We start from the raw sequence: 114,111 nt of genomic DNA, 5'->3' as shown, positions 1-114,111 counted from the left end.
ATGCCGAGCGTCTCCTGCGCGTACGTGAAGACGTCGTTCCACAGCTCGGCCTCTTTGTGGGACTCCATCTTGGGCAGATAGAAATACGGTCCGCTGCCGCGCTCGAGCAGCTCCTTGGCGTTGTGGAAGAAGTAGAGGCCGAAGTCGACGAGCGCGCCCACGGCCGGCGTGCCGTCGACCGGCAAGTGGCGTTCGTCGAGGTGCCAGCCGCGCGGGCGCATCACGATCGTCGGGTAAGGACCGCCCTTGAGCTCGTACGTCTTCTGGGGTGTGGTCAGCGTGATGGTGCGCCGGATGGCGTCGTGCAAGTTCTGCTGGCCGTCGACGACGTTCGACCAGTGCGGGGTGTTGGCGTCCTCCAAGTCGGCCAGCCACACCTTGGCCCCCGAGTTGAGCGCGTTGATGGTCATCTTGCGCTCGGTCGGGCCGGTGATCTCGACGCGCCGGTCCCGCAGATCGGCCGGGGCGGGCGGGGCGCTCCACTCGGCGGCGCGGATGTGGGCCGTCTCGGGCAGGAAACCGAGCGACCCACCGGCGGCGATCGCGGCCCGGCGCTCGGACCGGGCCCGCAGCAGCTCATCGCGCCGGGGGCGGAAGCGCCGGTTCAGCTCGGCCACGAACCCCACGGCCTCGTCGGACAGGATCTCGGTCATCGTCGACGGCTCCCCTCGATGCGACTGCTCCCTATGCCTTCGACCGTAGTGGAGCGGGGAGCTGTCGGCAGGAAAGCGCCCACCTCCGCGGTCCCTGCGAAGGTGGGCGCTTGTCACTGGGGTGCGGGCGCGGCTGGGGACGGTGCGCGCGCGCCCGCACCGATCAGTGGTTACCGAAGGTGTCGCACTTGGCCTTCTGCACCAGGCAGTCCTTGACCCGGTGGCCGAGGGGCGCATCCTCCCAGGCGGCGAAGACGTCGCCGTGCATCGAACTGGCCATGCCCGAGCTGAGCTTGAAGCCGGCCGGCGAGCCCGAGGTCGGATAGCCGATCACGAAGGCGATCGACGGGATGGCGACCGGGAACTTGCCGCTGCACTGGCCGGACGAGTCGGCCGGGCCGGTGTGCGACTTGTGGTCGGGGCTGTCCAGGTGGATGCCGTCCCAGCAGTCCGGGAAGGTCAGGTGGAAGGTGAGCTCGGCGGTCTTGGCGCAGACCGGCCAGTTGCCGTCGGTGCTGCGGCCGATCTCGCCACCGGCGCCGGCGCACCAGAACTGCCCGTTGGCGCCCTTCGGCGTGGCGACCTGACGCTTGGCGTCGCCGACGACCATCCGGAAGCCCTGCGGCAGCGGCACGGTCTTGGTCGGGTCGGGCAGGCGCGAGCCGTAGTACACCGTAACGCCGTGCGGTTCGACCTTCTGGCCGTTCTCGTAGAGGCTGGGGATCCAGTACGCCGAGTGGTCTTCGTCCGGCTTGCAGCTCGAGCCGGTGTTCTTCAGCAGGGTGTCGGTCGTCGTGAAGGCGTCCGTCGCGTTGTTGCCGAGGAACGAGTGCATGTGCGAGCCGCCCGGCAGGCCCGGCAGCACGATCGGGTCGTCGGCTCGCGCGTGGCTCACCTTGCAGGAGGCGTTGAACTCGGCCACCCGTACGGGGTTGCCGGTGATCGCCTTGGGCTTCATCGCGTTGAACTCGGCGAGCTGGGCCTTCCACTTGGCCTGGTCCATCACGACCCAGCCGGCGGTGGTGGCCGGCGGAGTGGTCGCCGGCGGGGTGGTCGCCGGCGGGGCCGTGGTGGGCGCGGTCGCCGGGGGCGTCGCCGGCGTCGTGGCCGTCCCGCCCAGCGTGAACCAGTTGACGTTCACGAAGTCGGACTTCTGCGCGCTCTTCATGACGGCGACGAGGTTCTGCCGGCCGGTCGGCGCCTTCACCGTGGCGGACTTGGTGACCCATGTCTGCCAGCCGCCGGTCCTGGTCACCGGGATCGCGGTCAGCAACGTGCCGGTGGGCGAGCCGAGCCGCAGTTCGATCGAGCCGCCGGCGGAGTTGTCGGAGGCGATCCGGGCCGTGACGGTGCTGCCGACGGTCACGTTGTCGTAGCGCAGCCAGTCGCCGTTGGCGAGCCAGCCGACGTTCTTGCCGCCGTCCTGGTCACCCGTGTTCTCGGTCTGCGCGCCGGACTGGGCCGAGAAGGCCTCCGCCTGCAGCCGGCCGGGCACGACGGTCTCGGCGGCGTTGGCGGTGGCGATGTAGACGCCGCTGCCCCCGACCGCCAGCGCAACGGCCGCGCCGAGGACAACGCGCGTCACGCGGCGACGATTGCGGGGGTTGGGCGGGGCGACGTGTTGGGGGTCAGTCCGCATTGTCTAGCTCTCTCGTCTCTGCCGTTCCGGAGCCGTTTCGAGAGCGAGTATGCAGAGGTCAGAGCGTTACTTCAACGTGTGGAGAAAGATTTGAGAAACGCCATTCAGAGCGTCGCAGGTAGCCGCGATTCCGATTCTCGATAACATTTTTCCGAGCTTCCCGCCTTAAGTCTTCCTTAAATGCGCCGGGGATCAGCATGGTCACTCGCTGTCAAGAAGGCGGCGGTGGGCGCGAACGGCCTCGCGGGCCAGCGTATCCGCATCCGCGTGAACCAGTTCGGCCCGCTCGACGACGGGCCGCCCGCCCACCAGCGCCAGCTCGACCGGCGCGGCCGGCCCGAGCACCAGCGCGGCCAGCTTGTCGTCGATGCCCGCGTGCCCGAGCCCGTCGAGCCGCCACACGACGAGGTCGGCCAGCTTGCCCGGCTCGAGCGAACCCAGCTCGTCCTGCCGGCCCAGGCAGCGGGCGCCGCCCATCGTGCCCAGCCGCAGAGCCGCGCGCGCGTCGAGCGCCGCCGGCCCGCCCCGGATCCGCGCCGTGTAGAGCGCCTGCCGCAGTTCCTCGCCCAGGTGAGCCGCCTCCTGCGAGGCCGAGCCGTCGACACCGAGGCCGACCGGCACCCGATGGTCGAGCAGCTCCCGCACCCGGGCCGCGCCCGCGCCGAGCCGCGCGTTAGAGCTCGGGCAGTGCGCCACGCCGGTGCCGGTGGCGCCCAGCTTCGCGATCGCCGAGTCGTCGAGGTGCACGCCGTGGGCAAGCCACACGTCGTCGCCGAGCCAGCCGAGCCGCTCCGCGTATTCGACCGGGGTGCAGCCGAACCGCTCGCGGCAGAAGTCCTCCTCGTCGTCGGTCTCGGCCAAGTGGGTGTGCAGCCGCACATTTTTGCGCCGGGCCAGCTCGGCGGCCTCGCTCATGAGCCGCTCGGTGACCGAGAACGGCGAGCACGGCGCGACCGCGATCTGCAGCATCGCGCCCGGGGACGGGTCGTGCCAGCGGTCGATCGCCTGCTCGGTGGCGGCGAGCGCGGCGTCGGTGCTCTCGACGATGTTGTCGGGCGGCAGGCCGCCGTCCTGGCGTCCGAGATCCATCGAGCCGCGCGTGGGGTGGAAGCGCAGGCCGATCCGCCGGGCCGCCTCGATCTCGGCCTCGAGCACGTCGCCGCCGTCGCGCGGGAAGACGTAGTGGTGATCCATCGACGTCGTGCACCCGGACAGGGCCAGCCAGCCCAGCCCGGCACCGGCCGCCGCCCCGACGACCTCGGCGTCGAGCCGGCCCCAGATCGGATAGAGCGTGGTCAGCCAGCCGAACAACGTCTCGTCGACGGCCAGCCCGCGCGTCGCCCACTGGTAAAGGTGGTGATGCGTGTTGATCAGCCCGGGCGTGACCAGGCAGCCCGAGCCGTCGACCCGCCGGGTGTCGCCGTCCGCGGCGGGTGCGGGACCCGCGCCGACCGCGGCGATGCGGCCGTCGTCGCCGACCACCACGTGGCCGTCGGCGTGATACGTGTCGGCGGTGTCGACCGTGGCGACGGCGACGTTCTCGATGACGATCACGGATACCACTCCGTGATCGCCGGGGGCACGTCGTCGCGGGTGACGGTGCCCTCGATCAACCCGTAGGGCCGGTCACCGGCGATGAATACCTCGTTGTCGTTGGCCAGGTCGAACGGTGACAGGTCGACCAGATAGTGATGCTTGTTGGGCAGCGCCAGCCGGATCTCGGCGATCTCGGCCTGGTCGTTGAGCACCTGACTGCCCATCGCGAAGAGCGTCTGCTGCAGCGAAAGGCTGTGCGTGCCGACGAAGGCCTTGGTCAGGGCCTCGGCGACACCCGTGAACGACTTGCCCCAGTCGGTGGTGTCGTGCAGGTGCCGCCAGCGGGCGTCGACCGCCGTGGCCAGAATGCGGTCGGTGGTCTCGGGCAGGGTCGTGTATTTGTCGCGCGGGAAGCCGTGAAACTCCGAATTCGCCGAATTGAGCAGCACCATGCCGGACAGACCGCTGACGACCTGGGTCTGCTCGACGGTGACGGTGACCTCCGCCGTACGCGTGTGGTCGCCGCGTCGCTGGAAGGAGTGCGGGCCCAGCCTCTCCCACGCGAACGACTCGATGCCGACCCGGGCCGCGCGGATCTGCGTCTGGGTCTCGACGAAATGCCGGCCCAGGCGCAGCGCGAACTCCTCCGGCTCGCCTACGCCGTGCTCCTTGGCCAACGCGTACACCGTGTTCTTCATGGTGTCGGTGGGCAGCACGCCCGAGTTGTCGCCGGTCAGGTGGGTCGCGGCCAGGTCGCCGGAGAGCGCGATGCTGACGTTGAAATCGGCCAGCGTGTGCGTCTCGCCGTCGCGGGTGACGCGAACCAGCCGCGTCTCGGCCTTGCCGTAGCGGTTTTCTCCGAGCACGATCGCCACGCGCGTTCAGCTCCCTCGATAGGTCGTGTATCCGTAACGGCTGAGCAGCAGCGGCACGTGATAATGCCGCTCGGGGTCGCGGACGTGGAAAGCGACCGTGATCTCCGGGAAGAAGCAGTCGGCCCCCAGGTAGGGCTCGACGTAGAAGGACAGGCGATAGCCGCCCGCCTGCCACTCGTGCAACGGGACCCGATAGCGCAACCGGCCGTCGTCGTCCGTGCGCCCCTCGGCGATCGTCCCCCACCCGTCGGAGTCGCGTCGCTCCAACCGCACATAAACGTCGCGGGCCGGCTCGCCACTGATCGTGTCGAGGATGTGCGTCGAGATCCTCGCGTGGAACTCGGGCGGCGTGCCGTTGTCAGAGGGCATCGAGCACCCGCTCGAGTCGCAGCAGCGCGATCGCGTGCAGCTCGTCGACGACCACCGCGCGCTCGGCCGCCTCGTCGTGGGTCAACCGCTCGCGGGCCGCGGCCAGGATCTCCTCCTGTGTGCGCCCGCTGGCGAAGATCAGGAACACGTGACCGAATTTCTCCTCGTACGCCCGGTTGGCCTCGATCAACGCGGCCCGGGTGCGCTCGTCGGCGCTGGCCGAGGCCGCCGACTGCTCGCGACGGGACCAGGCGGACTCCTTGGAGTCACCGCCCGCCCGCTCGCCTATGCGCGGGTGCGCGGCCAGGCCGGCCAGCACCTCAGGCCAGCTGAGGGCACGCGTGGCGGCACTGGCGACGGCGAGCACGTCCTCCCGCCGCTCATACGGACGCTGGGCCATGATCTTGGCACCCCACGCGGGCGCGGCGAGGCAGGCGCGGAGATCAGCCTCGAGGCGGGCGTCGGGCAGCGAGTTGAACACCTCGACCGCGTCCATCGGCACCCCTTCCTGTGTCGATCAGTCAATCAGGCCTTAACGGCCCAGTGCACTCATTCCCTGACGTTGCTTCGTGCCGCACACCTTGCCATGCCGGGCCGACAGTTCGCCGGGGCCTGTGGATAACTCCGGGGCTGTGGACAACGCCGGGTTTTGTCGGACCCATGGGACAGGATGGTCGCGTGCTCATCGCCGACGACGCCCTGCCCGACCTTCCGATCCGCCCGGTGCTGCCGCGGGTCCGCGCGGCGCTGTCCGGCGCCGGCTCGGCGGTGCTGGTGGCCCCACCCGGCACGGGCAAGACGACACTCGTCCCGCTCGCGCTCGAGGGCCGGGTCGTGGTGGCCGAGCCGCGCCGGCTGGCCGCCCGGGCCGCGGCCCGCCGCATGGCCACGCTGCTGGGCGAGAAACCGGGCGGCCGGGTCGGTTACACGGTTCGCGGCGACCGCCAGGTCTCCCGGTCCACCCGCGTCGAAGTGGTGACAACCGGCGTTCTCGTCCGGCGGTTGCAGCGCGACCCCGAGCTGGCCGGCACGTCGGTCGTGATCCTCGACGAGTGTCACGAGCGCCACCTCGACACCGATCTGGCCCTGGCCTTCCTGGTCGAGGTGCGGGCCACCCTCCGGCCCGACCTGGGCCTGCTGGCCACCTCGGCCACGGCCGACGCGGGCCGGCTGGCCGACGTGCTGGGCGCGGCCCCGGTCGTCACGGCGTCGGCCCGGGTCTACCCGGTCGAGGAGATCTGGACGCCCCCGCCCGGCCCGATCACGCCGCCCCTGGGCCTGCGCGTCGATCCGCGCCTGCTCGACCACGTGGCCGCCACCACCCGCCGGGCCCTGGCCGAGGGCGAAGGCGACGTGCTGGTGTTCCTGCCCGGCGCGCGCGAGATCGACGCGGTGGCGGGCCGGCTGGCCGGCCTCCGGGCCGACGTGATCCCGCTGCACGGCCGCCAGCCCGGCGCGGTGCAGGATGCGGCCCTCCGCCCCGGCCCGGGCCGCCGGGTGGTGCTGGCGACCGCGGTCGCCGAGAGCAGCCTGACGGTCCCCGGCGTGCGCGCGGTCGTCGACGCCGGCCTCAGCCGGGTCCCCCGCATGGATCACGCCCGCGGGCTGGGCGCCCTGGCCACGGTGCCGGTGTCTCGGGCGGCCGCCGTGCAGCGCGCGGGCCGGGCCGGTCGCGAGGCGCCCGGCCGGGTCTACCGCTGCTGGACGCAGGCCCAGCACGACCGGCTCCCGCCCCAGCCCGAGCCCGAGATCGCCGCGGCCGACCTGACGGGCTTCGCGCTCGACCTGGCCCTGTGGGGCCACCCCGACGGCAGTGGGCTGTCGCTGCCCGACCAGCCCCCACCCGGCGCCCTGCAGTCGGCCGTGGCCACGCTGCGCGACCTGGGCGCGGTCGACGAAACGGGCCGCGTGACCGCCCGGGGCCGGGCCCTGGCCGACGCCGGACTGCATCCCCGCCTGGCCCGGGCCCTGCTCGACGGCGCGCCCACGGTCGGCGCCCGGCGGGCCGCCGAGATCGTCGCCCTGCTCGACGACGACCGTTCCGCCGCCGACGACCTGACCACTGCCTGGCGCCGCGCCCGCAGCAGCCGCGACCCGGCCTGGCGCACCGAGGTCGGCCGCCTCACCGCCGCCCTGCAGCGCAACCCCACCGACGAATCACTCCCCGACGTGACCGACGCCGCTGCTGCGCCCGACCTCCCTGAATTTCCGGTCGCACCGCAGTCCGCCGCAGCCTCCGTCCCGCCCGGCATCGCGGACGACGCAAGCCGGAGCAACGGGGGAACGCCCGCCTTTCCGGCCGACCCGCAGCGCTCCCCGGCCTGCACCACGCCGCCCACGAACGGGACGAGCAGCACCGGCTCAGACGACGCGCCCGGGAGCAACGCAGGCGCGCGGAGGGGGGACGAGGGCGGGGCGAACGCAGACACCCCAGGTACGGGCGCGGGCCACGCGGACGGAAGCGGCGCGGGCGTGAGTGGAGACGGTGAGGGCCGCGCAGAGGCGGGCAACGCCGGCACGGATGGAAGCGGCGCGGGTCCGGGCGGCACGAGCACGGGCGCTGGTGACAGAGGCGGCGCGGACGCAGACAACGTGGGCGGAGGTAGCGCGGGCGGCGCAGGTGGGGGCCGCGCGGGTGAGGGCGGCGTGGGTCGTGCGGGTGCGGGCAACGCAGGCGCGGGCGCTGCGGGCGCGGGCGCTGCGGGCGCTGGCAACAGAGGTGCGGGCGCTGCTGGGTCTGCCGGTGCGGGCGGCGGAGTCACGGGCGGACGGGCAGATGAGCGGCACCGAGGGCTGACGGACGACCTGGCGGCGGGGCTCGTTGTGGGGCTGGCTTTTCCGGAGCGGGTGGCCCGCGTACGGGAAGCGGGTGGCCGCTCGTATCTGATGGCCGGTGGCACCGCCGCCGAGCTCGGGGCCGGTAGCGGGCTGGCCGGGGTGCAGTGGCTGGCCATCGCGTCGGCCGACCGGGCCGCGGGGGCGCGGACGGCGCGGATCAGAGCCGCGGTGCCGCTTGACGAGGCGACCGCCGTCGAGGCCGCGAAGACGTTGCTGGCCGATGCGACCGAGATCGGCTGGGTGGACGGCGACGTGGTGGCCCGCACGGTTCGACGGCTCGGCGCGATCACGCTGGTCGAGCGGCGGCTGGCCGACCCGGATCCGGGGCTTGTGCGGGCCGCGCTGCTCGACGGGTTGCGGCGCGACGGGCTGGGTTTGCTGACCTGGTCGCGAGGTGCGACCGAGCTGCGCGAAAGGCTGGCTTTTGCGCACGCCGCGCTGGGTGATCCGTGGCCCGATGTGTCCGACGAGGCCTTGCTGGCCCGGGCCGGCGAGTGGCTCGAGTTCGGCGCCGCCCGCCGCCGCGCCGATCTGGGGCGGGTCGACGTCGCCGCGAGTTTGCGCCGGCTGCTGCCGTGGTCGGTTGCGGGCCGGCTGGACGAGGTGGCCCCGGAACGCCTGCCGGTCCCGAGCGGGTCGCGGGTGCGGGTCGACTACGCCGACGCCACATCCCCGGTCCTGGCCGTGAAGGTGCAGGAGGCGTTCGGCTGGCGTGACGCTCCCCGCCTGGCCGAGGGCCGCGTGCCGGTTCTGCTGCATCTGCTCTCCCCGGCCGGCCGGCCGGTGGCGGTGACGCGCGACCTGGCTTCCTTCTGGCGGCAGGGCTATCCGCAGGTCCGGGCGGAGCTGCGGGGCCGCTACCCGCGGCACCCCTGGCCGGAGGATCCGACGACTGCCGAACCTACGCGTCGCACGAATCCGAGGTCCCGATGAGCTATGTGGTCGAGGTCGAGCATCGGTTCCGGGCGGTGCAGGGCCTGCCGTCCCCGGTGCGCGCCGCGCGGGGCCAGTCGTTGCTCGCGCCGGGCGAAGGTGTCGAGGTGGCCGTACGGGCGGGGGTGGCTTTTGACGACGAGCAGCTGACCGCGCGGGGCTGGTTTTTCGACACCGACGCGGCGGCCGCCGAACTGGAACGCTGCTGCGCCGGGTTGGGCGCCCGTCCGTGGACCGAGCTTTTCGACTTCCGTCCGACGTTCGAGCTGGTTGCCCGTCATGTGCACGGCCGCCTGGCCGCATCGCTGCCCCAGCTGGCCTATGTCGAGATCCGGGATGTGACCTTCGGCGTGACCACCCGATACGCGCCGAAGGCGGGCGGGCAGCCAAGCTAGTGCCCAAAACGGGCGGCCAACCGGGCCAGCGCCCAAACGGGCGGGCAACCAAGCCAGCGCCCAAACGGGCGGCCAACCAAGCCAGCGCCCAAACGGGCGGCCAACCAAGCCAGCGCCCAAACGGGCGGCCAACCGAGCCAGCGCCAAGAAGCCGAGCCGGTGCCGGAGGCCACGTCCTAGGAGGCCAGGTGGGCGGCCGAAGAGGGCGGAACGGCGGGGATCGCCTGCCAGCGGTGCAACGGGCCCGGCTGGCCGAACAGGTAACCCTGCCCCAGCGGGCACCCGATCGCGGCCAGCGCGTGCGCCCGGGCCGGCGTCTCGATGCCCTCGGCCACCACCACGATGCTCAGGTCGGTGCAGATGGCCAGCACCGACCGGCACAGGGCCTCGGCCCGGCCCGGAGCGATGTCGAGGTCGGTGAGGGTGGCGTCCAGCTTCACGATGTCGACCGGCAGCGAGTGCAGCTGGGCCAGGGCGTTGTAGCCGCTGCCGAAGTCGTCGAGGGCGATCCGCACCCCGTGCGAGCGCAGCCGTTCGACCATCGCGGCGGCCACGGTGATGTCCTGGATGCGGCGGGTCTCGGTGATCTCCAGGACCAGGCGGGACGGTGGCAGGCCGCTGCGGGCCAGGGCGCCCGCCACGGATTCCTCCAGGCCCGTCTGACCCAGCCGGGCCGCCGACACGTTGACGTGGATGTCGATCGGCCGGCCGCAGACGTGGGCCAGCGTGGCCGCGTCGACGCAGGCCTGGTCGAGCACGAAGTCGTCGATGGCGGCGACCAGGCCGGTCCGTTCGGCCACCGACACGAACACGTCGGGGTGCACCGGGCCCGCCACCGGTGACGTCCAGCGGGCCAGCGCCTCGACCGCCACCGTCGCGCCGTCGCTGAATCGCACGATGGGCTGGTAGAAGACCTCGAAACCGGCCGCGGCGGGGTGCCCGGAGGCCAGCGCCTCGGCCAGCAGGTGGGGCAGGTCGGCGTTCGGACCGCCGTCGGGGGTGCCGGCGTAGCGGGCCATCGAGCCTTTGCCCCGGCGTTTGCTCGAGTACATCGCGGAGTCGGCCCGGCGCAGCAGCGCGTCGGCCGTCATGGGCTCACCGGGCTCGGTCACGACCAGGCCGAGGCTCGCGCCGACTCCCATGGTGTGGCCGTCGATCGTGAACGGCTCGCGCAGCGCTTTCAGGATGCGATGCCCGGCCGGTTCGGCGTCGGCGGCGTGGTGGTCGAGCAGCACCGCGAACTCGTCGCCGCCGAGCCGGGCCACCAGGTCGTCGGACGAGACGCAGCGTTGCAGGCGTTCCGCGATGGCGCGCAGCACCCGGTCGCCCATGCCGTGGCCGAAGCTGTCGTTGATGAGTTTGAAGTCGTCGAGGTCGGCGAAGAGCACCGCCACCGGCCGGGTGCCGAGCGCCGCGGTCAGCCGCTCGGTGAACAGGGCCCGGTTGGCCAGTCCGGTCAGCGGGTCGTGGTATGCCTGGTGGTGCAGCCGTTTCTGCCCTTCCGACACGCGGTCCAGCAGCACGGTGTTGTCGACGATGGTGAACATCTGCCGGGCCACGACCAGGCCCAGGCCGAGCCAGCCGAGGTAGGCCTCGAACGGCGTGAGCGGTTTGCCGGCCCCGCCGTTGATCGCGATCATGACGCCGGTCGCGGTCACCGGCACGTACGGAAGCACCAGATGCAGCCACTCCCGTTCACCGTTGTCGACCGGCGGCGCGGCCACGGGTGCGGGTGAGCTGAGGGCCGCCACGGCCAGCAACGCGGGCCCGAGCAGGTGCCCGGCCATCTGCCACGGCGGCAACGGACCGTCAGCCAGGTGCAGGAAGCGGAGCGTGTCGGTGACGCCGAACGCCACGATGGCCGCGCCGGCCAGGGTGAGCGGCTTGCGGACGGTGGGCGAGCCGGGCCGGGTCAGCAGCAGGAGCCCGACCATGGTGGCCAGCATGAGGTCGGCGACCGGGTAGACCGCGGCCGCCACGATCAGCGAGGTGGGCTGGCCGTCCCAGCGGTACCAGTCGCGCGGGACTGTCGAGTAGGCCAGGGCGAGCAGCGAGCCCGCGATCAGCACGCTGTCGATCATCAGGGCGAACTGGTCGCGGCGGGGCGAGGCGGGCACGGACCGCGGGCGGGTGTACGGCGCCACCAGCAGCGCGCCCAGCAGCGCCATGGGCAGCAGGAAGAACCCGATGTCGGACACCATCGTGAGTGTCCGATCGGGCACGACGACGTCCTGGACGACCCACCAGAGCCGGTTCAGCGCCCAGCCGGTGAGCCCGGCCCCGACGATGATCCGCCAACGGCGCTGCAGCCCGGTACGGCTTCGGGCCGCCGCGAAGCAGATCAACGCCGCGGCCGCCCCGATGACCAGTTGCGCGGCGTCCGCGGAGATCCGCCAACCCGGCGGCCCGGCGAACTCACCGAGCGCTGTCACCCCCAGGACGATCGCCAGCGTGACAAGGAGTCGCGCGAGCATCATCACCACCCATGACGAACGGCCGCTGTAACCTACCGCAGCGACCGGCGTAACGAAGAGTGCTCACTCCCCCGATGTCAGATCGGCGACAATCACCGTCACGTTGTCGGGCCCGCCGCCGCGCAGCGCCAGGTCGATCAGCCGTTCGCAGCACGCTTTCGGGTCGTCGGCGGCGAGCATCTCCTGCTCGATGGTCTCGTTGGTGACCACGGCGGTGAGGCCGTCGCTGCAGAGCATCCAGCGGTCACCCGGTTCCGGTTCGACGATCACGTACGCCGGGCTGACCGGCTCGCCCTGCAGCACGCGCGTGACGACCGAGCGGCGCGGGTGCCCGGCGGCCTCGTCGGGGCGGATCAGTCCCTGGTCGACGAGCATCTGGACGTAGGTGTCGTCCTTGGTCAGCTGGTTGAGCCGGCCCTCGCGCAGCAGGTAGGCGCGGGAGTCACCGACGTGCGCCATGGCGGCCCGGGTGCCCGAGAAGATGACCGCGGTGAGCGTGGTGCCCATGCCCTGCAGCGAATTGTCGTTCTCGACCTGCTCGGCGATCCGGCCGTTGGCCACCTCGAGCGCCTTGTGCAACGCGTCCATCTGCTGGTCGTTCTCGATGGACGTGTCGAGCGGCGTCATCGCCTCGATGGCGAGGCGGCTGGCGAGGTCACCGGCGGCCATCCCGCCCATGCCGTCGGCGACGACGAGGAGACGGTCACCGGCGTAGTAACAGTCCTCGTTGTTGCTCCGGACATGTCCTTGATCGGTGCCGGCGGCCCACCGCAGATGCAAGGTCATGGCGTGCAGCTTCCCAGATCATCGCAACCCTGTCTGCACGGGCTCGGCGGCGCGTCGAAGGAAAACTCCGTCACCTGGGCTTCAGGGGACGGCCGAGGCACCGGGGATCGACCTCTGTCACACGGCGTGTCGGTGCGATCCACGAAAGCACCGAGTCCGACAGGGGCCAGCCACGGACCTCGACAGCGCTCTCCGGCGGGCGTACGGGCTCGGGGCAGAGGGTCTTGGAACGTACTTGGTCGTTGGGGAGAAACGTTACCTGGCCGCCGCCCTGCAACACAGTCGTCGACGTGTCATCCACGCTGATCAACTGCCCCCGTACGACCTCGGTTCCGCCCCCTGGCGGCCCGACCTCGACGGCACTGTCCGGCAGTACCGGTGCGCGCAGGAAGACGACGCCGATCACCAGCGGCGCCACCAGGGCCGCCCCGACCGCCGGCCAGTGCGTGACGAGCCGGGCCGACCAGGGCGGCACGGGCCCGGTGAGCAGCGGCCCGAGCAGTGGCGGCACGCCCAGCAGCAGCGCCGTCGACGTCTCACCGGTGCGCCACGCCTCGATCAGGCCGGGCCACACGAAGATCAGCACGATCGCGCCGACCAGGATCGGTACGCCCAGCGTGATCCACAACATCAGCCGGCGCTCGCCGCGGAAGCGTTGCGCCGCGGTCAGCCCGAGGATCGCGACCAGCAGCATGGCCAGCGTCGGCAGCAGCCGCAGCTGCCAGGTGAACCCGGCCAGCATCGCGGCCAGCAGCACCACCCAGTCGGGCATCCGCAGCGCGGTGACCGACAGCAGCGAGCGGCCGGCGTCGTCGGGGGCGCTGACCAGCAGGATGCCGCCGAGCAGCCGCAACACGAGGATCACGGCGGGCACGGTCCAGATCAGCGTGATGAAGAGCGCGCTGATCATGCCGAGCGGCGAGATGTACTGCACCAGCAGCAGCATCGTGGGCAGGTCCTGGCGGCTCAGGTACCACAGCCGCAGCACGAGCAGCACCAGCGGGAACGCCGGCAGCACGGTGAGCAGCCAGTTGAGCTGGGCCCGGCGCCGGCGGGGGACGATCGCGCCGCCCTTGGTGAAGACGTCGCTCATCGGAACACGTCCTCCCACGGCAGCTCGCGGATCGCGGGCCGGGCGGGCCGGGGCTGCGTCGCGATGGCGATCGGGACTTTGCCGTTGGCCTTCGTCTCGGACTGCAGATTCCTCTGGTACGCCTCCTCCCAGCGCCCGTCGGCCGGGTCGTAGTAGGAGCGGTAGAGGGTCAGGTCGACGAGTTTTTTGAGCGCCTCGTTGTTACCGACATTGACCCCGTACGCCTCGGTGGCGTCGACGCCGAGGTCCCAGTGCGCGAACTCGTCGGGAGATCGGGCCTTGAAGCCGGCCAGGATCGCCGCGTCGGTCGAGACCGCGGTCACCTTGCCGCCGCGCAGGTCGGCTATGCACTCGCGCATGCGGTTGCGGCTGACGACGTCGATGTCGAGTTCCGGCCGTTCGAGGGCCGACGCGCTCGTCGCGGTGGAGAGCGAACAGACGCTCTCACCTTTCAGATCGCGCAGGGTGGCGACCGGGCGGTGATCCTTCAACGTGAGCACCGACTGCTCGGTGAAGAGATACGGCTCCGAGAAGGTCACGTCCTGACGCGCCTCCCGTTCCGCGGTGATGCTGAAACTGGCCACCACGAGCTTGACCGGCACGCGGTTGCCCTTGAGATCGACACCCTGCATGCGGGCGCGGTCCTCGCTCTCCATCCCGTAGAAGCGCACGTCGTCGCGGCGGAAGCCCAGATCCTCGGCGATCATGTAGGCGATCTCGATGTCGAAGCCGCTCCAGACCCCGTTCTCGTCGCGGATGGCTGTGCCGGGCTGATCGTCCTTGACCCCGATCGGCAGCACGGTCCAGGTGTCCACCCCGGACTGCGCGCGCAGGTCGGCCACCGAGGGCGGCCCGCTGCCGAAGACCCGGACCAGCGCCAGCCCGAGCGCCAGCACCAGGGCCAGCCCGAGCGCGGCGAGCCGGAACATGGCCAGATGAAACCGGGGCGGCGGGTCGACCAGCGGCTCCGGCGCGGGCGGGGGCAGCCGGCGGTCGGCGGCCTCCCGCTCGGCGACGTCCTGTACCGCGATGTCCTCAGCGGTGCCCTCCGGCCCGGCCGGCGTACGGCGGCGCAGCGGCCAGGCGAACCTGCTCGACGTGCCGTTGCGCCCAGGCCCCATCTCGGTCATCGCCCCACCCCCAGTCATGGCGGGCCAATAGTGCCGCATGAATGTCACAACCGGGATTCCCGGCAGGGCTGATTCACCCCGCCCCCGCGGGGTACGCGAAACGGCATGAGGCCCTCCGTCATCGCCGGCGCCGCGCTCGTGACCGCGCTCGGCGTCCGGATCGTCCGCTCCCGCCATCGCCGCTTCCTGCACCCGGACGGCCGCTCGTTCGCCGGCGAACTGGAGGTCTGGGGCCTGGACACGGGGGCCGAGCTGATCGACCGCCCGGCCCGGCACGACGTCACCGTACGGATCTCGAAGGGCGTCGGCACGAAGCCCGGCCGGCCTGACGTGCTCGGCCTCGTCGTCCGGGTACACGGCCCCGAACGCGACTTCGACCTGCTGCTGTCAACCTGCGGACAGGGCCGGCTCACCAGGCATCTGCCGGCGCCGCGCCGCTCGTTCGACACCCTGTACGGCTCGATCCTGGCCTACCGCACCGGCACGGGCGACAAGATCTACCTGGCCGCCCGCGCCGACGGCGCACTGGGCGCGGACCTGAACGGGATCACCGCCGGCCGGATCACCCTGCTCGCCGGCAACCACCCCTTCGGCCGCGTCACCTTCACCGGCGGCCCGCTGCCCACCCGTACGGACGCCGCCTTGGCCTTCGACCCGATCCGCAACACGGCCGCCGACCTGCACCCGACCGGCACGATCCACGGCACGCGGGCGCTCGCCTACCGGGTCAGCCAGCTGTGGCGCGGCGTCCGCCCGGCCACGCCCGCTCCGGACGCGGTCGGACGGACCGCCCTGCACCACTAGCGGTATGCGACGACGACCGCGCTCTCGGCCGGCAGCTCCACACGATCGCGCTGCAGCATGACGCCCTCGGCCGTGGCCAGCAGCACCTTCGACGGCACGTCGCGCAGCGAGACCGTCTGCGGCGCCGGGGCCAGGTTGACGGCCACCGCGGTCTGCCCGCGCCGCATCACCAGGTGCTGGTCGCCGTGCCAGACCTCGACCTTGTCGAGCCACGGGTCGGTCAGCTCGGGCCGGGCCCGCCGCAGCGCGATCAGCCGCTTGTAGAGGTCGAGGATCTCGGCGTGCCCCGGCTTGGCCACCTCGTCCCAGTCGAGCTTGGAGCGCCGGAACGTCTCCGGGTCCTGCGGGTCGGGCACTTCGGCCTCGGCCCATCCGTGGGCGGCGAATTCGCGGCGCCGGCCGTTCTGCACGGCGGCCGCCAGTTCGGGTTCGGGGTGGCTGGTGAAGAACTGCCAGGGGCTGCTGGCCGCCCATTCCTCGCCCATGAACAGCATCGGCGTGAAGGGCGAGGTCAGCAGCAGCGTGGCGCCGACTTTGAGCAGGCCCGGGGAGAGCGTGGCGGAGATGCGGTCGCCGATGGCCCGGTTGCCGATCTGGTCGTGGTCCTGCAGGAAGGCCACGAAACGGTGACCCGGTGTACGGGCCCGGTCGACCGGCCGCCCGTGCCGGCGCCCACGGAAGCTCGAATACGTGCCCGCGTGGAAGAACGCGCCGGTCAGCACCGTCTGCAGCGATTCCAGTGAGCCGAAGTCGCCGTAGTAGCCCTGTCGCTCGCCGGTGAGCAGCGCGTGCAGCACGTGGTGGACGTCGTCGTCCCATTGCGCGTTGAGCCCGTAGCCGCCGGCCTCACGCGGGGTGATCAGTTTCGGGTCGTTCAGATCGGATTCAGCGATGAGCGAGAGCGGCCTTCGCAAGAAACTGGAGAGCGACTCGACCTCGACGGCCATCTGTTCGAGCAGGTGGATCGCCGAGTGGTCGGCCAGCGCGTGCACGGCGTCCAGGCGCAGCCCGTCGACGTGGTAGTCGCGCAGCCACATCAGCACGTTGTCGACGATGTAGCGGCGCACCTCGTCGGCGCCGGGCCCGTCCAGGTTGACCGAGTCGCCCCACGGGTTCGAGCCGGCCGGGCTCAGGTAGGGGGCGAACATCGGGGCGTACGCGCCGGACGGGCCGAAGTGGTTGTAGACCACGTCGAGCACCACGCCCAGGCCACGGTTGTGGGCGGCGTCCACGAAGCGCTTGAGCCCGTCGGGACCTCCGTACGCCTCGTGCGGCGCGAACCAGGCGACCCCGTCGTAGCCCCAGTTGTACTCGCCGTTGAACGAGTTCACCGGCAGCAGTTCGACCAGGTCGACGCCCAGCTCGACGAGGTGGTCGAGGCGTTCGATCGCGGAGTCGAAGGTCCCTTCGGGCGTGAACGTGCCGATGTGCAGCTCGTAGAGCACCGAGCCGGGCAGCTGGCGGCCGGTCCACGCCTGGTCGCTCCACGCGAAGGCCGTGTGGTCGTAGACCCGGCTCGGGCCGTGGACGCCTTCGGGCAGCCACTGGGCCCGGGGGTCGGGCCGTTTCTCGCCTTCCAGCACGTACGCGTAGTCGGTGCCGGGTGCGGCCGACGGCACGTCCCGCCGCCACCACCCGTCCGCTCCGCGTTCCATCTCCAGCTCCTCGCCACCGAGAGACAGCCGTACGGTCTTCTCGGGTGCCCACACCTCAAATAACGTCATTTCTCTTTCACCAGGAGCGCGACGGGATAGGTACGCAGGAGCTCGGCCACCGAGAGGCGGTTCCCGCCGTAGCTGGTATTCGTGAACACTTCCGTCCAGCTGTGGCCGTCGAGTGAAACCTCGGTGTCGCCCCAGCCGCCGTGGCGTGACAATCCGACCGGCAGCCGCGTGGCGATGGTCACGGCGCCGCCCCGGTCGAAGCCCAGCAGGTGCTCGCCGCAGCGTCCCTCGGCGTAGAGCGGGCGGTAGCCGGCGAACAGTTCGGGCCGCTGCCGGCGCAGGCGCAGGGCGCGGCTGGTGACGAGCAGTTTGGCCGCGCCGGTCTCGTCGACCGGGGGCAGCCAGCCGTCGTCGATGCGGGTCAGCAACTCGCGGCGGGCGGCGAAGTCGACGGGGCGGCGGTTGTCCGGGTCGACCAGCGAGAAGTCCCAGAGCTCGCTGCCCTGATAGACGTCGGGCACCCCGGGCATGGTCAGCTGCACGGCCTTCTGGCCCAGCGAGTTGATCCAGCCGGGCGGTGTGATCGACGCGGCGAAGTCGGCCACTTCGCGGTGCAGGGCCGGGTCGTCGTAGATGCGGTCGACCATCTCGCGCAGTGCGGTCTCGAAAGCCTCGTCGGGTTGCGTCCAGCTGGTCGAGGCGGCCGCCTCCTTCGCGGCTTTGAGCGCGTACGCCTGCAGCCGTTCCCGCGACAGCGGCCAGGCCCCCACCGCCGCCTGCCAGACCAGGTGCGCGAGGGCCGGGTCGGGCAGCGGGGCGATCCGCACCCAGCGGCGCACCACCTCCGTCCAGTCCCCGGGCACCTCGGAGAGAACCGCGAGCCGAGCCCGTACGTCCTCACTCCGCTTGGTGTCGTGGGTCGACAGCGACGTCATCGCGTCCGGCCAGTGGCGCCGGCGCTCCTCGGTGGCCTCGTGGAAGTCGTCCGGGGCGACACCGAAGTCGGTGGGGTCGTTGCCCACCTCGTTGCGCGCGGTGAACCTGGTCCAGCGGTAGAACGCGGTGTCCTCCACGCCCTTGGCCATCACCGCGCCGGTGTACTGCTGGAACCGGGCGGCCAGTTCGTCGTCCGGGTTGCGCAGCCGCCCGAGGAGCTGGTCGAGCACCGGGATCAGCTGCGGGCGGCGGCGACCGGCCTCGGCCCGCGCCTTGGCCAGCTGACGGGACCCGTACGGCAGGTAGGAACGGTAGACCGGGAAGCACGCGGCCAGCTCGGCCAGGGCGCGCGGGGCGGCCTCGACCTCGGGCACGAGCCGGGCCATCCGGGCCAGTTCGGCCCCGAGCAGCTTGGTCGCCGCCGTGTACTTGGTCTCGTGCACCAGGTCCTGCCACGACGTCACGCTGCCGTCCAGGTGGTGCTGCAGGGTGTCGAAGAAGGCCTCGGTGCCGGGGTCGACGAAGACGCCGCCGACCTCGGCCAGCGCGTCGTAGCCGGTGGTGCCGGCGACCGGCCAGCCGGGCATCTCCTCCCCCGGTTCGAGGATCTTCTCGACCACGATCCAGGCCTCGGGCGCGGCCGCGCGCAACCGCTCGAAGTACGCACCGGGGTCGCGCAGCCCGTCCGGGTGGTCGACCCGCAGGCCCTGCGCGATGCCCTCGTGGACCCAGCGCAGGATCTCGGCGTGGGTGGCGTCGAACACCTTCGGGTCCTCGACGCGCAGCCCGGCCAGATCGACGATCGAGAAGAAGCGCCGGTAGTTGAGCTCGCTGTCGCCGCGGGTCCAGTTGACCAGCTCGTAGTGCTGCCGGTCGTGCACCTCGCGGGGCGTGCCGTCGCCGGTGCCGTCGGCGATCGGGTAGCGCTTGTCGAAGTAGCGCAGCTCGCCGTCTTCGAGGCGCAGATCGTCCAGCGCGTCGGGCGAGTCGGCCAGGGTCGGGAGCAGGATCCGGCCGCGCGACCAGTCGATGTCGTAGAAGTCGGCGAACTCCGACTCGCGCCCTCGGCGCAGAACGTCCCACCACGTCGGGTTGACGTGCGGAACGCCCACGCCGGCATGGTTGGGCACGATGTCGACCACGAGCCCGAGGCCGGCGTTCTTCAACGCGTTGGACAAATCAGACAGGGCGGCGGCGCCGCCCAGCGCGGGGCTGACCGCCGAGTGATCGACGACGTCGTACCCGTGCTCGGACCCGGGAGTCGCGGTCAGCAGCGGTGCCGTGTAGAGGTGGCTCACCCCGAGCTCGGCCAGGTAATCGGCGAGCTCGGCGGTGGCCTTCAATCCGAAGTCGGGGCGGACCTGGACTCGGTAGGTTCCGGAAGGGGGCATTCAGACCGTCCTGTCGAGCACGATGAGCGACCTGTCGGGCACCCAGATCTTGTTGCCGGCCTCGACGACCGACGGGCGATCCGGGGACGGCTCCGCCGTCTCGATAACCCTTTCCCACTTCTCACCGTATTCAGCCGGTGGAGTGGCGAACTCGATCGGGGCATCGTGGGCGTTGAAGAACAGCAGGAACGAGCTGTCCACGTGCCGCTGGCCGTACTGGCCGCGCTCGCGGATGCCCTCGCCGTTGACGAACAGCGCGACCGCCCGGCCGAAGTCGTTGCCCCAGTCGTCGCCGGCCATCGGCCGCCCGTCGGGGGTGAACCACTCCAGGTCGGGCAGCGGGTCGCCACCGCCGCGGGCGGTCACGGGCAGGCCGGTGAAGAACCGCCGTCGCTGGAACACCTGATGGCGGTGCCGGAACGCGGTGAGCTTGCGGGTGAACTCGAGCAGCTGCTCGTCGGCGTCGCCCCAGTCGATCCAGGCCAGCTCGTTGTCCTGGCAGTACGCGTTGTTGTTGCCCTGCTGGGTGCGGCCGAGCTCGTCGCCGTGCGAAATCATCGGCACGCCCTGCGACAGCATCAGCGTGGCCAGGAAGTTGCGCCGCTGCTTGGCCCGCAGCGCCAGCACCTTCTCGTCGTCGGTGGGGCCCTCGATGCCGCAGTTCCACGACCGGTTGTGGCTCTCGCCGTCCCGGTTCTCCTCGCCGTTGGCCTCGTTGTGCTTGTCGTTGTAGGCGACCAGGTCGTTGAGCGTGAACCCGTCGTGCGCGGTCACGAAGTTGATCGAGTGGAACGGTTTACGGCCGTCGTCCTGATACAGGTCGGCCGAGCCGGTGATCCGCGACGCGAACTCGGCCAGCGTGGCCGGTTCGCCGCGCCAGAAGTCCCGTACGGTGTCGCGGTACTTGCCGTTCCACTCGGTCCAGTTGGGCGGGAAGTTGCCTACCTGATAGCCGCCGGGGCCGACGTCCCACGGCTCGGCGATCAGCTTGACCTGGCCCACCACCGGGTCCTGCTGCACGACCTCGAAGAACGTGGAGAGCCGGTCGACGTCGTAGAACTCGCGGGCCAGGGTCGAGGCGAGGTCGAAGCGGAAGCCGTCGACGTGCATCTCGGTCACCCAGTAGCGCAGCGAGTCCATGATCAGCTGAAGGCTCTGCGGGCTGCGCACGTTGAGGCTGTTACCGGTGCCCGTGTAGTCCATGTAGAACTGCGGCTGGTCGTCGACGAGCCGGTAGTACGTCCGGTTGTCGATGCCCTTGAGGCTCATCGTGGGGCCCAGGTGGTTGCCCTCGGCGGTGTGGTTGTAGACGACGTCGAGGATCACCTCCATGCCCGCCTTGTGCAGCGCCTTGACCATGCCCCGGAACTCCTGGGTCTGCTGGCCGAGCGTGCCCGTCGACGAGTAGCCGTGGTAGGGCGCGAAGAAGCCGAGCGTGTTGTAGCCCCAGTAGTTACGCAGGCCCAGGTCGTCCAGCCGGTTGTCGTGCACGAACTGGTGCACCGGCATCAGCTCGACCGCGGTCACGCCCAGGCTCTTGAGGTGCTCGATGATGGCCGGGTGGCCGATCGCCGAGTAGCTGCCCCGCATGTCCTTGGGCACCTCGGGGTGGCGCTCGGTCAGGCCCTTGACATGGGTCTCGTAAATCACCGAGTGGTGGTACGGGATGTCCGGCCGGCGGTCGTTGCCCCAGTCGAAGTACGGGTTCACGACCACGCCCTTGGCCATGTACGGCGCCGAGTCGAGGTCGGACATCTGATCCGGATTTTCCATGTCGTACGCGTACATGGCCGGATGCCAGTCGATGTCGGCGTCGACGGCCCGCGCGTACGGGTCGAGCAGTAGCTTGTGCGGGTTGTAGCGCAGACCGCGGGACGGGTCGTAGGGCCCGTACATGCGATACCCGTAGCGCTGGCCCGGCTCGACCCCGGGGAGATACGCGTGCCAGACGAACGCGTCCTGCTCGTGCAACTGGACCTTGCGCTCGTTGCCGGAGGGGTCGAACAGGCACAGCTCGACCGCCTCGGCCCCCTCGGAGAAGATCGCGAAGTTCGTGCCCGTGCCGTCGTACGTGGCACCCAACGGGTACCGGTGACCAGGCCAAACCTGCATGTCGTGCTCCCACCCCTCGACCGACCGTACTGCGATGCGCTCAGCTGCCGGCACCACGGCCCGAGCGTCATGCCCCTCTTGCGCCGGAGTAACCCTGAGCAAACGTGTCGTCGGTCATTCTTGCCGATGGGATGGACCACGTCCTCGCCACCGGTGGATACCCGCCGGGAGGACTACGACACGTGAAGGTTTGAATTCGTTCTCAGTGAGCATTCCTTGCCCCGTGTCACATATCTTCGGACCGGAGGCAAGCGGTTCCCCGAATCGCGAATGGCTCGTCACCGACGGTCTTGGAGGCTTCGCCGCGGGGACCGTCCCGGGGCTGCGCACCCGCCGCTCCCACTCCCTGCTGACCTTTGCCGGCGCGAGCGCGCTGGCCGCGCTGGACCTGACGGTGACACTCCCCTCGGGCGCGAAGGTGCCGCTCTACACGCACGAGTGGGCGTCCGGCGTCAGCGACCCGTCCGGCCACCGCTACCTGGAGACGTTCGCTCTGGTCGACGGCGTGCCGCGGTGGCGCTGGCGGATCGGCGACGTGGTGATCGAGCGTGAGATCGCGATGCGTCACGGCCACCCGTCGGTCGCCGTGACGCATCGGGTGGTGACCGCGCCCGGCCCGGTCGGGCTGGCCGTGGCGGCCCTGTGCACCTGGCGCGACGTGCACGGCGAGCGGCGCGCGGGCGACGGTCCGCTGCGGGTCGAACCGGCCGCGGGCGGCGTGGTCGTCGAGGACGCGTACCGGATCTGCGGGCCGGGCTGGCAGGCCGGCGGCGAATGGCACCTCGGGGCGTACACGCGGCACGACGGGACGGCCGAGGATCTCTGGCACGCGGGAACGTACTTCGATCGGGTGAGCCCGGGCGACGTGATGGAGATCTCGGCCTGGGGCGGCGACCCGGCCGACCCGCCACCCGCCGCGTCGTCGGTGATCCGCGCGGCCCGTGACCGCGCCCGGGAGCTGATCGTCACGGCCAAGGCCGACGGTCCGGCCGAGACGCTCGTGCTCGCGGCCGACGCCTTCATCGTCCGGGCCGCTGACCGTCCCGACGTCGTGACCGGGTACCCGGGGGCCGGGCCCCGGCTCATCGACACCGCGATCGCGTACGAGGGCCTGTTCCTCGACACGGGGCGGGCCGACGAGGGGCGCGAGCTGCTGCGGGCGAGTGCCCCGGCCGATCTGGAGTCCGCGCTGTGGCTCGTGCACGCCGTGGACCGGCACGTCCGCCGGACCGGCGACAGCGACCTGGCCGCCGAGCTCGCCGAGCCACTGGCCGCCCGCCTCGACGAATACGGGGGCGACGACCTGGTCGCGATCGCGGGCACCGGCAAGCCGGTCGGCGTCAACGCGCTCTGGGTCAACGCCCTGGCCGCCCTGGCCGACCTGCGGGCCGAGACCGGCGGCGACGGCACCGCGCTGCGGGCCCGGCACGCCCGGGCCCGGGAGGCGTTCCGGCAGCGGTTCCCGGCCCCCGAGGGCTGGCTCCACGACGTGATCGACGGGCCGGCCACGCCCTATCCGCTCGGCGCGGGCAGTCACCAGAACGACCCCTCGCTGCGCCCGCACCAGCTGCTCGCCTGGTCGCTGCCGCACGCCCCGATGCGCGGGACGGGCGGGCAGGCGACGCTGCGGCGGATCGGCGGGGCGCTGCTCACCCCGCTCGGCCTGCGCACCCTGGCCCCGGCCGAGTACGGCTACCAGGGCGGCGCGCCCGAGCACGGCAGCGTCCACCCCTGGCTGATCGGGCCGTACGCCGACGCCTGCGCCACGCTCGACGTGCCGTCCGAGGGCCTGTTCGACGGTCTGCGGGCGCACCTCGGCGAGTGGGGCGCCGGGTCGGTGAGCGAACGCGCCGACGGCGACCCGCCGCACCGGGCGACCGGTCTTCCCTTCTCGGCGCGATCCGTCGCCGAGCTCCTCCGCGTGATCTCGAGGTACGAGCCGTGAGCCGCATCCTGATGCTGTCCTGGGAATACCCGCCGCTGCTGGTGGGCGGGCTCGGCCGGCACGTGCACGCCCTGGCCACGACGCTGGCCGCGGCCGGGCACGAGGTCACCGTGGTCACCCGGCACGCACCGGGCGCGCTGCGCGAGGAATACGCCGAGGGTGTGCGCATCCTCCGGGCGCCCGACGACCCCGTACGGTTCGAGGTGCGCGACGGCGACATGCTGTCGTGGGCGATGGGCTTCAACCACACCCTGACCCGTACGGCCCTGCGCGCCGCCCGCACCGGCGACTACGACGTGGTGCACGCGCACGACTGGCTGGTCGCCCAGGCCGCGGTGACCGTGCGCGACCACCTCGACGTCCCGCTCGTGGCCACCGTCCACGCCACCGAGTCGGGCCGGCACCAGGGCTGGCTGCCGCACCCGCACAACCGCTCGATCGACGACATCGAACGGTGGCTGGCGCACGAGGCCACCCGCACGATCGTCTGCTCCGACTACATGCGGGCCGAGGTCCAACGCCTGTTCGACATGCCGGCCGGGCGCATCGACGTGGTCCGCAACGGCGTCGACATGCTGGCCTGGTCGCCCCGGCCCCGCGCGGTGGCCGCGGCCCGCCGCCGCTACGCCGGTCCGGACGGTCCGCTGGTCAGCTTCGCCGGGCGGCTCGTCTACGAGAAGGGCGTGCAGCACCTGCTGGCCGCCGTGCCCGCGCTGCGCGAGCGGCACCCGGGCCTGCGCGTGGTGATCGCCGGGGACGGCCCGTACCGCGCCGAACTGGAGGCAGTGGCCACCGAGGGCGTCACGTTCGCGGGCTTCCTGACCGGTCACCACCTGACCGGCCTGATGGGCGCCTCGGACTGTTACGTGGTGCCCAGCATCTACGAGCCCTTCGGCATGGTGGCGCTGGAGGCGGCGGCCGCGGGCACCCCGGTCGCGGTGGCCGGCACCGGCGGCCTGGCCGAGATCGTCGACGACGGCGTCACCGGCGTGAAGTTCACCCCGGGCGACCCGGCCGCGCTGGCCACGGCGGTCGGCGCGGTGCTGGCCGACCGCGAGCACGCCCGGGCCCTGGCCCGGCGGGCCCGGCGCCGGGTGCACGACGACTTCGCCTGGCCGCAGATCGCGGCGGCCACGGTCGCCACCTACGACCGGGCTCGTGACTTCGACGCCCGCCGGGTGGCCCGCGAGGCGGAGAACGTGCTCGCCCGGATGCCGGTCTAGGCGAGCCGGGCCGCGTAGATCGCGAGATTGGTGTAGGCGGCCGACAGCGCCGGCACGGGCACGTCGTGCCGGTCCGCCTCGGCCACGAAGTCGCCCAGGATCGCGTCCACCTCGACCGGCTCGCCGCGCATCATGTCGCGATACATCGACGAGGTCATCTGCTCGTCGGTGGCCAGCCCGTCCCGGAGCACCTTGACCGCTCCCGGCCGCGGCGGGTGGCCGGCCGCCGTCGCGATCGCCATCGCCTCGGCCGCGATCCGCGCCCCGAACGCCGTGCCGCCGGGCGCCCGGTTGATGTCGCCCACCGGCGCCCGCATGAGCGTGGTGGCCGCGCCCAGGCTGGCCAGGAAGACCCACTTCTCCCACATGTCCTGCACGACCGTCGGCGTCGCGAACGCGTCGAAGCCCGCCCCGGCGAGAGCGTCGGCCACCCGCGGGTCGCCGGTGCCGCCGCCGAGCGGGCCGAACGCGATCCGCTGCAGATCGGTCATCCGGACGATCCGGCCGTCCGGGGTCACATCGGCGTGGATCATGCAGACGCCGCCCCAGGCCCGCTCCGGGCCGAACGCCGCGACCATCCGGTCCACGTGACGCATGCCGTTCAGCAGCGGGATCACGACCGTACGGGGGCCGACCGCGGGCGCCACGTCGGCCAGCGCCTGGTCCAGGTGATAGCTCTTCACGGCCAGCAGCACGAGGTCGTAACGGCCGTCGAGCGTGTCCGCGGTGACCGTACGGGGTGTGAGAGTGATCTCGTCGAGCCGCAGCCCGCGCTCGGCCAGCTCGGCGGCGCGCCCCGGACGTACGAGAAAGGTGACGTCCCGCCCGGCCGCCGCGAGCAATCCACCGAAATGTCCGCCGGTGGCCCCCGCGCCTACGATCAGTGTCCGCACGAGCACCGAGCCTAACGCTCGTGCCTGGCCATGTTCCGACAACAGCCCCTAGGATCTGCGGCTATGGGCAAAGGCGTTCACATCCAGGAACTTCCCGGCCTCGGCACCCGCTACGACGTGGATCTCCGCTCGAGTGACGGCGAGCGGGTGTCGATCGTGGTGTCGCGCGACGGCAAACGCCACCTCTACGTGTTCACCTCGCGCAGCGACGAGCCGGCCGCCGTGGTCGAGCTGACCGAGGAGCAGGCCCGCAAGATCGGCGCCGTGCTCGCCGGCACCTTCTTCACGGACTGAGCGGAAAAGGACCACGTGCACGCGAACCTCATCGGGCTCGGCGCCCTGATCCTGGTGGCCGGCCTGCTGGCCCGTCTCGGCCGGCGCATGGGCCTGCCCACCGTTCCCTTCTTCATGCTGGCGGGCATCCTGCTCGGCCCCAGCACCGGCGGCCCGGTCGCCTTCGACCACCCCGAAGACCTCGACATGCTGGCCCTGTTCGGGCTGGTCATCCTGCTGTTCCACCTGGGCCTGGAGTTCCCGGTGGAGCAGGTGCTGGGCAGCGGCAAACGGCTGTTCTGGGCGGCCGGGGCCTACATCGGCATCAACATCGGCGCCGGCCTGGCCCTCGGCTTCTCGATGGGCTGGGGCACCAAGGAGGCGTTCGTGATCGCCGGCGCGGTCGGCATCTCGTCGTCGGCCATCGCCACCAAGCTGCTCATCGAGATGCGCCGGCTGGCCAACGCCGAGACCCCGGTCATCCTCGGCATCATCGTCATCGAAGACCTGTTCCTGGCGTTCTACCTGGCCCTGCTGAGCCCGATCCTGGAGGGCGCGAGCTCGGCGGGCGAGCTGGTGCTCAACATCGGCATCAGCTTCGGCTACCTGGTCGCGCTGTTCGCGGTGGCCCGCTGGGGCGGCCGCTGGGTCGGCAAGGTGCTCGACACCCGCGAGGACGAGATCGTCGCGATCATCATGATCGGCCTGGTCGTGCTGGTGGCCGGCCTGTCCGCCGAGATCGGTGTCTCCGACGCGATCGGCGCGCTGATGATCGGCCTGGTGGTGGCGCGCACCTCGATCCGGGAACGGGCGGAACGCATCGCGGTGCCGCTGCGCGACGTGTTCGCCGCGATCTTCTTCATCGCGTTCGGCCTGAGCATCGATGTCGGTGCCATCGGCTCGGTGATCTGGCCGGTGCTGATCGCCATCAGCATCACCGTCGTCACCAACGTCACGGCCGGCCTGATCACGGCCCGGCTCTTCGGCCTCAACCAGCGCGGCGCGGCCAACGTCGGCCTGACCGTCCTCGGGCGCGGCGAGTTCTCGCTGATTCTGGCCACGCTGGCGCTGGGCGCCGGGCTCGACGAGCGGGTCGGCCCGTTCATCGCGCTCTACGTGCTGATCCTCGCGGTGGTGGCGCCGATCCTGGCCGCGAACTCGAAATACCTGGCCCGGATCATCCCGGACCGTCTGCTGCACGACCGCTGGCGGTACGTCCGGGAGGAGACCATCAGCACCGCCTGCACGCACCTCGACCGGATCCAGATCACCGAGACCGACATCGACGAGTGCGCCGAATGCGTCGAGATGGGCGACACCTGGGTCCAGCTGCGCATGTGCCTGATCTGCGGGGCGGTCGCTTGTTGCGACGACTCCACGAACAAGCACGCCACGGCGCACTACGAGGTGAGCCGGCACCCGCTGATCCGCTCGCTGGAGGACGGCGACGGCTGGCAGTACTGCTACGAAGACCAGTCCCTCGTGCGCGAGCCCGCGGGCTCCAGCAAATCTTGAACGTAGGGATCACCGGAGTCGCGTACGCCCTGCCGGCCCGGACGGAGCTGACCGACGACCTGCAGCAACGGGTCGCGGGCGGCCTGCCCGTGCCGGCCGGGCTGTTCCGGCGCACCACCGGCATCGTCCGGCGTCAGGTCGCGGCGGACGGCGAATACGCCTCCGACCTGGCCGCCGACGCCGCCACCAAGGTGCTGGCGGAAACCGGCACCGACCCGCTCGACATCGACCTGCTGCTGTTCGCCAGCGCCACTCGCGACATGACCGAGCCCGCCACCGCGCACGTGGTGCAGGCGGCGCTGGGCAGCCGGGCCCACGCGCTGGACGTCACCAACGCCTGCAACAGCTTCCTCAACGGCATCGACCTGGCCCGCTCGATGATCCTGGCCGGCCGGGCCCGCAAGGCCCTGGTGGTCACGGGCGAGACGCCGACCCGCGCGATGCGGCCCCGCCTGGACGGGCTGGCCCAGGCCCGTACGGCGTTCGCCGGTTATACGTTCGGCGACGCGGGCGCGGCCGTGCTGGTCGAACCCGTGGCCACCGGCGGCATCCTCGACGTCGACACCGAGACGCACTCCGAGCACTGGGCGGTCGGCGGCATCTTCGGCGGCGGCTCCCGGCATCCACGCAGCGTCGAGCACACGTACTTCACCGGCGACGGCACCCGGCTGCGCTCGGTGTTCGAGCGGATCGGGGCCGGCCTGATCGAGCGGGTCGCCGACCGTACGGGCTGGGGCTGGTCCGACTACGCCAAGGTGCTGGTGCATCAGGTCACGCTGCCCTATCTGGAACGGTTCGTGGCGGTCACCGGCGTCCCGCGCGACAAGCTCGAGATCACGGTGGACGAGCTCGGCAACATGGCCTCGGCCTCGATCGGCGTGCAGCTGGGACGCGTACGGGCGGAGCTCGGCCCCGGCGACCGGGTGCTGATGGTCGGCCTGGGCGGCGGCGTGAGCCTGATGACGATGGTCTGGGAAGTCTCGTGAGCACGCCGTTGTGGGTGATCGTGCCCGCCTGGAACGAGGCCGCCCGCATCGGCGCCACCCTGGACGCGCTGGCCGCGCAGACCGACACCGACTTCACGCTGCTGGTGGTGGACAACGGCTCGACCGACGGGACCGCTGCGATCGCCCGGCAGTTCCGCGGCCCCTTCCCCTCGTACGTGGTGGTCGAGCCCGAGAAGGGTGTGGGGTGCGCGGTCGACACGGGCTTCCGGCACGCCATCGCCGCCGGCGCGGTCCTCCTGGCCCGTACGGACGCGGATTGCCTGCCCGCACCGGGCTGGGTCGCCGGCGCCCGCGCGGCACTGCTCTCCGGCGGCGGCCTCGCGTGCGGCCGGATCACCGCCCGGCGCGACGAGCACGGCCCCCTCGGCCGAGCGTTCTTCCGTACGCTCGTGGTCCTCGCGGCCACCTTCGGCCGGCTGCGACCGGCGCACCGGGGCCCCGAGTTCAAGGCGCCGTACCGCATGCACGCGGGGAACAACATGGCGATCACCGCCGAGCTGTACGAGGCGTGCGGCGGCATGCCCCGGCGGCCCTCCCCCACCGACCGCACGTTCCTCAACCGGGTCCGTCGCACCACCGCGAACATCGTGCACAGCCGGCACATGGTGGTGGCCAACTCGACGCGCCGGATCACCGCGTACGGGATCAGGGGCACCGCGAGGTGGTATCTCGACCGGGGCAGCGGGACGCGCACGGCGGACCCCCGCTGATGCTGAGCGACTTCATCGGCGGCCTGCGCGAGGACGACGACCGGCCGGCCCTGCCCGGGGTGCGACGCGGCGAACTGGCCCGGCTGGTCCGGGGATATGCGGTCGCGCTGCAAGCCGACGGGCTCGAAGCCGGCGACACCGTGGCGCTGGCCGTGCGCCCCGGCGCCCGCTCCCTGGCCACGCTGCTGGCCGCGTACCACCTGGGTCTGCGCATCGCGGTGGTCGACCCGACGGCCGGCCCCGACGTCGTGCGGGCCCGGCTCGCCCTGGCCCAGCCGCGCCTGGTGCTGGCCGACGCGGCGGCGCAGGCGGTGGCGTCGTGGGCGGCCCCCCTGGCCCGTCGCGCACACCTCGCCCTGCCGTCGTTGACGTCGCTGGCCCCGGTGAGGACCGTCGGACGCCGGCTTCCCGGTTCGGCGCCGGCCCTGCGGCGGGTGGCGGGTGCGTTCCCCCGCCCGTACGAGGGGGAAGGCGACGCCGTAGTCGTGTTCACGTCGGGCACCACCAGCCGGCCCCGCGCCGTAGTGCACACGCGCGCCTCGATCTCGGCCGGCATGACCGCGGTGCGCGACCTGGTGCGACCCGTCCCGGGGCGGCCGGTGCTGGGCGGCACGTTCTTCGTCCTGCTGCCGTCGCTGGCCAGTGGCGCGCCCGTGGCCCCGCCGACCGGACGCAACCTGCGCCGCCTCCGGCCGCAAGCGGTGTACCTGACCCCGCCGCAGGTGCGGGCCGCGCTGGCCGCGGGCAGCCGCTTCGACGACGCGCGCGTCTACAGCGGCTCGGCGCCCGTGTCGGCGGCGCTGCTGTCCGCCCTACGCCGGGCCGGGGCGGCGGAGGCGTGGGGGGTTTACGCGCTGACCGAAGTGTTCCCGGCGGCTGCGGTCGAAGCGGCGGAGAAAGGTGCTTTCTCCGGCTCCGGTGATCTGGTGGGTGAGCTGCTGCCCGGCGTGTCGGCCCGGGTGTCCGACGGGCAACTGCTGCTGGGCGGGCCGACGGCGGCCGACCGTTATCTGGGGTCGGAACCGTTCGGCTGGGTCGCGACCGGAGACATCGGGCGGGTCGACGGGCGCACCGTGGTGCTCGGCGGGCGGGCCAAAGACATGATCCTGCGCGACGCCGAGAACATCTATCCCGGGCTGTACGAGCCGTCGCTGCACGTGGCCGGGGTCGAGCTGGCGCTGCTGGTGGGGGTGCCGGCCGGGGACGGGGACGAGCGGGTCGTCGCCCTCGTGCAGCCGGCCGCCGGGGTTCCGGACGCCGAGGTGCGGGCGGCCTTGCGGGGGCCGCTCGAACGGATGGGGTCGGCGCGGCCGGACGACGTGGTGTTCGGGCGGGTGCCGTTGGCGGGGCGTTCGCGGAAACCGGACCGGACGGCGGCATCGGCCCTGGCTGCGGCGTTGTCCACAAGGGCGGAGCGCGCTTTCCCCCGACGGCGTAGGCTCACCCGACCTGGGTGGGCGGGGGAGGCGGCGGCACGGGGGAAAACCGATCGGGGCGAGCCGTGACCGGGTTAGCGCGCCGCCGCGATCGGCGGGTCTACCTGGCGAGCCACCCGGTGTTGTTCGCATTGCTGGCCGCGACGAGAGGCCGGCCCGTACGGCGGCTCGGGAGCACGGTGCTGGTGCACGGCGCGGAGGCCTACCGGACAGTGCTGACCAGGGTGCCGCTCGATCGCACCGCGGCCGGGACGACCGGGGGCGCGGCCGGGGAACTGGCGGGGCCGGGGGCGCTCTTCGACCAGCACGGCGACGAGCACCGGGGCACTCGCCGGGGCACAGCGGCGATGCTGGACGTGGCCACGTTGCGTCCGATCTGGCGGAAACTGCTCGATGACCGGCTGACCGTGCTCGCGGCCGGCGGCGAGCTCGATCTGGTGCCCTTGGCGGCGGAGCTCGCGGGGGCCACGGCGGCGGAGGTGCTGGGGCTCGACGTGGACCCGGTCGAGCTGGCCGCGGCGGCCCGGGTCGCGGCGGCCGCAGCGGCCCGGGCGCACCTGCCGGGGCCGGGACGGCGACGGGCCGAAGCGGCGGCGGCCACCACGGCGGCCCGGCTGGTCGACATGGTGACGCCGGGCGGGCAGCCCGGCGAGGCCGGGCTGCGGTCGATGATCGCCGTCGCGGCCATCAACACGACGGTGGCGGCGATGCCGCGCGCAGTGGCCTGGGTCTGCGACGACGACCTGTGGAAGCACGCCGGCGACCCCGTCCTCACCGACGAGCTGCTGCGGGTCACCGCCCCCACGCCCCTGCTCCCCCGGGTCGCGGCCGCTGACGCCGACGTCGAGGGCTGCCCGGTCCGAGCGGGCGATCGGCTGCTGCTGATCGCCCGGCACGCGGCCGAGGCGCACCGGCGGCGTCCGGACGTGACCGATGCCGCCCCGGCCCGTACGGCGCAGCTGGTTTTCGGCGTCGGGCCGCACGCCTGCCCGGGCGCCGGTCTGGCCCGGGCTCAGCTCGCCGACCTGCTGGCCGCACTCGCGCCGTTCCAGCCCGTGGTCGTACGGGCCCGCGCCGACCGCAAAGCCGCCCTGCCGGGATGGCGGTCCTTGACGGTGCGAGCCGCGGCATGAGGGTGGCCGTCACGGGGGCCAGTGGGTTCTGCGGCGGCGCGGTGGCCCGGCTCGCGGCGGCTGCCGGCGGGGACGTGGTGTGCCTGGGCCGCCGCCCCGGACCGGTCGGCCGGCACGTCTTCTGGGACGCCACGACGACCGCGCCCGATCTGGCCGGGGCCGACGTGGTGATCCACCTAGCCGCGGCGGTGGGTGACAGCGGGGACGACGACACCTTCGCGGCCGTCAACGTCGACGGCGGCCGGCGGCTGCTCGACGCGGCGGGTGGCCGGCGGGTCGTGTGGGTGAGCAGTGCCAGCGTCTACCGGCCCGGCCCCTACGACGGGCCCGTTCGCGAGGACCATCCGACAGACAACCAGCGGACCGCGTACGGCAGGACGAAAGCCACTGGGGAAAAACTGGCCCGGGACTACGGGGCCGTCGTGCTGCGGCCGCGCGCGGTCTACGGGGACGGCGACCCGCACCTGCTGCCGCGGCTGCGCCGGACCGTACGGGGAAACCGGTCCTGGCTGCCGGGGCCCGATGTGCCGCTCAGCCTGACCGCCGTCGAGAACCTGGCCTCCGCCTGTCTGGCCGCCGTGCGGTGGCCGCCGGGGGCGTACAACATTGCCGATGCGCGGCCTTACTCGCGGGACGCGGCGATCACGGCGGTGCTGGGCGTGCCGGTGCGACACGTGCCGATCACGCTGGCCCGGGTGGCCGCCGTGGCGTCGCGGACTCTCACCCCGTACGCGATCGATCAGGTCACCGACGGGATGGTGCTCGACATCGCCAAGGCCCGGTCGCGGGGCTGGACCCCGGACGTGGAGCTCAGGACGTCTTGACCACGCGGGAACGGGCGATGGTCTTGCCGTACGTCGCGTCGCTGTCGGAGCGGGTCGTGACCGCGTCGACCGAGAACACGTAGCGGGTGTCGCGGTCCAGCCCGACGATCGTGGCCGTCATGTAGCCGCAGGTGGCGCCGGGCGTGACGACGGTCCAGCCGATGTCGCGCTGATTGCCGATCAGGGCGTCCTGGCTGATCGCCGTGATCCGGTATTCGACGATGTCCGTGGTGGCCGGGTTGTACCAGGTCACCGTGCCGCTGGTGGTGCCCGCGGTGGCGTCGGCGCCGTTGATGATCTGGTTCTTCACCGGCGGGCACGAGTAGCTGCCGGTCGGCGTGGGCGCCGGCGTGCTCGTCGGCAGCGGCAGGAAGCCGGTGGGGAACGGAGTGGCCGTGCCCGTGGCCCGGCTCGGCGCGGGCGACGGCGTGGCGCTGCCGTTCGCGACGACGACCCACGACTTGCCCGCTGCTGCGTCCTCGGCCTGCTTCGACGACGAGTCCTGGCCGCAGCCGCTCAGCACGAGCGCGAGCGGCACGACCACGAGAAGCCCCAGCCAACGACGACCCACAAGCAGCCCCTTCCGTCCGGCGATGTCAAGAACTCCGTTCGTCCGCGCCGGCGGAATGCTTAGGCCCGGCTGACCGGGGCCGGTGGTCTCGGTTACTGCCGGCCTGGGCTCAATGACCTCTCGGGCGGCGCGGGCGCTTGTTTGAACTGCTCGCGGGAGCGGCGGGCCAGATCCTTGGTGGCGGCCGAATTGACCCAGGTGCCCAGCACTATCGAGGCGCCCGGGATGACCTTGGCGAACATGCGCTTGGCGGCGCGGATGCCCGCCATCTGGGCCAGTTTGACGCCCAGCCGCAGCATCACGCCGCTCAGCGGACGGTTGCCCGCCCCGGCGAACAGCTGCTCGGCCCGTTCGCGGCCGGCCGCCACGCCCAGCGCCAGGCGGGCCGTCTGGGCCACCTTGTGCACGCGCTGCAGCACCAGCAGGTCGGTCGCGCGCTCGGGGGCAGACGGGTCGTGGCCGTAGACGGCCGCGATGTGCAGCACCATGCGCGCCTGGTTCCAGGCCAGCACACCCACGTCGAGCACAGCGCCGGGCAGGCCGGTGGCGCCGGAGACCGCGCCCGAGATGCGGGCGAGGTTGGTGAATCGCTTGATCGCGATGTCGGCCAGCTGGTCGGGTGTGCGGTCCGGATTGTCGGCCCGCGCACGCTCGGCCCAGGCGGCGGCCTCGGGCCCGAGCCGGCGGACCGCCTCGAGCGCGAGGTGTTCCGGCGCATATTGCGGATCGGCCTTCATCCGCTGCCAGAGGGAGCCGGGAGGCGCGTCGGCGCCGTTGTCGGTGATCACGTCGGACGAGTTTGCTGAGTCGGTCACCAGATCGCTCCGAGGGGGGAAGGGAACGTTCCTGTTCCATTGTGCCGTGCACATGCACGTGCACGCGACCCTTCATGGCTCGTAGTGCTCAACCTGAGATCTGTTGTACCGATTACCCGGAGTGTGACGGAAGAACGCACCGCGGCTCGCCTGAGCCTGACGCCGATGCTGGCGACCGGCGTCTTCATGCTGGTCACCGCCATCGTGCTCTATGCCGTCAACGCGACGCATCAGGTGTTCAGCCCGGCTTGGGGCTGGCTTCCGGGCCTCGTGATCTGTTGTGTGACGGCCGTCTCATGCTGGCAGACGGCTCGCCTGGCCCGGCGGGACCGCCCGGCCCAGCGGCTGTGGCGGTCGATCGCACTCTGCGCCGTTTTCGTGGCCGCCGGCAACGTCGGCGACGCCCGGCTGTCGGTGGTCGCCCCCGAGCGGGTTCCGCTGCAACAACACGACCTGGTGAGTTCGATCTGCTACGCCGCGGCCATCGTCGTGATCGTCTGGGCGCTCCTGCGGCTGCCTCTGGGCCGTCAAGGCGCCAGCGTGCGGTTTGTCCTCGACGCGCTCACCATCACCGTCACCGTCACCGTCTTCGCCTGGTATTTCACCGACCGGGCGGGCAACGCGGGCGACGCCCAGGGAACAACCGTCCCGATGCTCCTGCTGGCCGTGCTCGGACTGATCGTGGCCCTGGCCATGGTCAAGGTCGCGACGACCGGCATGGGCGGGCTGGAGCCCGGCACGCTGCGCTGGTTCGCTGCCGCGGCGGCGGTGGGCACGATCGGCGGCGGGTTGTTCCCGCTCGTGTTCGAGGCCGGGCCCGGGCTCAGCGGCTCGCAGATCTTCGTCCCGGCCACCATGCTGTGCGTCACGCTCGCCGCCGACCGGCACCGGCGGGCCGCGGGCATGCCGGCCCGAGCCCCCAAGCGGCGGCTGTTCAGCCTGGTCCCGTACGCCGCGGTGGCCGCCACCGACGCCCTGCTGCTGCGCGTCAGCAGCGACTCCAGCCGCACCGTCGCGGTCGTCGCGGCGGCCGCCACCGGGCTCACCGCCCTGGTCGTCGCTCGCCAGATCGGCGCCCTGCGTGACAACGGCCGCCTCCTGCAGCGCGTCGACCAGCAGCTCAACCAGCTCAACGACTATCAGGACGAGCTGAAGCACCGGGCCACCCACGACGGCCTGACCGGCCTGGCCAACCGGGTTCTGTTCGAGCAGTCGGCCGACGAGATGCTGGCCGCGGGCGAACCGCTCTGCCTGGCCATGGTCGACCTGGACGACTTCAAGACCATCAACGACCGGCTCGGGCACGCGGTCGGCGACGCCTTCCTGGAGACGATCGCCCAGCGCCTGCGGGCCACGTTGCGCGCCTCGGACCTGCCGGCCCGGCTCGGCGGCGACGAGTTCGGCATCCTGCTGCCCGGCCTGACCGGCGACGAGGCGCTCGCCCTGCTGGCCCGGCTCGACGAGGCGATGGCGGTGCCGTTCAAGGTCTCCGGTCACCAGCTGCTGGCCCGGGCCAGCACCGGTCTGGCCGAGGCATGGCCCGGCGCCACCGCGGCCGAGCTGCTGCGCCGCGCCGACATCGCGATGTACTACGCCAAAGACAACGGCAAGGCCCAGTTCGCGGTGTACGACGAGGCGCTCGAGCGCACCCACGAGGCCGACCAGAAACTCGGGGCCGAGCTGAGCCACGCCTTCGCCGCAAGGCAGCTCACCCTGGCCTACCAGCCGATCGTGCGGCTGCCCGACGGCAAGTGGACCGGCCTGGAGACGCTGATCCGCTGGCCGCACCCCGAGCGCGGCTTCGTCGGGCCCGACCTGTTCATCCCGATCGCCGAGCGCACCGGCCTGATCGTGCCGCTGGGCACCTGGATCCTGCACACCGCGCTGGGTCAGCTGGCCGCCTGGGACGCCGAGTTCGGGCCCGGGGTCGCGCCGCGCGAGCTGGGTGTCAACGTGTCGGCCCGGCAGCTGCGCGAACCCGGCTTCGCGGACGAGGTGCGCGAGGCGCTCTCGTTCTCGGGGGTCAGCCCGGACCGGCTCGTGGTGGAGGTGACCGAGACCGCGGTGTTCGACGGCGGTGTGGCGCTGGACACGCTGCTGGAGATCGTCAAGCTCGGCGTGAAGGTGGCGCTGGACGACTTCGGCACCGGCCACTCGTCGCTGGGCCTGCTGCGGACGGTGCCGGCCAACACGCTCAAGGTCGACAAGTCCTTCGTGGCCGGCATCGGCGGCGCCTCGGAGGAGGCGGTGATCGCCACCGCCATGATTCAGATCACCGACGGCCTGCACCTCAAGGCCGTGGCCGAGGGCGTGGAGACCGCCGCGCAGGCCGACACCCTTTACCAACTGGGCTACCGTTTCGCACAGGGGTATCACTTCTCCCGCCCGCTGCCGCCGGCCGAGGTGCGCTCGCGCCTCCGCGACGGCGAGTTGGCAAGATCGACGAGTGCCCGGAATTAATCCCCGGGCCGGGTTGTTCGCAGGTTTTACCCCTTAACGGAACACAGGAGGCCTCGACGTGCTCGACCCCAACGAGCTCTACGAGCTGGCCGACGACCTGCCGGAGCTGGACGAGCCGGTGCTGGTCCAGGCGCTCACCGGTTTCGTCGACGCGGGCTCGGCGATCCAGCTCGCGCGCGAGAACCTGCTGGAGCGGCTGGACAGCCAGCTCGTCGCCACGTTCGACCTCGACCAGCTGCTCGACTACCGTTCCCGCCGCCCTCCGATGATCTTCGACGAGGACCACTGGGTCAGCTACGAGCAGCCCAGCCTGGCCCTGCACCTCGTGCGCGACCAGCTCGGCACCGAGTTCCTGCTGCTCGCCGGGCCCGAGCCCGACCTGCAGTGGGAGCGTTTCATCGCCGCCGTGACCGGCCTGGTCGAGCGGTTCGGCGTCCGGCTGACCGTGGGCCTCAACGCCATCCCGATGGCCGTGCCGCACACCCGCCCGGTCAGTGTCACCGCCCACGCCACCGACAAGGCACTGCTGGGCGACCGCGAGCCGTGGCTGCAGAAGGTGCAGGTGCCGGCCAGCGTCGGCAACCTGCTCGAGTTCCGCCTGGGTGAGAACGACCACGACGCCATGGGCTTCGCCGCGCACGTGCCGCACTATCTGGCCCAGACCACCTACCCGGCCGCGGCCGAGCTGCTGCTCGACTCGGTGTCGGCCACCACGGGCCTGGCCCTGCCGACCGGGGAGCTGCGCGAGGCGGCCAAGGTCGTCCGGGAGGACGTGGACAAGCAGGTCGCCGACGACGAGCAGGCCGCCCGTCTGGTGTCGTCGCTCGAGGCGCAGTACGACGCGTTCCTGCGCGGCCGCGAGGGCAACCTGCTGGCCGACAACGACCGGCCGCTGCCCACCGCGGACGAGCTGGGCGCCGAGCTGGAACGGTTCCTGGCCGAGCAGCAGCGCCGCGAGAACGAGAGCTAAGGCCTCGTCACGAAGTCCAGCGCCCGCGGGATGTGCCTGTCCCAGAACGACCACTCGTGCCCGCCCGGCTCGAACTCGCTGTCCAGCGGGATGCCGGCGCGGGCACAGGCGTGTACGAAGCGTTCGTTCTGCTCGAACAGGTGGTCGCCCGTGCCGCAGCGCAGCATCAGCCGGGGCAGGGTGGCCTTGTCGGCGTGCTCGATCAGGTGCAGCAGGTCGTCGTCGGTGCCGGTCACATCACGACCGGCGAAGACCCGCTGCATCACCTCGCGGATATGCGGCCGGTCGTCCTTCTGCTGCAGCCACGACAGGTCGAGCGCGCCCGACAGGCTGACCGCGGCGGCGAACCGTTCGGGCTGCCGCAACGCCCACTTGAAGGCGCCGTAGCCGCCCATGGACAACCCGGCCACGTACGTCTGCTCACGCTTGTCGCTCAGCCGGAAGAACCGGTGCACCAGCCCCGGCAGCTCGTCGGAGAGGAAAGTCCAGAACTTCATCCCGTACGCCTCGTCGGCGTAGAAGCTGCGATGCACCTGAGGCATGACGACGGCCAGGTTGTGGTCGTAGGCGTACCGTTCGATCGACGTGTAGCGGGTCCACGCCGTGTGGTCGTCGGTGAGACCGTGCAGCAGATAGAGCACGGGCGGCGGGGTGGCGCCCTGCTGCGGCAGCACCACCGTCATGGAGGTGCTCAGATCGAGCGATGCGCTGGAGAAGTCCACGTGGATCAAGGCCATCAACCCAGTCTCGTCGTCCGCTCCGCGTCCCGCCAGGCGATCCACCCCGCCCGCAGCCGGGGCGAGGTCACGGGCCGGTTCCGCCGGCGCTCCCGCAACTGCTGCTTGAGCCACTCCGGCGCCGCGGCGTGTTCGATCGCGGCCGTCTTGGTCAGGAGTTCCCCGTACGCGAGAGCGTGACGCGCACGGGCCATCGAGGTCAGCCCGAGGTCAGCCATCATCGGGTTCCACCAGAGGTACGGCCGTCGCGCCGCCCACCTCCAGTAGCCGGCGAGCTCGGCCCGGGCGGCCGCGCGCACGTCGACCGGCGGCACGACCTCGCCCGGCGGGCGGCCGAAGACCGCGTACCCGTGACCGGCCAGTTCCGCGCGCGTGATCCCGGAGAGGATCCGCTCCACCAGCTGCCCGTGCGTCCACGTCGGGTGCCGCACCCCGACGTCGTCGATCAGGGCCGCATCGACATAGACGCATCCCAGCTGGTACCCCGGCCCCACCCGCCGATGGACCTCCTCGATCAACCCTCGATCCACGGGCCCGTCGGTGATCGCGACCAGGTCGAGGTCGCTCACGTACGGGATGTAGTCGCCCGTCGCCAGCGAACCAGCCACGAACAGATCCGTGACCCGGCCCAGCCCGCGCAGCGCGTCGGCGAACTCGTGCACGGCCGGCACGTCCACGTAGTGGCGCAGCTCGACCGGGCCGCCGTCCGGAGCGGACCAGCCGGCGACCGTCGTACGGGTGTGACGCCAACCGGTGGACTCGTAGAACGTGATCGCCGGGGACCGGCCGGCGGCCACCACGGTGAGTGTCAGCACGCGGTGGTGGCGGGCGGCCCAGGCGCGGGCCTCGGCCAGCAGCGCGCCCGCGATGCCGTGGCGGCGGGCCTCGGGGACGACGAACAGCCGCGTCACCTCGTCGTCGAGGACGGCCACGTGCCCGACGATCAGGGCGTCCTGCTCGGCCACCCACGCCGCCGTGTGCGGGGTGAGCCAGGCCTGCGGATCGCCGGGCCAGTTCAGGGGGTAGGCATCGGCTGTGTGGACCTGACGCAACGCGTCGGCGCAGGCGGGCAGATCGTCGTCGCGCCGCGGGCGGACGGTCGCCGTCACGACAGGCGCTCGATGAACGGCGCCTTGCCGGCCCGGTAGCGCGGACGGTCGTCCGGATCGGCCTCGGCCAGCGACAGCTTGAGCCGCGCGTACTCGGCGGCGTCCTCCGGGTGTGCGCGCAGGTGATCGCGGAAGGCCAGCAGCCGCGGCCACGCGGACGCCGCGGTCTCGTAGACGTGCAGGTGGTGGGTGCGGCGCGCGATGCTCGGGAAGCAGAACGACCACTTGCGGGCCGCGACGTCACCCGGTTCGGGGGCGTGCACCCACCCGATGGCGGCCATCGCCTCGATCACACCCGTTTCCCCGTACGAGGGGACGCGCGCGGCCATGTCGATGATGGGCTTGGCCGGCAGGCCCGGCACGGACGTGCTGCCGATGTGCTCCACCGGGCCCGCCAGCCACGGGGCCAGCGCCTCCTCGACCCGCGAGCGCTGCTGCTCGAAGGCGTCGGGCCAGCTCACGTCGTACGGGGAAATTTTGATCGGGTCTTGTCTCTGCTCCACGTGGGCCCTCCAGAACTGGCGCGCGGCGAAGCCCTCGCGGCGCAGCCAGTGCTCGGTGTAGACGATGCGGGTGGCCTCGACGACGATCAGGGTGTCGCGGGGTGGCTCGGTGAGCGGGCGGCCCCGCTCGACGTGCTCGTTCTCCCAGCGGAACGCCGCCCAGTAGCGCTCGCGCCCGGGGTCGCCGGGCGGCAGGACACGGGCCTCGCCGAAAACCTGCGCCCCGCGGCTGGCGGCCAGCCCGGTCAACGGGGCGAAGACGCCGATCGAGACACGCGGGTCGGCTTCGAGGTTGCGCACCTTGGGCGAACGGGGCGCGGCGGTGAACATGACCGCGAAGCCGAGCGAGGAGTAGCGCACCGGCGTGGCCAGCGCGCCGCCGGGGCCGGTGGTCGCCAGCACGCACATGTTCTGCGACGACAGCAGGTTGAGGATGCGCTCCTCGAGGCGCTCCCGGGGCAGCCGTCCGGCGGGCATCGGCTCGGCGAGCCAGGGGTTCGTCAGGGGCATGTGATCTCCGCTCGTCAGCCTCGCAGGGTACGCGGCCGCGCACTTGGGAATGTCGTACCCGTCGATTAGAATGTATGTACGAAAAGGGCCTGTGAGCTGCTGATCTTCGGCGTGTCAAACGCGCCTCGGATCGTGTTGTGGCCAGTTAGGAGATCGACGTGACCGCGTCCGTCCTGAGTGTTCCCTCGACCAACCCCGTGCCCGTCATCCCGCCCTACGCGACCATGCTCGGCTTCACCCGGTACGTGACCCGCACCGGCCCGGCCAAGGCCACATTCGTCGGCGGCCTGCGTCGCGCCCGCGAGCGCCGGTCCGGCTTCAACCCGCACGGCCAGCTCGTCAAGGCGCTCAAGGCCGACATCGCGTTCCGCACCGGCGGCAGCTACCTGTCCGGCGTGGTCGACCTGGTCAAAGACAGGTGGAAGCCGCTCTACGAGTCGGTCAGCGCCGGCGCCAAGACGTACTTGGCATCACTGGGCGACCCCGCCCAGGTCGGCCTGGCCCAGACCCGCGACGCCCTGGCCTCGGTGGGCCCGCTGGTCGTGAAGATCAACCCCCACTTCGGCCTGAAGTACGAGGACGGCCGCCGCGAGGCGGTCCGTCTGCACTTCGACGAGGCCCCGCCCTCGCCCGAGCTGACAACGGCCATGCTGCACCTGATGGCCCGCCACATGGACCAGATCCTGCCCAACGCCGACCCCGTCCTGGTCGACCTGCGCCGGGGTCAGGTCCACCGCCTCGACCCGGCGACCAAGCCCACCGACATCGAGACGTGGCTGGCCGGGGAGGCGGCCGCCTTCACCGCCATGTGGAGCACGCCGGCCGCCTGACGTTCGCACCGGCGACGCCCCGACGGCGGGCGGGGCGTCGCCCGGGATCGACAGCCGGCCGAGCAGGACGCCTGCGGAACGCCGGGCCGGACCGCCGAGCCCCACCGGAAGCCGACCCGACAGAACCCGGCGCTGCGGCGACACATCGGAGGAACCCGCTTCGCGGTTCCGCCGCGACGGGAGCACGCCTGACCTGACCCCGTGCCGGACCACGACAGCCGTCTGACCGCACTGGAGGAGCGGGAAGGGCTCGCGGCTTGAAGGGAAACCGCGGCCGACGACCGGCAGCGCCACGCGGACCAGCGGGACATCGAAGCGGAACAACGCGCGTCGACCGGGGACATGCGCGACGAAAGAGCCGACGAACGGGACCGGACCGCCGACCGGCGCGAGGCGAAGCTGGATCAGCGGAAGATCGACGGCGAGCTCACTCACTGGAACGCGCCCCCGAAGACCTGAGCCGCGGGCTGCCCGCGGCGGGTGCAACTCGTCGTGCTGTGCTCGAGGCACCGGGGCGGTGTTACAGGTCTTTGGCCATGTTGCGGCTGGTTTCGACGTAGCCCAGTTCTTCGTAGAGGCTGCGAGCCCCGGTGTTGTGGGCGAAGACGCGTAAGCCGATGCGAGTTATGGCGTTGGCGTGGCACCAGCGTTCGGCCGCCTGCATGATGGCACGGCCGTAGCCCTGACGACGCAGGCCGGGCTCGACGGCCACGTTGTAGACGAAGGCCTCCTGATCGGTGACCTTGACCCAGAGGAAACCGATCCTGCGGTTGCCGTCGTAGGCGTGCCAGATGTGGTGGCCGGGGGTGGCGGCCTCGTCGGGCAGCAGGCGGGTGTATGTCTCGGCGGCCTCGCGGGCTGCGTCCTGCGGCGTGCGGCCGGTGGCGATGACGCTTCGGGTGTAGTGGGCCTCGGCGTCGGCCCGCCACGGCTTGTACTGGTCGGCGGTCATCGGTTCCAGACGTACCTCGGTCACGCCTGACTACGTTAGGCGGTCAGGGCGATCGTCAGGGCGCCGGCGCCGACCATCACGGCGGCCCACAGGCGGTCCACGTTGAACCAGGCTCGGCGCAGGATGGTGACGCCTACGAATTCGTAGACCAGCACCGCGCACAGGGCCATGGCGGCGAACATGGCGATCGTGTGGATGCCGGCTGCGGCCACGCCTTCGAGGGCGGCCAGCGGGGTGCCGTCGAGGCCCGCCGGCGGCATGTGGCCGGAGTGGGCGCTGGTCACGGGGGTGGCGGCGAGCACGGGCAGTAGCATCAGGCCGGCGCCGTGGGCCGAGGACATGAGGAACGACCAGCCGGTGAGCTGGGTGTTCGACAGGCGCATGCCGGCCCAGCGGAAGTGGCGCTCGGACAGCAGACGCCACAGGCCGAAGGCGACCAGCACTGTGCCGCCCGCGATGCCGACGATGTTGGCCGCCACCACTGAGGACGTGGCGGAGACGATGGCGGCCACGATGGCCACGGAGGCCAGGTGGCCCAGGGCGATCGGGGGCAGCGAGGTCAGCAGCACCCGGCGGGAACGTTCCTGCATGCCCCGGGCCACGGCGAACAGCCAGCCCATGGCCGGGTTGAGGCCGTGGAAGGCCCCCAGCCCGGCCAGGGCGGCGATCTGTCCCCAGGTCATGCGGAGGGGAAGCAGTACGAGTCGGAACTGGCGTCGCCGCCCTGCAGGCGGGTCTGGTGGACGCGGCGGCCCCGGAACTCGTCGCCGTGCGGGAAGAACCGGGGGTCCAGGGTCAGACCGCCGGTGCCGGCCACGTCGATCTTGGCCAGCCAGGCGCCGACGCCGTCGGGGTAGAACTGGTCGTCCCACGAGCCGTACAGGGAATTGGTGACGTAGACCCGCCGGCCGTCGCGTGACACCTCGACCATCTGGGGGCCGCCGGCCAGGCGCTCGTCGGGGAAGGACGGGTGCGGTGTGCGGCGGACGATGCCGCCCAGGTGCACCGAGCCGACTTCGACGGGGTGGAACGGGTCGCTCACGTCGTACTGTTTGAGTTCGCCCGTGCCCCAGCACGACACGTACAGGAATTTGTCGTCGACGGAGAGGTCGATGTCGGTGACCAGCGGCGGCACGGCCCCGAAGGGCTGCAGCGCGGGCGGCAGGTCCTCGGTGGCGGCGGGCTCGGCCGCGATGTCGATCACCTTGGTGACGGCGAACTCACCGTTGACGCGGTGCCACAGCCAGATCGACGCGGACAGGTCCTCCACGCTGACCACGACACCCACGAAGCCGTATTCGCGGGTGGGGTCGTGGGCGGGCCGCAGCTCCAGGGTCATCTGATACTGGTCACCGAGGTCGACGGTCTGCACCAGCGTGCGTTTGGTCAGGTCCCAGAAGTGCAGGCGGTGACCGTATTTGCGGCCCAGGAGCAGCTCCGGGTCGATCCCGTCCTCGATCATGTCGGGCGTGCCCCACTCCGAGGTGACCAGCACGTCACGGGTCAGGTGCCACCAGAAGTCGTATGCGAGGAACTGGTCCCCACGGTCGGCTTCCCATTTTCCCCGTACGTCGAAGGTCGTGTGGTCGAGCACGGCGATGCCACCGGGGCCCCCGCCGTCGGTCGCGTTGCCCAGGGCCGACACGTAGATGCCGTCGGGTCCGCAGTGGATGGTGTGCGGCCGCGAGTAGCCGGACGCGCCGAACTCCTCGGGTGAGATCTCCTTGACGATCCGGGGCGCGCGCGGGTCGTCCTTGGTGTCGATCACGTAGAGGCGCGACGAGCGCAGGCCGGGCACGATCAGGTAGCGCCGCTCGACGTGCGGGTGGGGCGCGGTCGGGCAGAGCGCGCTGCTGCACGCGTTCCATCCGAAGTGGTGCAGCTCGTCGCCTGTGTGCGGCAGGTCGGTCCAGCCCACGACCCGGCCGTACGTGTCGGAGGACGGTTCGGTGTCGATGACGGCGATCGCGTCGGGCTGCTGCGCGGTGCGGTCGAAGGCGGCCACGTAGGCCAGCTGCTCGGCCGGGGCGCCCGCCGCGTCACGCGGGGTGGGATAGAACGTCGGGTCAGGAGTCCACCGGGTCATGCAGCTCATCCTCGCCCGCTGATCAGCGTGTGACCAGAGTTACAACTGATAAGAAGTCGTCAACGGGCTTCCATGGGCAGCCGCACGAGAACAGTGGTGCCCGGCCCGTCGTGGGCCAGCAGTTCGATGCTGCCGTGGTGCTTGCTGACAACCGCACGGCTCAGCGTCATGCCCAGCCCGGTGCCCGGGATGGCCGAGTCGCGCGCCCGCGACGTGCGGTAGAGCCCGGTGAACAGCTTCTCCCGCTCGTCGTTGGAGACGCCCAGCCCGGTGTCCGAGACAGCCAGCTCGGCGGCCCGGCCCGCGGCGCGCAGCGTCACGCCGATCTTTCCGCCGTCCGGGCTGTACTTGACCGCGTTCCCCAGCAGGTTGTCCACCACCTGCCGCAGCCGTTTGCGGTCGCCGGGCAGCACCAGCTGGTCCGGCAGCTCGTCGTTGATCACCAGAGGGGCCCCGGCCACGGCAGCCCGGATCTTGGTCACCGAGTCGCGGACGACCTCGGCCAGGTCCATCGGCAGGAGCTGGATGTCGGCGTGCCCGGTGTCCAGGGCGGACAGCTCCATCAGCTCGTTGATGATGTCGCGCAGCTGGTTGGTGTTGCGTTCGATCACCTCGAGCAGCCGCGGCCCGTCGGCGACCAGGCTCTTCTCGTCGGCCTCGCGCAGCAGCTCGGTGTAGGCGCTGATCGACGTGAGCGGCGTGCGCAGCTCGTGCCCGACCAGCGCCAGGTATTCGTTCTTGCTGCGGATCAGCTGACGTTGCAGATCCTCGACGCGGTGCTTCTCGACGAACTGCCCGATGTGTGCGGCGATACCCGACATCAGGGCCAGCAGTTCGTCCTCGGGGTCCTCGATCGAGTCGGCGAAGACGGTCAGCACGCCGAGGGTCTCGAAGCCTTCCCGTACGGGCACCGCCAGCGCGGTGTGCAGGTCGGCCGACGCGGCCGTCTCCGGTGAGATCAGGCTCTGCGGGCGGCCCACGTCACGGATCCACAGGGGCTTGCCCACCTGCCAGGCGCGTCCGGCCAGACCCACCCCGTACGGGAGGTCGGCCGGCACCTCGATGTCGGACCGCGGGCCCGCCGCACTCCACCGGGCGGCCGAACGCACCACCGCGGCCGGCTCGTCGACCAGCCACAACTCGGCGTGCACCCACTCCAGGGTGCTGACCACGGCCTCCAGCACGCGCGGGCCGGCCGCCTCGATGCTCGGCGCGTCGGCCAGGGCCGTGGTGACGGCCAGTTCGCAGGTGCGGAACCGCTCGACCCGTTTGCGGCGGGTCACGTCCTGCACGGCCTGCACCGCCCCGGCTGTGCGGCCGCCCGGCCCGGGGATCGGGTGGGCGTCGATCAGGTAGTGCCGGCGGCGGTCGGGGGCGTTCAGCACGACCTCGCTGTCGACCAGGTGGTCGCCCTTGAGCGCGCGGAACAGGCCCAGGTCGTCGCGGCGCAGCGGGTTGCCCTCGGGGTCGCTGAGCCCTTCCAGCCAGCCTTCGCCGGGGTGCCCGGTCTCGCCCCACAACCGGCGCATCCGCTCGTTGACGAAGACGATGCGGCCCTGCTCGTCGCAGGCGATGACGCCGTCGTGCAGGCTGTCCAGCACCGCGTCGAGGAAGCTGCGCTGCCGGGCCAGCTCGTAGCGGGCCAGCTGCTCGGTCAGCACCAGACCGGCGACGTGGGCGGCCGAGGCCACCGAGGCGATGTTCTCGGGCGTCCACTGGCGGGGTTCGGCGTCGGCTGCGCAGCACACCGCCAGCACCGCGCCGTTCTCATCGCGTACGGGATGGCCCAGATAGGCTCCCCGGCGGCCGGCGATCACGGAACCGGTGAGGTCGTTGATCACGAGTGGGGCGTTGTCGCGCAGGACGAGCGAGGCCAGCGACCCCTCGAGCGGGCCTTCCGGCGTGTTCCAGGGCTCAGCCAGGCCGTGGCTGCCGTACAGGTGCAGGGTGTCACCCCGTACGAGGTGGATCACCCCGACGGGCGCGTGCGCGGCGCGGGCCAGCAGTGCGGCCAGCTCGTCGGCGCCGCCGCCGTCGAGCGAGGCCGGGTGCAGCTCGGCCACCTCGTGCAGCAGGTTCTCGTCGAGGCCACCCGGCCAGGCTTCGCGGCCGGGGTCGTCTCGCCGCTCAGCCACCCGTCCAGCCTATAAGGCGCTAATTGCTTCAAAGCCCCAAATCACCAGGTACGGGTCAAGGCGACCACGAGCCGGCCGGTGAATCGCCGCGGGCGGCCGGGAACGGGCGCGCGGGTGTAGCGGGCGGCCGGGAACGGGCGCGCGGGTGTAGCGGGCGGCCGGTAACGGGCGGGCGGGGGTGTAGCGGTCGGGCAGCGGCGGCCGGACGGACGGTAGGAGGTGGCGGAGCGCGCAGATGCTGACGGGTCGACAGCAGCGCGGCGGCGGCGACGAGCGGCCAGCGGCAGAAGCGGGGCGGGCCGGCAGTGCGGGCGACTGGTGAGTGGTTCAGCGACGCCGGTAGCGCAGATCCGTGATCGGCCGGCCCGCCCCGGCCCCGCGACGCTCGAACTTCGTCTCGGGCCGCCCCGCCCGGTCGCGGTCGACCGCCTCCAGGCCGGGGTCGGCGTCGAGCGTCTCGGCCATGGCCTCGGCGTAGTCGGGCCAGTCGGTTGCGCAGTGCAGGATGCCGCCCGGGCGCAGCCGGTCGCGTAGCAGGGCCACGTTCGCGGGCTGGATCAGGCGGCGCTTGTGGTGGCGGGCCTTGGGCCAGGGGTCGGGGAAGAAGATGTGGATGGCGTCGAGGCAGCCGGGAGCCAGGCGGTGCAGCAAATGCAGGGCATCGCCGCGCGCCACCCGTACGTGGGAAAGGTCTTGATCTTGAATGAGGGCCAGGAGGTTGCCGATGCCCGGCGTGTGCACCTCGATGCCCAGGTAGTCCCGGCCCGGGTCGGCCTGTGCGGTCGCGGCCAGGGTGTCGCCCATGCCGAAGCCGATCTCGAGCACCTTGGGGTTGTCGCGCCCGAACAGCTCGTCCAGATCGAGCGGCGTGCGGTCGCCGTCGGAGATCAAGAGGCCGTGGGTCGGCCACAGGGCGGCGTGGGCGTCCTCGTGGCGGGCGCTCATGCGGCCACGACGGGGATGGAACGTACGGATCGGCGGGTGCACGCCTACTTTCTACGCCGACACGTCGATCCGGTTCGCGCCGCCCTCGCCCAGGTAGGCCAGCGCCTTGGGCAGGAACGCGGCCACCGGGTTGGGCCCGCCCGTCCGCTCGTAGCGACGGCTGAGGTCCTTGAGGTAGAGCGCGCCGGCCTCCTGACCGGGGGCGAGCCGGCCCGCAGCGCGCTCGGCGGACAGGATCATGGCGAACGCGGTGGCCGACTGCTTGGCCGCGTCGCGCTCACCGGTGACCTGGAAAATCAGCTCACGGTCGCGGCCGGTCAGCACCGCGTCGGCGCGCTCGGCCGGCTTCTCCGTACGGGCGGTCCGGTGGACCGGCGTCAGAGGCGGTTGGGGGGTGCGGGCGGTGCCCAGCCCGGAGATGCTCATGCGGTTCCTCCCGTTTCACTCCCCTTCGGCAACCCCGGCCGTCCGCTTAGCGCACCGGCTGCACACTGGGCTGGGAACCCTCACGGAACGGCGCCCGCTTGTTCTTCACCAGGTCGACGACCACGACCCAGGAGCCGCTCTTGTACTGCCCGGTGACGACCGCCCGGCTCGTCGACAGGTAGGCCATCTCGCGGTCTCCGGTGCCGCCGACGGTGCGCTTGGCCCGGGTCCTCGTGTCGTACTCGACCACGTGCAGCGGCTGGTCGTCGGCCTTGGTCTCACCCCGCTGGTACGCGGTCCAGGCCAGCTTCGCCCCGTCCGTACGCCAGCTCGGCACCACGGCGAAACCGCTGGTCTGCAGGCTGCCCCCGCCGTACGCGGCCACGGTCTGCTCGCCCCCGGTGGCCACGGTGCCCACGCTCAGGCAGGCGTCGTAGACGGAGTCGCAGTCGCCGCCGCGGAACGCGATCCGCGTGCCGTCGGGCGACCAGGCCACGGCGTCGTCGGTGCTCAGCCGCTCCTGCAGCGAGCCCGCGCGGGAGGTCACCGGGGCCGGCTCGGCGGGCAGGTCCTCGCTGCGGCAGTCGCGGGGGAACAGCACCTCGGGCGTCGCCCGGCCCGCGGCCGCGATCCGGTAGACGCCCGGGCCGCCCGTGCAGGACAGGGAGGCGAAGGCGATCGACTTCCCGTCCGGCGACCACGAGGGGCCGGCCGCGGCGCGGGTGGTGAGACGGCGCTGACCGGTGCCGTCGGCCTTCATCACCCACAGGTAACCGGCCTTGAGGTAGGCGATCGACTTGCCGTCGGGCGACCAGCGCGGACGGGCCTGATTACCCCCGGTGGTGAGGCGCTTCTCGGCCGAGCCCTGGCTGACATAGATGTCGCCGTTACGCACATAAGCCACCAGGCTGGGCAGCGCGGGCACCGGCGCGGCGCTCGCGGCGGCCGGACACAGCATCGCCCCGGCCACGATCCCCGCCAGTGCCGTGGCTCTGACCACCCTCATGACGAACGCCCCCCGACGCGCTGACCTGCATGTACATCGAGAGGATCGTCGCAACCGTTGTGCTCCTAAGCGATTGCCGCCCGCGAAACCGGGAAATTCCGCCTTTAGGGTCGCGGGGGCTGCTCCTCGGGGTCCCAGTGGTGCGGGTTCCAGTCGGCCTCCGTGGCGACGGCGTTCAACGGGGCGCGGTGCGGGCCGAGACCGCGGGGCCGCTCCTCGATCGGCGCCCCGACGGCGGGCGGGCCGGCTTCCGGCAGGTCGGTGGCCGGCCACTCGAACTGGTAACGGCTCGGCGGGATCGGGGCGGTCGCGGCCCCGTACGTCTGGGTGGCCGAATCGGCGGCCAGCCGGTGCAGCCGGAACCAGCCCGCCGGCACGGCCATGGTCAGAAACGCGATCACCAGGAACTCGGCGGCGCCGCCGAGGACGACGGCCACGCCCAGCCGGCCGCCCGCCGCGCACAGGACGAAACCGCTGAAGAACAGCAAAGTCAGGTAGAGGCCGGCCACGGTGCGCGGGCGGACGTACCAGCCGGACTCGTCGCCGTACCGGTCGGCCAGCCGGCGGGTGCCGCGGCTCCAGGCCAGGTGACAGCCGAACACCACGAGCGCCAGGACCAGCCAGACCACGCTGATCAGGAACGAGACGCCGGCCAGGGCGGCATCACCCGCCTGCACGGCCTGGAACCGGGTGATCGTGTGCGCGATCGACGTCAGGCCCAGCATCAGGGCCAGCAGAACCACGACCCCCGTGAGCACCTGCCAGCCGACCGGCAGCCCTTCGGGCACGGTGTAGGCCGTACGGCAGGTGTGTCCCTGCCCCGGACGATCCAGCCGGGCCCCGCACCGCTCGCATGTCACGACCACGATGATGACCTATGTCCGCGCCGGTTGGTGGGCCCGGACGGGCGGGCCGACGTAGGCTGGCGCCATGATTGCCGCCCGACGCCGACGCGCCGGGCTGCTCGCGGTCCTGCTGATGCTGCTGACCCTGGGCGCGGTGCCGTTCGCCGCCGCTGTCGGCTCCCCCACCTCGGCCGCCGTCGAGACGTCACCCGAGCAACACACCGGCACCGAGCAGACTTCCGCACCGGCCCCGCGGCTGCGACCGGCCGCCGACCTCACGGGCGGTGCGATCGTCCCGGCCCGCGGCCACGCCCCGGCGCTCGTCGATCTCGTTGTCATCGCAGGCGGGGGCGGCCGCGGCGGGGAAGCTTCAAGTTCGGTCCTCCGGGTATAGCGACCGGGCCCTGCCGCGCCCGCAGCCTGCCCGCTTTCCTGCCCGGAAGGAACAAGGATCCGTCGTATGCGCCCCCAGCCTCCGCGCCGTTCGACCCACGCCACCAACAGCCCGCTGAACCGTCTCGTGTACGACCGCTGGGGCGAGTTCGGGCGGCCCGTCGTCCTGCTGCACGGCCTCCTCTTCGACCGCACGATGTGGTGGCCGGTCGCCGCCGAACTGGCCGGCGACTGCACGGTGATCGCCCCCGACCTGCCCGGCCACGGCCAGTGCCCGCCTCGCACCGACTACAGCCTGGAACGGATCGCCGCCGACCTGGCCGCGCTCGTGCACGACCTGCAACTGCACCGGGCGCCGATCGTCGTCGGGCACGGTACGTCGGCGTGGCTGGCGATCGCGTTCGCCGACGCGTACGCGACCCACTGCCTGCTCACCTTGGACGAACCGGACGACAACCTGCCGGCCACAGTCGACGACCTGGTCGCGTCGGCCGGGCTGGCCGCGGTCCCCGAGCACTACCGCCCGTTCGCCGAGCCCCGGCGCGACCCGGGGTTGCTGAGGGCATACGCGGGCTGGACCGCGCAACCACCCACCCGCCGGCTCGCCGTCGCCGGCACCGCGGGCCACTCGGGCCCGGCCGCCGACCACGCGTTCACCCACCTGTCCGACCCCGAAGGTTTCGCCGGGCGGCTGCGCGCCCTGCTGTGACGACAAAACGGAGCCCGCCGCGCCTGGATGAGGCGGACGGGCTCCGGGAAATTGCCGATCAGCGAGGGTGGACCACTCCGGCCGCGCCGCCGCCGCGGCGGACCGGCTCGGCCGAGGCGATGAAACCGCCGCCCCGGGTGAACTCGATCGCGGTGGCCGCGCCGAGCTCGGGCACGTCGGGGCCGAACGTGTGGCCCAGCGCGGTCAGTGCCGGGCCGTAGGTCGCACGGAAGGCGGGTTCGGCCTGGATGCCCGCGGTGTTGCGCTGCGAGGCCCGGGGAGCGGCCATCGCGTCGGGCAGGGACTGGCCCAGCACCACCCGGTTGAGCAGGATCTGCAGGACCGTCGTGATGATCGTCGCGCCGCCGGGGGAACCGAGCGCCAGGAACGGCCGGCCGTCCTGCAGCACGATCGTCGGCGACATCGAGCTGCGCGGCCGCTTGCCGGGGCCGGGCAGGTTCGGGTCGGCCGCGGGGGCCTGCGTGTTGGTGAAGTTGAAATCGGTCAGCTCGTTGTTGAGCAGGAAGCCGCGACCGGGCACGACCATGGCGTTGCCGCCGGTCTGCTCGATCGTGAACGTGTATTCGACGATGTTGCCCCAGCGGTCGGCGACCGTCAGGTTGGTGGTGCTCTGCCCCTGCTCGGTGGGGCCGCCCACGGTGGCGGGGGTGCACCCGGTGGCGTTGATGTCACCCGGCGGGACGGGCTTGGTCAGCGCCGCGCCCGGCTTGATCTGGCACGCACGCTGCTGGGCCCAGCCGTCGGACACCAGCTTTTTCACGACCGAGTTCTTCGTGTACGCCCCCACGTAACGGTTGCGGTCCGCGAAGCTCAGCGCCGAGGCCTCGAGGTAGTAATGCAGCGCCTTGGTGACGTCCGCCTTGGAGAGGCCGGCCGTCTCGAGGATGTTGAGGGCCTCGCTGACCGCCACGCCACCGCTGGACGGGGTGTTCATGCCGTAGACGGTCAGATCGCGGAACTTCGACGTGGTCGGGGCCGGGAATCTCAGCTTGTAGTTCGCCAGGTCGGATCGGGTGAGCGTGCCCGGACGAATCGGGTAGGCCCAGGTGCCGGCGGGGTTGCTGGAGACCAGCGGGTTCTGGACCGTCTTCACGATGTCGCGGGCCACGGCCCCCTCGTAGAGCACGTCGATGCCCTGCTTGGCGATGAGCCGGTATGTGGCCGCGAGGTCGGGGTTGCGCTGCGTCGAGCCCACCGCGGGCGGGGCGCCACCGGGCAGGTAGAGCGCTTTGGTCGCGTCGAACTGCCCGAACGCGGCGGCGTTGTCGGCGATCTGCTGGCGGAACGTGGCGTCGACCGGGAAACCCTTGTCGGCCACGCGGGCGGCCGGCTCGAGCAGGCTCGGCAGCGACTTCGTGCCCCACTTGCGGGCGGCCGCCTGCCAGGTGGCGAGCGTGCCCGGGGCGCCCACCGAGAGGCCGGAGACGCGCGCCTCGGCGAACTCGTACGGCGTGTTGTCGGCCGGGTCGATGAAGTGCGTCTCCTTCATCGTGGCCGGGCCGGTCTCACGACCGTCGATCGTGGAGACGCTGCGCTTGCGGGCGTCGTAGTAGACGAAGAAGCCGCCACCACCGATGCCGGCCGAGAACGGCTCGGTCACGCCGAGCGTGGCCGCGGCGGCGACGGCCGCGTCGACCGCGTTGCCCCCGCGTCGCAGGATGTCGAGGCCGACGGCGGTGGCTGTGGGGTCGACCGTGGAGACGGCGCCGCCGTAGCCGGTCGCGGTGGGGCCCAGCACGGGCGCGTGACCCCCGCCGCCACCTGCGTGGGCCGGCGACGGCGCCACCAGCAGGGCCGCGGTCAATGATGTCGCGCCAAGGATCGGCCGAATCCGCATTGATCCTCCGAGAAATGACAGGCAGTGTCGTTGGTCTATCCCTGCCTACCAGATCCGTCGGGAATGCGCGCCCCGAGACTCGAAACACTCACCACGGCACCGTGCCGTTGTCGTCGAAGAACCCACCGGTCGGGCACTCCCGGCCCAGCGTGGCCAGCCGCACGACGATCGCCGCGCCCTCAGCCGCGGTCCGGGTCAGCGTGAACGGCAGGCCCTGGGCGAAGTCGGTGTCGCAGGCGCCGGGCGCGACCGCGTTGACCAGGATCCCGTCGCGGGACAGGGCCTTCGCGTACTGCACCGTGAGCATGTTCAGGGCGGCCTTCGACACCGGATAGCCCACCGCTCCCGGCATCCGGCTCAGATAGTGGGTGGCGTCGTTCGTCCAGGTCATCGACGAGGTACCGCTCGACACGTTCACGATCCGCGCGGCGGTCGAGCGGCGCAGCAACGGCAGCATCGCCTCGGTCACCGCGATGACGCCGAACAGGTTGGTCTCGAACACCGCCCGGACCTCGTCGAGCTCCGCCGAGCCGGGCGTCTGGGCCGCGAACCGGCCGGAGACGCCGGCGTTGTTGACCACTACGTCCAGGCGGCCGAACCGGTCGCCGATCTTCGCGGCCGCCTCGGTCAGGCCGCGCTGGTCCGTCACGTCCAGACCGATCGGGTGCGCCTCGCCGCCCGCCGCGCGGATCTCGGCGGCCGCCTCGGCGCCCTTCCCCGGATCGCGGGCGCCGACCAGCACCGTCATCCCGAGCTCGGCGAACCGGTCCGCGACGGCCCGCCCGATCCCCTTGTTCGCCCCGGTCACCAGCGCGATTACCGCATCGTCAGTCATGTCTCCAGACGACCACCACCCGGCGTCGCGGACCAGGACCGCCCCGATCTCGATCGATACCCTGAAGGTATGGACATCGAGAACCGGGAGCTTCGCTACTTCGTGGCGGTGGCCGAGGAGCTGCACTTCGGGCGGGCCGCCCGCCGGCTCAACATGGCCCAGCCGCCGCTGTCCCGGGCCATCCGGCTGCTCGAACGGCGGATCGGGGTCACGCTGCTGGAACGCACGAGTCGCGAGGTGCGCCTGACCACCGCCGGCGAAGTGCTGCTGGCCGAGGGCCGGGGTGCGCTGGCGGCGGCGGCCGCGGCGGTACTGCGTACGCAGCGGGCCGCCGCGACGACCCGGCGCCTGGTGCTGGCGCTCAAACCGGGCGGTGACGCCGGACTGTTGCGATCGATTCTCGACCGCTACGCGGCCACCCCGGACGCGGTCCCGGTCGAGCTCGCCTTCAGCGCCGGCGAACGGGCCCAGATGGTTCGCGACGGCCGCGCCGACCTGGCGCTGCTGCACCGGCCGCAGAATGACCTGACCGGCCTCGACTGCGACGACCTGCACACCCAGGGGCAGGTCGTGGTGCTGCCGGAGAGCCATCGGCTGGCCGGCCGGGCCACGGTGTCGATGGCCGACCTGAGCGGCGAGACGCTGCCCCGCTGGCCGGAGGCCCGCCCCGGCGTGACCGGTCATCCGATCAGCGACGTGGACCAGCTGATGCAGCTCATCCTGCTCGGACGGATGGTCGCGGTGCTCCCGGAGTCGATCCGTGATCGGCTGCCGCCGGGCGTGGTCTGCCGGCCGATCACGGACGCCGCCCCGGCCACACTCGTGATCGCGTGGCCCCGGGAGTCCACGTCGCGCCAGGTCGCCGCCTTCGTCGCGGCCAGCTCACCGCGCTGAGGCCGGCGCTGCGGAGTGCACGGCCGGTTCACCGTGCCGAGGCGGGGGTCCGGAGTGCACAGCCGGCTCGCCCCGTTGAGGCAGCGGCGGTCAGGAGTGGGCGGCCCACGTCTCGAACATCGCCGCGTAGTGACCCCCGGCCGCCACCAGTTCGTCGTGGCTGCCGGTTTCGACGATGTGGTGGTCGTCGACCACGATGATGCGGTCGGCTCGCATCGCCGTCGACAAGCGATGGGCGACGAGAATTGCCGTACGACCCTGGAGCAGCGCGTCCAGCGCCGCCTCGACGCGTAGTTCCGAGCGCAGGTCGAGGCTGGAGGTGGCCTCGTCGAGCACGACCACCCGCGGTTCGGCCAGGAAGGCTCGCGCCAGGGCCAGCAACTGCCGCTCCCCCGACGACACCGACTGACCCCGCTCGTGCAGCGGCGTGTCGAGCCCTTCCGGCGACCGCTGCACCAGGTCGCGCAGGCCGACGGCGTCGACGGCGGCCCACACCTCGTCGTCGGTGGCGGACGGGCGGGCGAACGCGATGTTGTCGCGCAACGTGCCCGCGAACAGGAACGGCTCCTGCGGGACGACCCCGATCTGGGTGCGCAGCGATTCCAGCGTCACGGACCGCAGGTCGTGCCCGTCGATGGAGATGCTGCCCGCGGTCGGGTCGTAGAAGCGGGTCACCAGCTTGGCCAGCGTCGACTTGCCGGCGCCGGTCGGGCCCACGCAGGCCACGGTCTCGCCGGGTGCGATGTCCAGGGTGACACCGGACAGGACCGGCTGGCCGGGCAGATATTCGAAGGTCACGTCGTCGAAGACGATGCGGCCGCGCACGGGTGGCAGCACGACTGCGTCGCGGGCGGAGACCACCGTGGGCGCGGAGGACAACAAGCCGCGGATCTTGCCGATGGCCGCCTTGCCCTGCTGGTACTGCGTGTAGAGCTGCACCAGCTGCTGCACGGGCTGGAAGAACGAGTTGATGTAGAGCACGAAGGCGGTCAGCTCGCCGATCGTCAGGTCGCCGCGCAGCACCATGCGGCCGCCGATGAACAGCAGCACGGCCATCGCGATCAGGCCGATCACCGACGTGCCGGGGCCGTAGATCGCGTTGATCCGGCCGGTCCAGTCGTTGGCGTCGCGGTAGCTGCCCACGACCTCGCGGTGCGCGACGACGTTGCGTTCCTGCCGGTTGTGCGCGATCACCACCCGTACGCCGTTGAGGCTCTCGGAAAGGTCGGCGAACATGGTGGCAATGGCGTCGCGCTGGCGGTTGTAGCCCTTGTCGGCCGCGTGCCGGAACCACAGCGACGCGATCGTCAGCGGCGGCACGACCAGCACCAGCGTGATCATGGCCAGGTAGGCGTTGTAGTGGAACAGCAGCCCGGTGACGACCACCATCGTCAGACCTTGGATGAGGAACTGGGCGAAACCGTCCTGCAGCAGGCTCTGCAACGACTCCACGTCGGAGGTCATCCGGGTCATCGTGACGCCGGCCTTCTCGCGCGTGTAGTAGTCGAGCGACATCCGCTGCAGGTGGGCGAAGATGCGGATGCGCAGGTCACGGGTGGCGGCCGCGGCGAGCAGGCCGCTCTTGCGCATCCGTACGGCGGTGGCCACCCCGGTCAGCAGCACGGCCGCGACGAAACAGGCCGTGGCGACGATGAGCACGCGCAGGTTGCCGGCCGCGATGCCGTGGTCGATGCCCACCTGGACGAGGTAGGGCCCGGCCTGCAGGAGCAGCGTCTCGACTCCGATGGCCAGCGACGCGGCGGCCAGCAGTCCGGGGCGCCCGATCAGCAGGCGGCTCATCGAGATCCGCGGACCGGCGTCGTGCACCGGATCGAACGGGACGCGCGGGTCGCCGTGGTCGGGTTCGCGCGCCTCCAGCCGGGCCACGCCTTCGCGCAGGTCGTCGGGGATGCCCGCGAACGGCAAGCCGTTGCCCTTGCGCCCGGCCGCGCCGACGGTGGGCCGGCCACCGACGTTGAAGCCCCCGAAACCGCCGCCGAACATGCTCACGATGGGGCCTCCGCGGAGAAGGGAGAGGCGGCGCTGGTGGGAGCGGACGACGGGGAGGCGACGGAGAGGGAGGCGGCGGGGGCGGTGGAGGCGGCGAGGACCTGGGCGTAACGGGGTTCGGAGGCCAGCAGCGAGGCGTGCGTGCCGTCGGCGATCACCCGGCCCGCTTCCATCAGGACGACACGGTCGGCCAGGCCGATCGTCGACAGGCGGTGGGCGACGATCAGGGTGGTGCGGCCGCGCATCTGGTCGCGCAGCGAGGCGTGGATGCGTTGCTCCACGGTGACGTCGATGGCGCTGGTGGCGTCGTCCAGCACGAGCACCGGCGGGTTGACCAGCAGCGCCCGGGCGATGGCGACGCGCTGGCGCTGGCCACCGCTGAGGGTGTAGCCGCGCTCCCCCACCACCGTGTCGTAGCCGTCGGGCAGGTCGCGGATGAACTCGTCGGCCCCGGCGGCCACGGCGGCGGCGACCACGTCGGGCCGGGAGGCGCCGGGTTTCCCGTACGCGATGTTGTCGTGCAGGGACAGTGAGAACAGGAACGGCTCGTCGGGCACGATGCCGACCTGCTGCCGCAGCGAGTGCAGGGCCAGCGCGCGCACGTCGTGCCCGTCGATGGTGATCCGCCCGCCGGTGACGTCGTAGAAGCGGGCGATCAACCGGCCCAGCGTCGACTTGCCGGACCCGGTGCCACCGACCACGGCCACCGTCTCCCCCGGGCGGATGCGCAAGTTCAGCCCGGCCAAGGCCACAGTTCCGTTCGGGTACGTGAAGTGGACGTCGGAGAACGCCAGGTCGCCGCGGAGCGGCACGTCGAGCGGGCCGGGCCCGTCGACCACGTCGCTCGGGGTGTCGAGGATGTCGTAGATGCGGCGCGCGGAGGCCGACGCCCGCTGACCCATCATGATCATCATGCCGAGCAGGCGGAACGGCGGCTGCAGCATGAGCACGTACGAGTTGAAGGCGACGATGGTGCCCACGGTGGTGCTGCCCTCGATCACCATGTAGCCGCCGACCAGCAGCACCAGCGCGAGCCCGAGGCGGGGCAGGTTGTCGAGCACCGGGTTCCAGCGGCTGCGGATCCGCGCGTCCTGCCGGTACGCCCAGCGGATGCGGTCGGCGCTCTCGGCGAGCTGCCGCAGCTGGCGGCCCTCGGCGGCGAACGCTTTCACGATGCGTACGCCCTGGATGTTCTCGTCGACCACGGTGGCCAGCTGGGCCAGCCGGGCCTGGATCATCCACGAGACCGGGAAGATCGCCTTGCGCATGCTGACGCCGAGCAGCCCGATGACCGGCATCGTGATCATCGCGACGATCGCCAGCGGCACGTTGATCGAGAGCATCAGCCCGAACGCGACGACGGCGATCAGGCACTGCACGAGGATGGACGGGCCGAACGACAGGTAGAGCTGCACGGCCCGGATGTCGGAGCCGCTGCGCGACATCAGTTCACCGGTCTGCACCCGGTCGTAGAAGCCGAACGGCATGCGGACCAGGTGGGTGTAGACGATGTTGCGCAGGTCGTATTCGAGTTCGTACGCCGTGCGCAGCAGGTAGAGCCGGGCCAGGAAGTTGATCAGGCCTTGCAGCAGGGCCAGCCCGACGATCCACCACACGTACGTGCTGAGCTGCGCGGTCTTCTCCACGATGGCGTCGTCGATGCCGATGCGGACCAGGTTGGGGATCTGGACCTGCACGATCAGGCCGGCGAAGGACAGCGTGAGCGACGTGATCAGCAGAACGCGGTGAGCCTTGACGAGCGGCAGGGCCCGGCGTAACCAGCCCTTACGGGAGTCCGGATCGATGGACGCCCGGGGTGCGCGGCGGGACAACGGCGCCTCCAAGAGCGTCTAGTTAGCCTGGCTAACGATACTCCGGGGCGGCGGAGACGTGGGGGTGACGCGGCCCACCAGCACGACCGAGGCCGCGCCGAGCAACTGGCAGAGCGCGATCGCGGCCAGAATCACGGCGGCGCCGGCCCCGGCCGCCAGTCCCGCGGCGGCAGCCCCGGCCGCGGCCGCGGTGACCTTGAGCCCGGCCCCGAGCGAGAAGACCTGTGTGCGCAGCTCCGGCGGGGACTCCTGGTCCCGTACGGCGAAAACCGCCACCGACACCGGCGCGCCCAGCCCACCGGCGAGCGCGAAAAGGGGCAGCCCGGCCCAGCCGCCGGGCAGCAGGATCAGGATCGCGAAGGGCAGCGCGGTGGCGAGCAGGCAGAAGGCCACCACCCACTCCGGCCGCCACCGGCGGATCGGCCAGCGGGTGCACAGCAGCGAACCGATCAGCCCGCCCGCCGCCCCCGCGGAGAGGATCACGCCGGTCAGCTCGGGCCGGTGCTCGTCCGCCGCAATCAGCGCGGCCACCAGCGGCAGGGCCCCGAAGCCGGCCATGCTGAACACCGTGCCGGCGGTGACCGCGCCCAGCCGGGGCCGCCGCGCCATCAGCGCGAACGCGGCCAGGGGGGAGGCCAGCCGGCGCGGCCCGGTCGCCACCGGCAGCGGCAAGGTGATCAGGATGGCCGCCGCGGCCAGCACGAGCGCGGCCAGCCCCACCGTCGACCAGGCGGCCCCGGCCAGCCCGGCCAGCACCGCGGCCAGCGCCGGACCGGCGATCCCGGCCACGCTGTACGACATCACGTCGAGCCCGAAGGCTCGTTCGAGCCGGTCGGGCACCAACTGGCCCAGCAGGCTGCTGAGCCCACCGATGAGCAGCGGCGCGACGCACCCGGCGAGCACCAGCACGATCGCGGCGCCCAGGGTGGACCGGCCGGCCATCGCGGCCGCGGCGGCCAGGCAGCCCGCGTACAGAGCGTAGGCCGTCGCGTAGAGCAGGCGGCGGCCGCGGACGGCGTCGGCGATCGCGCCCACCACCGGGGCGGCCAGCACGTGCGGCACCATCAAGGCCGCGATCAGGATGCCGCCGAGCGCGGGGTCGCCGGTGCGTTCGAGAACCAGCAGCAGAATCGAGACCCGGGCCCCCTCGTCGGCGAGCCGGGCGAAGACGGCGGCCCCCACGTAGCGGGCCAGAACGAACGACGGGGACACCAGCTCGATTCTGCCCGGCCTAACCGACTCCAAACGGCTCAGGTTCCTCCGGTGGGCAGTGCGCGCCCGGCGCCACCGGCCGCAGCTTGAGCAGATATCTGTCGACCACGCCGGAGACGCAGGGGCTCTTGTTGTACGCGACGTGTCCCCAGCCGTCGTACGTGAGCAGACCGGCCGGGCTGCCCAGCCGGGCCGCCACGTTCTGCGCCCAGGGGTAGGCGGTGGCCGGGTCGTGCCGCGAGTTGACCAGCAGGATCGGTCCCAGGCCGGGCGGCGCGGTGATGGCCGTCTGCGGGTTGTCGGGCGGCGACGGCCAGCCCAGGCAGCCGGTCAGCGCGCTGAGGGCGAGCGGCGAGACGAGCATCTGCGGGGCCCGGCGGGCCAGGATCCCCATCCGCCATTTCAGCGCCGCGAAGCCACTGACCCGCAGGTTCCAGTCCTCACAGATGACCGGCGAGAAGCTGTAGTCGACGAGGTCGACGGCGGGCGGGGCGGCACGGTGGCGTTTGGCGGCGACCGGCGTGGTGGCGTCGCGCAGGTAGTAGGCGAACGAATACCACTGCGGCTCGTAAAGGGCCGTGAAGGCCGCCGTGAGCAGGTCGGACAGGCTGAGCTTGAGCGTCGGGTCGTACGGGTTGCGAATCTGCCCGGCCCGCGCCTTGACCATGGCCGAGGCCCACAGCTTGAGCAGGTCCCGTCCGCGCAGCACGCAGCGCTGGTCCCGGTTGCACCACTTCACGAACTCGCCGAAGGCGTTCTGGGCGGCGTCGGTCTCGCGGAGCAGGAAGTCGTCCAGGCCGGCGCTGTGGTCCATCACGCTGTCGAGCACCAGGCCGCGCAGCCGCTCGGGATAGCGCTGGGCGTACTGCAGACCGATCAAGGTCCCGTACGAGGCGCCATAGAAGTTGATCTTTTGCTGGCCCAGGGCGGCGCGCACCGCGTCGAAGTCGCGCACGACGCTGCCGGTGTCGACGTGACCGAAGTGGGCGCCCGTACGGGCTGCGCAGTCGGCCGCGAGCTTGCGGTTGAAGGTGACCATCGCCGCGTACTGCTGCTCGGTCTCGACCAGTGGGGACGGCTTGGTGTCGAGCAGGTCGCGCGAGCAGAGCACGGGCGCGCTGCGGCCCACCCCGCGCGGGTCGACGCCCACGATGTCGAACCGTTTGCGCAGTTCCGCGCCGAAGAAGCCGGTCGCGCCGATGGTGAAGTCGTAGGCCGAGCCGCCCGGTCCGCCCGGGTTGACCAGCAGCACGCCGATCCGGTGGGCGGGCTCGGTGGCCGGGCGGCGGGCCATGGTCAGGGTGATCTTGGGACCGGCCGGGTCGGCCCAGTCGGCCGGCACCGTGAGCTCGCCGCACTGCACCTGCGCGTCCTCCGGGCACACGGTCCACGCGATCGTGGCCGCGCGCGCCGGCACGGGCGGCATGAACCCGTACACCAGCAGGGTGATCACCGTGAGGACCGCTCGCACGCGCCTTCTCTCCGCCCCGCACGGCCGAGACGCCGCGCGGCCCCATCTTCGGACGAACGAAGATCATGAGTCCGGTAAACCGGGGAAAGTTCGCCGGGCCGTGGCACCGTTGGGCCATGACACCCGCCGCCCGCACCCGCCTCGTGTTCGCCTCGGCCACCGCGTTCCTGCTGGTCGCCTGTTCCGACGGCGAGGCCTCGGCGCCCAGCGGCGAGACGTTCGCGCCGGCGACCACGCCGCCCTCCACGGCGGCGGCGAGTCCCGCTCCGGACAAGCCGCGGACCGTCAACCTGGGCCAGGGGCAGGCCATCGCGGCCGACCTCGAGGTGCCGTGGGGGCTCGCCTTCCTGCCCGACGGTTCGGCGCTGGTCAGTGAGCGCGACCGCGGCGACATCAGGCAGATCCCGGCCGGCGGCGGCACCCCGAAAAAGGTGCACACGGTGGACGGCGTGGATGCCGGCGGCGAGGGCGGCCTGCTCGGCGTCGCGGTCGATCCCGATTACCAGCGAAACAAATATGTGTACGCCTACTTCACCGCGAGCGGCGACAACCGGATCATCCGGTTCACGCTCGGTGGCAGCTCCGAGGTGATCTTCAAGGGCATCGAGAAGGCGGGCATCCACAACGGCGGGCGGCTCGCCTTCGGCCCCGACAATTTCCTGTACGTGGGCACGGGCGACGCCGGCAACGGCAGCGCGTCGCAGGACCGCGGCAACGTCAACGGCAAGATCCTGCGGATCACCCGGGACGGCAAGCCGGCGCCGGGCAACCCGTTCCCGGGCTCGCCGGTGTGGTCGCTGGGTCACCGCAACGTGCAGGGCCTGGCCTGGGGGCCGGACAAGAAGATGTACGGCATCGAGTTCGGCCAGAACACGTGGGACGAGGTCAACGTGATCCAGCCGGGCAAGAACTACGGCTGGCCCGAGGTCGAGGGCAAGGAGGGCAACGGCCGGTACGTCGACCCGATCGTGCAGTGGGGCACCGACGAGGCCTCACCGTCGGGGGCGGCGGTGGCCGGCAACACGCTCTACGTGGCCGGCCTGCGCGGCGAACGGCTGTGGACGGTCCCGCTCGGCGGCGGTGCGCCGAAGGCGGCGCTGACCGGCGAGCACGGGCGGCTGCGCACGGTGGCCGTGGCCCCCGACGGCGCGCTGTGGGTGACCACCTCGAACCGGGACGGCCGAGGTGATCCCCGCAACGACGACGACAAGATCCTGCGCTTTCCCGCGCGCTGACGGGCTAGTTGGGCGGAAGTTGGGGCAGCGCCGAGATCGCCGCGGCGTACTGGGCGATCTGGCGGTTGTTGGGCACCACACCGATGGCGCGGAGCTGGTCGTGAATGGCCTGGGCGACCTGGTCCTCGTGCTGACCCCGGTGGGTCTGCATGACCTTGTTCACGGCGTAGTCGACTCGGATCTGCTGCTGCCAGCCGGCGGTGCGGTAACCGCCAGCCCGGGCGTTGCTGATGGGGGCGATGGCTTCCATGCCCCGGTGTATCGGTCGCCGCGGGCCCGACTGTAAACAAGGGAGGCGGTGCAACCCGATGGCTACCGGGTCACACCGCCTCGGCCATCAGTGCGCCGGGGGCCGGTCGTCGTCCGTGCCGAGATCCGACGGGTCGGGCGCCTTGGGCGGGTTGAGCCGCAGCCACAGGAGGAACAGCAGGCCCAGCACGAGCATGCCGATGCCCATCCAGAGGTTGATCCGGACGCCCTCCGCCTTGTCGATCTCGGCCTGGCTGTCGAAGAGGCCGATCAACGTGACGATCACGCCGTAGACCACGAAGAGTCCGCCGATGACCCGCCGTACGTCGAAGAGCCGGGCCGCCGCCGACAGCTTCTTCTCGTCGACCTGGTCGTTGTTCTCCGCCATGGGGATACCTCCTACCAGACCGGGATGTACAGGGCGATGGCCAGCACGACCGCGATCGTGCCGAGCAGGACGGGGTTACGCCACCAGACCTTCTCGCCGGAGACGATCACGGTGCCGTCCGACGTGCCGCCGAGGCCGTAGACGAGACCGCGCAGCTCGTCGTCGGGCTTGGAGGGCGTGAAGAAGGTGACCGCGACCGCGATGATGACCGCCGTCACGAAGGCCACCCCGGCGCCCCAGAAGCTCTGCTCGAGCGCCGAGTTGAACGCGATGGCGTCGGTCAGGTAAGCGATGTAGAGCGCCAGCGAGGCCAGGAAGCCCAGCACGAGCGACCAGAAGCCGGCCCACGGAGTCATCCGCTTCCAGAACATGCCGACGATGAAGGTCGCGAACAGCGGCGCGTTGAACAGCGAGAACAGCTGCTGGATGTACTCCATGATGTTGCCGTAGCCGCTGGCGATGAACGCCGTGCCGATGCCGATGACGACACCGCCGATCGTGGCGTACCGGCCGATCTTCAGGTAGTACTCGTCGCTGCGGCCCTTCTTGATGTAGGCCTGCCAGATGTCGTACGTGAAGACGGTGTTGAAGCCGCTCACGTTGGCCGCCATGCCGGCCATGAACGAGGCCAGCAGACCGGTCACCGCGACGCCCAGCACGCCGTTGGGCAGCAGGTCGCGCATCAGCAGCGGGATCGCGTTGTTGTAGGTGAGATCACCCTCGTCGGCGCCCAGCCCTTTGACCGTCACGATCGCGATCAGGCCGGGGATGACGGTGACGGCCGGGATCAGCAGCTTGGGGAAGGCCGCGATGATCGGCGTACGGCGGGCCGCGTTCATGTCCTTGGCCGAGAGCGCGCGCTGCACCTCGGCGAAGTTGGTCGTCCAGTAGCCGAACGAGAGCACGAAGCCGAGGCCGAACAGGATGCCGATCCAGTTCGCGCCGAGCGGGTTGTCGGCGCTGCTGCCCGTGTTCGACCACGTGTGCAGGGCGGCGTCGCCCAGCGGACCGCTGCGCACCGCGTCGAACAGGCCGTCGATGCCGCCCACCTTGACCAGGCCGACGATCGTGAGCGGGATCAGGCCGGCCAGGATGACGAAGAACTGCAGCACCTCGTTGTAGATGGCCGAGGAGAGGCCGCCGATCGTGATGTACGTCAGCACGATGGCCGCGCCGACCAGGATCGAGACCCAGAGTTCCCAGCCGAGCAGCGCGTCCAGGATGAGCGCAAGGGCGAACAGGTTGACACCGGCGATCAGCACCTGCGCGACGGCGAAGCTGATCGCGTTGAAGATGTGCGTCGGCTTGTTGAAGCGCCGCTTCAGGAACTCGGGGACGCTGCGGACCTTGGAGCCGTAGTAGAACGGCATCATCACGATGCCGAGGAACACCATGGCCGGCACCGCGCCGATCCAGTAGTAGTGCAGCGTGAGCAGGCCGTACTGCGCGCCGTTGGCGGCCATGCCGAGGATCTCGAGCGCGCCCAGGTTGGCCGAGACGAAGGCCAGGCCGGTCACCCAGGCCGGCAGCGACCGTCCGGACAGGAAGAAGTCGGCGCTGGTCTTGATCGCTCTTCGGGCCGCGAAGCCCACCCCCAGGACGGTGGCGAAATAGAGGATCAGGATCAGGTAATCGACAAGGTTGAGATCGAGCCTCAGCCCGCTCTCCGCGGCTAGAACCACAGGCCACCTCCAGGGGGAATCAGCCGCGGTCTACCCGACTTGAAGATCTTTCACACCTGAATGTGTCGCGCACGTTACCTGGCGCGGATCAGGACCTCGATACCGTCCAGGATGCGCTCCACGCCGAAGTGGAAGGCGTGGTCGCGGGGGCCCGGGTCGGTCACCGCGGCCGCCACCGCCGGAAACCGCTGCGCATGCTCGCGCAGAACCAGCGTGATCACGTCGACGAAGGCGGCCTCGGACTGCCCCGCGACCATGCGCACCTGACCGGCCAGCACGGCGACCGTGTCCATCCGCTGCCCACCGGTCAGCCCGGGCGGCAGCACGGCCAGCGCGTTCTCCATCCAGCCGAGTTCGTGCGGCCCGACCGGTCGCGCCCCCGTGGTCGCCTCGGTGGCCCAGCCGTGCCGCCGGTAACGCTCGAGCAGCGCCTCGGCCCACGCGGTGAGCGCGGCCCGCCAGTCGCCGGCGTCGAGCGCGGGCGGTTCGCCGATGGCTCGCTCCAGCATGAGCGCCACCAGTTCGGCCTTGCCGGGCAGATAGCGATAGAGCGACATCTTGGTGAAGCCGAGCTCGGCCGCGACCCGCTGCATCGACACGGCGGCCAGCCCTTCGGCGTCGGCCACCGCGATCGCCACCTCGGCGATCCGGTCGAGGGTGAGCGCCCGCTTGGGCCCACGCGTCGGCCGGGAGCGCTCGCCCCACAAGAAGTCGACAGTCATCTTGACCCCTCCGCTGAACCGTGTCTACCGTACACAGTAACAACTGAGTCCGTCGGACACAGTTTTAACGGGGAGGCATTGACCATGAGGATCCTCATTTCCGGGGCGAGCATCGCCGGGCCGGCGCTGGCCTACTGGCTGGGCCGGTTCGGGTTCGCGCCGACGATCGTGGAGATCGCGCCCGAGCTGCGGACCGGCGGGCAGGCCGTCGACTTCCGCGGGCCGCTGCACATGGGCCTGCTGGCCCGCATGGGTGTGCTCGACGAGCTGCGGGCGCTGGAGACCGGTGGCACCGCGATGCGGTTCGTCGACGAGCACGGTGAGCGGCTCATGGAGTGGCCGGCCGGGCTGGCCGGGGGTGACCTCGAGGTCTACCGCGGCGACCTGGCCCGGGTGCTCTGCGCGGCCGGGGCCGGGCACACCGACTACCTGTTCGGCGACAGCATCGCGGCCCTGACCGAGCACGACGACGGGGTCGACGTCACCTTCGCGAGCGGGCTGGAGCGCACCTTCGACCTGGTGATCGGGGCCGACGGCGTGCACTCACGGGTGCGGCGGCTGTCTTCGGGCCCGAGGAACGGTTCGTGAAGCACCTCGGCTACTACGTGGCCGGGTGGGACGGGCCGGACGAGTGGGAGCTGACCGGCACCTCGCTGCTGCACAACACCCCGGGCCGCATGCTCAGCGTGAGCGGCGACCGGCGGCACCCCGGGCGGGCCGCCGTCTTCGCCGCGTTCGCGTCGCCCCCACTGGCCTACGACCGGCACGACCCGTCGGCGACGCGGGCGATCCTGCGCGACCGGTTCGCGGGGATGGGCTGGCTGGCCCCGCGGCTGCTGAACGAACTCGATCGGGCCGGCGGTGACTTCTGGTTCGGCCAGATCTGCCGCGTCGACAACCCGGCCTGGAGCCGGGGGCGCGTGGCGCTCGTCGGGGACGCCGCCTGCGGGGCCACGATCGGCGGGCAGGGCACCGGTACGGCCCTGGTCGCCGCGTACGTGCTGGCCGGCGAGCTGGCCGCGGCGTTCGGTGACCACCGGGCGGCTTTCACGGCGTACGAGAAAAGAATCGGCCGCTTCGCCCGGGGCACGCAGAAAGGCGGCGACACGACAGGCCGTTTCCTGGCGCCCCGGACGGCCCGCGGCATCCGGCTGCGGAACTACCTGAACAACCGCAAGTGGTTCCTCGATCTCACGTTCAAGATCGCGGCCGATCGCAGCACGGGGCTCACTCTGCCCGAATACCGGCCACTCGCTCCGGGGTCAGCTCCGACACCTTCGTGACGACCAGCGAGGCCAGGGCCAGCGCATCCGCGGCCGGCGGGTAGACGCCGTGCGGGACGGCGATCACTGCCAGCCCGGCCGCGCCCGCCGCGCGCAGTCCGTTGCTCGAGTCCTCGACGGCGGCGCAGACGGCCGGGGCGAAGCCGAGCTTCTCGCAGGCGGTCAGGTAGACGTCGGGGGCCGGCTTGCCCCGCGGCACCTCCTCGGTCGACAGGGTGACCTGGAACGCGTCGGTCAGCCCAGCCGTCTCGAGCACCTGGTCGATCAGCAGGCGGGCGGACGAGCTGGCCAGCGCCAGCGGGAACCGCTCACCGAGCCGCCGCACCGTCGCCACCGAACCCTCGATGAGCGGGAGCGACGTGCGGTAACGCTCGGCCATCCGGTTCAGCACGTCGGCGGCCACCTGCTCGGGAGTGCGAGGAACGCCGACGTCGTGGGCCAGGTGGCCGGACCACTCCGGGGTGCTCATGCCCATCATGCGGTCCTGGGTGTCGGGCAGGAACTCGCGGTCGTACTCGGCCACGTAGCCGCGCCGGACCTCCTCCCAGACCTCCTCGGTGTCGATGATGACGCCGTCCAGGTCGAAGACCACTGCCTCGATCGCCATGCCGTGGGTCGCCATGCCTTCCTTCGCCATGTCAGAAGCTCTCCGCGGCCGGGACGATCTCGGATGCGAAGACGTCGAACTGCTTGGTGTCCCACGCGTTGCGCAGACCGCCGTGGCCCACCTCGAAGCCCATGCCGTGCAGCCGGCGCAGGCCCTCGATGATCTCGCCGACGCGTTCGTTCTTCTCGCCCAGGTCGAAGTTGAAGAGCACTGTCTTCTGGATCTCGTCGTAGTCGCGGCCGACGTCGTCGCAGTGCCGCTTGAGCACGTCGAGCTTGTGCTGCACCTCGGGGCCGGGGAACAGGTTGCAGGCGTCGGCGTACTGCGCGACCAGCCGCAGCGTCTTCTTCTCGCCCCCGCCGCCGACCAGGATCGGCAGATGCGGTCGGGCCAGCGGCTGCGGATTGTTGAGCAGCCGCTCCAGCCGGTAGTGCGTGCCGTGGAAGGCCGTCTCGTCGCCCGCGAACATCTGCCGGCAGATCCTGAGCGCCTCCTCCAGCCGCTCGAACCGCTCCTTGGTCGGCGGGAACAGCAGGCCCAGCCCGCGCGACTCCTCGGAGTTCCACGCCGCACCGATGCCCAGGATCGCGCGGCCCCCGCTGAGCACGTCGAGCGTGGTGACGGCCTTGGCCAGCAGGCCCGGGTCGCGATAGACGACGCCCGTAACCAGGGTGAGCAGCTTCGCGTTCTTCGTATGAGCGGCCACGAAGCCGAGCGCCGTGTAGGCCTCGAGCATGTCCCACTCGGGCGGGCCGATCACGCCGATCTGCCAGAGGTGGTCCATCACGCTGATGCGCTCGAAGCCGGCCCCGTCGGCCGAGGACGCGATGTCGGCGAGCACCGGGCCGAGCCGCGGAGCACCCTCGGGCCAGGTGAAGTTGGAGATGTGCAGGCCGAGCTTCACTGGTCTTTCCCCTCTTCCCGGACATTCGCCGCAACGGAGCAAACCCTACCCCCAACCCCCCATTCCCGTACGCAGCGTAGTGACGAACCGGCCTTATCGGGCCTCGGACGGTCCGCGCAGGTGATCGTCCTCCACCGTTCCGGTGAGTTGCTGTTCGGTTGCCGACCGGTAGTTTTCTTGATCAGGAACAAGCCTGAGGAGCACCGCCATGCCTCCTTCGCCGCTTCCCGCAGCGACGAGCCACCACCGAACAACGTCACCGTCAGTAAGCGTCGTGATCCCGGCCCGCGACCCCGCCGGCCTGTCCCGGATCCTGCGCGAGCTCCCCGCGGTCGACGAGGTGATCGTGGTCGGCACGGGCCTGGACCTCTCCGCCCGGCCGGGCGCCGTGCTGGTGCCGCCGACCCGGCCGGGCCCGGGCAACGCGATCGCCTGCGGCGTCCGGGCCGCCCACGGCGACATCGTGGTCACCCTCAACGGTGACGGCTCGACCGACCCGGCCGAGATCCCGCGCTACGTGCGGTCGTTGCTGGCGGGGGCCGACGTGGCCCTCGGCACGCGCTACTCGCCGGGTGGCGGCGACCTGGGCGGCGGCCGGCTGCGCCGATGGGCCGACCTGCTGCTGATCTGGTTCCTCAACGTCGTGCTGGGGCTGCACCGCACCGACCCCGGTTTCGGGTACGCCGCCTTCTGGCGCGACGCCGTGCCGGCCCTCGGGCTCGTCGACCCGGGCGCGCGCAGCACCGGCGCCGCTCACGGCACCCGTCCCGCTCGTGGGGCTCGTGCCGCTCGTGGCGCTCGTGGTCCTCGTGGCGCTCGCGGTCCTCGTGGCGCTTCGTGGGGCGAAGGGCCGGAAATCGGTGCGCTCCTGGCTTTGCGGCCGGCCGGCCAGGGCCTGCGGGTGGCCGAGGTGCCGAGCGTGGCCCGCATTGCGGCCGCCGGTGAGCGGCCGCGGCTGCGCCACTGGTTGCGCGCCACCCTGCGCGAGCTGCGGGGGCGCGACCGGGTGACGTGGGCCCCACCCGCCCCGGCGCGCAACGCGGCCTACCCCGGCCGTGCCCACCGGGCCCCGCTGACCGACGAGACCGGAGCCGGGCGGCGTGCGCTCGACCGCCGCGCCGTCGAGGCCCTGGCCGCCGAACGTCAGGCGAGTGAGCGGCTGGCCCGCGAGCGCACCACCGTGCGCCAGTTCACCGGAACCAAGGGCTGGGCCCAGGCCGACCGGCGGCCCGCGTCGGCGACGTTCGCCCAGCCGCCGTTCCACCGCGTCGACCCCCGCAACGGCACGCCGCCGGTGTGGCGCGACGGGCACCCCGAGCGGCTCGCCGGGCCCGACGTGCAGCCGCGCTCGGCGCAGACCCCGTGGCGGATCGCCCTCGGTGCCACCCAGCCCGTACGGCGGGAGGTCGGGGCGCGGCGCCGGCGGATCCAGGGCCTGCGCCAGTCGCGGCCCGACCTGCGCGTGATCAACGGAGAGGGCACGGGCCCGACGGGTCACCGCGCCCGGCTCCGCCCGGTGGACTAGGCCGCTCGCTTGCGCAGCTCCGGCAGGATCTTCTCCGAGTAGAGGCGCAGGAAGCGCTCCTGGTCGGGCCCGGGGGCGTGGAAGACCAGGTGCTTGAAGCCCATGTCGAGATACTCGGCGACCTTGCCGACGTGCTCGTCGGGGTCGGACGAGCAGATCCAGCGGCTGGCTGTGCGCTCGACCGGCAGGGCGTCGGAGAGCCGCTGCATCTCGATCGGGTCCTCGACGCCGGTCTTCTCGTCGGGCGAGAGGGCCAACGCGCCCCAGTGCTGGGTGTCGTTGCGGGCCTTGTCCATGTCGTCGTCGAAGCTGACCTTCACCTCGATCATCAGGTCGAGGTCGTCGATGGCGCGGCCGGCCTTCTCGGCACCCTCGCGGACGGCGGGCAGCAACGTGTCGGTGTAGAGCGCGTGGCCCTTGCCGCTGGTGGTGATGAAGCCGTCCGAGATGCGCCCGGCCAGGCGGGTGGCGGCCGGGCCGGAGGCGCCGATGTAGATCGGGACCGGCGTCTCCGGCTTGTCGTAGATGGTGGCGTTCTCGGTCCGGTAGAACTGCCCCTCGTACGTCACCCGGTCTTCCGTCCAGAGCTTCTGGATCAGCAGCACGGCCTCCTTGAGGCGGGCGAACCGCTCCTTGCCGTCGGGCCATTGCAGCCCGAGCGGCACCTCGTTGAGCGACTCGCCGGAGCCGACACCCAGGATCGCCCGCCCCGGCGCGAGGCAGCCGAGCGTGGCGAAGGCCTGGGCGACCACGGCGGGGTGGTAGCGGAACGTCGGTGTGAGCACGCTCGTGCCGATCAGCACCCGTTCGGTCCGGGCGGCCAGCGCACCCAGCCACGGCAGCGCGGCCGGGGCGTGTCCGCCGTCGTGCCGCCATGGCTGCAGGTGGTCGCTGACGAAGACCGAGTCGAAGCCGAGTTCCTCGGCCAGCACGCCGTACTTCAGAAGTTCCGCCGGCGGGAACTGCTCCGCCGAGGCCTTGTACCCGAACCGAATCATGGGGCCGACGTTACCCCGCGGCCTTGTACGCCTTTCCCGCCTCCGTCGGACTGTTGCCGTCACGATAGAGACCGAAGTCGACGCTGTCGCCCACGGCGGGCAGCCCGAACCAGGCGTACCGCTCGACGAACGACCGCTTCTGCATGCCCTTGGTGGAGCCCTCGATGAACGTCACGAGCTGCGCCTGCGTCGGATATTTGGGCGATCCGCCGAAGTTCATCAGGCCGTACTCGGTGATCCAGATCGGCTTGCCGTAGCGCTTGTGCACGGCGTCGACGTAGCCGAGGAACTGGTTGACCGCGGCCTCGGAGAAGTCCGACCCGTACCAGTGCAGGGTGATGAAGTCGACCTGGTAGCCCTTCTGCTCGGCCCCGGTCATGAACCGGTCGAGCCAGCCACCCTTGGTGTCACCGCCGAAGGCGACCGCCGGGCTGCCCAGCCGCATGCCGGTCGCCTGCAGCTTCGGCCAGTCGGCCAGCGCCTCCTCGACCGTCATCTTGGCCTGACCGTCCATGTCCGGCTCGTTGAAACCGAGCAGGACGTCACCCTCACGCTTGGCCTCGGCCAGGGTGGCGTCGTTGACGTTGTTCTTGCCCCAGATCATCGGGACGAACTCGACGTCGGCCGGGCCGGGCATGCTCTTGTTGTTCGACGACCAGTTGTAGTACCAGGCCGCTCCGACGTCGTCGAGAGCCGGCTTGGCGGCGGCGAACTCCCAGACGCCGACGCCCTTTTTCTTGCTCGCCTTGGCCGTGACCACGACCGGCGCCTTGGTGGTCGGCTTGGGCTTCGGGCTCGGGGTGGCGCTGGGCGGGGCCGGGGAAGGCGTGGGCCGCACCGTCGTCGGCACGGGGGCGGGCCGCGTGGTCGGGGCGACGATCGCGGCTGTCGTGACCGGCGGCGGGTCGGATTTCTGCACCACGACCACGGCCGCCGTGCCGCCCGCGACCGCGGTGGTCGACAGCGCGGCGGTGAGCACCTTGCGGGAGAGGCTGAAGCCGACCTTGGCCGCCAGATGCGCGCCGGAGCCCGCCTTGCCCGCCGCCACCCCGCCCGCGGCCACCTTCGTCGTCGCCATGCCGCCCGCGGCCACCTTCGACGTCGCTGCCCCACCGGCACCGAGGGAGGCCAGCGCGCCCTGGCCGGCCAAGCCGGCGGGCAGCGGCACGAGGGCCATGCCGGCCAGCAGCCGCTCGGCCGCGACCAGCCCGTTCCAGGCCGGGGAGCAGTGGCGGCACTCGCGGGTGTGCCGGGCGATGCGCTTGCGCCACAGCGGGCTGGGGTGCCCGTCCCACTCGGTCAGCAGCAGGTGCAGGTCGGGGCAGGGCGGGCTGGCGGCGATCGCCCGCACGACGACCCGGGCCGTCTCGAGCTGGCCCTTCATCCGCTGGATGCGCACGGCGGCGTGCTGCCGGGTGACGTCGGTGGCGGCGACGATCTCGTCGCGGGTCAGCTCGCCCGAGGCCTCCAGCCACCACAGCGAGAGCAGCTCACGGTTGTCCTCGTCGAGCCAGCGGGTCGCCTCGGCGGTCTCGCGGCGCTGGCCGCTGAGCTCGAGCCGGGTGATCGCGAGGTCGGTGAAGTCGGCGCCGGGGTCGCGCACGTCCTCGTGCACCAGCGCCTCGGGAGCGCCCCGCCGCGCCCGGAAACGCTCCCGGACCTGGCGGACCGTGATGGCCACCAGCCACGACCGGAACGCCTCGGGCTCGCGCAGGTCGCCCAGATTGCGCAGCACCCGCAGCATCACGTCCTGCACGACGTCGTCGACGTCGGCGTGCCCCTCCAGCGCCCGTCCCACGATCGTGTAGACCAGCGGCAGGTAACCGGCGACGAGCCGGTCGACCGCCACCGGGTCGCCGTCGCGCGCCGCGATCACGACCGAGGTGTCGGGTTGTTCCGCCATTGTCCAACCTTCCGTCGGGCTTCCGGGCCATGACCTTGATCGGTCACGGGAAGGGAGACGCCCAAGCCGTCCATGGATAACACGTTTTTCGGCGAAGATCGGATGAGGTGCTGCGGCCTCGGCCACGATTAGCTCCCGGGCGGAGCGGGAATCACGGGAACCATGCGTATGACAGTCCAGCTGGACCTCCCTCGCGAGGCGGGCAGCGTGCCCACCGTCCGCCGGATGCTGCGCTCCGCCCTCGCCGCCCTGCAGGTCGACCGGGACGCGCAGGACGACCTCGAGATCGCGATCACCGAGGCCTGCTCCAACGTCGTCCGGCACGCCGACGGCGCCGAGAACTTCGAGGTCAGCCTCAACGTGGCCGGCAACCGCTGCTCGATCGACGTGCGCGACACGGGCGAGGGTTTCGACCCCGACGCGATCGGTGCGGCCAGTTCCTCCAGCGAGAGCGGCCGCGGGTTGTCCCTGATCAAGGCGCTGGGCGAGAACGTCCGCATGCACTCCGTGCCGAAGCGGGGCAGCTTGATCCATTTCGAGAAGTCGTTTGCCTGACACCTCGTGGCGGTGCCCGGGGAGCAAGCACATATGATGCTTGCTCTCTAGCAACTATTGCCTCATGGGCTCACACGGAAGGGAAAGATCGAGTGTCCGTCCGTCCGGCATCCGTCGGCTCGTACCTGCGCGCGGCAGCACCCGATCGCCTCCCCGAGGTGGTGGCCGACCATCTGCGCACCTGGTTCCCCGTCAAAGCCGTCGAGCTGCTGCTGAGCGACCTGACCCTGAGCGCGCTGTGGCCCGTCATGGAGCCCGAGGCCCCCGCGGGCGGCCCGCTCGAACAGCGGTGCTTCGGCAGCCAGCAGCCGGTGACCGACAACGGATCGCGGCGGCTGCTGCTCCCGCTGACCACCTGGGGCGACCGGCTCGGCGTGCTGCGCCTCGACCTCACCGACACGCTCACCAGCGAGCTGGCCGCCGAGATCACCAACATCGCGGACGAGCTGGCCCTGGCCCTGCGCGCGGCCGACAAGGACACCGACCGCTACCGCCAGGTCGTCCGCCGGCAGCGCCTGACCATGGCCGCCGAGCTGCAGTGGGACCTGCTGCCCGGCCGCTCGCTGAGCGGCGAACGGTTCCGGCTCGCGGGTCAGCTCGACCCGGCGTACGCGATGTTCGGCGACCACTACGACTGGGCCCTCACCGACGACCGGCTCACCCTGACCGTGCTCAACGGGCACGGCGACGGCATCGAGGCCGCGCTGCTGACCACGATCGCGGTCAACGCCATGCGCAACGCCCGCCGCTCCGGAGCCGGCATCGTCGAACAGGCCGAGCTGGCCTCCGACGCGATCTACTCACGATCCGGCGGCGCCGCCCACGTGGCCACCCTGCTGCTCGAGGTCGACCTGGCCGGCGGCACCATCGAGGCGGTCGACGCCGGCTCGCCGCGGGCCCTGATCGCGCGCGAGGGCGGCATCACCGCGGTCAGTTTGGAACAACAGTTGCCGCTCGGCATGTTCGGCGACAGCCGCTACGAGACCCAGAAGGTGCAACTCGAACCGGGCGACCGGCTGCTCGTGGTGAGCGACGGCGTGCACGCGGCCACCCCGGGCGGCCGGGCCCCGTACGGGGAAACGGGTCTGCTCACAGCCCTGCGCCGGACGCGGCTGCAGCCGCCGAGCGAGGCGGTGGGTACGGTGATCCGCGCATTGCGCGAGTACCACGACGGCGACGATCAAGAAGACGACGCCGTCATCGTCTGCCTGGATTGGCTCCACGGAAAGGCATGAAGTTTCGCTCGGGCGGGTAGTGGCAAGGCGCACTGGGTCGTGCTCCGTCTGACGAACAAGGAAACATCCGCCATGGACCGGGTCTCCGACGCCGCCGCTGCCGTCGAGTCGACGGTCGACGCGCTGGTGTCGGTGCTGGAATCGGCCGGCCTGGGGCACGCCACGAACGTCCCGCCCGCCCAGCTGCGGGTGCTGGCGATCGTGGCGGACACCCGGCACACCAACATGAGCCGCCTGGCCGAGGCGCTCGAGGTGGTGCCGTCGTCGGCCAGCCGGCTGTGCGACCGGCTCGAAGCCACCGGGCTGCTGCGGCGCGTGCCCGACCCACGGGACCGGCGCGAGGTGCGGCTGCTGCTGACCCCGGCCGCCCGGCGCCTGCTCGACGACCTGCGCGAGCGCCGCCGCCAGGCCCTCGAGGAAGTGCTGGGCCGCATGCAGGACGAGGAACGCCAGGATCTCGTACGTTCGCTCCGCGCGTTCGCCACGGCCGCGGCGGGCGACGACAAGGACGAGGACGGATCCCTGCGGACGGCGTGAGGTAGCGTCGCCCGATGCGCATCGGCATCGTGATCCTCCCCGACCACCGTTGGTCCGTCGCCGGGCGGCGCTGGCAACGCGCCGAGGAGTACGGCTTCGACCACGCCTGGACGTACGACCACCTGGGCTGGCGTGACCTGGTGGACGGCCCCTGGTTCGACGCCGTCCCGACGCTCACGGCAGCCGCCATGGTGACCCGCCGCATCCGTCTGGGCACGTACGTAGCCTCCCCCAACTTCCGCCACCCGGTGCACTTCGCCCGCGAGGTCACCGCGCTCGACGACATCTCGCAGGGCCGCCTGCTGCTCGGGCTGGGCGCCGGCGGCACCGGGTTCGACTCGGCCGTGCTGGGCGAGCCCGAGCTCACGCCCCGGGCCCGGGTCGACCGCTTCACCGAGTTCCTCGACCTGCTCGGCACGATCCTGGCCAACCCGGCGACGACGTGGAAGGGCGACTACTACGCCGCTGTCGACGCCCGCAGCACCCCCGGGCCGTGTCAGAAACCGCGCCCGCCGTTCGTGGTCGCCGCCAACGGGCCCCGCGCCCTGCGGCTGGCCGCCCGGCACGGCGACGGCTGGGTCACCACCGGCGTCACCGGGGCCGCACCCGAGACGGCCGACGACTGGTGGGCGAACGTCGCCCGGATCACGGCCGGATTCGAGACGGCGCTCGACGCGGCCGGCCGCGCCCGGGACGCGATGCCGCGCTATCTGAACCTGGACTCGTCACCGGTCTATTCGCTGAGCAGCACCGAGACGTTCGAGGACGCCGTCGGGCGCGCCCGCGAGCTGGGGTTCACCGACGTGATCACCCATTGGCCGCGCGAGTCGAGTTGGTATGCGGGCGACGAAAAGGTGCTGGAATCGGTGGCCGCGCGGCTGCCCCGGCTGCGCCTTTCGTAGCGCGCAATTCCGCACGCGCGGCGGGCGGGTGCCGGTCAGTGCCCGTTCGCCGCGCGGTAAGCCTGCGTCACGCTCTGTGGAATGCGCCCGCGCTCGGAAATCTGATGCCCGTTGGCGGTGGCCCACTCGCGGATCTGGCGGTTTTCGTCGCGGGAGCCCGCCGTGCGGCCGGAACCGGCGCGCCGGGGCGGGATGCGACCGGCCGAACGGCCGAGCCGGGTGCCCGCGTTGATGTACGGATCCAGGGCCTTACGCAGCTTCCCCGCATTGGCCTCGGAAAGGTCGATCGTGTAGTTAATGCCGTCCAGACTGAACTCGACCGTGCGGTCGGCCTTCTTTCCGTCCAGATCGTCGATCAGAGTGGTGATTACCTGCCGCGCCATAACGACTCCCGAGTCCGCCCGACCAACCGCGCCAAGTGTTGCTCGTAACCGCCTTCGCGCGCAACTGTCCGGCGTGAATTCGCAATTCTCTTCCCGGCCCGCGCCGACGGGCTATTCAAATGACCGTACGGGCATTCACCGGAATCAGCACGGAAAGCTCGGCTTGGCCGGGCGGCGGGGCATCACCTAGGGTCGCTGGCATGGAGCGCGACGCCGACTGGCAGGAACAGCGACGGCAGGCCATCGCCGGCCACGCGGCCGCGCTCGAGGCCGGCCGGGCCGCGGAGGCCCGCGAGGCGGCGGCCCTGCTCGACGACTTCGTCCGGCGCGCCGGCGAGCGCGGTCTGCCCGCCCACACGCTCCAGGCTCGAACCTTCGACGGCCGGGCCACGTATCGAACCCATGTGCGTGGGTGGTATCTGAAGTCGAACCGATCGGTCGCCGTGGGCGAGGACGGGGAGTACTACGTGCTGACCGTGCCGGCGTCGCTGCGCGCCCGCTTCACCGGGGCCGAGCTGACCCCGAGCCTGCCCCGGCTGATCGTGGGCGCGGGCGGCGGTGACGGCGAGACGGTTCCGCTGCGGCAGCTGCTCGATCAGCGGCTCGAGGCGGGGGTCTCCTGGCCTTGATCCGCCGCGTCCTGGCGGCGGCCTGCGCCGCCGCCCTCCTGCCCGCCCTCACCCCGGCCTCTCCGGCTCCGGCCGCGACCGCGCTGACCGCTGCCGCGCGGGCTGTCGCCCCGCCCGCCCCGGCCGCTGCCGCGCTGGCCGCACCTGCTGCTGCCCCGGCCGCTGCCGTCCGGGCCGCGCCCGCCATCCCCTGCCCTAAGCCCAAGGTGGCGCCCCCGCCCAACCGGCCCCCGGCGCCGGTGCCGCCGCCCGACGACCCGGTCGGCAGCGCCATCGGTGGCGACGCGCTGGCCACCCACGGCCTGGTCATCCCGCCCGGGGCCAAGGCGCCCCCGGCGGTCACCGCCACCACGTGGATGGTGGCCGACCTCGACACCGGCGAAGTGCTCGGCGGCTGCGGGCCGCACGTCTTCCACACCCCGGCCAGCGTCCAGAAGACCCTGCTGGCCGCCACCGTGATCGGCAAGCTCGACCCGGACCAGCGGATCACTGTGGCCGCCAGCGACCTCGACATCGAGCCCGGAAGTTCCGCGGTCGGCCTGCTGGTGGGCGGCAAATATCCGATCTCGACGCTGTGGCTGGGCCTGATGCTCAACTCGGGCAACGACGCCGCCAACGCGCTGGCCCGGCTGGCCGGCGGCGGCGGCCCGGACGGCGTGCGCCGGACCGTGGGCGAGATGAACGCGCTGGCCCGGCGGATCGGCGCCTACCAGACCCACGCCGTCACCCCGTCCGGGCTCGACGGCCGAGGGCAGTTCACCAGCGCGTACGACCTGGCCCTGATCGCCCGGGTGGCGTTCGCCAACGCCGACTTCCGGCGTTACGTGCTGACGAAGAAGGCCCAGATGCCGGCGCAGCCCCAGCTGAAGAAGGGCGGGTTCCAGTTCCAGAACGAGAACAAGCTGATCTTCAACTATCCCGGGGCGCTGGGCGGTAAGACCGGTTTCACGACGCTGGCCCGGCACAGCTACGTGGGGGCGGCCCAGCGTAACGGCCGCCGCCTGGTGGTGACGCTGCTCGGCGCCGAGGCCCGGCCGCTGCGCGGCTGGCAGCAGGGGGCGGCGCTGCTCGACTGGGGCTTCTCGCTGCCCCGGGACGAATCGGTCGGCAAGCTGGTCTCGCCGCAGGACGTGGCGCCGGTGACCGCCGCCCCGGCCCTGAAGCCGGCCCCGCCGCCGGCTGCCTCGGCCGCCCGCACGGAGGAGCCTCCCCGGCTGCTCTCGGTGGCCGCGGCCGCCTCGGTGGCGCTGCTGCTGGCGGGCACTCCCCTGCTGCTCCTGCTGGTGCAGCGCCGGCGCCGGCGCCCCGGAGCGCAGGGCCGGCCATAACGCCGCCCCCGGAGCGCAGGGCCGGCCGTTGCCCCCCGAGCGCAGGGCCGGCCGTGACGCCGCCTGCGGATGCAGGGCCGGCCGTTGCCGCGGGCGCAGGGTCTACGGCAGGGCCCAGCCTGACCAGAGCAGGCCGAAGACCCACACGACGGCCACCGCGAGCGCGGCCGTGAACTCGATCAGCATCGCCATGCCCGCCGCGTGCAGCGCGTACTTGGTGGAAGGCCAGGCCTGGCCGGGGCCCAGCCGCATGCGTTCGACCAGATAGACCCCGAGCACGAAGCCGAGCGGCAGGCCGAGCACCGGGATCACGAAGAAGCCGATCACGCCGAGCAGCCCGCCGGCCAGCAGCGCCGAGTTGGGCACGCCGGCGCCCTTCAGACGGCGGCCCGGCACCAGATATTTGATCAGGCCGCCGAGCAGGGCCACTGCGGTCGCCACGACCAGCACCAGCCAGCGCAGCGCGTCGCTGCCCTCGCCGAAGAACGCCCAGAACAGCACCCCGGCCCAGCTGAGCAGCAGGCCGGGCACGACGGGCACGACCACCCCGACCACGCCGATCGCGATCGCCACACCGGCGATCAAGTTGATCACCCAGGCGGAGTCGGTGAGGTCCATGCGCCAAAGGTGCCAGGCGCGGGCAACGGCGAAAAGACACGGGCCGGAGTTCTCAACCAACCCACAGCGTGGCCGCCGCGATCGCCGCCATGTCGCAGCAACTTTTCCGCACCTTCGCGGTACTCAATCGGGACCTGACCGCTGACGAACCTCCCTGTGTAACGCCGACGAGCCCGATGCGAGAACGGGCCGCCGACCACGGGGGAGACACACATGACCAGCACCGCGAACGCTGCCGACTTCGTTGCCGACACCGCCGCTGTCACGGTGCTGTCCGCCGCCGAGCAGGAGGAGATCATCCGCACCCACATGCCGCTCGTCGGCCACCTGGTGCGTGACATGCTCAGCCGCATCCCCAACCACATCCACCGCGACGACCTGACCAGCGCCGGCCTGCACGCCCTGGTCACCGCGGCCCGCAGCTGGGACCCGGAGCGCGGCATCCCGTTCCACCGCTTCGCCAGCACCCGCATCCGCGGCGCCATCCTCGACGAGCTGCGCGCCCTCGACTGGGCGACCCGCTCGGTGCGCACCAAGGCCCGCGCCACCGACGCCACCCGCCAGGCGCTGACCACGACGCTGGGCCGCACGCCCTCCGCCGACGAGCTGGCCCAGGCGCTCGGCACCACCACCAGCGACCTGAAGCAGACCGACACCGACGTGCAGCGTGCGACCGTGCTGTCGCTGCAGGGCTTCACCACCAGCAGCGCCGACGACCTGGTCACCGAGAAGACCCCGGGTCCGGAGGACATGCTGCTGCGCCGCGAGCAGATCGGCTACCTGCACCACGCGATCGGTTCGTTGCCGGAGCGCCTGCAGGTCGTCATCACCGAGTACTTCCTGCAGGAGCGGCCGATGGCCGACATCGCGGCCGACCTGGGCGTCACCGAGTCGCGCGTGTCGCAGCTCCGGGCCGAGGCGCTGGCCCTGCTCAAGGACGGCCTCAACACCCACCTCAGCCCCGAGCTGGCGCCGGTTCCGGACAACCCGGAGAGCATCACGGCCCGTCGCCGCGCCTCCTACTACAACAACATCGCCGAGAACACCTCGGTGCGCAGCCGGCTGGCGCTGACCAACGCGCACGGCCACACCGCGTACAGCCGCGGCCCGCTCGCGGCCGTCTGACGCACAAGAGGGGGCTCGGCATTCGTGCCGAGCCCCTTTCCGTGCGCAGAACTAAGCCAGCGCGCTGAGCACCTTGGGCAGGTCGGCCGTATGCAGCACCCCGAGCCGCCGGGTGGCCCGGGTGACCGCCACGTAGAGGTCGGACAGGCCGCGCGGGCTCTCGGCGATGATCTCATCGGGCTCGACCACGATCACCGAGTCGAACTCGAGACCCTTGGCCTGCCGTACGGTCATCAGCACCACCTGGTTGAGCAGGTCGGGCTGCTCCCCCACGGCCGCCCCGGGCACCGCCTCGACGAGCGCGCGCCCCAGGTCGGCCTGACGTGACTCGGGCACCAGCACCCCCACGCGGCCCGCACCGGCCTCAGCGGCTTCCAGCCGTACGGCGGCGATTGTCTCGGCCGCGAGCGCGACCGGCGGCACCCGCAGCGCCCACGGCTCGACCCCGGCCGATCGCACCGAGCGCGGCGGCTCGAGCGCGGGGTCGACCGCGGCCAGCACGTCGGCCGCCACCGCCATCACCTCGGCCGGTGTCCGGTAGTTGACGGTCAGCTCGACGAGATTCCAGCGCTGGGCCACGTACGGCTCGAAGACCTGCTCCCAGGTCGTGGTGCCGGCCAGCTCGGAGGTCTGGGCGACGTCGCCGACCACTGTCATCGATCGGCTCGGGCAGCGCCGCATGAGCAGCCGCCAAGCCATCGGGGACAGCTCCTGCGCCTCGTCGACGATCACGTGCCCGAAGACCCACGTACGGTCGGCGGCGGCCCGCTCGGCGGCGGTGCGCGTGTCCAGCACCTCGTGCCGCTCGACGAACGCGCTCGCGTCGACCACGTCGGTCGCGGAGAGGATCTCCTCCTCCTGGTCCTCGAAGTCGAGCGACCGGGAACCTTCGACGATCTCGAGCACACCCTCGGCGTACTCGATGGCCTCACGCCTCTCCTGCGCGGCCTGGCGCGCCTTGAGGGTGTCGTCCACGCCGAGCAGCTCGGCCAGCTCGTCGAGCAGCGGCACGTCGGCCGGCGTCCAGCGGGCGTCGCGGTCGCGCAGCAGCAGGGCCCGCTCGGCCGCGGTCAGCCCGGCCGCCGCGGAGGCCAGCCGGTCGGGGTCGCTGAGCAGCTCGCGCAGCACCCGGCGCGGGGTCAGCACCGGCCAGAAGTCGAACAGCAGCTGCTGAACGTCGATGTCCTCGCGCAGCTCGCGGCGGGTCTCGGCCAGGTCGGCCGCGGAGAGCAGGTTGTCCCCGCCCAGCGGGTCGGCGCCGATCCGCTCGGCGATCTCGAGCGACAGGGCGTGGATCGCCTCGGTCACGAAGATCGAGCGGGCCACGTTGTGCGGGCGGCCGGAGCGGCGGGCCACGGCGCGCGCGTCCTCCAGCACCGAGCGCTCGATGCGCAGCGGGTAGCCGTCGTGGTCGACCTCGGCGTACGTCTCGGGCACGGTCTGCCAGTCGGCGACCGCCCGCTCCAGCACCTCGAGCATCGTGGTGCGGCCCTTCAGCGCCGCCGTGGCCGGGCGCTCGACGGCCCGGGCCCGTACGCCGGGGAACATGTCACCCAGCGTGGCCAGCAGCACCCCGGTCTCGGCCAGCGACGGCAGCACCTGCGAGATGTAGCGCAGGAACGTCGGGTTGGGCCCCAGGATCAGCACGCCCTGCTTGGTCAGCTGACCGCGGTACGTGTACAGCAGGTACGCCGCGCGGTGCAGGGCGACGGCGGTCTTGCCGGTGCCGGGGCCGCCCTGCACCACCATGACGCCCGGCAGCCCGGCCCGGATCACCTCGTCCTGCTCGGCCTGGATGGTCTCGACGATGTCGCGCATCCGGCCCGTACGGTTGGCGGTCAGCGCGGACAGCAGCGCCGCCTCACCGGTCACGTCCTCCCGGCCGCCGCTCTCGCCCGCCTCGAGGTCGAGCACCTCGTCGTCGATGGCGGTGAGCACCCGGCCCTTGGTGCGCAGATGGCGGCGGCGCTTCACCCCGTCGGGCGAGACGGCGGTGGCCAGGTAGAAGGGCCGCGACGCGGGCGCCCGCCAGTCGACCAGAAGCGGATCGCGGTCGTGCTCCTCGGCGGACAGTCCGATCCGTCCGATGTAGCGCGGCTGATCGGCGACGAAGTCGAGGCGGCCGAAGCAGAGCGCGTTTTCCACCGCATTCATCTGCGCGAGCTGCTCGGCGTAATGGGCGCGGGTGGCCTCGCGTTGCGCGCGGCCCTGGGGGGTGCCGCCGGCCTCGAGCAGAATGGCTTTGAGCCGCTCGTCGGCCTGCGCCCGCAGACCGTCCAGCCGGTTGTAGAGGGTGGTGAGGTACGCCTGTTCGGCTTGGAGGTCGGCCGCGGCGAAGCTTGACAAAGCCACTCCCCTTTGTGGTAACATTCGGCGTCGGCGCCCTTGTCAGGCGCCTTTTTTCATGCTCGGCAAACGACCAGACTAGCGCATCGATGCCGGGTTACGGCTCGCCCGAAATTTGTCGTCTATCGGTCAAGCTTTACGGCGCGCCGTTACCCATGACGGCCGATCCCCATTAACCCGGGCATGACCCACAACCACCCGATCCGACGCCTCGGCGCGCTCGCCCTCATCGCCACCGCCACCCTCGCCGTCTCCTCCGCGTGCACAGGCGATGACGAGGCTCCGGCCGGCAACCCGGCGCAGGCGGCCGCGGGCGGCCCCGAGGCCAAGAACATCGAGGGCGCCAAGCAGGCCGCCCAGACGGTCTTCGACCGCTTCGCCGGAGGCGACTTCGCCGGCGCCTGGGACATGTACACCGCCGCGGGCAAGCAGGCGATCAGCAAGGACGACTACGTGAAGCTGAACCAGGCCTGCTCCCGCAAGGGCCTGGCGATCCAGCTCACCAGCGCCCGCATGGAGGGCGCCGACCGGGCTGTCGTCATCGCCAAGCAGCTGGTGGCCGCGCAGTCGTACACGATGGTCTACGAGGGCGACGCTTGGAAGCTCGAGCCGGCCAAGGAGGGCCTGGCCCTCTACAAGCAGGGCGCGGCCAAGGCCATCGCGGCCCAGAAGAAGGCCGGCACCTGCGCCAACCAGTAGCTCCGACGCACCAGGGGCCCGCCGCGAACCGCGACGGGCCCCTTCACTACTGGTGACGTCTAAGCGGCGACCGGCATCCCGTCGGGACCGGTCAGGGCGAGCCGGGCGCGCAGGTCGCCCCGGGACTCGATCTGGTCGTAGTAGGCAGCGCGGCGGCGGGCCACACAGCCCTCCTTGGCCGGGCTCTGCGCGGCCAGTGCCGGGTCGAGGTGGATGTTGAGGCCGTCCCGCAGCAGCGTGAGCGCCTCGGCCCGCAGCTGTGACACACGCGACTCGGTGACTCCCAGCTCCTCGGCGATGCGGGCCATCGGGCGTTCCTCGAAGAAGTAGCCCTGCACCACCGCGCGCAGCCGCTCGGGCAGCGCGTCGATCGCGTGCCGCAGATAGCCGAGCCGCTCCCGCATGATCAGCATCTCCTCGGGGCCGGCGCTGGGCTCGGTCACCATGTCCTCGGCGCCGGCCGTGGCGAAGCCCTGCAGGCTGAACACCACCGCGCGCTGCACGTCGTCGTCGGCGTGCTCGATGTCCTCGACCGAACAGCCCAGCCGGTCGGCCACCTCACGGATCGTGGGCAGCCGGCCCAGCTCAGCGGTGAGTTCCTGACGGGCGCTGTCGGTGCGCCGGGCCCGCTGCCGTACGGAACGGCTGGCCCAGTCGAGGCCGCGCAGCTCGTCCAGCAGGGCGCCGCGGACACGGGCGGCGGCGAACCGGGCGAACGGCACGTTGCGGTTCTCGTCGTAGCCGCGGGCCGCGTGGACCAGGGCGGCGTACCCGGCGGACAGCAGGTCGTCCCGGTTGACGTGAGCCGGGACCCGCAGCAGCATCTCCCGGACCAGGTGCCCCACCAGCGGCATGTGGTCCTGGACACGGTCCTCGCGACGGCGGTCCTCGCCTCCGCGGTTCACGCGACGGCGGTCGGCAGCAGTTGTGGCACCGCTCATGTGGGGGTCTCCTCGCACCTGGCCGGGAGGGGGATTTCCCGGCACTGAGGAGAAAGGTGATCCCGATAAAGTGCGAAATGGTTCTCTTACCGGTGCAAGACGGTTGCTTCCCTCGTCCGCAACGGCGGGTATGCTTGATCACGCGGCCCGCCCAGTCTTGCCTCGGGCCGCCACGGACACGCGGTTCTGACAACCCCGCGCCGTCCCTCGGATCGGCCCCCACGCGCCGCGACTGAGAACAAAGCTCGCGCCGGGCAGGACGACCCCTCTACGTTTCAGGAGCTCCCGCTACATGACCACCTTCACCGATTTCGGCGTGCCCGCCGTGCTCACCACGGCCCTCGCCGAACTCGGCATCACCACCCCGTTCCCCATCCAGGCCGCCACGCTGCCCGACTCGCTGGCCGGCCGGGACGTACTCGGCCGCGGCCGCACCGGCTCCGGCAAGACGTACGCGTTCGTCCTGCCCGTGCTGGCCCGCCTGGCCGGCTCCAAGTCGCCCCGCCGGCCCGGCCGCCCGCGCGCGCTGATCCTGGCCCCCACCCGCGAACTGGCCACCCAGATCGACGCGACGCTGGCCCCGCTGGCCGCCAAGCTCGGCCTGCGCACCATCACCGTCTTCGGCGGCGTCGGCCCCAACCCGCAGATCAAGGGGCTCAAGGCGGGCGTCGACGTGGTCGTGGCCTGCCCCGGCCGGCTCGACGACCACCTGCGCAACGGACACGCCTCGCTCGACGCCGTCGAGATCACCGTGCTCGACGAGGCCGACCACATGGCCGACCTGGGCTTCCTGCCCGTCGTGCGCCGGCTGATGGACCAGACCCCGCGCGACGGCCAGCGCATGCTGTTCTCGGCCACCCTCGACAACGGTGTCGACGTGCTGGTCAAGCGCTTCCTGCACAAGCCGGTGACCCACTCCGTCGACTCGGCCACCGAGGCCCCCGTCGAGATGTCCCACCACGTCCTGCACGTACGGGGTGACGATCGCTTCCCGGTGCTGGTCGACCTGCTCGCGGCCCCCGGCCGTACGGTGGTCTTCACCCGCACCAAGCGCCGGGCCAAGGTGCTGACCCGCCAGCTCGTCGCGGCCGGGGTGCCCGCCGTCGAACTGCACGGCAACCTGGCCCAGAACGCCCGCAACCGCAACCTGGCCGCCTTCTCCGACGGCAGCGCCGAGACGCTGGTGGCGACCGACATCGCGGCCCGCGGCATCCACGTCGACGACGTCGGCCTGGTCATCCACGCCGACCCGCCGGTCGAGCACAAGGCCTACCTGCACCGCTCCGGCCGCACGGCCCGGGCCGGCAACCAGGGCACCGTGATCACCCTGATGACCGACGACCAGACGGCCGAGGTGCGCGACCTGACCCGCAAGGCCGGCGTGCGCCCCACCACCAGCCGCACCCGGCCCGGCGACCCGCTGCTGGCCTCGCTGGCCCCCGGCGAGCGCAAGTTCGTCGCGCCGTCGGCGGCGCCCTCCCCTGCCCCGTCCACCTCCACCTCCGCCGACGGGCGCCGGGGTCGCGGCGGCGCCGAGTCGTCGTCCCGCGGTCGGCGGGGTGGCGGCGGCGCGGGCGGCGGCGGGCAGCAACGGTCGGCCGCGGCGCCCGGCCACGCCGGGCAGTCCCGCTCCGGCGGCCAGTCCCGTTCCGGCGGCCAGTCCCGCACGGGTGGGCAGTCGCGGTCCTCGGGCCAGGCCGGTCAGGCCCGCAGCGGTTCCAAGCCGGTCCACACCAGTCAGTCCCGCAGCGGGGCCGCGCCCTCCCGGGGCGGGGCGGCCGCTTTCTCCGCGGGCACTCGCGTGGGCGGCCGTCGTAGCGGTCGCTGATACGTAGTCGCTCTTGGCCGGCGCTCACCGGGCGGATCGCTCCGGTGGGCGCCGACTTGTGTCTTCTTGCTCGGTCGCACCGACGACGACATCGGTGCTGACCGGTCCGGCCGCCGGATCCTCTCTCCACCAGGCAGCACACGGACAGAGGCCCACCCTTCCGGGGGCCTCCGCCCGGACTCCATTCTTGCGGACCCGGGCGGTCTTGGCGGCCGGGCCTGTGGACAACCCTGCATTGTGGACAACTCCGCGATGGCCGGGCGAAGGCCCTACGCTGCCCACATGTCGAGCGTGAGCCGGACCCTACGGGCGATGATCGCGCGGCCGGCTCCCACGCCCGCCGCCACGCGGTCGATCGTTGCCGTGGCCACGAAGTGGCAGCCGTCCGCAGTGGACTCGGCCGTCGAGATCTGCAGCGTCACGTCGCTGTCGCGGTCGCGCACCCGCAGGATGCCGTCGAGCCACCAGCCCGATTCCCCGGGCCGGCAGCCGGTGCTGCGGAAGGCGATCGTCGGGTGCCGCGCCGCGTCGAGGAACTTGCGGCCGGTGACGTCGGAGTTGCGGCGTTCGTCGTCGCTGTGGAAGGTGCCGGCGTCGAGCACGGCGGAGGCGCTCGAGGCGGTCAGGTCCCCGGCCACGGTCACCGTGCCGCCGCGCAGGCCGACGGTCGCCGTCACGGGTTTGAGGCCGAAGACGTGGGTCGCGTCCAGCCGGCACGTGGAGCGCCGCGGGTCCAGGGTGTACGTGCCGGGCCGGAGGCTGGTTCGCAGTGGTGTCGTCATGCGGTTCAGCGTCGTCGCCGCGGGCCGCGCGGGCCTCAGTGCTGATACTGAGATGAGCCACGTAGGCCGGCCCGGCCGCTCAGGCCCAGCTTGCTCAGAATATTGCGCACGTGCGTCTCCACGGTGCGTTCGGAGAGCACCAGCCGCGACGCGATCGCGCGGTTCGACAGCCCCTGGGCGACCAGGGCGGCGATCTCGCGTTCGCGGGCGGTGAGGTCGTCGCGAGCGAGCGCGGTGGCCGGGTCGATCAGCGCGGTGAGGCCGAGCCGGCGGGCGGTGGCGAGCGCGGCCGACGCCAGCTCACGGCAGCGGCGGGGCTCGCTGCCGCGCAGACTCGCCGCACAGGCGATCTGGGCCTGGGCCAGGAAGGCAGGCGCGCCGATCCGCTCCTCCATCGCCACTGCCCCGGCCAGATGCCGCGAGGCCGCCGGATCGCCGAGGGCGGCCGCGATCGTCCCCAGCGAGCGGCTGATCGCGCCGTGGCAGCTCGACATCGAGTTCAGGTAGAGCTCGGCGCGGGGCAGCGAGCGCGTGTAGCAGTCGGCCGCCAGTTCGAGGTCGCCCAGCCACGCGGCCACCTCGCCGGCGACGACAGTCACGAAGGTCCGGCGCCCGTCGGCGGGCAGCCGGGGCAGGGCGGGACGGAGGCGGCGGATCGCGTCCCGGGCCGCGTCCCGGTCGCCGCGGCCCATCGCGATCTGCCCGATCTGGGCCAGCGCGATCGGCATGTCCTCGTCGCCGAAGGCCGGCGGGTCGGCCCAGGCATAGTCGCCGGTCAGCGCGGCCAGGCCGCTGAGGAAGGCCAGGTAGAGGTACGGCGCGGAGCGGTCCTGCGAGCGGACGGCCAGATCGCGGGCCTCGGTCGCGTGGTCGTATGCCGCGGTGAGGCGACCGGCGATCAGGGCGCGGGCGGCGCGGGCCCGCAACAGATGCCACCGCGCGACCGGCCAGCCCAGCCGGTCCACGAGGGCGGACAGGCGGTTCGTCTCGGCGTCGAACTCGGCCAGTTCGCCCGTCGCGAGATACGAGTCGAGCAGCCACGTGCGGCCCCACAGTTCGGCGTCGGGCTGACCGCTCGGGCCGGCCAGGTCGCAGCTGCGGCGGGCCAGCGTCCGGGTCTCGTCGATCCTCGCCACGGGGTCGATCGTCTCGTGTCGTGCGTGGACGGCGGCGACCAGCGCGTCCGGCCGCTGCGAGGCCTCGGCCAGCGCCATCGCCTCCCGGCTCATCCGTTCGGCGCGTTCCGGGTCGCGGTCCTCGGCGAGCAGGAAGGCGTACTGGGAAAGGACTTTCGCCCGGTCCGCGTGGCCGAGGTCCTGCGCCAGCGCGCGTTCACAGAGCCGCAGCAGCGCCGGTGCGAGCGGCCCGCCGAGGCCCCGGATCACCAGGGCGGCCGCCGCACCCACCTCGTCGACCACCGATGCGCAGTCGTTCAGGGCGACATCCAACTGCCCGTTCCGGTACGCCGCCCGGGCCCGCTCCAGCCGCAGGCGCGCGTCGCCGGGCGTGGTGTCGAGCGCCCGGCCCAGCCAGTGCACGGCCTCGCTGTGGTCCAGCCCGCGGGTGGCCTCCTGGGCCGCCGCCACGCAGGCCGCCGTGGCCCTGGCCCGCGAGTCGTCGTCCACCGCGGCCCGCACCCGGTGCCGGGCGATCTCGGCGAGCGAGCCACAGTTCCCCTCGAGCGCGGCGGCGATGGCCGCGTGGGCCCGGATCCGCTCGTCACGGCCGAGCCCGTCGTAGAGCGCCTGCCGCACGAGTTCGTGCCCGAAACGCACCCGGGCCGGCGCCCACGGGTCGTCGACGAGCACCCCGGCCGCGACTGCTTCGCCCACCGCCGCGACCGGCACGACCTTCTCGAGGATCGCGACGTCGATGTCGGCGCCGTAGGCGGCGGCCGTCGCGAGCATGACCCGGCAGGCGGGCGTGAGTTGCCCCGTACGCCGGGCCACCAGCCGGCGCAACCCGTCCGGCAGGTCCACGGCCCCGGCCGGCCCGGAGAGCTTGCCCTCGCGGCTCAGCAGCCGGACGAGTTCGCGGGTGTAGAGCGGGCTGCCCCCACCGAGCCGGTGGAGCGCGGCGGTCCAGCTCGGGTGCACCCGGTCGGCGGACTGGGCGAGATAGTCGCGGACCGCCGCGGCGTCCCAGGGTCCGATCGGCAGCACCTCGGCGTCGAGACCGGCGCCTGCGTCCCGGCTGGTGGCGGTGACCAGGATGCGCGAGCCGGCGAGTTCGCGGGTGAGGGCGGTCAGCAGGGCCAGCGATGCGGCGTCGGCCCAGTGCAGGTCCTCCAGCACGAGCATCATCGGGTGCTTCGACGCCACCTCGATCAGCGCGGCCACCGTGGCCTGCACGGCCTGGAACCGGGCGGGCGCGGCCGATGCGTCCGAGCCGGCCGGTGTGAGCAGCGCCGGGGACAGGCCCGCGGGGGCGTCGCGCAGCAGGGTCGTCCAGGGCCAGAAGCTGGGGGCACCCTCGTCGGGGTCGGCCCGGCCGGTCAGCACGGTCATGCCGGCCGCGGCCGCCCGGGCTGCGGCCTCCTCGACGACTGCGGTCTTGCCGATGCCCGCTTCGCCGACCAGCAGCACCATCCCACCCGTGCCCTGCAGGGCCGCGGCGCGCAGACGGTCGAGGGCGACCACCTCGGCCACCCGCCCCACCAACCGCACTCCCATGCGGACAACGTGGCCCTAACCGGCCGGGATGTCCACCTCGATCTCGTCCGAGAGGGTGAATCCGTCGCTCAGGTCGAGGTCGTCACCGCTCCAGAAACGGCCCGGGTCGTACCAGTTGGGCTGTTTGCCGCGCGGCAGCAGACCCATGTCCTCGTACGTCACCGCGACCACCTCGGCGCAGTAGGCGGTCTCGAGCGCGGCCTCGGTGGCCGGGCCCTTGCCGCCGCGCACGCGCCAGCGGGGCCGCACCTGCGGGACCCGCCCGCGCACCCAGCGCCAGGCCAGCTGGGCCGACGACGGGAACGGCGTGCCGTCCAGCCGGGCCACGGTCTTGAGGGCCTTGTCCTCCATCTCCTTGGACACGCCCGGCTCCAGCTGCCGCAGCCAGCCCCGCTGGCCGTAGCGGTGGGCCCACACGGTCACGGCGTCGCGCAGGTCGTGCAGCTGGACCCCGCGCTGGAACGTGCCGGACCACAGGTCGGGCAGCGATTTGCCCAGCTCGGCGTGCCACATGAGCGGCGGCATGTCCTCGACGACGATCGACATGCCGACGTGGTTGACCGGGCTGTTGGTCAGCGTCTGGATGGCCCGGTCGGCGCCCGTGCGCCCCCGGAAGATCCAGATGTCCCCGGTCCGGGTCAGGTCGATGGCCTCGTCGAGGCTGATGGCGGCGTCCACGTGTCTATCCTCAAGTGATGCGTTGGTGGAAGGTAGTGGGATTGGCCGGTCTGGCGGGAGTCGCGGCAACGGGCGCTGTGGTGGCGCGGGCCGAGCGTAAACGCCGGCAGTACACCCCCGAGGAGATCCGTGACCGGCTGCACCAGCGGGTGGCCGAGGCGGCCGAGGCGGAATCAGACGACATCAGTATCGCGGAGTAGCGACCACAGGCCTGCCCCGTCCGGCGCGGTGAACCAGGTCTTGCCACCGGAGCCGACCGCTTCCGCCTCGCCCGAGGGACCGGGGATGGCGCCGGCCAGCACCGACTGGGTGGGCGACAGGCGCCGGATGGCCACCGCGGCCACGTTCTCCGGGTGGGCGTGCGCGAACTCGGAGTAGATCTCCTGGTCGTGCTGCCCGTCGTCGCCGATCAGCAACCAGCGGATGTTCGGGAACTCCCGGGACAGCCGCTGCAGTGTCGTGCGCTTGTGCTCCTGACCGCTGCGGAACCAGCGGTCGGGCGTGGGCCCCCAGTCGGTCAGCAGCAGCGGGCCCGCCGGGTAGAGATGGCGGGAGAGGAAGCGGGTCAGCGTCGGGGCCACGTTCCAGGCACCGGTGGACAGGTAGAACACCGGGGCGCCCGCGTTGGCCGTGATCAGCCGCTCGTAGAGGACGGCCATGCCGGGCACGGCCATGCGCGCGTGCTCGTCGAGCACGAACGTGTTCCACGCGGCGAGCAGCGGACGCGGCAGCGCGGTGACCATGACCGTGTCGTCGATGTCGCTGATGAGGCCGAAGCGGGTCTCCGGGTCGACGACGCGGATCGGCGCCTCGACCGGGGCCGCGCCCTCGGTGAACAGCCGTACGCTGCCCCAGCCCGGTTCGAGGTCGCCCTTGACGCGGGTGTCGACGTAGCCGCTGCGGTCGGTGCGCGTCTCGGTGACGCTGTCGCCGATCTGAATCCTCACGATCGCGTTGTTCACCGGCGAGCTGGTGAAGCTGCGCCAGCCGCGGGCCTTGTCCAGGGTCTTACGATTCTGCGTGCCGCGGGTGAGCACCACACGAGCCATCACGCGCGCCCAGCCGGGCGCGCCGTAACCCGTGTAGGCCGTGATCACCGGCTGCCAGCCACGATTGCGCAACCGGCGCTCGATGATCTCGTGGAGGGCGTCCTCCACCCGCGCGGCCCGGTGCATCCGGAGTACAGGCGGCTGGCCGCCCGCCGGAGTTGATGCCACGCTCTGGCCCCCTGCCCATAAGGTATCGGCGGTCAATCTGCCCGGTTACGGTACCCGCCTAACCTGGCAGTCGCGGGCGAACCTTCGTCCCTCTCCACAGGGGAGGTCAGGCGTACGCCTTCGCGGCCGGGATCTCGCCGGTGGCCCACTGGTCGGCGAACCACTCGTCACCGGCCGGCTCCTCGGCCGTGCCGGCCCGCACGACTGCCGCCGTGGCCTCGGCCCGCAGGCTGCGCAGGGCCTCCGCGGCCAGCTCGGCCTCGTGCCAGGCGACCTGTTCGCGCTTCTGAGCGTCCTCGTACTGCGACAGGCGGTGCTCGCGGATGGCCTGGCGCAGCAACCCCTCCTGCACCACCGGGTGCAGCCTTGGGTTCCACCCGCGGTGCGCGAGCACGTCGTTGAGCTGGGCGATCGAGATCTCGCGGTTGCGGCAGGCGGCGATCGCGGCGTGGTGCAGGTAGCGCTGGCGGTCGGCGTTCTCCCCCGGCTTGCGGCGCTTGCTGATCAGCGGGAACGCGGCGGCCCGGGTGGTCTCGCGGGCCCGCCGGTCGGCCTCGGCGAACGCCAGCCAGGCCGCGTCCACCTGCTCCTGGGCGGCGGACCACTCGGCCCGCAGGCGTTCACAGGTGGCCGCGGCGCGGTCGGCCGCCACGGCGACCTCGTCGGCGAAGCGCAGCTTGTCGCGCTGGGCCGGGGTCAGCGGCTGCGGCGGGGCCGACCGCGGCAGCGCCACATAGACCGCCGCCACGGCGATGGCGAGCAGGATGACCAGCCACAACGCGGCGGCCTGGGGAATGGAGACGAAGAAGCTGTGCACGGCGCTTTCCATCGCAACCTCACATGCGGACGCGGATCTCCCGGGACGCTGGACTGCAAGCGGCAGTACGCCGCGGGCAGCGCTGGGCTGCCGGTGCGGGACGAAGAATCAGACCGTGGGCGGGCCGCGGACGGCGCGGACCCGCAGCGCCACGCCGAGAAGGACCACGGTCACCGCGGCGAGGAGAACCGGGGGCGGCGCCAAGGGCGGGACGGACGGCTCATCCACGACGAGGGCGGCCGGGGCATCCGGAGCAACGCTGGCCACGGCGGCAACCGGCGCGGGCGCGGCGGTCTCCAGCTGGGCCGGGGCGAGGTGAGCGGCGAAGGCCAGGGCCAGCATCGCCAGCCCGGCGAGGAAGCGCAGCAAGCGGTGCCCGTCCCACTCCCGGGGAAGCACTCGCGCCACGGCCGTCACACGACTCAACTTACCTTTTCCCCCCGGAACGCGCATGGCTCATCCGAGTTACGGCCAGCCGGGGACAAAACGCCCTGAACGGACGATGGCGCCGGGGTCAGCCGGCGCCATCGGGGTGCAGCGGTTACTTGCTGGGTTCGGGCACGTCGACGTCGCAGGTGATCTTCGGGTTGACGCCGGCCCAGTTGAGGGGGCCGGCCAGCGTGGTGACGGCGATCGTGCCGAACTCGGCACAGCTGGTGTTGCTGGTGTCGGAGAAATAGCCACGCTCGTAGGCGGCCACGCCGCCCAGCACGAGCCAGATGATCAGAATCAGCCCGCCGATCGAGCCTGCGCGCATCGGGGCCTCCTATGCCGTGGGGATTGACGCCGGAAGTGCGGTGGGGGGTCGACGCCGGAGTTACCCCGATCCGTTTGATCTCTAAACGGGGGACTTCACTGCCTGCAACGTGTACGAGTGGGGCAGACGCTCAGGACGGTCGGCCAACTGATACTCACCGTTACCGATGTCGCGCATGCGCCCGTTCTCCAGCGCCTCCCACGGCACGCTGGTGTGCTCGACCAGACCGGTCAGCGTCATCCCGGCCTCGAGCACCGCGGTCACGATCTCACCGATGCCGTGGTTCCACTCCACCGTCTTGTTGTGCTCGAACTCGACATCGGTGTCGACGTAGGTGCCGCCCTCGTCGAAGACCAGACCCTCTTGCATCTCGAAATACGGGTAGGCCAGGGCGATCACGTCGTCGTCACGGTCGTAGTCGAGACCCCACAGGACCGGGTGGCCCTCGCGGATGAACAGGCGGCCGCCCGGCTTGAGCAACGCGGAAACCGTGGCCGCCCACCGCTTCACGTCGGGCAACCAGCACAGCGCGCCGATCCCGGTGTAGACGAGGTCGTAGCCGTCACCCACCGCGGCCACGGCGTCGTACACGTCGGACTGCACAAATGACACATCGACCCCGGCCAATGCCGCGATGCGCCGGGCCTCGTCGAGCGACTTCGCCGAGAAATCGAGCCCGGTCATCGTGGCGCCGAGCCGGGCCAGCGACACGGTGTCGGTGCCGATGTGGCACTGCAGGTGGACGCCGCGCAGGCCGGCGATGTCGCCCAGCAGGGGCTGATCGAAGCGCACGACCTCGCTCAGGTAGGCCGGGTCGGCGGCGAAACGGTCGACGGCATAGCCGGGGGAAGCGGCATGAGCGGACGCGCGGTCGTCCCAGTTGGCGCGATTCAGGTCGCGATAGTCGGTCACTCGGGCACGATATGCCGCCACGAATACCGTCGGCTTACGATTTTCCGGCGGGCTGGGGTTGGATGGCACGACTGAGGATCATCGAAGAGCGGGGTGCGAGGTTGGAGACCAGGCGTACGACGGTGCGTGACGTGCGCAGGGCCAACCGGGCCGGCCTGCTCACCGACCTCTTCCACGGCGGCCTGCAGAGCCGGCAGCAGCTCGCCGCGAGCACCGCCCTGAGCCAGGCCAGCGTGAGCAACCTGATCGGCGAGATGATCGAGGAAGGCCTCGTCGAGGAGGCCGGCCTGGTCGGCTCGGACGGCGGCCGCCCGCGGGTGCTGCTGCGGGTGCGGCCCGACTTCCGCTACGTGGTGGGCGCCGAGGTGGGCGAGACGCGCGTGCTGGTCGAGCTGTACGACCTGGCGATGACCCGGCTGGCCGCGGTGACGCTGGAGCACGACGACGAGCCCGAGCAGGTCGCGGGCCGGGTGCTGACCGGCCTGCGCGAGGTGGTCGAGCAGGCCGGGGTGGCCGTGTCCGACGTGCTGGGCTTCGGCGTCGGGGTGCCGGGCGTGGTCGATCAGGACGGTGTGGTCGATTCGCAGTCCACCGGCTGGGACTCGGTTCCGCTGGGCGCGATGCTGCGGGCCGGCACCGAGGTGCCGGTCTTCGTGGAGAACGGCGCGAAGACGCACGGTCAGGCCGAGATGTGGTTCGGTGCGGGCCGTGGCGCCCGGCACGCCGTCATCGTCATGATCGGCACGGGGGTGGGTGCGGCCGTGGTGATGGACGGGCGCAGCTACTACCGGGGCGCGAACAGCAACGCCGGAGAGTGGGGGCACACCACCCTGATCTACGACGGCGACGAGTGCCGGTGCGGGGCGCGGGGTTGCCTGGAGGCGTACGTCGGGGCCGACCGGATCGGGCGCCGCCTGGCCGCCGCGACCGGGGAGACGTACGGGAAGAGGCTTCTGCACGGCTATCTGGAGCGCGAGACGCTGCCCGAGCCGGCCCGGCAGGTCTTCGAGCAGACGGCGGGTTATCTGGGCGCAGGGCTGGCCGACCTGATCAATCTGTTCAGCCCGGAGCGGATAGTGCTCGGCGGGGACCCGGGGGCGGCGTTCGGCGCGCGGTTCCTGCCCGAGATCCGCGAGGCCGCGGCCCGGCACGCGCTGCGCCGGCCGTACGGGCAGACCACCATCACGATTTGTGAACTCGGCGCCGACGCGGTCGCGATGGGCGCGGCCACCCTGCCGGTCGCGCAACTGCTGGCCGAGGGCGGGCTGGCCGAGACCGCGGAACCGGTGCTGGCCTTCACCCCGAAGCAGCGCCGGCCGGGCGACCGGGCCCGCCGGTAAGAGCAGGCCCGGCCGGGTGGCTCAGGAGGACCGCAGCGCGGCGATCGAGTCGCGGAACCACAGGGCGCTCTGCTTGGGCGTGCGCTCCAGGCTCTGGTAGTCGACGCGGACGATGCCGAAGCGCTTGTCGTAGCCGTAGGCCCACTCGAAGTTGTCGAGCAGCGACCACGCGAAGTAGCCGCGCACGTCGGCGCCCTGCTCCCGGGCGGCCACGACCGCGGCGATGTGCGAGGCCAGATATTCCGTACGGTCGTCGTCCGCCACGTAGCCCGTCTCGTCCGGCTGGTCGTCGAACGCGGCGCCGTTCTCGGTGATGATCAGGGGCAGGCCCGGGTAGTCGCGGTGCAGCCGCACGAGCAGCTGCGTGAAGCGCTCGGGGGTGATCGGCCAGTCCATCGCCGTACGCGGGGTGTCCGGGAACACGGCCCGCACGACCGGCTCGCCGTTCGCCTCGTGCCGGTTGCCCTCGACGTCGGTGCCGGCGAAGTTCTGTCCGAAGTAGAAGTTGACCCCGAGCACGTCGAACGGGGTCGAGATGACCTCGAGATCACCCTCCTGCACGGGCATCGCCGAGCCGCGGGCGGCCAGGTCGGCGACCACGTCGGCGGGGTATTCGCCCTTGCGCAGCGGGTCGAGGTAGAGGCGCAGGCCCATCCCGTCGGCGCGCCGGGCGGCGTCGCGATCCGCCTCGGTGTCACCCGCCGGGTCGGCCGTTCCCATGTTCAGAGTGATCCCGTACGTGTGGGGCCTCGTCTCGGCGGCCCGCATGCGCTGGGTGGCCAGGCCGTGCCCGAGCAGCAGGTGGTGCGTCGCGGCCAGCGAGGCGTCGAACTCCTGGCGGCCCGGGGCGTGCACGCCGACGTGGTAGCCCAGCCAGGCCGAACACCACGGCTCGTTCATGGTCGTGAACGTGTCGACCCGGTCCTGCAGCTTGCCGAAGACCAGCATCGCGTAGTCGGCGAAGCGGTACGCCGTGTCCCGGTTCGGCCAGCCGCCCGCGTCCTCCAGCTCCTGCGGCAGGTCCCAGTGGTAGAGCGTCACCCAGGGGGCGATCCCGTTCGCCAGCAGCTCGTCGACCAGCCGCTCGTAGAAGCCGAGACCGGCCGGGTTGACCGGGCCGCGGCCACCGGGCTGCACCCGCGGCCAGGCCACCGAGAACCGGTAGCTGTCGACGCCGAGGCTCTTCATCAGCGCCACGTCCTGCGGCATCCGGTGGTAGTGGTCGCACGCCACGTCGCCGTTGTCGCCGTTGGCCACCGCGCCGTCGAGCCGGGAGAACGTGTCCCAGATGGACGGCGTACGGCCGTCCTCGGCGACAGCTCCCTCGATCTGATAGGACGCGGTGGCCACGCCCCAGAGGAACTTCGGCGGCAGGCCGGTGGCGAGCGGGACCTTGGTGGTGGTGGGGTTCATGGCACTCCAGTTGGGGATTTTGGGTAAAGAGAAGGCCGGTCCACCGAAGCGGACCGGCCTCTCGCTCATCCGACGGGTTGCTCCGTGGGATGCAGCCAGCACGCGACGGAACGTGCGGCTCCGTCCGGGCTGTCCGGGCGCCCGAGCACCGGGATGTGCGTCGGGCACGGCTCGAAGGCCTTGGGACAGCGGGGGTGGAACGAGCAGCCGGTGGGCATGCCGGCCAGGTCGGGCGGCGACCCGGGGATGCCGGCGAGCTCGCGGCGCGGTCCGCGCAGGGCCGGGAACGAACTGAGCAGACCCCGCGAGTACGGGTGCAGGGCGTCCCGGTAGATCGTGGCGGCGGGCGCCTCCTCGACGATCCGGCCGCCGTACATGATCGCGATGCGGTTGGAGAACTCGACCAGCAGCGACAGGTCGTGCGTGATGAAGATGACCGAGAAGCCGAGGCGCTCGCGCAGTTCGATCAGCTGGCCCAGGATCTGCCGCTGCATCACCACGTCGAGGGCCGTGGTCGGCTCGTCCATGATGACGACCTGCGGCTGCAGGATCAGCGCCATGCCGATCATGACGCGCTGGCGCATGCCGCCGGAGAGCTGATGCGGGTAAGCGTCCATCCGGTCGGGCGAGATGCCGACCAGCTTGAGCATCTCGCGGGCCCGGGCGTTGCGGCTGTGCTCGCTCATCTTCGGGTCGTGCGCCTTGAGCACGTCGGTCAGCTGGGTCGAGATCTTGTGCACCGGGTTGAGCGAGTTCATCGCGCCCTGGAACACGATCGCCGTCTCGGCCCAGCGGAACGCGCGCAACGCCTTGTCGCTCAGCCCGAGAACGTCGTACGGGTCGCCCTTCTCGGGGTGGTAGACGACCTCGCCGCCGGTGATCACACCGGGCGGGGCGAGCAGCCGGGTCAGCCCGTAGGCCAGCGTCGACTTGCCGGAGCCGCTCTCGCCGGCCAGGCCCAGCACCTCGCCGCGGTGCAGGGTCAGGTTGACGTCGCGGACCGCGCGGACGGCCTTGTCCCCCAGGCCGTACTCGACGTTCAGGTTGCGGATCTCAAGGACCGGTTCCATCTAGTTGCCCACCTTCCGGGCCACCGGCGTCGCGCCGTCGGTGTTGATCGGGATCGCCCGCGCGTGGGTGTGCGGCTCCGCCGAGTTCGACAGCACGGGGGTGAAGCCGATCCGCATCCGTACGGTGCCGCCGGAGGCCGTCTTGAGCTTGGTCTTGCCCGCGCTGCGCAGGCGGGGGCTGACGAACTCGTCGATCGCGAAGTTGATCAGCGAGAGCGCCGTGCCGAGGAACGCGATGGCCAGACCGGCCGGCACGAACCACCACCACGCGCCCTGGGCCAGCGCCTGCTGGCCCTGCGCCCAGAACAGGATCGTGCCCCAGTTCCAGCCGGCCGCCGAGACGATGCCGATGAAGGCCAGCGTGATCAGCGAGAGCACGGCGAAGATGACCGTGCCGATGAACCCGGAGGCGATCACGGCGGTCAGGTTGGGCAGCAGCTCGAAGCCGATGATCCGCCAGGTCTTCTCGCCGGTGGCCCGGGACGCCTCGATGTAGTCGCGCCGGCGCAGCGACAGGGTCTGCGCGCGCAGCACCCGGGCGTTCCACGACCACGAGGTGAGACCGATGATCAAGGCGATCAGCAGGTTGCTGGCGTTGTCCAGGATCGAGGTGATGATGATCATCAGCGGGATGGCCGGGATCACCAGGAACACGTTGGACAGCGCGGACAGCGTGTCGTCGGTCTTGCCGCCCAGGTAGCCGGCCGTGATGCCGATGATCACCGACAGCACGGTGGCGATGGTGCCGGCCAGGAAGCCCACGAACACGACCGGGCGGGTGCCGTCGAGCACCTGGCTGAACACGTCCTGCCCGAGGTGCGTGGTGCCGAACCAGTGGTCGGCCGACGGCGGCTGGATCAGGTCGTTGCTGCGTGCGTCCGGGTCGTACGGGGTGACCCACGGGCCGATGATCGCGAACAGTACGTAGACGCCCAGGATGATCAGACCGAAGGCGGCCTTCTTGTTCTTGAGGAACAGGAAACGCTGCCGCTTGGCCTTGGCCGGCTTGGCGGGTTCCGGCGCGGCCATGGCCCCCTGGCCGGGGATGACCTGGGCGGTGCTCGAGGTGGGGATCGTCATCGCTCAGCCCTCCTTGCGGGTGCGCGGGTCGAGGAGCAGGTAGGCCAGGTCGGCCAGGAGGTTGGCCACCAGCACCGAGATCGTGATGACCAGGAAGATGCCCTGCATCAGCGGATAGTCCTTGGCCCCGAGCGCCTGCAGCAGGATGAAGCCGAGGCCCGGGTACGAGAAGACGATCTCGACCAGCAGGGTGCCGCCGACGATGAAGCCGAGCGACAGCGCGAACCCGGAGATGTTGGGCAGCAACGCGTTGCGGGCGGCGTAGCTCACCGCGACCCGCCGCTCGGACAGGCCCTTGGCGTGCGCGACGGTGATGTAGTCCTCGGACGAGACCGTCACCATCATGTTGCGCATGCTCAGGATCCAGCCGCTGACCGACGAGATCAGGATCGTCAGCGCGGGCAGCAAGCTGTGCTGCAGTGCGCTCGGGATGAAGTACTGGTCCCAGGCCGGCACGAGCGACGACTCGAAGCCGCCGGACGACGGGAAGAAGCTGTCCGGGCCGGTCAGCAGGTAGATCGCGATGATGCCGAGCCAGAAGTACGGCACCGACGAGAAGAACGTGGTGACCGGGAGCAGGCCGTCGGTCCACGAGCCGCGGCGCCAGCCGGCGAACACGCCCAGACCGGTGCCGATCAGGAAGCTGATCACCGTGGTGATGCCGACCAGCAGGACCGTCCACGGCAGCGCGTCGCCGATGATGTCCGCGACCGGCGACGGGAAGAAGGTGAAGGACAGGCCGAGGTCGCCCTGGAACAGCTGCTTCCAGTAGTCGACGTACTGCGCCCACAGGCCCTTGTTGTCGTCCAGGCCGAACAGGACGTACAGCGAGTTGATGGCCTCGGTGCTCAGCTGACCGCGGAACTTGGCGATCAGCGACTGCACCGGGTCGCCCGGTACCAGGCGCGGGATGAAGAAGTTGAGGGTGATCGCGGCCCAGGCCGTGAACAGGTAGAACGCGATGCGTTGCAGGAAGTACTTCACTTCGCCGCCGCCTCTCCGGGCGTCGCCGACGCGACCGTGGCCTCGTCGTACAGCCAGCATGCGGCCCAGTGGCCGGGAACGTCGCCGATCTCCAGCCGTATGGGCAGATCGGTCTTGCACCGGGCCATCGCGGCCGGGCAGCGTGGGTGGAACCGGCAGCCGGACGGCGGGCGGATCAGGCTCGGCGGCTCGCCGTTGCCCCGGTCCTCGTCCAGCGGGTTGACGTCACCGGCCAGCCGGTCGGGGTCGGGCGCGGAGTCGATCAGCAGCCGGGTGTACGGGTGGGCCGGGGTCTGCGTGACGGTCTCGCTGTCGCCGCCCTCGACCATCCGGCCCGCGTACATCACCAGCGTCTGGTCGGCGAAGTAGCGAGCCGACGCGATGTCGTGGGTGATGTAGAGGATCGCCAGGTTGAGGCGCTCCTTGAGGTCACGCAGCAGGTTGAGCACGCCCAGGCGGATCGACACGTCGAGCATCGACACCGGCTCGTCGGCCAGCAGGGCCTCGGGGTCGGCGCCGAGCGCGCGGGCGATCGCGACGCGCTGCCGCTGGCCGCCGGAGAGCTCGTGCGGGAACTTGTCGAGATAACGTTCGGCCGGCGTCAGGCTGACCCGGGTCAGCAGGTCGCGCAGCGCGTTCTCGAGGTCGTCGTCGGTCTTGCCCGCGTTGCCGTGGATCTTGAGCGACCGGGTGAGGTGGTACCGGATCGTGTGCACCGGGTTCAGCGACGCGAACGGGTCCTGGAAGATCATCTGGACGCGGGCCGCGTACGCCCGGAAGGCACTGCCGCCCTTGACCTTCGTCGTCTCACCGTGCAGGCGGATGTCGCCGCCGGTGCGCGGGTAGAGCTGGGCCAGCAGGCGGGCCACCGTCGACTTGCCCGAGCCGGACTCGCCGACCAGTGCGACCACCTGGCCGCGGCGCAGAGTGAGGTTCACGTCGTCGACGGCGTGGACCGCGTTCTGCTCCCGGGTGAAAAATTGGCGCAGTCGCCGGCGAACGGGGAAGTGCTTGGTCAGGCCGATCGCCTCAAGCACCACCTCGCCGGCCGGCGCCTTGGCGTCCTGAATAGACGTCATGGCGTTCTTCCTTTGCGGGGGGTGGTGGAATGCCGCTCCCCGCGCCTCGCGGCACGGGGAGCGGCGCCGGCGATCAGGAGTTGGCGGGCTTGAGCTTGCCGATGATCAGCGACACGTACGGCTGGGTCGGCTGCGCACCCGAGTACGGGTCCTCGTCGGTGGGCCAGCCGGTCCAGTTCTTGTCGCTGTAGGCGGCACCCACGTTGTCGGCACCGACCGGGAACATCGGGGCCTGCTCCACGAAGACCTTCTGGATCTGGTTCATCGCGGTGGTGCGGGCCTCGTCGCTGGTCGCGTTCTTGTACGCGGTCAGCGCGGCGGTGGCCTCGGGGCTCTTGAAGCGGCCGAAGTTGCCCTGCTGAGCGGCGGTGCCGATCGGCTTGAGCAGGTCACCGTCCATCACGGTCTGGTAGATGTCGTACGGCGTGGCGCCACCGTTGGTCCAGCGCATCGAGGCCTCGAAGGCGCCCGTCTGCACGTTCTTGTCCCAGACGTCCTGGTTGGGCTTCTCGACGGTCGCCTCGATGCCGATCTCGGCGAAGTTGCTCTTGATGATCTCGAGCGAGGTCTGGTAGTCCGACCACGGCGCGGGGTCGCTGAGCTTGATCTTGACGGGCTTGCCGGACGGGTCGCTGAGCACCTTGCCGTTCAGCTTGTAGCCCGCGCTCTGCAGCAGGGCCTTGGCGCCCTCGACGTCGTTCGAGAACTCCTTGCCCTTGTACTCCGGAGCGATGAACGCGTCACCGGCGCCCGGCGGCAGGCCGGTCACGCTCTTGATCTCGGGGTGGAAGTACGAGGCCTCGGCCTGGGTGAAGATGTCGGTCCGGTTGATCACCATGTTCATGGCCTGACGCAGCTTCACGTCGTCGAACGGCTTGATCGTGGTGTTGATGTAGAGACCGTGGATGCCGAGCACGCCGGGCGCCCACACCTTGTGGTGCTCCGGGTCCTTGTCGATGAAGGTCGCCTTCGGGTTGGGCAGGAAGACGAACGACCACTCGGAGTCGCCGTTGGCCAGCGCGGTGCCCTGGGCGTTGTTGTCGGCGTAGGAGACGTACCGCAGCTCCTTGACCTGCGGAACCGTGCCCCAGTAGCCCTCGGTGCGCACCGACAGCGTGACGCCGGCCTGGGTGAAGGACTTCAGCGTGTACGGGCCCGAGCCGACCGGGGTCTTGTTGATGTCGGTGGCCGGGTCCGAGATCTTCTCCCAGATGTGCTTGGGCACGATCGGGGTGCTCGCCATGATCTTGTTCTGGTTGACGAACTGCGGCGTCTTGAAGGTCACCTTCACGACGTTGCCCGCGACCGTGATCTGGTCGAACGGGATCGCGTTCTGGTTGAGCGCCTCGTTGCTCTTGAGCAGGTTGAACGTGTACGCCACGTCCTCGGCGGTCAGCTTCTGGCCGTCCGACCAGGTGGCGTTGTCGCGCACCGTGACCTCGGCCGACTTGTAGTCGTCGGCCCACTTGACGCCGCTGGCCAGCCACGGGATCGCCGGCTCGGCCGGACGCACCGGGTTCCACTGGGTCAGCGGCTCGTAGATCATCCACTTGTACCCGAGGGCGTTCGCCGAGGAGGTGCCGGCGAACGGGTTGTGGTTCTCGGTCTGCGTGCCGTTCGGCATGCCGATCTTGAGGAAGTCGACCGACGACTTGTTCGCGTTGTTGGCGTTGTTGCTGTTCGGCGAGTCGCCGCACGCGGCCAGGCCGCCCGTGGCGAGCACACCCGCCAGGGCGTACGCGAACAGTTTCCTTCTCTGCATCACAAAACTCCTCGAATGCTACGGAATCGGGGTGAGAGGGGCGTGCGCTATCGCGGCACCGGCAGGTTCACCGGCACCCGTGTTCGTTATGGATCAGGCCACTGTGGAAGGGCGGGTGGTGAAGGTCGTGGGGATGATCGTGGGACGGTTGGGCAGGGGTGTGCCCTCGAAGTGGGCGAGCAGCGTGCGTGCCGCGGCCTCACCCATCTCGCGCAGCGGTTGATGCACGGTCGTCAGCGGCGGCTGGGTGTGCGCCGCGGTCGGTATGTCGTCGAAGCCGACCACGGCCACGTCCTGCGGGATGCGGCGCCCGGCGTCGAGCAGGGCCTGCATCGCGCCGATGGCGGCGAGGTCGTTGTGAGCGAAGACGGAGTCGAACTCCACTCCGGACTCCAGCGCGGCGTGCACGGCGTCCGCGCCCCGGTCGAAGGTGAAGTCGCCCACGAAGAGCCGGTCGGCGGCGATCGGGTGGCCCGCGTCGGCGAAGACCGAGGCGAAGCCGGCGTGACGCTGCTGGGTGCAGCCGAACCGTTCCGGCCCTGAGATCATCAACGGGCGGGTGCGCCCGATCTCCAGCAGATGCCGCGCGGCGGAACCGGCGCCGTCGTGCTGGGTGGTGCCGATACTGGGGATCTCGCCGGAGGTCTGGTCGCGGTCGTCGATGAGCACGACCGGCAGGCCCCGGCGGTGCAACGTGGCGATGTAGTCGAGGGTGCCCTCGGGCTCGATGACCAGCAGGCCGTCGAACGACTTGGCGGACACCTGCGCGCCGAACTGACGCATCGACTCCTCGCCGCGGTTGCAGGTGAACAGCAGCAGCCCGTAGCGCTCGGTCTCGAGCACGTCGACCGCGCCCTGCAGCACGTCGCCGATCCACGGCCAGGTCAGCGAGGGCACGAGCATGCCGACCACGCGCGTCCGCCCGCGGGCCAGCCCGACGGCCCGCGAACTCGGCACATAACCCAGCTCGTCGATCACCGCCCGGACCCGCGCGGCAGTGGATTCGTCCAGCTCACCCTTGCCGTTGAGCACTCGGGACACGGTCGTCTTGCTGACCTTGGCCCGGGCCGCCACATCGGCGATGGTGATTGGCACTGGTCCTCCTGACGTGTCACCACTTCGTTGCGACCGGATTTCGGAACCGGTTTCGGAAGCGGTTTCGGCAGTTAACGCCAGTGAGGCCAGTCACGTCAACGGGGCCACTGGATTATTTAGGTTTCAGTCCCATAACCCGCGGGGACCCACCTCGTTAACGGCCCCTCAAACACCCGCGTTTGCGGGCGAAACGGTCGCCAGGGCATCGACGAGGTTAGGCAGAACAATGCCCAATGGGGCATCCACGTTGAGCCCCGCGTACGGTTCGCCCCGCGTCACGCCCCGGTTCACGATCGCCACCCGGATGCCGTCCTTGGCCGCGCGCAACACAAACCGGCGGCCCGACATCACCGTCAAGGACGAACCCAGAACCAGCAACGTACGGGCGCCGGCGACCAACTCGAAGCTGCGACTGACCCGAGCCGGGGGCACCGTCTCACCGAAATAGACGACATCCGGCTTGAGCATGCCGCCGCAACCGGAACAGTCGACGACCGTGAACCCGTCCAGGTCGGTCTCGTCGAGCTCGGCGTCACCGTCGGCGTTGATCGCGACGGCGCTCGCCGCGAATCGCGCGTTCACGGCGTCCAGGCGCTCCGCCAGCAGCTCCCGCGGGGTCAGGTCGCCGCAGGCCAGACACGTGATGCGGGCCAGATTGCCGTGCAGCTCGACCACGTCGGCGGCGCCGGCCGCCTGATGCAGGCCGTCGACGTTCTGCGTGATGATGCCGCCAACCAGGCCGCGCCGCTGCAACTCGGCCACCGCGCGATGACCAGCGTTGGGACGGGCCTCGCCGATGGTGCGCCAGCCCAGATGGGAACGGGCCCAATAGCGGCGGCGGGCGATCGGGTCACGGGTGAAGGTCTGGTAGGTCATGGGGGTGCTGCGCCGGGCCGAACCGGACGGGCCCCGATAGTCCGGGATGCCCGACTCGGTCGACAAGCCGGCGCCGCTCAGAATCACTACGCCGCCCTCGCCCACCCACTCGGTGAGCTGGGCGACCTGTTCCACAACCTGTAGATCCACGCCTCTATAGTCCCTCGCCGACTATCGTTGCCGCGGTGACCTTGCCGCCGGAGTCCTGGAGCCGCTTCGAGTCGCCGGGCCGCCCCGCGTCGCCAGCGCTCCCCCACCCGCCGTCCGCACTCCCCGAGTGGGACCGCATCCGGGTCCTCCGGGCCGAGGACGAGTTCGCCTCCGTGCGCAAGGACCCACGGATCGCGTACGCCCTCTGGGCCGTTCTCGGCATCATCGGCGGGCATCGCTTCTATCTGGGCGACACCGGGCGCTCGATCGCCATGCTGTTCACGCTGGGCGGGCTGGGGGTTTGGGCCTTGCTCGACGGCCTGGCGGTCGGGCGGCGGGTGCGGGCCGTCAACCGGGAGCGACGGGCGGCCGTGATGTCCCGATACGGCCTCGTCGAGTCCGTCGCGCCTCGCTGAGCCCGGGGGCATCCCCGCCGTTACGGTGCACCCCGCCGTCCGAGCACGTCGGCCGTTCGGTGCACCCGTTGCCGGGCGTGTCGGTGCGGTCGGTGCACCCGTTGCCGGGCGTGTCGGTGCGGCCGGTGCACCCGTTACCGGGCGTGTCGCTGAGGCCGGTTCGGAGGTCGAAAAATCCGTCCCGCAGTAGTGGGATCTTGGCGTCCGGACTGGCAGTCTCTGCTCATGGGGCTATTCACGGTTGGCGAGGCGCGGGAAGAGCTCGAACGGCTACAGCCCGTGCTGGAGGAGATCGTGGCGCTGCGTGCCGATGCGGCCGAGCTGGGGGCGGTGATCGGGGCCGGCGGCCCGCCGACGCCGCTGGGCGGGATGCCGGAGTGGAAGGCCGCCACCGCACGGCTGGACGACCTGATGACCGTGGTGCAGCAGACCGGCGCCGTGCTCAAGAGCCTCGCGCCGCTGCTTGTCGACTTCCCGTCCGAGATCGACGGCGTCGACGTGGATCTTTGCTGGCTCGAGGGCGAGGCCGGCCTGAACTGGTATCACCGCGCCGACTTGGGCTTCGCGGGACGCCGCCCGATGCCCTGATCTGTCACTCTGTGCGCGATGCGCATCGATACGCGGGCGTGGTGGATCGCCGGGTTGTGGGCCCTCCCCACCGTGTTCTGCGTGGTCTCGGCGTTCCGGTTCCGCGAGTTCGCGGGCTGCGGCGTGCTGCTCGCGCTGGGTCTGGGCCTGACCACGTGGGTCACGGCCGGCCGGGCGCTGACCCTGCGGTCGCTGGTCGGCTGGGCCGCCGCCGGTGGCTGGACGCCGATCGACCCCGGTGAGCGCGAGTGGCCGTGGTCCGACCTGCACCTCAAGGGGTCGAGCCGGGTCCGGTTCGCCTTCACCGGCACCGTTGACGGGCTTCCGATCACTTTCGGTCAGGTGCAGTGGAAGGGCGGCGCCTTCGGCAACGCCACGCTCAACCCGGACGGCCGGGGCCTGTTCGTCGTCGTCCGGCTGCCGCTGCAGGAGCCGCCGATGGCCGTGCGGTTGCCGTACGTGTTCGTCGGCGACTCGCCTCGGCTGGAGCGGCCCCTGCTGCGCCAGTCGTTCCTGTCGGGCGAGATCCCGCCCTTCACTGTGCGCGAGCACGAGCTGTTCACCGTCGAGCCGCGCGACTCGTGGCCCGACGCCGCGGCCGCCGAACAGGTCGTGCGCCGGGCCCTGCTGATCGTCGAACTGCTCGACGTCGGGCCCGACGCGCCCTGGTGAGAACCTAGCCGCGCTCGATCAGGTGGCCGATGATCTGCGGCGCCATCAGCACCGCCTCGCCCGAGCCGTCGCGCCGCGCGTCGGGTTCGGGCAGGTCGATCGGGTCGCCCGTGGTGCTCGAACCCACCGGCCGCGGCCCGACCCAGGCCACCGTGAGCCGCGACTCCCCCTTCAGGAACCGCTGCGCCCGTACGCCACCGGTGGCCCGGCCCTTGGCCGGGTACGACGCGAACGGCGACACCTTCGTCTGCGTGCCCGTGGACGTCACCACCATCGGCTCGCCGTGATCATTGTCGGCCGTCACCACGACGTTGAACGACACCACCTCGGCGTCGGCGGTCAGGTTGACCCCGGCCATGCCCCCGCCCTTGAGGCCCTGCGGCCGCACCGTCTTGGCCGGGAACCGCAGCAGCGACGCGTCGGACGTGACGAACACCAGCGACTCGGCGCCGCCGGTGAGCCACGTGGCCTGCAGAACCTCGTCGCCGTCCTTGAGCGTGATCACCTCGAACTCGTCGGAACGCACTGGCCACTCGGGCGCGCACACTTTGACCACACCGTGCCGGGTGCCCATCGCGATGCCCGGGGAGTCACCGGCCACCAGCGGGGCCAGGCCGACCACCTTTTCGCCCTTCTCCAGCGGCACCAGTTCGGAGGCCGACATGCCCCCGCGGATCGACACCGTACCGACTTGTTCGGGGAGCACCGGCAGCGGCAGCACGTCGGTCTTGAACGCGCGCCCCCGGTTGGTGATCAGCAGGATGCGGCCTCGGGCGGTCGAATGCACGATCGCGCGGACGGCGTCGTGTTTGACCCGGCCCGAACGCCTGCGCCCCTCGGTGGCCTCCTCGCTCTCGGCCGCCGTACGGGCGATCAGACCGGTCGCCGACAGGATCACCTGGCACGGGTCGTCGGCCACCTCGAGCGGACCGGCCGGCGCGGAGGCGGCCAGCACCTCCTTGAGGTCACCGTCGATCAGCGTGGTGCGCCGCGGGTTGCCGAACTCGGACGCCACCTCGGCCAGCTCGTCGGAGACCAGCTGCTGCAGCACCTCGAAGTTGTCGAGGATGTTGCTGAGCTCGGCGATCTCGTTGCGCAGCCGCTCCTGCTCGGTCTCGAGCTCGATGCGGTCGAAACGGGTCAGCCGGCGCAGCGGGGTGTCCAGGATGTAAGTGGCCTGGATGTCGCTCAGGCTGAACTCCTGCATCAAGGAAGCCTTGGCCGACGCCGCGTCGTCGCTGCCCCGGATGATGGCCACCACCCGGTCGATGTCGATCAGGGCAATGAGCAGGCCGTCCACCAGGTGCAGGCGGTCCTGCCGCTTGGTGCGGCGGAACTCGGTGCGCCGGGTGACCACCTCGTAGCGGTGCTGCACGAAGACCTCGAGCAGCGCCTTGAGCCCGAGGGTCTGCGGCTGGCCGTCCACCAGCACCAGGTTGTTGATGCCGAACGACGTCTCGAGCGGGGTCAGCCGGTAAAGGTCGGCCAGCAGGGCCTGCGGGTTGACGCCGACCTTGCACTCGATGACCAGCCGGGTGCCGTGCTCGCGGTCGGTCAGGTCCTTGACGTCGGCGATGCCCTGCAGCCGAGCCGCCTGCCGCTGCCCACGCTTGGGCCCCGACACGATCAGCTTGCCCTTCACCTCGTCGGTGATCGCTTCGATGATCTTTTCGGTTCCCACCCCGTACGGGAGTTCGGTCACGGTGATCGCCTGCCGCCCACGACCACCTTCGAGCGGCCCGGTCTGGGCCCGCGCCCGCATGCGCACCACCCCCCGACCGGTCTCGTACGCCCGCCGCACCTCGTCCAGGCCGAGCAGCTGCCCACCGGTCGGCAGATCGGGCCCCGGCACGAAGCGCATCAGCTTGTCGAGGCTCGCGTCCGGATTCGTGATCAGATGCCGTGCCGCCGCCACAACCTCGCCCAGGTTGTGCGGAATCATGTTGGTCGCCATCCCGACCGCAATGCCCGACGTGCCGTTGACCAGCAAGTTCGGGAAAGCCGCGGGCAGCACCTTGGGCTCGAGATCCGACCCGTCATAAGTCGGCTTGAAGTCGACCGTGCCCTCGCCCAATTCCCCGACCAGCAACATCGCCTCACGCGACATCCGCGCCTCGGTGTACCTGCTGGCGGCCGGCCCATCGTCTGGGCTCCCAAAATTGCCATGCCCGTCAATTAACGTCGCATTCAGCGAGAAATCTTGGGCGAGCCGGACCATCGCATCATAAATTGCTACGTCACCGTGCGGGTGATATTTACCCATGCAGTTGTGAACGACGCTGCCTTCGGCAACAAAAGCGTGCTCGTCGGTGCCTATCTGAATGTCATAGGTTACCTCGCCCGGAGCATCCTCGACCGTTTCGACGCTCAGGAAGGAGAACCCGGACAACGCGGCCAAGCGGGCGGCCAGCGGCGAACCGATACGATCCAGCTTCTCGATCCAACCCTCGCGCTCCGCCTGGGCCATGGGGAAAAGGCGCTCGGCCAGCGGGATGCCGCGCCTGTCCTTGCCGTAGCGCGCGGCAACGGCTGACCGGAAGGCCTTGCCGTCGGCGCCCCGGAACCAGCCACCACCGAGATGGGCCGTGCTGAACGCCTCGAAAAGCTTTCGAGCGGGCAAGCGGTCGCTGCCCTGCTTCTTTCCGTAGGAATACGTCACGTCAAGAATCGCGCGGAGGCCGTCCTGCTTGTAGCCCACCCGGACGAAAGGCAGCATCGCGGCCGCCAGCGCTTGCGCGTCGCCACCACCGACCGACAATCCGAATAACGTCTTGCGATCGGCATCGACGCCGCTGCGCCAGTGATGTCCAATGATTCCCAGATCGGTCAGCATTGCGTAGAGCTGGCCGACCAGTCGTTCGCTCGTGCTGACCAGAACAACCTCGCGTCGAGCCTTGCGCACATATCCGTCGCCGTCAAAAAAGCCGGCCAGGAAAGAAAGCCATGAACTCCGGTCGGCCAGGACATCGGCCGGCACGAACTTGTTTTCGCTCAACGGGGAGCCGGCTTCCAGAAGGCCGTCATGCCGGGCGAAAGTCACGATGTGCTGGTCGCGGTGCGATGGCTTGGCCCGCTTCCGCTTTCCGCGCGAGACATTCAACCCGGCCTCGATCGCCCAGCCGTGAGCGAAGTCCAGCGGCTCCACGTCGCACATGTGAATGCGAACGCGGCCGTCGGCGGCTCGAGCCCTGTCGACGGCGAAGCCCTCGGCCACGACGAGCCCGCGCACGTACGCGTACGAGTCCTCATTCGGAGAAACCGCCGCGCGCCGGACTGTGCTCGCCGTGAGGACCAGCCGCCCCGCCAAGTCCTTCGCGTCCACCCACTCGGTTCGGTAGTCGTCGGTGACCACCCGGAAACGTTGGCCGGGTGTGACGGTCATCGTCTGCCCGTTGGCCCACTTGACCTTTACCAGTGCCGAGACGGGGTTCTCGTAGACAGCGGTCACCGGCACGGACTGGCCGGCCGGGTCGAGCACCACGTCACCGACTTCGAAGGTCTCGATCGGCCGAAGTCCGTCCGGGGTGGCGACGAGAGCGCCACGGACGAAGCAGTCACCGACCACCCGGGCCGACTTCACATAGGGCCGGTCGGGGCGATGTCCTTGCTCATACATCGACCACAGGATGCGGCGGTGGACCGGCTTGAGGCCGTCTCGGGCGTCGGGCAGGGCGCGGGAGTGGATGACCGAGTACGCGTACTCCAGGTAGGAGTCTTCGACCTCGGTGGTCAGCGGGTTGTCGATGACGCGGGCGCCGGCCTGGTCGAAGGCGGACAGGTCGACGCGGTTGTCGGTGTTCTTACGGCGTGCCATGAAGCTTCGACCTCTCAGGCGTCGATCGTCTCTTGGTCGATGCGGCCCGCCGCCTCGATCAGCCAGTTCTTGCGGGGTTCGACGCGCTCGCCCATCAGCAGCTCGAGGGTGGCCTCGGCGCGTTCGGCGTCGTCGAGCGTGATGCGGCGGACCGTGCGGGTCGCCGGGTTCATCGTGGTGTCCCAGAGCTCGTCGGCGTCCATCTCGCCGAGGCCCTTGAACCGGGGCACCGGCTTCTGCACCTGGGTGCCGCCGCGCTCGAAGCGGGCGACCGTCGACTCCATCTCCTGCTGCGTGTAGGTGAAGATCGTCTGGGAGTTGCGGCCCTTGGTGACGACCTTGTGCAGCGGGGGCATGGCGGCGAACAGGCGGCCCTGCTCGATCACCGGGCGCATGTACTTGGCGAACAGGGTGATCAGCAGGGTGCGGATGTGTGAGCCGTCGACGTCGGCGTCCGCCATGATCATGACGCGGCCGTAGCGCATCGCGCCGAGCTCGAACGTGCGGCCCGAGCCGGCCCCGAGCACCTGCACGATCGCCGAGCACTCGTTGTTGTCGAGAACCTGCTGCAGCGAGGCCTTCTGCACGTTGAGGATCTTGCCGCGGATGGGCAGGAGCGCCTGGTACTCGGAGCTTCGGGCCATGCGCGCGGTTCCCAGCGCGCTGTCGCCCTCGACGATGTAGAGCTCGGAGCGGGCGATGCCGGTGGCGCGGCAGTCGACCAGTTTGGGCGGCATCGAGGCGCCCTCGAGGGCGGTCTTGCGGCGGGCCGCGTCCTTCTGCTGTTTCTGGGTGAGCCGGACGCGGGCCGCGTCGACGACCTTCTGCAGCACCGTACGGGCTTCGGCCTTCGTCTTGCGGCCGTCGATCCACTCCTTGACGTGCGCCTCGACCAGGCCCTGGAGGACCCGGGTGATGCCGGCGGTGGAGAGCTCGTCCTTGGTCTGCGAGGTGAACTGGGGCTCGGGGATGCGGACGTGGATGACCGCGGTCATGCCCTCGAGCAGGTCGTCGAGGACGGGCGGGTCCTCCTTGGGCTTGAGCAGGCCGCGCGTGTTGCGGATGGCCTCGGTGAGGGCGCGGACCAGGGCGCGCTCGAAGCCTTTGCGGTGGGTGCCGCCGTGCATGTTGCGGATGGTGTTGGTGAAGCATTCGACCGTACGTTCGTAGCCCGTGCCCCAGCGGAACGCGATCTCGACCTCGGCCCGGCGTTCGACATTGGACTGCATCACGCCGTTCTCGTCGGCGGCGTTTTCCTTGTACGTGCCTTCGCCGTTGACCAGGAGGATGCCGGAGACCGGTTTGTCGCCCGCGTGGGTGAGGAACTCGACCATGTCGGTGAGCCCGTGCGGGAAGTGGAAGGTCTCGTTCGTCGTCTCCTCGGCGGTCTCGTCGCGCAGCGAGTAGAGCACGCCGGGGACGAGGAAGGCCGTGTTGCGCAGTTTGGCCCGTACGTTGTCGACGTCGAGCCGGGCGCCGGTCTCGAAGTAGCGGGCGTCGTACCAGTAGCGGATGGACGTGCCGGTGGGCTCGCCCCGTTTCATCCGGCGGACGACGCGCAGCCCGGACTCGGGGTGGAAGCGGGCCTGCGGGCCGGGGCCGTCGAAGGAGCCGGGGACGCCGCGCTGGAACGAGATCTCGTGGACTTTGCCGTCGCGTTTGACCGTGACGTCGAACCGCAGGGCCAGCGCGTTGACCGCGGAGGCGCCGACGCCGTGCAGGCCGCCGGAGGTCTTGTAGCCCGAGCCACCGAACTTGCCGCCGGCGTGCAGGCGGGTCAGCACGAGCTCGACGCCGTTGAGGCCGGACTTGGTGTTGACGGCGGTGGGGATGCCCCGGCCGTCGTCGTCGACCTGCACGGACCCGTCGGCGTGCAGGATCACCGACACCTTGGTGGCGTGCCCGCCGACGCCCTCGTCGGTGCAGTTGTCGATGATCTCGTTGGCGAGGTGGTTGACGCCTCGGCTGTCGGTCGAGCCGATGTACATGCCCGGGCGTTTCCGGACGGCGTCCAGCCCCTCCAGGTGCGTGAGGTCATCGGCCCCGTACAGGATCTCCGCGGTCACGAGGTGGCACTCCCGATCGGCCCAGGTGGTGGTCAGAACGCGGCGAGCCTACCGGGACCCCCCGACAACTCTCGTTCGCCGAGCCGGGACGGCCCACACATGAACGGGATGATACGGGCAAAAGTAACGGCTGGTGAGCTACGACACGGGTACGAGGGGCTGACGTACCCGTGTCGGTCAGCTTCTATGCCGCGACCGGCAGTGCGTACAGATGGCGCTTGGCCGGCCGTACGCGGTGCGGCTCGAGCGCCCGATAGAGGTCGAGCGCCCGGGGCTTGCCGGGGACCCGTACGGGTGGCAGCTCCTGGAAGGCGATCAGATCGCCGGCCGCCTCCCGGGTCTGCGAGCACACCACCACGGTGTCGTGCGGCGCGAACGCCTGCAGGCGGGCCGCCGTGCTGACCACGCTGCCGCTGATCATCACCTGTCCGCCGTCGTGGGCCGCCGTCAGGTCCACGATGACGTCACCGGTCGCGAGCCCGGCCCGCGTCCGTACGGCGAACCTGCCGGCCAGGAGTTGCCCCCTCAACGCCTCCTGGACCGACAGGCCCACCCGGACCGCCGAAGCGGCCGCTTCCGCGCCGAAGCCCGCGGTGCCGGTGCCGAACACCGCCATCACCGCGTCCCCGACGTACTTCTCCACCACTCCGCCACCCGCGCGGATCACCTCGGACGCGATGCCGAAGTAGTCCCGCTGCAGTGCGCGGACAACCGCGCAGTCCAGGTCGTCGATCAGTGAGGTGTATCCCACGATGTCGATGAAAAGGACGGTGACGGTCTGACGCCGCTCCTGCTCCGCCATAGCGATTGCGGTCATGTCTTCACGCTCCCCCAGTTCTGTGCCCCGGAAGAACGGTGTCAGGCGCAGTCCACTACCGGATCTGCAGAACGACGTATCTCCGACACTTGGCCGGCCCGCCGCTCATGTGACGGAGAACAGACCGAACCGCCGAGAACGTTCCAGGTCGGTGGGCACTAGGGTGACCTGCATGGCCAGCGAGGAGGAGGACGGGCCACTTGTCGGACGTGCCGGCACGTTGACCCAAGTCCAATCCGACCTGCGCAACGCGGGCCCCGGCGGGACCTCCGCGGTGTTCGTCACCGGGGAGAGCGGTGTCGGCAAGAGCCGGCTGCTGCGCGAGACCGCCCGGGCGATGCGCGACGCGGGTTTCGCCGTGCTGTCCGGCACCTGCCTCGACATCGGCGACGCCTCCCCTCTGCACCCGGTGCTGCAGGCGCTGCGGCAGTCCGGCCACAGTGGCGCCGCCGACGCCGCCGATCTGCTCGACCGGGTCTCGCGCGACCTGCTCACGGTGGCCGGTGACCGGCGCCTGCTGCTCGTGCTGGACGACCTGCAGTGGGCCGACCGCAGCACCCGTCAGCTGCTGCTCTATCTGCTGGCCGGCCTGAGCGACGTCAAGATCGCCGTGCTGGCCGCCGTCCGCGCCGAGGCCCTGCAGGGCGCCCACCCGCTGCGCAAGGTGCTGGCCGAGTTGCGCCGTCTCCGATCCGTACGGGTCGTCGACCTCGCGCCGCTCGACCGTGACCAGACCGTCGAGCTGGTGGCCGCGGTGGCCGGCGAGTCGGTCGACACCGAGGACGCCGACCGGGTCTACAAGCGCAGCGGCGGCAACCCCTTCGTGGCCGAGGAACTGGCCCGTGACCTGCGCGACGGCCGGGTCGAGCTGTCCGACACGCTGCGCGAGATCTTCCTGTCCCGCATCGACGAGCTGCCGCCCAACGCGCATGCCGTGGTGCACGCGGTCGCGGCCGGTGTGGAGCCGGTCGAGCACGCCGTGCTGGCCCGGGTCGTGCCGCTGGGTGAGGCCGAGCTGCTCGAGGCCGTCCGGGCCGCGGTCGCGCACCGGTTCGTGACCGGCGCCGACGACGGCTACCGGCTGCGGCACCGCCTGGTCGCCGAGGTGCTGGCGGCCGAGGTGTTGCCGGCCGAGGCCGCGGCCCGGCACCGCCGCTTCGCCGAGGCGCTCGAGCACGACGCGGCCGGCGACCACGCCCGGCTGGCCCATCACTGGCAGCGGGCGGGCGAGCCGGCCCGGGCGCTGCCCTCGGTGGTGGCCGCGGCCCGGGCCGCCGAGGAGCTCTACGGCTTCACCGAGGCGCATCGCTACTGGTCGTCGGCGCTCGAACTGATCAGCGACGACGCCCCGGAACGGACCGAGCTGCTGGCCCACGCGGCCGAGGCGGCCCACCTGTGCGGCGAGCACCTGCGCGCCCTGGCCGGCCTGGACGCGCTGGCGTTGCGGCCCGACGCGCCCGGGGCCTGCGACCTGCACCTGCGCCGCGCGCGTTATCTGGCCGCGGCCGGTCGGACGGCCACCGCCGAGGAGGAGTACGAGCGCGTCCTGGACTCGCCCGAATGCTCGCCCAAGCAGCGCGCCTCGGCCGCGGCTTACCTGGCTGAGCTGCTGCTGCATCTGGGCCGGTACGCCGATGCCAACGCCCGCGCCCAGGAGGCGCTGGAGATGGCCGAGGTCAACGGCTCGACCGCCGACCTCGTACGGGCGTCGGCCGCCCTCGGGTTCAGCGC

Annotated in this window: 99 protein-coding genes and 6 pseudogenes (2 of these 105 running past the window's edge); 37 read left to right on the top strand and 68 right to left on the bottom strand. The window is 71.5% G+C overall.

The genetic code is table 11. The features are described from left to right. The 6 genes from aceB to uraD form a co-directional block, all read right to left on the bottom strand. Positions 1-653: the 5' end (the start) of a malate synthase A gene (gene aceB, locus BKA14_RS41640; RefSeq protein ID WP_184956211.1), read on the bottom strand. It extends 895 nt beyond the left edge of the window; the window shows 653 of its 1,548 coding nt (coding positions 1-653); its start codon is at positions 651-653; its stop codon lies off the left edge, out of view. 163 nt (positions 654-816) lie between these two features. Next, positions 817-2,238, bottom strand: coding sequence for a DUF1996 domain-containing protein (locus BKA14_RS41635; RefSeq protein ID WP_239092630.1), 1,422 nt, complete (start codon positions 2,236-2,238; stop codon positions 817-819). Positions 2,239-2,493: 255 nt separating this feature from the next. Beyond that, positions 2,494-3,846 (bottom strand): 8-oxoguanine deaminase, encoded by a 1,353-nt coding sequence (locus BKA14_RS41630; RefSeq protein WP_184956209.1) that lies wholly within the window; start codon positions 3,844-3,846, stop codon positions 2,494-2,496. Beyond that, positions 3,843-4,703 carry a factor-independent urate hydroxylase gene (gene pucL / locus BKA14_RS41625; RefSeq protein WP_184956208.1) on the bottom strand — a complete coding sequence of 287 codons (861 nt, stop codon included), beginning with the start codon at positions 4,701-4,703 and terminating at the stop codon, positions 3,843-3,845. The genes BKA14_RS41630 and pucL overlap by 4 nt, the downstream gene beginning before the upstream one ends. Positions 4,704-4,709: 6 nt before the next feature. Continuing rightward, a complete protein-coding gene (gene uraH / locus BKA14_RS41620) occupies positions 4,710-5,072 on the bottom strand; it encodes a hydroxyisourate hydrolase (protein ID WP_184956207.1) in 363 nt (120 codons plus the stop codon). After that, complete coding sequence (gene uraD / locus BKA14_RS41615) at positions 5,062-5,568, bottom strand: 2-oxo-4-hydroxy-4-carboxy-5-ureidoimidazoline decarboxylase (RefSeq protein ID WP_184956206.1); 507 nt, start codon at positions 5,566-5,568, stop codon at positions 5,062-5,064. Before uraD ends, uraH begins: the two co-directional genes overlap by 11 nt. Positions 5,569-5,750: 182 nt before the next feature. On the opposite strand from uraD, the gene BKA14_RS41610 reads away from it, so the two are divergent. Beyond that, the gene (locus tag BKA14_RS41610) at positions 5,751-8,843 is read left to right on the top strand and encodes an ATP-dependent RNA helicase (RefSeq protein WP_184956205.1); all 3,093 of its coding nucleotides are present in this window, start codon (positions 5,751-5,753) and stop codon (positions 8,841-8,843) included. Then, positions 8,840-9,238, top strand: coding sequence for a hypothetical protein (locus tag BKA14_RS41605; protein ID WP_184956204.1), 399 nt, complete (start codon positions 8,840-8,842; stop codon positions 9,236-9,238). Before BKA14_RS41610 ends, BKA14_RS41605 begins: the two co-directional genes overlap by 4 nt. Before the next feature lie 176 nt (positions 9,239-9,414). Here BKA14_RS41605 and BKA14_RS41600 read toward each other — a convergent pair whose 3' ends face one another. From BKA14_RS41600 to BKA14_RS41585, 4 genes are all read right to left on the bottom strand, one after another. Further along, a complete protein-coding gene (locus tag BKA14_RS41600; protein WP_184956203.1) occupies positions 9,415-11,712 on the bottom strand; it encodes a putative bifunctional diguanylate cyclase/phosphodiesterase in 2,298 nt (765 codons plus the stop codon). 63 nt (positions 11,713-11,775) lie between these two features. Beyond that, positions 11,776-12,498: a PP2C family protein-serine/threonine phosphatase gene (locus BKA14_RS41595; RefSeq protein ID WP_184956202.1), complete on the bottom strand. Its 723-nt coding sequence runs from the start codon at positions 12,496-12,498 to the stop codon at positions 11,776-11,778. 70 nt (positions 12,499-12,568) lie between these two features. Further along, entirely contained in the window at positions 12,569-13,591 is a 1,023-nt protein-coding gene (locus BKA14_RS41590; RefSeq protein WP_184956201.1) for a hypothetical protein, read from the bottom strand. After that, positions 13,588-14,721, bottom strand: coding sequence for a transporter substrate-binding domain-containing protein (locus BKA14_RS41585; RefSeq protein WP_239092636.1), 1,134 nt, complete (start codon positions 14,719-14,721; stop codon positions 13,588-13,590). Before BKA14_RS41585 ends, BKA14_RS41590 begins: the two co-directional genes overlap by 4 nt. Before the next feature lie 105 nt (positions 14,722-14,826). Between BKA14_RS41585 and BKA14_RS41580 the strand changes: the two genes are divergently transcribed. Then, a complete protein-coding gene (locus BKA14_RS41580) occupies positions 14,827-15,525 on the top strand; it encodes a hypothetical protein (RefSeq protein WP_184956199.1) in 699 nt (232 codons plus the stop codon). Here BKA14_RS41580 and treZ read toward each other — a convergent pair. From treZ to glgX, 3 genes are read right to left on the bottom strand one after another with little or no spacing between them, the layout of a single operon-like run. Continuing rightward, positions 15,522-17,249 (bottom strand): malto-oligosyltrehalose trehalohydrolase, encoded by a 1,728-nt coding sequence (gene treZ / locus BKA14_RS41575; protein ID WP_184956198.1) that lies wholly within the window; start codon positions 17,247-17,249, stop codon positions 15,522-15,524. The genes BKA14_RS41580 and treZ overlap by 4 nt on opposite strands. Then, positions 17,246-19,516 carry a malto-oligosyltrehalose synthase gene (treY, locus tag BKA14_RS41570; protein ID WP_184956197.1) on the bottom strand — a complete coding sequence of 757 codons (2,271 nt, stop codon included), beginning with the start codon at positions 19,514-19,516 and terminating at the stop codon, positions 17,246-17,248. Before treY ends, treZ begins: the two co-directional genes overlap by 4 nt. Continuing rightward, positions 19,517-21,628 (bottom strand): glycogen debranching protein GlgX, encoded by a 2,112-nt coding sequence (glgX, locus tag BKA14_RS41565; RefSeq protein WP_184956196.1) that lies wholly within the window; start codon positions 21,626-21,628, stop codon positions 19,517-19,519. Between the two features lie 223 nt (positions 21,629-21,851). On the opposite strand from glgX, the gene BKA14_RS41560 reads away from it, so the two are divergent. Further along, positions 21,852-23,573, top strand: coding sequence for a glycogen debranching enzyme N-terminal domain-containing protein (locus BKA14_RS41560; RefSeq protein ID WP_239092637.1), 1,722 nt, complete (start codon positions 21,852-21,854; stop codon positions 23,571-23,573). Next, on the top strand, positions 23,570-24,796 hold the full coding sequence (locus tag BKA14_RS41555; RefSeq protein WP_438861936.1) for a glycosyltransferase family 4 protein: 1,227 nt from the start codon (positions 23,570-23,572) through the stop codon (positions 24,794-24,796). The genes BKA14_RS41560 and BKA14_RS41555 overlap by 4 nt, the downstream gene beginning before the upstream one ends. On the opposite strand, the gene BKA14_RS41550 is transcribed toward BKA14_RS41555, so the two are convergent. After that, positions 24,793-25,689 (bottom strand): ketopantoate reductase family protein, encoded by an 897-nt coding sequence (locus tag BKA14_RS41550; RefSeq protein WP_184956194.1) that lies wholly within the window; start codon positions 25,687-25,689, stop codon positions 24,793-24,795. The two genes, BKA14_RS41555 and BKA14_RS41550, sit on opposite strands and share 4 nt — an antisense overlap. Positions 25,690-25,752: 63 nt before the next feature. Here BKA14_RS41550 and BKA14_RS41545 point away from each other — a divergent pair, with 63 nt between their 5' ends. The 7 genes from BKA14_RS41545 to BKA14_RS41515 are packed head-to-tail and all read left to right on the top strand — an operon-like array spanning position 25,753 to position 32,587. Further along, entirely contained in the window at positions 25,753-25,983 is a 231-nt protein-coding gene (locus BKA14_RS41545) for a cation:proton antiporter regulatory subunit (RefSeq protein WP_133875474.1), read from the top strand. Positions 25,984-25,998: 15 nt separating this feature from the next. After that, entirely contained in the window at positions 25,999-27,477 is a 1,479-nt protein-coding gene (locus tag BKA14_RS41540; protein ID WP_184956193.1) for a cation:proton antiporter domain-containing protein, read from the top strand. Beyond that, positions 27,474-28,463 (top strand): 3-oxoacyl-ACP synthase III family protein, encoded by a 990-nt coding sequence (locus BKA14_RS41535; protein ID WP_184956192.1) that lies wholly within the window; start codon positions 27,474-27,476, stop codon positions 28,461-28,463. Before BKA14_RS41540 ends, BKA14_RS41535 begins: the two co-directional genes overlap by 4 nt. Further along, a complete protein-coding gene (locus BKA14_RS41530) occupies positions 28,460-29,194 on the top strand; it encodes a glycosyltransferase family 2 protein (protein ID WP_203722124.1) in 735 nt (244 codons plus the stop codon). The genes BKA14_RS41535 and BKA14_RS41530 overlap by 4 nt, the downstream gene beginning before the upstream one ends. Then, complete coding sequence (locus BKA14_RS41525; protein WP_184956191.1) at positions 29,194-30,699, top strand: AMP-binding protein; 1,506 nt, start codon at positions 29,194-29,196, stop codon at positions 30,697-30,699. The genes BKA14_RS41530 and BKA14_RS41525 overlap by 1 nt, the downstream gene beginning before the upstream one ends. After that, a complete protein-coding gene (locus BKA14_RS41520; protein WP_184956190.1) occupies positions 30,696-31,763 on the top strand; it encodes a cytochrome P450 family protein in 1,068 nt (355 codons plus the stop codon). The genes BKA14_RS41525 and BKA14_RS41520 overlap by 4 nt, the downstream gene beginning before the upstream one ends. Further along, positions 31,760-32,587, top strand: a complete 828-nt coding sequence (locus tag BKA14_RS41515) for an NAD-dependent epimerase/dehydratase family protein (protein ID WP_184956189.1) — start codon at positions 31,760-31,762, stop codon at positions 32,585-32,587. The genes BKA14_RS41520 and BKA14_RS41515 overlap by 4 nt, the downstream gene beginning before the upstream one ends. On the opposite strand, the gene BKA14_RS45455 is transcribed toward BKA14_RS41515, so the two are convergent. Together BKA14_RS45455 and BKA14_RS41505 are read right to left on the bottom strand one after the other, a co-directional pair. Beyond that, positions 32,574-33,158 carry a fibronectin type III domain-containing protein gene (locus BKA14_RS45455; RefSeq protein ID WP_184956188.1) on the bottom strand — a complete coding sequence of 195 codons (585 nt, stop codon included), beginning with the start codon at positions 33,156-33,158 and terminating at the stop codon, positions 32,574-32,576. The two genes, BKA14_RS41515 and BKA14_RS45455, sit on opposite strands and share 14 nt — an antisense overlap. Before the next feature lie 92 nt (positions 33,159-33,250). Further along, positions 33,251-33,973 (bottom strand): EcsC family protein, encoded by a 723-nt coding sequence (locus tag BKA14_RS41505; RefSeq protein WP_239092638.1) that lies wholly within the window; start codon positions 33,971-33,973, stop codon positions 33,251-33,253. A 123-nt stretch (positions 33,974-34,096) separates the two neighbouring features. On the opposite strand from BKA14_RS41505, the gene BKA14_RS41500 reads away from it, so the two are divergent. Together BKA14_RS41500 and BKA14_RS41495 are read left to right on the top strand one after the other, a co-directional pair. After that, positions 34,097-36,433, top strand: coding sequence for a putative bifunctional diguanylate cyclase/phosphodiesterase (locus BKA14_RS41500; protein ID WP_184956186.1), 2,337 nt, complete (start codon positions 34,097-34,099; stop codon positions 36,431-36,433). A 58-nt stretch (positions 36,434-36,491) separates the two neighbouring features. After that, a complete protein-coding gene (locus BKA14_RS41495) occupies positions 36,492-37,403 on the top strand; it encodes a proteasome assembly chaperone family protein (RefSeq protein ID WP_184956185.1) in 912 nt (303 codons plus the stop codon). On the opposite strand, the gene BKA14_RS41490 is transcribed toward BKA14_RS41495, so the two are convergent. From BKA14_RS41490 to BKA14_RS44780, 5 genes and pseudogenes are all read right to left on the bottom strand, one after another. Beyond that, positions 37,400-38,140, bottom strand: coding sequence for an alpha/beta hydrolase (locus BKA14_RS41490; protein WP_184956184.1), 741 nt, complete (start codon positions 38,138-38,140; stop codon positions 37,400-37,402). The two genes, BKA14_RS41495 and BKA14_RS41490, sit on opposite strands and share 4 nt — an antisense overlap. Next, a complete protein-coding gene (locus BKA14_RS44790) occupies positions 38,140-38,811 on the bottom strand; it encodes a nucleotidyltransferase domain-containing protein (protein ID WP_239092663.1) in 672 nt (223 codons plus the stop codon). The genes BKA14_RS41490 and BKA14_RS44790 overlap by 1 nt, the downstream gene beginning before the upstream one ends. Positions 38,812-38,886: 75 nt before the next feature. Then, positions 38,887-39,249, bottom strand: a pseudogene (locus tag BKA14_RS45765) (GNAT family N-acetyltransferase); the annotation flags it as partial. Then, a pseudogene (locus BKA14_RS41480) lies at positions 39,246-39,722 on the bottom strand (GrpB family protein); the annotation flags it as partial. The pseudogenes BKA14_RS45765 and BKA14_RS41480, both read right to left, overlap by 4 nt. A gap of 36 nt (positions 39,723-39,758) precedes the next feature. Continuing rightward, positions 39,759-40,262, bottom strand: a pseudogene (locus BKA14_RS44780) (pyridoxamine 5'-phosphate oxidase family protein); the annotation flags it as partial. Positions 40,263-40,486: 224 nt separating this feature from the next. On the opposite strand from BKA14_RS44780, the gene BKA14_RS41470 reads away from it, so the two are divergent. Then, positions 40,487-41,092 (top strand): hypothetical protein, encoded by a 606-nt coding sequence (locus BKA14_RS41470; RefSeq protein ID WP_184957263.1) that lies wholly within the window; start codon positions 40,487-40,489, stop codon positions 41,090-41,092. A 520-nt stretch (positions 41,093-41,612) separates the two neighbouring features. Here BKA14_RS41470 and BKA14_RS41465 read toward each other — a convergent pair. The 8 genes from BKA14_RS41465 to BKA14_RS41430 all read right to left on the bottom strand — a co-directional run bounded on the left by BKA14_RS41465 (position 41,613) and on the right by BKA14_RS41430 (position 49,502). After that, a complete protein-coding gene (locus BKA14_RS41465; protein WP_184956182.1) occupies positions 41,613-42,068 on the bottom strand; it encodes a GNAT family N-acetyltransferase in 456 nt (151 codons plus the stop codon). Between the two features lie 11 nt (positions 42,069-42,079). Next, positions 42,080-42,727, bottom strand: coding sequence for a hypothetical protein (locus BKA14_RS41460; protein ID WP_184956181.1), 648 nt, complete (start codon positions 42,725-42,727; stop codon positions 42,080-42,082). Beyond that, entirely contained in the window at positions 42,724-44,130 is a 1,407-nt protein-coding gene (locus BKA14_RS41455; RefSeq protein WP_184956180.1) for a selenium-binding protein SBP56-related protein, read from the bottom strand. Before BKA14_RS41455 ends, BKA14_RS41460 begins: the two co-directional genes overlap by 4 nt. Before the next feature lie 59 nt (positions 44,131-44,189). Then, positions 44,190-46,265 (bottom strand): sensor histidine kinase, encoded by a 2,076-nt coding sequence (locus BKA14_RS41450; RefSeq protein WP_184956179.1) that lies wholly within the window; start codon positions 46,263-46,265, stop codon positions 44,190-44,192. A gap of 327 nt (positions 46,266-46,592) precedes the next feature. Then, positions 46,593-47,210 (bottom strand): tRNA (guanosine(46)-N7)-methyltransferase TrmB, encoded by a 618-nt coding sequence (gene trmB, locus BKA14_RS41445; protein WP_221477433.1) that lies wholly within the window; start codon positions 47,208-47,210, stop codon positions 46,593-46,595. A 51-nt stretch (positions 47,211-47,261) separates the two neighbouring features. After that, positions 47,262-47,636 (bottom strand): hypothetical protein, encoded by a 375-nt coding sequence (locus BKA14_RS41440; protein ID WP_184956177.1) that lies wholly within the window; start codon positions 47,634-47,636, stop codon positions 47,262-47,264. A gap of 46 nt (positions 47,637-47,682) precedes the next feature. Continuing rightward, positions 47,683-48,642, bottom strand: coding sequence for a TolB family protein (locus BKA14_RS41435; protein ID WP_184956176.1), 960 nt, complete (start codon positions 48,640-48,642; stop codon positions 47,683-47,685). Positions 48,643-48,746: 104 nt separating this feature from the next. Continuing rightward, positions 48,747-49,502, bottom strand: coding sequence for a hypothetical protein (locus BKA14_RS41430; protein WP_184956175.1), 756 nt, complete (start codon positions 49,500-49,502; stop codon positions 48,747-48,749). Positions 49,503-49,572: 70 nt separating this feature from the next. Between BKA14_RS41430 and BKA14_RS41425 the strand changes: the two genes are divergently transcribed. Then, the gene (locus BKA14_RS41425) at positions 49,573-49,881 is read left to right on the top strand and encodes a hypothetical protein (protein WP_184956174.1); all 309 of its coding nucleotides are present in this window, start codon (positions 49,573-49,575) and stop codon (positions 49,879-49,881) included. A gap of 66 nt (positions 49,882-49,947) precedes the next feature. Then, positions 49,948-50,589, top strand: coding sequence for an alpha/beta fold hydrolase (locus BKA14_RS41420; RefSeq protein WP_184956173.1), 642 nt, complete (start codon positions 49,948-49,950; stop codon positions 50,587-50,589). Positions 50,590-50,647: 58 nt separating this feature from the next. Here BKA14_RS41420 and ggt read toward each other — a convergent pair whose 3' ends face one another. Both ggt and BKA14_RS41410 read right to left on the bottom strand, forming a co-directional pair. After that, entirely contained in the window at positions 50,648-52,447 is a 1,800-nt protein-coding gene (gene ggt / locus BKA14_RS41415; protein WP_184956172.1) for a gamma-glutamyltransferase, read from the bottom strand. An 88-nt stretch (positions 52,448-52,535) separates the two neighbouring features. Further along, positions 52,536-53,282: an SDR family NAD(P)-dependent oxidoreductase gene (locus tag BKA14_RS41410; RefSeq protein ID WP_184956171.1), complete on the bottom strand. Its 747-nt coding sequence runs from the start codon at positions 53,280-53,282 to the stop codon at positions 52,536-52,538. Positions 53,283-53,351: 69 nt separating this feature from the next. On the opposite strand from BKA14_RS41410, the gene BKA14_RS41405 reads away from it, so the two are divergent. Further along, on the top strand, positions 53,352-54,176 hold the full coding sequence (locus tag BKA14_RS41405) for a LysR family transcriptional regulator (RefSeq protein WP_184956170.1): 825 nt from the start codon (positions 53,352-53,354) through the stop codon (positions 54,174-54,176). A 90-nt stretch (positions 54,177-54,266) separates the two neighbouring features. On the opposite strand, the gene BKA14_RS41400 is transcribed toward BKA14_RS41405, so the two are convergent. The 4 genes from BKA14_RS41400 to BKA14_RS41385 are packed head-to-tail and all read right to left on the bottom strand — an operon-like array spanning position 54,267 to position 60,701. After that, positions 54,267-56,180, bottom strand: a complete 1,914-nt coding sequence (locus BKA14_RS41400) for an ABC transporter ATP-binding protein (RefSeq protein ID WP_221478631.1) — start codon at positions 56,178-56,180, stop codon at positions 54,267-54,269. A 2-nt stretch (positions 56,181-56,182) separates the two neighbouring features. Then, positions 56,183-58,030, bottom strand: a complete 1,848-nt coding sequence (locus BKA14_RS41395; RefSeq protein ID WP_239092639.1) for an ABC transporter ATP-binding protein — start codon at positions 58,028-58,030, stop codon at positions 56,183-56,185. A 6-nt stretch (positions 58,031-58,036) separates the two neighbouring features. Then, positions 58,037-59,230, bottom strand: coding sequence for an MFS transporter (locus BKA14_RS41390; RefSeq protein ID WP_184956168.1), 1,194 nt, complete (start codon positions 59,228-59,230; stop codon positions 58,037-58,039). Positions 59,231-59,249: 19 nt separating this feature from the next. Next, on the bottom strand, positions 59,250-60,701 hold the full coding sequence (locus BKA14_RS41385; RefSeq protein ID WP_184956167.1) for an alpha/beta hydrolase: 1,452 nt from the start codon (positions 60,699-60,701) through the stop codon (positions 59,250-59,252). Between the two features lie 116 nt (positions 60,702-60,817). Between BKA14_RS41385 and BKA14_RS41380 the strand changes: the two genes are divergently transcribed. Continuing rightward, positions 60,818-61,936 (top strand): PQQ-dependent sugar dehydrogenase, encoded by a 1,119-nt coding sequence (locus BKA14_RS41380; RefSeq protein WP_184956166.1) that lies wholly within the window; start codon positions 60,818-60,820, stop codon positions 61,934-61,936. Between the two features lie 4 nt (positions 61,937-61,940). Here BKA14_RS41380 and BKA14_RS41375 read toward each other — a convergent pair whose 3' ends face one another. The 4 genes from BKA14_RS41375 to BKA14_RS41360 all read right to left on the bottom strand — a co-directional run bounded on the left by BKA14_RS41375 (position 61,941) and on the right by BKA14_RS41360 (position 64,977). Then, on the bottom strand, positions 61,941-62,186 hold the full coding sequence (locus BKA14_RS41375) for a hypothetical protein (RefSeq protein ID WP_184956165.1): 246 nt from the start codon (positions 62,184-62,186) through the stop codon (positions 61,941-61,943). Positions 62,187-62,273: 87 nt separating this feature from the next. Beyond that, on the bottom strand, positions 62,274-62,573 hold the full coding sequence (locus BKA14_RS41370) for a hypothetical protein (RefSeq protein ID WP_184956164.1): 300 nt from the start codon (positions 62,571-62,573) through the stop codon (positions 62,274-62,276). Positions 62,574-62,584: 11 nt separating this feature from the next. After that, positions 62,585-64,255 (bottom strand): sodium:solute symporter family protein, encoded by a 1,671-nt coding sequence (locus BKA14_RS41365; protein ID WP_184956163.1) that lies wholly within the window; start codon positions 64,253-64,255, stop codon positions 62,585-62,587. A 74-nt stretch (positions 64,256-64,329) separates the two neighbouring features. Next, on the bottom strand, positions 64,330-64,977 hold the full coding sequence (locus BKA14_RS41360; protein WP_184956162.1) for a TetR/AcrR family transcriptional regulator: 648 nt from the start codon (positions 64,975-64,977) through the stop codon (positions 64,330-64,332). A gap of 84 nt (positions 64,978-65,061) precedes the next feature. Between BKA14_RS41360 and BKA14_RS44775 the strand changes: the two genes are divergently transcribed. Both BKA14_RS44775 and BKA14_RS44770 read left to right on the top strand, forming a co-directional pair. Then, positions 65,062-65,565 (top strand): FAD-dependent monooxygenase, encoded by a 504-nt coding sequence (locus tag BKA14_RS44775; protein ID WP_239092640.1) that lies wholly within the window; start codon positions 65,062-65,064, stop codon positions 65,563-65,565. Further along, positions 65,562-66,260, top strand: a complete 699-nt coding sequence (locus BKA14_RS44770; protein ID WP_239092641.1) for a Rossmann-fold NAD(P)-binding domain-containing protein — start codon at positions 65,562-65,564, stop codon at positions 66,258-66,260. The genes BKA14_RS44775 and BKA14_RS44770 overlap by 4 nt, the downstream gene beginning before the upstream one ends. On the opposite strand, the gene BKA14_RS41350 is transcribed toward BKA14_RS44770, so the two are convergent. Further along, positions 66,205-66,897: an HAD family hydrolase gene (locus tag BKA14_RS41350; protein WP_239092642.1), complete on the bottom strand. Its 693-nt coding sequence runs from the start codon at positions 66,895-66,897 to the stop codon at positions 66,205-66,207. The genes BKA14_RS44770 and BKA14_RS41350 overlap by 56 nt on opposite strands. A 1-nt stretch (position 66,898) precedes the next feature. Then, the gene (locus BKA14_RS41345) at positions 66,899-67,771 is read right to left on the bottom strand and encodes an LLM class F420-dependent oxidoreductase (RefSeq protein ID WP_184956161.1); all 873 of its coding nucleotides are present in this window, start codon (positions 67,769-67,771) and stop codon (positions 66,899-66,901) included. Positions 67,772-68,045: 274 nt separating this feature from the next. Here BKA14_RS41345 and BKA14_RS41340 point away from each other — a divergent pair, with 274 nt between their 5' ends. Then, complete coding sequence (locus BKA14_RS41340) at positions 68,046-69,296, top strand: glycosyltransferase (RefSeq protein WP_184956160.1); 1,251 nt, start codon at positions 68,046-68,048, stop codon at positions 69,294-69,296. Here the strand turns inward: BKA14_RS41340 and fgd are convergent. Together fgd and BKA14_RS41330 are read right to left on the bottom strand one after the other, a co-directional pair. Then, positions 69,293-70,294, bottom strand: coding sequence for a glucose-6-phosphate dehydrogenase (coenzyme-F420) (fgd, locus tag BKA14_RS41335; protein ID WP_184956159.1), 1,002 nt, complete (start codon positions 70,292-70,294; stop codon positions 69,293-69,295). The two genes, BKA14_RS41340 and fgd, sit on opposite strands and share 4 nt — an antisense overlap. Positions 70,295-70,304: 10 nt before the next feature. Then, positions 70,305-72,197 (bottom strand): sigma-70 family RNA polymerase sigma factor, encoded by a 1,893-nt coding sequence (locus tag BKA14_RS41330; protein WP_184956158.1) that lies wholly within the window; start codon positions 72,195-72,197, stop codon positions 70,305-70,307. A 168-nt stretch (positions 72,198-72,365) separates the two neighbouring features. On the opposite strand from BKA14_RS41330, the gene BKA14_RS41325 reads away from it, so the two are divergent. The 4 genes from BKA14_RS41325 (at position 72,366) to BKA14_RS41310 (ending at position 75,426) form a co-directional block, all read left to right on the top strand. Continuing rightward, a complete protein-coding gene (locus tag BKA14_RS41325) occupies positions 72,366-72,752 on the top strand; it encodes an ATP-binding protein (protein ID WP_260416698.1) in 387 nt (128 codons plus the stop codon). 92 nt (positions 72,753-72,844) lie between these two features. Beyond that, positions 72,845-73,987 (top strand): PP2C family protein-serine/threonine phosphatase, encoded by a 1,143-nt coding sequence (locus BKA14_RS41320; RefSeq protein WP_184956156.1) that lies wholly within the window; start codon positions 72,845-72,847, stop codon positions 73,985-73,987. Between the two features lie 72 nt (positions 73,988-74,059). Further along, a complete protein-coding gene (locus BKA14_RS41315; protein WP_184956155.1) occupies positions 74,060-74,524 on the top strand; it encodes a MarR family winged helix-turn-helix transcriptional regulator in 465 nt (154 codons plus the stop codon). 14 nt (positions 74,525-74,538) lie between these two features. Next, the gene (locus tag BKA14_RS41310; protein ID WP_184956154.1) at positions 74,539-75,426 is read left to right on the top strand and encodes an LLM class flavin-dependent oxidoreductase; all 888 of its coding nucleotides are present in this window, start codon (positions 74,539-74,541) and stop codon (positions 75,424-75,426) included. 35 nt (positions 75,427-75,461) lie between these two features. Here the strand turns inward: BKA14_RS41310 and BKA14_RS41305 are convergent, their stop codons facing one another. Beyond that, positions 75,462-75,809 (bottom strand): histone-like nucleoid-structuring protein Lsr2, encoded by a 348-nt coding sequence (locus tag BKA14_RS41305; protein ID WP_184956153.1) that lies wholly within the window; start codon positions 75,807-75,809, stop codon positions 75,462-75,464. Between the two features lie 200 nt (positions 75,810-76,009). Here BKA14_RS41305 and BKA14_RS41300 point away from each other — a divergent pair, with 200 nt between their 5' ends. Further along, positions 76,010-76,438, top strand: a complete 429-nt coding sequence (locus tag BKA14_RS41300; protein WP_184956152.1) for a hypothetical protein — start codon at positions 76,010-76,012, stop codon at positions 76,436-76,438. A gap of 83 nt (positions 76,439-76,521) precedes the next feature. After that, complete coding sequence (locus tag BKA14_RS41295) at positions 76,522-77,766, top strand: D-alanyl-D-alanine carboxypeptidase family protein (protein ID WP_184957260.1); 1,245 nt, start codon at positions 76,522-76,524, stop codon at positions 77,764-77,766. A 102-nt stretch (positions 77,767-77,868) separates the two neighbouring features. Here BKA14_RS41295 and BKA14_RS41290 read toward each other — a convergent pair whose 3' ends face one another. Beyond that, entirely contained in the window at positions 77,869-78,384 is a 516-nt protein-coding gene (locus BKA14_RS41290; RefSeq protein WP_184956151.1) for a DUF456 domain-containing protein, read from the bottom strand. A 213-nt stretch (positions 78,385-78,597) separates the two neighbouring features. Here BKA14_RS41290 and BKA14_RS41285 point away from each other — a divergent pair, with 213 nt between their 5' ends. Continuing rightward, entirely contained in the window at positions 78,598-79,509 is a 912-nt protein-coding gene (locus BKA14_RS41285; protein ID WP_184956150.1) for a sigma-70 family RNA polymerase sigma factor, read from the top strand. A 51-nt stretch (positions 79,510-79,560) separates the two neighbouring features. Here BKA14_RS41285 and BKA14_RS41280 read toward each other — a convergent pair whose 3' ends face one another. After that, entirely contained in the window at positions 79,561-81,879 is a 2,319-nt protein-coding gene (locus BKA14_RS41280; RefSeq protein WP_184956149.1) for a HelD family protein, read from the bottom strand. A gap of 159 nt (positions 81,880-82,038) precedes the next feature. On the opposite strand from BKA14_RS41280, the gene BKA14_RS41275 reads away from it, so the two are divergent. Beyond that, the gene (locus BKA14_RS41275; protein WP_184956148.1) at positions 82,039-82,554 is read left to right on the top strand and encodes a hypothetical protein; all 516 of its coding nucleotides are present in this window, start codon (positions 82,039-82,041) and stop codon (positions 82,552-82,554) included. Between the two features lie 59 nt (positions 82,555-82,613). Here BKA14_RS41275 and BKA14_RS41270 read toward each other — a convergent pair whose 3' ends face one another. Next, positions 82,614-83,495 (bottom strand): sigma-70 family RNA polymerase sigma factor, encoded by an 882-nt coding sequence (locus BKA14_RS41270; protein WP_184956147.1) that lies wholly within the window; start codon positions 83,493-83,495, stop codon positions 82,614-82,616. 292 nt (positions 83,496-83,787) lie between these two features. Here BKA14_RS41270 and BKA14_RS41265 point away from each other — a divergent pair, with 292 nt between their 5' ends. Continuing rightward, positions 83,788-85,323 carry a DEAD/DEAH box helicase gene (locus BKA14_RS41265; RefSeq protein ID WP_184956146.1) on the top strand — a complete coding sequence of 512 codons (1,536 nt, stop codon included), beginning with the start codon at positions 83,788-83,790 and terminating at the stop codon, positions 85,321-85,323. A gap of 269 nt (positions 85,324-85,592) precedes the next feature. Here the strand turns inward: BKA14_RS41265 and BKA14_RS41260 are convergent, their stop codons facing one another. Genes BKA14_RS41260 through BKA14_RS41250 form a run of 3 tightly spaced genes read right to left on the bottom strand, consistent with a single transcriptional unit; the run spans position 85,593 to position 89,455 of the window. Beyond that, complete coding sequence (locus BKA14_RS41260) at positions 85,593-86,105, bottom strand: YceI family protein (RefSeq protein ID WP_184956145.1); 513 nt, start codon at positions 86,103-86,105, stop codon at positions 85,593-85,595. Positions 86,106-86,140: 35 nt separating this feature from the next. Next, positions 86,141-88,777 (bottom strand): ATP-binding protein, encoded by a 2,637-nt coding sequence (locus tag BKA14_RS41255; protein WP_184956144.1) that lies wholly within the window; start codon positions 88,775-88,777, stop codon positions 86,141-86,143. Positions 88,778-88,792: 15 nt separating this feature from the next. Beyond that, positions 88,793-89,455 (bottom strand): hypothetical protein, encoded by a 663-nt coding sequence (locus BKA14_RS41250; RefSeq protein WP_184956143.1) that lies wholly within the window; start codon positions 89,453-89,455, stop codon positions 88,793-88,795. A gap of 17 nt (positions 89,456-89,472) precedes the next feature. Between BKA14_RS41250 and BKA14_RS41245 the strand changes: the two genes are divergently transcribed. Then, entirely contained in the window at positions 89,473-89,655 is a 183-nt protein-coding gene (locus tag BKA14_RS41245; RefSeq protein WP_184956142.1) for a hypothetical protein, read from the top strand. On the opposite strand, the gene BKA14_RS41240 is transcribed toward BKA14_RS41245, so the two are convergent. The 5 genes from BKA14_RS41240 to BKA14_RS41220 all read right to left on the bottom strand — a co-directional run bounded on the left by BKA14_RS41240 (position 89,629) and on the right by BKA14_RS41220 (position 93,158). Beyond that, positions 89,629-90,630, bottom strand: a complete 1,002-nt coding sequence (locus BKA14_RS41240) for an App1 family protein phosphatidate phosphatase (protein ID WP_184957259.1) — start codon at positions 90,628-90,630, stop codon at positions 89,629-89,631. The two genes, BKA14_RS41245 and BKA14_RS41240, sit on opposite strands and share 27 nt — an antisense overlap. A 148-nt stretch (positions 90,631-90,778) precedes the next feature. Beyond that, positions 90,779-91,501: a hypothetical protein gene (locus BKA14_RS41235; RefSeq protein WP_184956141.1), complete on the bottom strand. Its 723-nt coding sequence runs from the start codon at positions 91,499-91,501 to the stop codon at positions 90,779-90,781. A 96-nt stretch (positions 91,502-91,597) separates the two neighbouring features. Beyond that, on the bottom strand, positions 91,598-91,906 hold the full coding sequence (locus tag BKA14_RS41230) for a hypothetical protein (RefSeq protein ID WP_184956140.1): 309 nt from the start codon (positions 91,904-91,906) through the stop codon (positions 91,598-91,600). Positions 91,907-92,030: 124 nt separating this feature from the next. After that, positions 92,031-92,246 (bottom strand): hypothetical protein, encoded by a 216-nt coding sequence (locus BKA14_RS41225; RefSeq protein WP_184956139.1) that lies wholly within the window; start codon positions 92,244-92,246, stop codon positions 92,031-92,033. A gap of 81 nt (positions 92,247-92,327) precedes the next feature. After that, positions 92,328-93,158 (bottom strand): class I SAM-dependent methyltransferase, encoded by an 831-nt coding sequence (locus BKA14_RS41220; RefSeq protein WP_184956138.1) that lies wholly within the window; start codon positions 93,156-93,158, stop codon positions 92,328-92,330. A 131-nt stretch (positions 93,159-93,289) separates the two neighbouring features. Here BKA14_RS41220 and BKA14_RS41215 point away from each other — a divergent pair, with 131 nt between their 5' ends. Beyond that, complete coding sequence (locus BKA14_RS41215; protein WP_239092643.1) at positions 93,290-94,498, top strand: ROK family protein; 1,209 nt, start codon at positions 93,290-93,292, stop codon at positions 94,496-94,498. 21 nt (positions 94,499-94,519) lie between these two features. On the opposite strand, the gene BKA14_RS41210 is transcribed toward BKA14_RS41215, so the two are convergent. From BKA14_RS41210 to BKA14_RS41175, 8 genes are all read right to left on the bottom strand, one after another. Next, complete coding sequence (locus BKA14_RS41210; protein ID WP_184956136.1) at positions 94,520-95,911, bottom strand: GH1 family beta-glucosidase; 1,392 nt, start codon at positions 95,909-95,911, stop codon at positions 94,520-94,522. 65 nt (positions 95,912-95,976) lie between these two features. Next, complete coding sequence (locus tag BKA14_RS41205; protein ID WP_184956135.1) at positions 95,977-96,981, bottom strand: ABC transporter ATP-binding protein; 1,005 nt, start codon at positions 96,979-96,981, stop codon at positions 95,977-95,979. Next, positions 96,982-98,061 (bottom strand): ABC transporter permease, encoded by a 1,080-nt coding sequence (locus tag BKA14_RS41200; RefSeq protein ID WP_184956134.1) that lies wholly within the window; start codon positions 98,059-98,061, stop codon positions 96,982-96,984. It abuts the gene before it with no gap. Between the two features lie 3 nt (positions 98,062-98,064). Continuing rightward, positions 98,065-99,045, bottom strand: coding sequence for an ABC transporter permease (locus BKA14_RS41195; RefSeq protein WP_184956133.1), 981 nt, complete (start codon positions 99,043-99,045; stop codon positions 98,065-98,067). Further along, positions 99,042-100,124: an ABC transporter ATP-binding protein gene (locus BKA14_RS41190; RefSeq protein ID WP_184956132.1), complete on the bottom strand. Its 1,083-nt coding sequence runs from the start codon at positions 100,122-100,124 to the stop codon at positions 99,042-99,044. Before BKA14_RS41190 ends, BKA14_RS41195 begins: the two co-directional genes overlap by 4 nt. A gap of 73 nt (positions 100,125-100,197) precedes the next feature. Next, entirely contained in the window at positions 100,198-101,886 is a 1,689-nt protein-coding gene (locus BKA14_RS41185; RefSeq protein WP_184956131.1) for an ABC transporter substrate-binding protein, read from the bottom strand. Between the two features lie 93 nt (positions 101,887-101,979). Then, on the bottom strand, positions 101,980-102,981 hold the full coding sequence (locus BKA14_RS41180; protein ID WP_184956130.1) for a LacI family DNA-binding transcriptional regulator: 1,002 nt from the start codon (positions 102,979-102,981) through the stop codon (positions 101,980-101,982). Positions 102,982-103,146: 165 nt separating this feature from the next. Then, complete coding sequence (locus BKA14_RS41175) at positions 103,147-104,007, bottom strand: NAD-dependent protein deacetylase (protein WP_184956129.1); 861 nt, start codon at positions 104,005-104,007, stop codon at positions 103,147-103,149. Between the two features lie 35 nt (positions 104,008-104,042). On the opposite strand from BKA14_RS41175, the gene BKA14_RS41170 reads away from it, so the two are divergent. The 3 genes from BKA14_RS41170 (at position 104,043) to BKA14_RS41160 (ending at position 105,683) form a co-directional block, all read left to right on the top strand. Further along, complete coding sequence (locus BKA14_RS41170; RefSeq protein WP_239092644.1) at positions 104,043-104,423, top strand: TM2 domain-containing protein; 381 nt, start codon at positions 104,043-104,045, stop codon at positions 104,421-104,423. Positions 104,424-104,648: 225 nt separating this feature from the next. Further along, positions 104,649-105,011, top strand: a complete 363-nt coding sequence (locus BKA14_RS41165; protein ID WP_184956128.1) for a DUF2203 domain-containing protein — start codon at positions 104,649-104,651, stop codon at positions 105,009-105,011. A gap of 18 nt (positions 105,012-105,029) precedes the next feature. After that, positions 105,030-105,683, top strand: coding sequence for a hypothetical protein (locus BKA14_RS41160; protein ID WP_184956127.1), 654 nt, complete (start codon positions 105,030-105,032; stop codon positions 105,681-105,683). Positions 105,684-105,687: 4 nt separating this feature from the next. Here the strand turns inward: BKA14_RS41160 and BKA14_RS45445 are convergent. The 5 genes and pseudogenes from BKA14_RS45445 to BKA14_RS41145 all read right to left on the bottom strand — a co-directional run. After that, positions 105,688-107,961 (bottom strand): annotated as a pseudogene (locus BKA14_RS45445) (DNA gyrase/topoisomerase IV subunit A); the annotation flags it as partial. 477 nt (positions 107,962-108,438) lie between these two features. Then, positions 108,439-109,065, bottom strand: a pseudogene (locus BKA14_RS45640) (LAGLIDADG family homing endonuclease); the annotation flags it as partial. A gap of 171 nt (positions 109,066-109,236) precedes the next feature. Then, positions 109,237-109,497 (bottom strand): annotated as a pseudogene (locus BKA14_RS45435) (DNA gyrase subunit A); the annotation flags it as partial. Positions 109,498-109,511: 14 nt separating this feature from the next. Continuing rightward, positions 109,512-111,563, bottom strand: coding sequence for a DNA gyrase/topoisomerase IV subunit B (locus BKA14_RS41150; protein ID WP_184956125.1), 2,052 nt, complete (start codon positions 111,561-111,563; stop codon positions 109,512-109,514). 184 nt (positions 111,564-111,747) lie between these two features. Next, the gene (locus BKA14_RS41145; RefSeq protein ID WP_184956124.1) at positions 111,748-112,380 is read right to left on the bottom strand and encodes an adenylate/guanylate cyclase domain-containing protein; all 633 of its coding nucleotides are present in this window, start codon (positions 112,378-112,380) and stop codon (positions 111,748-111,750) included. 172 nt (positions 112,381-112,552) lie between these two features. Between BKA14_RS41145 and BKA14_RS41140 the strand changes: the two genes are divergently transcribed. Continuing rightward, positions 112,553-114,111 carry the 5' portion of a helix-turn-helix transcriptional regulator gene (locus BKA14_RS41140; RefSeq protein ID WP_184956123.1) on the top strand. 1,240 nt of this gene lie beyond the right edge of the window, so the window shows 1,559 of its 2,799 coding nt (coding positions 1-1,559); its start codon is at positions 112,553-112,555; the stop codon falls past the right edge of the window.

The organism is Paractinoplanes abujensis, from assembly GCF_014204895.1.
Classification (GTDB): domain Bacteria; phylum Actinomycetota; class Actinomycetes; order Mycobacteriales; family Micromonosporaceae; genus Actinoplanes; species Actinoplanes abujensis.
The sequence above is the reverse complement of the archived record's forward strand: the minus strand, read 5'-3'. Positions and strand labels throughout refer to the sequence as shown.

Excerpts from the sequence above, each read along its gene's own strand:
- BKA14_RS41400 (WP_221478631.1), bottom strand. The coding sequence starts at position 56,180 with ATGTTCGGCGGCGGTTTCGGGGGCTTCAACGTCGGTGGCCGGCCCACC.
- BKA14_RS41455 (WP_184956180.1), bottom strand. The coding sequence starts at position 44,130 with ATGACCCGGTGGACTCCTGACCCGACGTTCTATCCCACCCCGCGTGAC.
- treZ (WP_184956198.1), bottom strand. The coding sequence starts at position 17,249 with ATGACGTTATTTGAGGTGTGGGCACCCGAGAAGACCGTACGGCTGTCT.
- BKA14_RS41490 (WP_184956184.1), bottom strand. The coding sequence starts at position 38,140 with ATGGCCTTGATCCACGTGGACTTCTCCAGCGCATCGCTCGATCTGAGC.
- BKA14_RS41605 (WP_184956204.1), top strand. The coding sequence starts at position 8,840 with ATGAGCTATGTGGTCGAGGTCGAGCATCGGTTCCGGGCGGTGCAGGGC.
- BKA14_RS41200 (WP_184956134.1), bottom strand. The coding sequence starts at position 98,061 with ATGACGATCCCCACCTCGAGCACCGCCCAGGTCATCCCCGGCCAGGGG.
- fgd (WP_184956159.1), bottom strand. The coding sequence starts at position 70,294 with ATGATTCGGTTCGGGTACAAGGCCTCGGCGGAGCAGTTCCCGCCGGCG.
- BKA14_RS41270 (WP_184956147.1), bottom strand. The coding sequence starts at position 83,495 with ATGAGCGGTGCCACAACTGCTGCCGACCGCCGTCGCGTGAACCGCGGA.
- glgX (WP_184956196.1), bottom strand. The coding sequence starts at position 21,628 with ATGCAGGTTTGGCCTGGTCACCGGTACCCGTTGGGTGCCACGTACGAC.
- BKA14_RS41280 (WP_184956149.1), bottom strand. The coding sequence starts at position 81,879 with ATGTTACCACAAAGGGGAGTGGCTTTGTCAAGCTTCGCCGCGGCCGAC.
- BKA14_RS41600 (WP_184956203.1), bottom strand. The coding sequence starts at position 11,712 with ATGCTCGCGCGACTCCTTGTCACGCTGGCGATCGTCCTGGGGGTGACA.
- BKA14_RS41260 (WP_184956145.1), bottom strand. The coding sequence starts at position 86,105 with ATGACGACACCACTGCGAACCAGCCTCCGGCCCGGCACGTACACCCTG.
- BKA14_RS41360 (WP_184956162.1), bottom strand. The coding sequence starts at position 64,977 with ATGACTGTCGACTTCTTGTGGGGCGAGCGCTCCCGGCCGACGCGTGGG.
- BKA14_RS41595 (WP_184956202.1), bottom strand. The coding sequence starts at position 12,498 with ATGACCTTGCATCTGCGGTGGGCCGCCGGCACCGATCAAGGACATGTC.
- uraD (WP_184956206.1), bottom strand. The coding sequence starts at position 5,568 with ATGGACGCGGTCGAGGTGTTCAACTCGCTGCCCGACGCCCGCCTCGAG.
- BKA14_RS41470 (WP_184957263.1), top strand. The coding sequence starts at position 40,487 with ATGCTCGGCTTCACCCGGTACGTGACCCGCACCGGCCCGGCCAAGGCC.
- BKA14_RS41315 (WP_184956155.1), top strand. The coding sequence starts at position 74,060 with ATGGACCGGGTCTCCGACGCCGCCGCTGCCGTCGAGTCGACGGTCGAC.
- BKA14_RS41225 (WP_184956139.1), bottom strand. The coding sequence starts at position 92,246 with ATGCGCGCAGGCTCGATCGGCGGGCTGATTCTGATCATCTGGCTCGTG.
- BKA14_RS41380 (WP_184956166.1), top strand. The coding sequence starts at position 60,818 with ATGACACCCGCCGCCCGCACCCGCCTCGTGTTCGCCTCGGCCACCGCG.
- BKA14_RS41525 (WP_184956191.1), top strand. The coding sequence starts at position 29,194 with ATGCTGAGCGACTTCATCGGCGGCCTGCGCGAGGACGACGACCGGCCG.
- BKA14_RS41190 (WP_184956132.1), bottom strand. The coding sequence starts at position 100,124 with ATGACGTCTATTCAGGACGCCAAGGCGCCGGCCGGCGAGGTGGTGCTT.
- BKA14_RS41255 (WP_184956144.1), bottom strand. The coding sequence starts at position 88,777 with ATGGGAGTGCGGTTGGTGGGGCGGGTGGCCGAGGTGGTCGCCCTCGAC.
- BKA14_RS41375 (WP_184956165.1), bottom strand. The coding sequence starts at position 62,186 with ATGGAAGCCATCGCCCCCATCAGCAACGCCCGGGCTGGCGGTTACCGC.
- BKA14_RS41165 (WP_184956128.1), top strand. The coding sequence starts at position 104,649 with ATGGGGCTATTCACGGTTGGCGAGGCGCGGGAAGAGCTCGAACGGCTA.
- BKA14_RS41210 (WP_184956136.1), bottom strand. The coding sequence starts at position 95,911 with ATGAACCCCACCACCACCAAGGTCCCGCTCGCCACCGGCCTGCCGCCG.
- BKA14_RS41435 (WP_184956176.1), bottom strand. The coding sequence starts at position 48,642 with ATGAGGGTGGTCAGAGCCACGGCACTGGCGGGGATCGTGGCCGGGGCG.
- BKA14_RS41585 (WP_239092636.1), bottom strand. The coding sequence starts at position 14,721 with ATGACCGAGATGGGGCCTGGGCGCAACGGCACGTCGAGCAGGTTCGCC.
- BKA14_RS41300 (WP_184956152.1), top strand. The coding sequence starts at position 76,010 with ATGGAGCGCGACGCCGACTGGCAGGAACAGCGACGGCAGGCCATCGCC.
- BKA14_RS41580 (WP_184956199.1), top strand. The coding sequence starts at position 14,827 with ATGAGGCCCTCCGTCATCGCCGGCGCCGCGCTCGTGACCGCGCTCGGC.
- BKA14_RS41420 (WP_184956173.1), top strand. The coding sequence starts at position 49,948 with ATGCGCCCCCAGCCTCCGCGCCGTTCGACCCACGCCACCAACAGCCCG.
- BKA14_RS41285 (WP_184956150.1), top strand. The coding sequence starts at position 78,598 with ATGACCAGCACCGCGAACGCTGCCGACTTCGTTGCCGACACCGCCGCT.
- BKA14_RS41160 (WP_184956127.1), top strand. The coding sequence starts at position 105,030 with ATGCGCATCGATACGCGGGCGTGGTGGATCGCCGGGTTGTGGGCCCTC.
- BKA14_RS41460 (WP_184956181.1), bottom strand. The coding sequence starts at position 42,727 with ATGACCTGGGGACAGATCGCCGCCCTGGCCGGGCTGGGGGCCTTCCAC.
- BKA14_RS41515 (WP_184956189.1), top strand. The coding sequence starts at position 31,760 with ATGAGGGTGGCCGTCACGGGGGCCAGTGGGTTCTGCGGCGGCGCGGTG.
- BKA14_RS41275 (WP_184956148.1), top strand. The coding sequence starts at position 82,039 with ATGACCCACAACCACCCGATCCGACGCCTCGGCGCGCTCGCCCTCATC.
- BKA14_RS41370 (WP_184956164.1), bottom strand. The coding sequence starts at position 62,573 with ATGGCGGAGAACAACGACCAGGTCGACGAGAAGAAGCTGTCGGCGGCG.
- BKA14_RS41145 (WP_184956124.1), bottom strand. The coding sequence starts at position 112,380 with ATGACCGCAATCGCTATGGCGGAGCAGGAGCGGCGTCAGACCGTCACC.
- BKA14_RS41205 (WP_184956135.1), bottom strand. The coding sequence starts at position 96,981 with ATGGAACCGGTCCTTGAGATCCGCAACCTGAACGTCGAGTACGGCCTG.
- BKA14_RS41240 (WP_184957259.1), bottom strand. The coding sequence starts at position 90,630 with ATGCACCGGGCCGCGCGGGTGGAGGACGCCCTCCACGAGATCATCGAG.
- BKA14_RS41265 (WP_184956146.1), top strand. The coding sequence starts at position 83,788 with ATGACCACCTTCACCGATTTCGGCGTGCCCGCCGTGCTCACCACGGCC.
- BKA14_RS44775 (WP_239092640.1), top strand. The coding sequence starts at position 65,062 with ATGAGGATCCTCATTTCCGGGGCGAGCATCGCCGGGCCGGCGCTGGCC.
- BKA14_RS41185 (WP_184956131.1), bottom strand. The coding sequence starts at position 101,886 with ATGCAGAGAAGGAAACTGTTCGCGTACGCCCTGGCGGGTGTGCTCGCC.
- treY (WP_184956197.1), bottom strand. The coding sequence starts at position 19,516 with ATGCCCCCTTCCGGAACCTACCGAGTCCAGGTCCGCCCCGACTTCGGA.
- BKA14_RS41325 (WP_260416698.1), top strand. The coding sequence starts at position 72,366 with ATGACAGTCCAGCTGGACCTCCCTCGCGAGGCGGGCAGCGTGCCCACC.
- BKA14_RS41290 (WP_184956151.1), bottom strand. The coding sequence starts at position 78,384 with ATGGACCTCACCGACTCCGCCTGGGTGATCAACTTGATCGCCGGTGTG.
- BKA14_RS41440 (WP_184956177.1), bottom strand. The coding sequence starts at position 47,636 with ATGAGCATCTCCGGGCTGGGCACCGCCCGCACCCCCCAACCGCCTCTG.
- uraH (WP_184956207.1), bottom strand. The coding sequence starts at position 5,072 with ATGCCCTCTGACAACGGCACGCCGCCCGAGTTCCACGCGAGGATCTCG.
- BKA14_RS41405 (WP_184956170.1), top strand. The coding sequence starts at position 53,352 with ATGGACATCGAGAACCGGGAGCTTCGCTACTTCGTGGCGGTGGCCGAG.
- BKA14_RS41305 (WP_184956153.1), bottom strand. The coding sequence starts at position 75,809 with ATGGCGCGGCAGGTAATCACCACTCTGATCGACGATCTGGACGGAAAG.
- BKA14_RS41410 (WP_184956171.1), bottom strand. The coding sequence starts at position 53,282 with ATGACTGACGATGCGGTAATCGCGCTGGTGACCGGGGCGAACAAGGGG.
- BKA14_RS41245 (WP_184956142.1), top strand. The coding sequence starts at position 89,473 with ATGCGTTGGTGGAAGGTAGTGGGATTGGCCGGTCTGGCGGGAGTCGCG.
- BKA14_RS41590 (WP_184956201.1), bottom strand. The coding sequence starts at position 13,591 with ATGAGCGACGTCTTCACCAAGGGCGGCGCGATCGTCCCCCGCCGGCGC.
- BKA14_RS41235 (WP_184956141.1), bottom strand. The coding sequence starts at position 91,501 with ATGGAAAGCGCCGTGCACAGCTTCTTCGTCTCCATTCCCCAGGCCGCC.
- BKA14_RS41330 (WP_184956158.1), bottom strand. The coding sequence starts at position 72,197 with ATGGCGGAACAACCCGACACCTCGGTCGTGATCGCGGCGCGCGACGGC.
- trmB (WP_221477433.1), bottom strand. The coding sequence starts at position 47,210 with ATGAGCGCCCGCCACGAGGACGCCCACGCCGCCCTGTGGCCGACCCAC.
- BKA14_RS41545 (WP_133875474.1), top strand. The coding sequence starts at position 25,753 with ATGGGCAAAGGCGTTCACATCCAGGAACTTCCCGGCCTCGGCACCCGC.
- ggt (WP_184956172.1), bottom strand. The coding sequence starts at position 52,447 with ATGCGGATTCGGCCGATCCTTGGCGCGACATCATTGACCGCGGCCCTG.
- BKA14_RS41425 (WP_184956174.1), top strand. The coding sequence starts at position 49,573 with ATGATTGCCGCCCGACGCCGACGCGCCGGGCTGCTCGCGGTCCTGCTG.
- BKA14_RS41310 (WP_184956154.1), top strand. The coding sequence starts at position 74,539 with ATGCGCATCGGCATCGTGATCCTCCCCGACCACCGTTGGTCCGTCGCC.
- BKA14_RS41350 (WP_239092642.1), bottom strand. The coding sequence starts at position 66,897 with ATGGCGAAGGAAGGCATGGCGACCCACGGCATGGCGATCGAGGCAGTG.